At 73.7% G+C, this 114,412-nt stretch carries 104 protein-coding genes, 2 tRNA genes, 2 pseudogenes and 1 riboswitch (1 of these 109 cut by a window edge); of the genes and pseudogenes, 39 read left to right on the forward strand and 69 right to left on the reverse strand.

The window, feature by feature from the left end; genetic code table 11:
- Positions 1–133 (forward strand): annotated as a pseudogene (locus tag E4P39_RS22965) (endonuclease); the annotation flags it as partial.
- Positions 134–194: 61 nt separating this feature from the next.
- Here the strand turns inward: E4P39_RS22965 and E4P39_RS14365 are convergent.
- Positions 195–1,016 carry a DUF3027 domain-containing protein gene (locus E4P39_RS14365; RefSeq protein WP_245159837.1) on the reverse strand — a complete coding sequence of 274 codons (822 nt, stop codon included), beginning with the start codon at positions 1,014–1,016 and terminating at the stop codon, positions 195–197.
- Positions 1,017–1,088: 72 nt separating this feature from the next.
- Between E4P39_RS14365 and E4P39_RS14370 the strand changes: the two genes are divergently transcribed.
- Entirely contained in the window at positions 1,089–2,621 is a 1,533-nt protein-coding gene (locus E4P39_RS14370; RefSeq protein WP_135137271.1) for an MFS transporter, read from the forward strand.
- Positions 2,618–3,100: a DUF2771 family protein gene (locus E4P39_RS14375; RefSeq protein WP_135137272.1), complete on the forward strand. Its 483-nt coding sequence runs from the start codon at positions 2,618–2,620 to the stop codon at positions 3,098–3,100. Before E4P39_RS14370 ends, E4P39_RS14375 begins: the two co-directional genes overlap by 4 nt.
- A gap of 215 nt (positions 3,101–3,315) precedes the next feature.
- Here E4P39_RS14375 and E4P39_RS22970 read toward each other — a convergent pair.
- Positions 3,316–3,492: pseudogene (locus E4P39_RS22970) on the reverse strand (cold-shock protein); the annotation flags it as partial.
- A gap of 136 nt (positions 3,493–3,628) precedes the next feature.
- A complete protein-coding gene (locus E4P39_RS14385; RefSeq protein WP_135137274.1) occupies positions 3,629–4,195 on the reverse strand; it encodes a hypothetical protein in 567 nt (188 codons plus the stop codon).
- Positions 4,196–4,272: 77 nt separating this feature from the next.
- Here E4P39_RS14385 and E4P39_RS14390 point away from each other — a divergent pair, with 77 nt between their 5' ends.
- Positions 4,273–5,040, forward strand: a complete 768-nt coding sequence (locus E4P39_RS14390; protein ID WP_135137275.1) for an endonuclease/exonuclease/phosphatase family protein — start codon at positions 4,273–4,275, stop codon at positions 5,038–5,040.
- Between the two features lie 48 nt (positions 5,041–5,088).
- Entirely contained in the window at positions 5,089–5,415 is a 327-nt protein-coding gene (locus E4P39_RS14395) for a hypothetical protein (RefSeq protein WP_135137276.1), read from the forward strand.
- Between the two features lie 15 nt (positions 5,416–5,430).
- On the opposite strand, the gene E4P39_RS14400 is transcribed toward E4P39_RS14395, so the two are convergent.
- Entirely contained in the window at positions 5,431–7,089 is a 1,659-nt protein-coding gene (locus tag E4P39_RS14400; protein ID WP_135137277.1) for an AMP-binding protein, read from the reverse strand.
- 76 nt (positions 7,090–7,165) lie between these two features.
- Entirely contained in the window at positions 7,166–7,387 is a 222-nt protein-coding gene (locus E4P39_RS14405; protein ID WP_135137278.1) for a hypothetical protein, read from the reverse strand.
- A 191-nt stretch (positions 7,388–7,578) separates the two neighbouring features.
- Here E4P39_RS14405 and E4P39_RS14410 point away from each other — a divergent pair, with 191 nt between their 5' ends.
- The 3 genes from E4P39_RS14410 (at position 7,579) to E4P39_RS14420 (ending at position 13,054) form a co-directional block, all read left to right on the forward strand.
- Positions 7,579–9,846, forward strand: coding sequence for a helicase C-terminal domain-containing protein (locus E4P39_RS14410; protein ID WP_135137279.1), 2,268 nt, complete (start codon positions 7,579–7,581; stop codon positions 9,844–9,846).
- A 128-nt stretch (positions 9,847–9,974) separates the two neighbouring features.
- Positions 9,975–11,255, forward strand: coding sequence for a cyclopropane-fatty-acyl-phospholipid synthase family protein (locus tag E4P39_RS14415; RefSeq protein ID WP_135137280.1), 1,281 nt, complete (start codon positions 9,975–9,977; stop codon positions 11,253–11,255).
- A gap of 101 nt (positions 11,256–11,356) precedes the next feature.
- Positions 11,357–13,054 (forward strand): DNA repair helicase XPB, encoded by a 1,698-nt coding sequence (locus tag E4P39_RS14420; RefSeq protein ID WP_245159838.1) that lies wholly within the window; start codon positions 11,357–11,359, stop codon positions 13,052–13,054.
- Positions 13,055–13,058: 4 nt separating this feature from the next.
- Here the strand turns inward: E4P39_RS14420 and E4P39_RS14425 are convergent, their stop codons facing one another.
- The gene (locus E4P39_RS14425; RefSeq protein ID WP_135137281.1) at positions 13,059–14,753 is read right to left on the reverse strand and encodes a LuxR C-terminal-related transcriptional regulator; all 1,695 of its coding nucleotides are present in this window, start codon (positions 14,751–14,753) and stop codon (positions 13,059–13,061) included.
- A 17-nt stretch (positions 14,754–14,770) separates the two neighbouring features.
- Positions 14,771–15,355, reverse strand: a complete 585-nt coding sequence (locus tag E4P39_RS14430) for an AAA family ATPase (protein ID WP_135137282.1) — start codon at positions 15,353–15,355, stop codon at positions 14,771–14,773.
- A 103-nt stretch (positions 15,356–15,458) separates the two neighbouring features.
- On the opposite strand from E4P39_RS14430, the gene E4P39_RS14435 reads away from it, so the two are divergent.
- The 3 genes from E4P39_RS14435 (at position 15,459) to E4P39_RS14445 (ending at position 18,790) form a co-directional block, all read left to right on the forward strand.
- The gene (locus tag E4P39_RS14435; protein WP_135137283.1) at positions 15,459–15,806 is read left to right on the forward strand and encodes a hypothetical protein; all 348 of its coding nucleotides are present in this window, start codon (positions 15,459–15,461) and stop codon (positions 15,804–15,806) included.
- A 1-nt stretch (position 15,807) separates the two neighbouring features.
- Positions 15,808–16,764: a CPBP family intramembrane glutamic endopeptidase gene (locus E4P39_RS14440; RefSeq protein ID WP_135137284.1), complete on the forward strand. Its 957-nt coding sequence runs from the start codon at positions 15,808–15,810 to the stop codon at positions 16,762–16,764.
- A 262-nt stretch (positions 16,765–17,026) separates the two neighbouring features.
- A complete protein-coding gene (locus tag E4P39_RS14445; protein WP_245159839.1) occupies positions 17,027–18,790 on the forward strand; it encodes a DEAD/DEAH box helicase family protein in 1,764 nt (587 codons plus the stop codon).
- 116 nt (positions 18,791–18,906) lie between these two features.
- Here E4P39_RS14445 and E4P39_RS14450 read toward each other — a convergent pair whose 3' ends face one another.
- Entirely contained in the window at positions 18,907–21,900 is a 2,994-nt protein-coding gene (locus E4P39_RS14450) for a helix-turn-helix transcriptional regulator (protein ID WP_209306544.1), read from the reverse strand.
- A 50-nt stretch (positions 21,901–21,950) separates the two neighbouring features.
- Positions 21,951–22,082: a hypothetical protein gene (locus tag E4P39_RS23260; RefSeq protein WP_280790865.1), complete on the reverse strand. Its 132-nt coding sequence runs from the start codon at positions 22,080–22,082 to the stop codon at positions 21,951–21,953.
- A gap of 261 nt (positions 22,083–22,343) precedes the next feature.
- On the opposite strand from E4P39_RS23260, the gene E4P39_RS14455 reads away from it, so the two are divergent.
- On the forward strand, positions 22,344–22,595 hold the full coding sequence (locus E4P39_RS14455) for a DUF6458 family protein (protein WP_209306545.1): 252 nt from the start codon (positions 22,344–22,346) through the stop codon (positions 22,593–22,595).
- Positions 22,596–22,670: 75 nt separating this feature from the next.
- Here the strand turns inward: E4P39_RS14455 and E4P39_RS14460 are convergent, their stop codons facing one another.
- Positions 22,671–23,978: an MFS transporter gene (locus E4P39_RS14460; protein ID WP_135137286.1), complete on the reverse strand. Its 1,308-nt coding sequence runs from the start codon at positions 23,976–23,978 to the stop codon at positions 22,671–22,673.
- A 612-nt stretch (positions 23,979–24,590) separates the two neighbouring features.
- Positions 24,591–25,196 carry a phospholipid scramblase-related protein gene (locus E4P39_RS14465; protein ID WP_348633819.1) on the reverse strand — a complete coding sequence of 202 codons (606 nt, stop codon included), beginning with the start codon at positions 25,194–25,196 and terminating at the stop codon, positions 24,591–24,593.
- A gap of 204 nt (positions 25,197–25,400) precedes the next feature.
- On the opposite strand from E4P39_RS14465, the gene E4P39_RS14470 reads away from it, so the two are divergent.
- The gene (locus E4P39_RS14470; RefSeq protein WP_135137288.1) at positions 25,401–26,672 is read left to right on the forward strand and encodes an ArgE/DapE family deacylase; all 1,272 of its coding nucleotides are present in this window, start codon (positions 25,401–25,403) and stop codon (positions 26,670–26,672) included.
- A complete protein-coding gene (locus E4P39_RS14475) occupies positions 26,669–27,340 on the forward strand; it encodes a metal-dependent phosphohydrolase (RefSeq protein WP_135137289.1) in 672 nt (223 codons plus the stop codon). The genes E4P39_RS14470 and E4P39_RS14475 overlap by 4 nt, the downstream gene beginning before the upstream one ends.
- On the opposite strand, the gene E4P39_RS14480 is transcribed toward E4P39_RS14475, so the two are convergent.
- The gene (locus E4P39_RS14480; protein WP_135137290.1) at positions 27,288–27,557 is read right to left on the reverse strand and encodes a DUF4031 domain-containing protein; all 270 of its coding nucleotides are present in this window, start codon (positions 27,555–27,557) and stop codon (positions 27,288–27,290) included. The genes E4P39_RS14475 and E4P39_RS14480 overlap by 53 nt on opposite strands.
- Positions 27,558–27,656: 99 nt before the next feature.
- Between E4P39_RS14480 and E4P39_RS14485 the strand changes: the two genes are divergently transcribed.
- Entirely contained in the window at positions 27,657–28,655 is a 999-nt protein-coding gene (locus E4P39_RS14485; RefSeq protein WP_135137291.1) for a Gfo/Idh/MocA family oxidoreductase, read from the forward strand.
- Here the strand turns inward: E4P39_RS14485 and E4P39_RS14490 are convergent.
- Positions 28,652–29,494, reverse strand: a complete 843-nt coding sequence (locus E4P39_RS14490) for a DUF72 domain-containing protein (RefSeq protein ID WP_245159840.1) — start codon at positions 29,492–29,494, stop codon at positions 28,652–28,654. The two genes, E4P39_RS14485 and E4P39_RS14490, sit on opposite strands and share 4 nt — an antisense overlap.
- On the opposite strand from E4P39_RS14490, the gene E4P39_RS14495 reads away from it, so the two are divergent.
- Positions 29,493–29,888, forward strand: a complete 396-nt coding sequence (locus tag E4P39_RS14495) for a VOC family protein (protein WP_135137292.1) — start codon at positions 29,493–29,495, stop codon at positions 29,886–29,888. The genes E4P39_RS14490 and E4P39_RS14495 overlap by 2 nt on opposite strands.
- 163 nt (positions 29,889–30,051) lie before the next feature.
- Here E4P39_RS14495 and groL read toward each other — a convergent pair whose 3' ends face one another.
- The 3 genes from groL to thrC all read right to left on the reverse strand — a co-directional run bounded on the left by groL (position 30,052) and on the right by thrC (position 33,764).
- A complete protein-coding gene (gene groL / locus E4P39_RS14500) occupies positions 30,052–31,680 on the reverse strand; it encodes a chaperonin GroEL (protein WP_135137293.1) in 1,629 nt (542 codons plus the stop codon).
- A gap of 372 nt (positions 31,681–32,052) precedes the next feature.
- Positions 32,053–32,253, reverse strand: a complete 201-nt coding sequence (locus E4P39_RS14505) for a cold-shock protein (protein ID WP_029337676.1) — start codon at positions 32,251–32,253, stop codon at positions 32,053–32,055.
- A 209-nt stretch (positions 32,254–32,462) separates the two neighbouring features.
- Positions 32,463–33,764 (reverse strand): threonine synthase, encoded by a 1,302-nt coding sequence (gene thrC / locus E4P39_RS14510; protein ID WP_209306546.1) that lies wholly within the window; start codon positions 33,762–33,764, stop codon positions 32,463–32,465.
- 12 nt (positions 33,765–33,776) lie between these two features.
- A riboswitch (SAM riboswitch) is annotated at positions 33,777–33,905 on the reverse strand.
- A 58-nt stretch (positions 33,906–33,963) separates the two neighbouring features.
- Between thrC and E4P39_RS14515 the strand changes: the two genes are divergently transcribed.
- Both E4P39_RS14515 and E4P39_RS14520 read left to right on the forward strand, forming a co-directional pair.
- The gene (locus tag E4P39_RS14515; RefSeq protein WP_135137294.1) at positions 33,964–34,785 is read left to right on the forward strand and encodes an HAD-IIB family hydrolase; all 822 of its coding nucleotides are present in this window, start codon (positions 33,964–33,966) and stop codon (positions 34,783–34,785) included.
- Positions 34,786–34,799: 14 nt separating this feature from the next.
- Positions 34,800–35,183: a DUF1801 domain-containing protein gene (locus tag E4P39_RS14520; RefSeq protein ID WP_135137295.1), complete on the forward strand. Its 384-nt coding sequence runs from the start codon at positions 34,800–34,802 to the stop codon at positions 35,181–35,183.
- 25 nt (positions 35,184–35,208) lie between these two features.
- On the opposite strand, the gene E4P39_RS14525 is transcribed toward E4P39_RS14520, so the two are convergent.
- The 6 genes from E4P39_RS14525 to E4P39_RS14550 form a co-directional block, all read right to left on the reverse strand.
- Positions 35,209–36,114, reverse strand: a complete 906-nt coding sequence (locus E4P39_RS14525) for an ABC transporter permease subunit (protein ID WP_245159841.1) — start codon at positions 36,112–36,114, stop codon at positions 35,209–35,211.
- A gap of 23 nt (positions 36,115–36,137) precedes the next feature.
- Positions 36,138–39,002 carry an alpha/beta fold hydrolase gene (locus tag E4P39_RS14530; protein ID WP_245159842.1) on the reverse strand — a complete coding sequence of 955 codons (2,865 nt, stop codon included), beginning with the start codon at positions 39,000–39,002 and terminating at the stop codon, positions 36,138–36,140.
- Positions 39,003–39,134: 132 nt separating this feature from the next.
- A complete protein-coding gene (locus tag E4P39_RS22385) occupies positions 39,135–40,169 on the reverse strand; it encodes a LytR C-terminal domain-containing protein (RefSeq protein WP_167761873.1) in 1,035 nt (344 codons plus the stop codon).
- A 417-nt stretch (positions 40,170–40,586) separates the two neighbouring features.
- Positions 40,587–40,910, reverse strand: coding sequence for a DUF3263 domain-containing protein (locus E4P39_RS14540; RefSeq protein ID WP_135137298.1), 324 nt, complete (start codon positions 40,908–40,910; stop codon positions 40,587–40,589).
- Positions 40,911–41,039: 129 nt separating this feature from the next.
- Entirely contained in the window at positions 41,040–41,957 is a 918-nt protein-coding gene (gene rarD, locus E4P39_RS14545; RefSeq protein ID WP_135137299.1) for an EamA family transporter RarD, read from the reverse strand.
- Between the two features lie 83 nt (positions 41,958–42,040).
- A complete protein-coding gene (locus E4P39_RS14550) occupies positions 42,041–42,475 on the reverse strand; it encodes a CBS domain-containing protein (RefSeq protein ID WP_135137300.1) in 435 nt (144 codons plus the stop codon).
- Positions 42,476–42,562: 87 nt separating this feature from the next.
- On the opposite strand from E4P39_RS14550, the gene E4P39_RS14555 reads away from it, so the two are divergent.
- Positions 42,563–42,958, forward strand: coding sequence for a DUF5313 family protein (locus E4P39_RS14555; RefSeq protein WP_135137301.1), 396 nt, complete (start codon positions 42,563–42,565; stop codon positions 42,956–42,958).
- 9 nt (positions 42,959–42,967) lie between these two features.
- Here E4P39_RS14555 and E4P39_RS14560 read toward each other — a convergent pair whose 3' ends face one another.
- Positions 42,968–43,174 (reverse strand): dodecin, encoded by a 207-nt coding sequence (locus tag E4P39_RS14560; RefSeq protein WP_135137302.1) that lies wholly within the window; start codon positions 43,172–43,174, stop codon positions 42,968–42,970.
- 190 nt (positions 43,175–43,364) lie between these two features.
- Here E4P39_RS14560 and E4P39_RS14565 point away from each other — a divergent pair, with 190 nt between their 5' ends.
- Positions 43,365–43,943, forward strand: a complete 579-nt coding sequence (locus tag E4P39_RS14565; RefSeq protein WP_135137303.1) for a sigma-70 family RNA polymerase sigma factor — start codon at positions 43,365–43,367, stop codon at positions 43,941–43,943.
- Positions 43,944–43,954: 11 nt separating this feature from the next.
- Here E4P39_RS14565 and E4P39_RS14570 read toward each other — a convergent pair whose 3' ends face one another.
- The 4 genes from E4P39_RS14570 to E4P39_RS14590 all read right to left on the reverse strand — a co-directional run bounded on the left by E4P39_RS14570 (position 43,955) and on the right by E4P39_RS14590 (position 47,860).
- Positions 43,955–44,143: a hypothetical protein gene (locus E4P39_RS14570; RefSeq protein WP_135137304.1), complete on the reverse strand. Its 189-nt coding sequence runs from the start codon at positions 44,141–44,143 to the stop codon at positions 43,955–43,957.
- Between the two features lie 29 nt (positions 44,144–44,172).
- Complete coding sequence (locus E4P39_RS22390; RefSeq protein ID WP_167761875.1) at positions 44,173–46,947, reverse strand: LuxR family transcriptional regulator; 2,775 nt, start codon at positions 46,945–46,947, stop codon at positions 44,173–44,175.
- Positions 46,948–47,015: 68 nt separating this feature from the next.
- Positions 47,016–47,088 (reverse strand) — tRNA-Thr (locus E4P39_RS14585).
- Positions 47,089–47,149: 61 nt separating this feature from the next.
- Positions 47,150–47,860 (reverse strand): hypothetical protein, encoded by a 711-nt coding sequence (locus E4P39_RS14590; protein ID WP_135137305.1) that lies wholly within the window; start codon positions 47,858–47,860, stop codon positions 47,150–47,152.
- Positions 47,861–48,064: 204 nt separating this feature from the next.
- Between E4P39_RS14590 and E4P39_RS14595 the strand changes: the two genes are divergently transcribed.
- The 3 genes from E4P39_RS14595 to E4P39_RS14605 all read left to right on the forward strand — a co-directional run bounded on the left by E4P39_RS14595 (position 48,065) and on the right by E4P39_RS14605 (position 51,838).
- Positions 48,065–48,988 (forward strand): universal stress protein, encoded by a 924-nt coding sequence (locus E4P39_RS14595; protein WP_135137306.1) that lies wholly within the window; start codon positions 48,065–48,067, stop codon positions 48,986–48,988.
- 129 nt (positions 48,989–49,117) lie between these two features.
- A complete protein-coding gene (locus E4P39_RS14600; RefSeq protein WP_135137307.1) occupies positions 49,118–50,503 on the forward strand; it encodes a trypsin-like peptidase domain-containing protein in 1,386 nt (461 codons plus the stop codon).
- A gap of 54 nt (positions 50,504–50,557) precedes the next feature.
- Entirely contained in the window at positions 50,558–51,838 is a 1,281-nt protein-coding gene (locus tag E4P39_RS14605) for a DUF445 domain-containing protein (RefSeq protein ID WP_245159843.1), read from the forward strand.
- 187 nt (positions 51,839–52,025) lie between these two features.
- On the opposite strand, the gene E4P39_RS14610 is transcribed toward E4P39_RS14605, so the two are convergent.
- From E4P39_RS14610 to E4P39_RS14620, 3 genes are all read right to left on the reverse strand, one after another.
- Entirely contained in the window at positions 52,026–53,066 is a 1,041-nt protein-coding gene (locus E4P39_RS14610; RefSeq protein ID WP_135137308.1) for a zinc-dependent dehydrogenase, read from the reverse strand.
- A 96-nt stretch (positions 53,067–53,162) separates the two neighbouring features.
- Positions 53,163–53,600, reverse strand: coding sequence for a PTS sugar transporter subunit IIA (locus E4P39_RS14615; protein ID WP_135137309.1), 438 nt, complete (start codon positions 53,598–53,600; stop codon positions 53,163–53,165).
- A 64-nt stretch (positions 53,601–53,664) separates the two neighbouring features.
- Positions 53,665–55,161 (reverse strand): PTS mannitol transporter subunit IICB, encoded by a 1,497-nt coding sequence (locus E4P39_RS14620; protein ID WP_209306548.1) that lies wholly within the window; start codon positions 55,159–55,161, stop codon positions 53,665–53,667.
- A gap of 320 nt (positions 55,162–55,481) precedes the next feature.
- On the opposite strand from E4P39_RS14620, the gene E4P39_RS14625 reads away from it, so the two are divergent.
- Entirely contained in the window at positions 55,482–56,249 is a 768-nt protein-coding gene (locus E4P39_RS14625; protein ID WP_135137311.1) for a DeoR/GlpR family DNA-binding transcription regulator, read from the forward strand.
- Positions 56,250–56,272: 23 nt separating this feature from the next.
- Here the strand turns inward: E4P39_RS14625 and rlmB are convergent, their stop codons facing one another.
- Entirely contained in the window at positions 56,273–57,232 is a 960-nt protein-coding gene (gene rlmB, locus E4P39_RS14630; protein ID WP_135137434.1) for a 23S rRNA (guanosine(2251)-2'-O)-methyltransferase RlmB, read from the reverse strand.
- On the reverse strand, positions 57,232–58,635 hold the full coding sequence (cysS, locus tag E4P39_RS14635) for a cysteine--tRNA ligase (protein ID WP_135137312.1): 1,404 nt from the start codon (positions 58,633–58,635) through the stop codon (positions 57,232–57,234). Before cysS ends, rlmB begins: the two co-directional genes overlap by 1 nt.
- 371 nt (positions 58,636–59,006) lie before the next feature.
- On the opposite strand from cysS, the gene E4P39_RS14640 reads away from it, so the two are divergent.
- Positions 59,007–59,657, forward strand: a complete 651-nt coding sequence (locus E4P39_RS14640) for a 4'-phosphopantetheinyl transferase superfamily protein (protein WP_167761877.1) — start codon at positions 59,007–59,009, stop codon at positions 59,655–59,657.
- A 47-nt stretch (positions 59,658–59,704) separates the two neighbouring features.
- Positions 59,705–62,602 (forward strand): acetoacetate--CoA ligase, encoded by a 2,898-nt coding sequence (locus tag E4P39_RS14645; protein WP_245159845.1) that lies wholly within the window; start codon positions 59,705–59,707, stop codon positions 62,600–62,602.
- A 23-nt stretch (positions 62,603–62,625) separates the two neighbouring features.
- Here the strand turns inward: E4P39_RS14645 and ispF are convergent, their stop codons facing one another.
- The 4 genes from ispF to E4P39_RS14665 all read right to left on the reverse strand — a co-directional run bounded on the left by ispF (position 62,626) and on the right by E4P39_RS14665 (position 65,615).
- Entirely contained in the window at positions 62,626–63,108 is a 483-nt protein-coding gene (ispF, locus tag E4P39_RS14650) for a 2-C-methyl-D-erythritol 2,4-cyclodiphosphate synthase (RefSeq protein WP_135137315.1), read from the reverse strand.
- Positions 63,105–63,791 carry a 2-C-methyl-D-erythritol 4-phosphate cytidylyltransferase gene (gene ispD, locus E4P39_RS14655; protein ID WP_135137316.1) on the reverse strand — a complete coding sequence of 229 codons (687 nt, stop codon included), beginning with the start codon at positions 63,789–63,791 and terminating at the stop codon, positions 63,105–63,107. Before ispD ends, ispF begins: the two co-directional genes overlap by 4 nt.
- Before the next feature lie 34 nt (positions 63,792–63,825).
- A complete protein-coding gene (locus E4P39_RS14660; RefSeq protein ID WP_040337433.1) occupies positions 63,826–64,308 on the reverse strand; it encodes a CarD family transcriptional regulator in 483 nt (160 codons plus the stop codon).
- A 404-nt stretch (positions 64,309–64,712) separates the two neighbouring features.
- On the reverse strand, positions 64,713–65,615 hold the full coding sequence (locus E4P39_RS14665; RefSeq protein ID WP_135137317.1) for a DUF4394 domain-containing protein: 903 nt from the start codon (positions 65,613–65,615) through the stop codon (positions 64,713–64,715).
- Positions 65,616–65,857: 242 nt separating this feature from the next.
- Between E4P39_RS14665 and E4P39_RS14670 the strand changes: the two genes are divergently transcribed.
- From E4P39_RS14670 to E4P39_RS14680, 3 genes are read left to right on the forward strand one after another with little or no spacing between them, the layout of a single operon-like run.
- Positions 65,858–66,412 carry a sigma-70 family RNA polymerase sigma factor gene (locus E4P39_RS14670; RefSeq protein WP_135137318.1) on the forward strand — a complete coding sequence of 185 codons (555 nt, stop codon included), beginning with the start codon at positions 65,858–65,860 and terminating at the stop codon, positions 66,410–66,412.
- Positions 66,405–67,187, forward strand: coding sequence for a hypothetical protein (locus tag E4P39_RS14675; protein ID WP_135137319.1), 783 nt, complete (start codon positions 66,405–66,407; stop codon positions 67,185–67,187). Before E4P39_RS14670 ends, E4P39_RS14675 begins: the two co-directional genes overlap by 8 nt.
- A gap of 60 nt (positions 67,188–67,247) precedes the next feature.
- Complete coding sequence (locus tag E4P39_RS14680; RefSeq protein ID WP_135137320.1) at positions 67,248–68,105, forward strand: UbiA family prenyltransferase; 858 nt, start codon at positions 67,248–67,250, stop codon at positions 68,103–68,105.
- Positions 68,106–68,144: 39 nt separating this feature from the next.
- Here the strand turns inward: E4P39_RS14680 and E4P39_RS22395 are convergent, their stop codons facing one another.
- Together E4P39_RS22395 and E4P39_RS14690 are read right to left on the reverse strand one after the other, a co-directional pair.
- Entirely contained in the window at positions 68,145–69,107 is a 963-nt protein-coding gene (locus E4P39_RS22395) for a hypothetical protein (protein WP_167761879.1), read from the reverse strand.
- Positions 69,104–69,709, reverse strand: coding sequence for an RNA polymerase sigma factor (locus E4P39_RS14690; protein ID WP_135137321.1), 606 nt, complete (start codon positions 69,707–69,709; stop codon positions 69,104–69,106). The genes E4P39_RS22395 and E4P39_RS14690 overlap by 4 nt, the downstream gene beginning before the upstream one ends.
- Positions 69,710–69,915: 206 nt before the next feature.
- Here E4P39_RS14690 and E4P39_RS14695 point away from each other — a divergent pair, with 206 nt between their 5' ends.
- From E4P39_RS14695 to disA, 3 genes are all read left to right on the forward strand, one after another.
- On the forward strand, positions 69,916–70,530 hold the full coding sequence (locus E4P39_RS14695) for a copper chaperone PCu(A)C (protein ID WP_135137322.1): 615 nt from the start codon (positions 69,916–69,918) through the stop codon (positions 70,528–70,530).
- Between the two features lie 55 nt (positions 70,531–70,585).
- Positions 70,586–71,953: a DNA repair protein RadA gene (gene radA / locus E4P39_RS14700; protein ID WP_135137323.1), complete on the forward strand. Its 1,368-nt coding sequence runs from the start codon at positions 70,586–70,588 to the stop codon at positions 71,951–71,953.
- 129 nt (positions 71,954–72,082) lie between these two features.
- On the forward strand, positions 72,083–73,168 hold the full coding sequence (disA, locus tag E4P39_RS14705) for a DNA integrity scanning diadenylate cyclase DisA (protein WP_135137324.1): 1,086 nt from the start codon (positions 72,083–72,085) through the stop codon (positions 73,166–73,168).
- A 48-nt stretch (positions 73,169–73,216) separates the two neighbouring features.
- Here the strand turns inward: disA and E4P39_RS14710 are convergent, their stop codons facing one another.
- Positions 73,217–73,909 carry a MucR family transcriptional regulator gene (locus E4P39_RS14710; RefSeq protein ID WP_135137325.1) on the reverse strand — a complete coding sequence of 231 codons (693 nt, stop codon included), beginning with the start codon at positions 73,907–73,909 and terminating at the stop codon, positions 73,217–73,219.
- An 80-nt stretch (positions 73,910–73,989) separates the two neighbouring features.
- Here E4P39_RS14710 and E4P39_RS14715 point away from each other — a divergent pair, with 80 nt between their 5' ends.
- Positions 73,990–74,901 carry an A/G-specific adenine glycosylase gene (locus E4P39_RS14715; protein ID WP_280790866.1) on the forward strand — a complete coding sequence of 304 codons (912 nt, stop codon included), beginning with the start codon at positions 73,990–73,992 and terminating at the stop codon, positions 74,899–74,901.
- 131 nt (positions 74,902–75,032) lie between these two features.
- Here the strand turns inward: E4P39_RS14715 and E4P39_RS14720 are convergent, their stop codons facing one another.
- The 7 genes from E4P39_RS14720 to E4P39_RS14750 form a co-directional block, all read right to left on the reverse strand.
- On the reverse strand, positions 75,033–77,576 hold the full coding sequence (locus E4P39_RS14720) for an ATP-dependent Clp protease ATP-binding subunit (protein ID WP_135137326.1): 2,544 nt from the start codon (positions 77,574–77,576) through the stop codon (positions 75,033–75,035).
- A 441-nt stretch (positions 77,577–78,017) separates the two neighbouring features.
- The gene (locus E4P39_RS14725) at positions 78,018–78,362 is read right to left on the reverse strand and encodes an Lsr2 family protein (RefSeq protein WP_135137327.1); all 345 of its coding nucleotides are present in this window, start codon (positions 78,360–78,362) and stop codon (positions 78,018–78,020) included.
- Between the two features lie 165 nt (positions 78,363–78,527).
- Positions 78,528–80,132, reverse strand: a complete 1,605-nt coding sequence (gene lysS / locus E4P39_RS14730; protein ID WP_135137328.1) for a lysine--tRNA ligase — start codon at positions 80,130–80,132, stop codon at positions 78,528–78,530.
- Positions 80,133–80,144: 12 nt separating this feature from the next.
- The gene (locus E4P39_RS14735; protein ID WP_135137329.1) at positions 80,145–80,963 is read right to left on the reverse strand and encodes a type III pantothenate kinase; all 819 of its coding nucleotides are present in this window, start codon (positions 80,961–80,963) and stop codon (positions 80,145–80,147) included.
- Between the two features lie 32 nt (positions 80,964–80,995).
- On the reverse strand, positions 80,996–81,415 hold the full coding sequence (panD, locus tag E4P39_RS14740) for an aspartate 1-decarboxylase (RefSeq protein WP_135137330.1): 420 nt from the start codon (positions 81,413–81,415) through the stop codon (positions 80,996–80,998).
- Positions 81,412–82,254, reverse strand: coding sequence for a pantoate--beta-alanine ligase (panC, locus tag E4P39_RS14745; protein ID WP_135137331.1), 843 nt, complete (start codon positions 82,252–82,254; stop codon positions 81,412–81,414). The genes panD and panC overlap by 4 nt, the downstream gene beginning before the upstream one ends.
- An 8-nt stretch (positions 82,255–82,262) precedes the next feature.
- Positions 82,263–83,213 carry a DUF2520 domain-containing protein gene (locus E4P39_RS14750; protein ID WP_135137332.1) on the reverse strand — a complete coding sequence of 317 codons (951 nt, stop codon included), beginning with the start codon at positions 83,211–83,213 and terminating at the stop codon, positions 82,263–82,265.
- Positions 83,214–83,520: 307 nt separating this feature from the next.
- Between E4P39_RS14750 and E4P39_RS14755 the strand changes: the two genes are divergently transcribed.
- Positions 83,521–84,261 carry an SDR family oxidoreductase gene (locus E4P39_RS14755; protein WP_135137333.1) on the forward strand — a complete coding sequence of 247 codons (741 nt, stop codon included), beginning with the start codon at positions 83,521–83,523 and terminating at the stop codon, positions 84,259–84,261.
- 3 nt (positions 84,262–84,264) lie between these two features.
- Here E4P39_RS14755 and E4P39_RS14760 read toward each other — a convergent pair whose 3' ends face one another.
- On the reverse strand, positions 84,265–85,884 hold the full coding sequence (locus tag E4P39_RS14760; protein ID WP_135137334.1) for a DUF6779 domain-containing protein: 1,620 nt from the start codon (positions 85,882–85,884) through the stop codon (positions 84,265–84,267).
- A 90-nt stretch (positions 85,885–85,974) separates the two neighbouring features.
- Between E4P39_RS14760 and E4P39_RS14765 the strand changes: the two genes are divergently transcribed.
- The gene (locus tag E4P39_RS14765; RefSeq protein ID WP_135137335.1) at positions 85,975–86,580 is read left to right on the forward strand and encodes a DUF1684 domain-containing protein; all 606 of its coding nucleotides are present in this window, start codon (positions 85,975–85,977) and stop codon (positions 86,578–86,580) included.
- 42 nt (positions 86,581–86,622) lie between these two features.
- Here the strand turns inward: E4P39_RS14765 and E4P39_RS14770 are convergent, their stop codons facing one another.
- The 3 genes from E4P39_RS14770 to E4P39_RS14780 form a co-directional block, all read right to left on the reverse strand.
- Positions 86,623–87,621 carry a glycine betaine ABC transporter substrate-binding protein gene (locus E4P39_RS14770; protein ID WP_135137336.1) on the reverse strand — a complete coding sequence of 333 codons (999 nt, stop codon included), beginning with the start codon at positions 87,619–87,621 and terminating at the stop codon, positions 86,623–86,625.
- A gap of 151 nt (positions 87,622–87,772) precedes the next feature.
- Positions 87,773–88,507, reverse strand: coding sequence for an ABC transporter permease (locus E4P39_RS14775; protein WP_245159846.1), 735 nt, complete (start codon positions 88,505–88,507; stop codon positions 87,773–87,775).
- A complete protein-coding gene (locus tag E4P39_RS14780; protein WP_135137337.1) occupies positions 88,504–89,220 on the reverse strand; it encodes an ABC transporter permease in 717 nt (238 codons plus the stop codon). Before E4P39_RS14780 ends, E4P39_RS14775 begins: the two co-directional genes overlap by 4 nt.
- Positions 89,221–89,237: 17 nt before the next feature.
- Here E4P39_RS14780 and E4P39_RS14785 point away from each other — a divergent pair, with 17 nt between their 5' ends.
- On the forward strand, positions 89,238–90,440 hold the full coding sequence (locus tag E4P39_RS14785; protein ID WP_245159847.1) for an ATP-binding cassette domain-containing protein: 1,203 nt from the start codon (positions 89,238–89,240) through the stop codon (positions 90,438–90,440).
- 162 nt (positions 90,441–90,602) lie between these two features.
- Here the strand turns inward: E4P39_RS14785 and E4P39_RS14790 are convergent, their stop codons facing one another.
- The 10 genes from E4P39_RS14790 to dacB all read right to left on the reverse strand — a co-directional run bounded on the left by E4P39_RS14790 (position 90,603) and on the right by dacB (position 100,067).
- On the reverse strand, positions 90,603–91,115 hold the full coding sequence (locus E4P39_RS14790; RefSeq protein ID WP_135137338.1) for a DUF3180 domain-containing protein: 513 nt from the start codon (positions 91,113–91,115) through the stop codon (positions 90,603–90,605).
- On the reverse strand, positions 91,112–91,615 hold the full coding sequence (gene folK, locus E4P39_RS14795; protein ID WP_135137339.1) for a 2-amino-4-hydroxy-6-hydroxymethyldihydropteridine diphosphokinase: 504 nt from the start codon (positions 91,613–91,615) through the stop codon (positions 91,112–91,114). The genes E4P39_RS14790 and folK overlap by 4 nt, the downstream gene beginning before the upstream one ends.
- Positions 91,612–92,001, reverse strand: a complete 390-nt coding sequence (gene folB / locus E4P39_RS14800; protein WP_135137340.1) for a dihydroneopterin aldolase — start codon at positions 91,999–92,001, stop codon at positions 91,612–91,614. Before folB ends, folK begins: the two co-directional genes overlap by 4 nt.
- Positions 91,994–92,842, reverse strand: coding sequence for a dihydropteroate synthase (gene folP / locus E4P39_RS14805; protein ID WP_167761880.1), 849 nt, complete (start codon positions 92,840–92,842; stop codon positions 91,994–91,996). The genes folB and folP overlap by 8 nt, the downstream gene beginning before the upstream one ends.
- Positions 92,839–93,453 carry a GTP cyclohydrolase I FolE gene (gene folE, locus E4P39_RS14810; protein ID WP_135137341.1) on the reverse strand — a complete coding sequence of 205 codons (615 nt, stop codon included), beginning with the start codon at positions 93,451–93,453 and terminating at the stop codon, positions 92,839–92,841. Before folE ends, folP begins: the two co-directional genes overlap by 4 nt.
- Positions 93,450–95,444: an ATP-dependent zinc metalloprotease FtsH gene (gene ftsH, locus E4P39_RS14815; protein ID WP_135137342.1), complete on the reverse strand. Its 1,995-nt coding sequence runs from the start codon at positions 95,442–95,444 to the stop codon at positions 93,450–93,452. Before ftsH ends, folE begins: the two co-directional genes overlap by 4 nt.
- 421 nt (positions 95,445–95,865) lie before the next feature.
- Positions 95,866–96,450 (reverse strand): hypoxanthine phosphoribosyltransferase, encoded by a 585-nt coding sequence (hpt, locus tag E4P39_RS14820; protein ID WP_245159848.1) that lies wholly within the window; start codon positions 96,448–96,450, stop codon positions 95,866–95,868.
- Positions 96,443–97,456: a tRNA lysidine(34) synthetase TilS gene (gene tilS, locus E4P39_RS14825; protein WP_135137343.1), complete on the reverse strand. Its 1,014-nt coding sequence runs from the start codon at positions 97,454–97,456 to the stop codon at positions 96,443–96,445. The genes hpt and tilS overlap by 8 nt, the downstream gene beginning before the upstream one ends.
- Before the next feature lie 5 nt (positions 97,457–97,461).
- Positions 97,462–98,544: a zinc-dependent metalloprotease gene (locus E4P39_RS14830; RefSeq protein ID WP_135137344.1), complete on the reverse strand. Its 1,083-nt coding sequence runs from the start codon at positions 98,542–98,544 to the stop codon at positions 97,462–97,464.
- A gap of 161 nt (positions 98,545–98,705) precedes the next feature.
- On the reverse strand, positions 98,706–100,067 hold the full coding sequence (gene dacB, locus E4P39_RS14835) for a D-alanyl-D-alanine carboxypeptidase/D-alanyl-D-alanine-endopeptidase (RefSeq protein ID WP_245159849.1): 1,362 nt from the start codon (positions 100,065–100,067) through the stop codon (positions 98,706–98,708).
- A 125-nt stretch (positions 100,068–100,192) separates the two neighbouring features.
- Between dacB and E4P39_RS14840 the strand changes: the two genes are divergently transcribed.
- On the forward strand, positions 100,193–100,687 hold the full coding sequence (locus E4P39_RS14840; protein ID WP_135137346.1) for an inorganic diphosphatase: 495 nt from the start codon (positions 100,193–100,195) through the stop codon (positions 100,685–100,687).
- Positions 100,688–100,900: 213 nt separating this feature from the next.
- Here the strand turns inward: E4P39_RS14840 and E4P39_RS14845 are convergent, their stop codons facing one another.
- Complete coding sequence (locus E4P39_RS14845; RefSeq protein WP_135137347.1) at positions 100,901–102,526, reverse strand: ABC transporter substrate-binding protein; 1,626 nt, start codon at positions 102,524–102,526, stop codon at positions 100,901–100,903.
- A gap of 340 nt (positions 102,527–102,866) precedes the next feature.
- On the opposite strand from E4P39_RS14845, the gene E4P39_RS14850 reads away from it, so the two are divergent.
- Entirely contained in the window at positions 102,867–103,289 is a 423-nt protein-coding gene (locus tag E4P39_RS14850; protein ID WP_135137348.1) for a hypothetical protein, read from the forward strand.
- Between the two features lie 116 nt (positions 103,290–103,405).
- Here E4P39_RS14850 and E4P39_RS14855 read toward each other — a convergent pair.
- The 3 genes from E4P39_RS14855 to tmk form a co-directional block, all read right to left on the reverse strand.
- A tRNA-Thr gene (locus tag E4P39_RS14855) sits at positions 103,406–103,478 on the reverse strand.
- 81 nt (positions 103,479–103,559) lie between these two features.
- On the reverse strand, positions 103,560–104,741 hold the full coding sequence (locus E4P39_RS14860) for a DNA polymerase III subunit delta' (protein WP_135137349.1): 1,182 nt from the start codon (positions 104,739–104,741) through the stop codon (positions 103,560–103,562).
- Positions 104,742–104,754: 13 nt separating this feature from the next.
- Positions 104,755–107,016, reverse strand: a complete 2,262-nt coding sequence (tmk, locus tag E4P39_RS14865; RefSeq protein ID WP_245159850.1) for a dTMP kinase — start codon at positions 107,014–107,016, stop codon at positions 104,755–104,757.
- A gap of 211 nt (positions 107,017–107,227) precedes the next feature.
- Here tmk and E4P39_RS14870 point away from each other — a divergent pair, with 211 nt between their 5' ends.
- Complete coding sequence (locus E4P39_RS14870) at positions 107,228–108,067, forward strand: trans-aconitate 2-methyltransferase (protein ID WP_245159851.1); 840 nt, start codon at positions 107,228–107,230, stop codon at positions 108,065–108,067.
- Positions 108,068–108,089: 22 nt separating this feature from the next.
- Here E4P39_RS14870 and E4P39_RS14875 read toward each other — a convergent pair whose 3' ends face one another.
- The 5 genes from E4P39_RS14875 to E4P39_RS14895 all read right to left on the reverse strand — a co-directional run.
- Positions 108,090–108,866 (reverse strand): class I SAM-dependent methyltransferase, encoded by a 777-nt coding sequence (locus E4P39_RS14875; protein WP_135137352.1) that lies wholly within the window; start codon positions 108,864–108,866, stop codon positions 108,090–108,092.
- 7 nt (positions 108,867–108,873) lie between these two features.
- Entirely contained in the window at positions 108,874–111,741 is a 2,868-nt protein-coding gene (gene topA, locus E4P39_RS14880) for a type I DNA topoisomerase (protein WP_135137353.1), read from the reverse strand.
- Between the two features lie 289 nt (positions 111,742–112,030).
- Complete coding sequence (locus tag E4P39_RS14885) at positions 112,031–113,560, reverse strand: alpha/beta hydrolase (RefSeq protein WP_135137354.1); 1,530 nt, start codon at positions 113,558–113,560, stop codon at positions 112,031–112,033.
- Positions 113,557–113,880: a hypothetical protein gene (locus E4P39_RS14890; RefSeq protein ID WP_135137355.1), complete on the reverse strand. Its 324-nt coding sequence runs from the start codon at positions 113,878–113,880 to the stop codon at positions 113,557–113,559. The genes E4P39_RS14885 and E4P39_RS14890 overlap by 4 nt, the downstream gene beginning before the upstream one ends.
- 173 nt (positions 113,881–114,053) lie before the next feature.
- Positions 114,054–114,412, reverse strand: the end of a protein-coding gene (locus E4P39_RS14895; RefSeq protein ID WP_135137356.1) for a sodium-translocating pyrophosphatase. The gene runs 1,903 nt beyond the window's last position; the window shows 359 of its 2,262 coding nt (coding positions 1,904–2,262); its start codon lies beyond the right edge, outside the window; it ends in the stop codon at positions 114,054–114,056.

Raw genomic sequence — 114,412 nt, forward strand, 5'->3', positions numbered from 1 at the left:
CTCGGCGCTCCTCTGCGAACGCCACCACGGCAAGGTCCACCACGGCTTCACCATCGTTCGAGATCCCGACGGCCGATGGCACACCTACCGCCCCGACGGCACCGAGATCGTCCTTTCCCCGCTGCTCGTCTGACCCCGGCCGGCAGCAGATCGGGCGCGGCCAGGACGCGGTCTCCGTCGGAAAGCGCGCGGTCTCAGTCGGGAAGGACGTCGTACTCCGAGGTGTCGTAGCGCGCCGACGTCACGACCGCGACCGGCTCGCTGAGCACGAGGGTCGCCTGGCTGTGCGCACCGCAGCCGTAGTCCACGGTGACGACGCGGCCGTCAGCCGGCGCGTAGGCGTTGCCGCAGGCGCCCAGCATCGAGCGGAGCGATCCGGCCAGCGGGAGGAAGAAGCCGCAGGTGACGCAGGGGCCCGGGGCGTGGCGGGCCATCGACGACGCGGGGCCGAACTCGCCGGCCGCCCAGCGGTCCACCGCCTCGCTCCGACCCTCGCATGACATCACGCGCTCGCGGCCCACCCCGACCTCGAAGGCGACGACGCTGCCCTCCGGGTCGTCGGCGGAGTCGTCGTCGGCCGCGTAGGACGGCACCAGCCGGGGGTCGTCCTCGGTGGAGGGCAGCACGTCGCCGACGGAGAGATCGCCGGGACGCAGCCGCTCGTGCCACGGCACCCACGCGGGAGCCAGGAGCGCCTGCTCGCCGGGCAGCAGCACGACCTCGTCGACGGTCACCGCGTCGTCGCCGGGGAAGCGGGCGAGGGTCACCGCCCAGTGCCACCCGACATAGCCGGGCAGCCGGCTGGCGAAGGTGTGCGTGAGGACCGACCCGAGGACGTCGGGCGCGACCTCGCCGGTCACCGGCGCCACCGGCTCCGGCGCCGCGCCCAGGTGGTCGCCCACCAGCGCCGGGTCGCCGGCGGTCTCGACGGCGGCGGCGCGGGCCAGCTCGACCGCCGCGGCCAGCGCATCGTCGGCTGCGGACGCGGACCGGGGACGTGCGGAGGGCTCGGTCACCCCGCCATTGTCCCTGACGCGTCCATCGGGGCGACGCCCCGCCCGCACAGAATCGTGCGGCACCATGGAGCCGTGTCCGCCTCCCGCCGTCCGCCCGGTGTGCGCCGGAGCCCGCGGGCGTCCGGCAGGCGCAGCGCCGCCGACCCGGACCGCGTCGACACGGCTCCCCTCGACGTCCCCCGTCCGGCCACCCGGCCGATGCCCTCCGCCACGGATTCCGCGACGAATTCCGAACCGGGGAACGCGGACACCGCTCCGCCGAGGCTGACCGTCACGCGGGTCGCCGTCGCCCGCTCCCGCGAGCTCACGGCGGCAGGGGTCCGGCGGGTGCGGGCGGCCAGCCGTGCCGACGGCGCCGGGGAGAGCGGGCTGACCCACCTGCTGTGGGTGAACGCGCTGCACATGGCGGGGGACGCGATGGTGGCCGTGTCCCTGGCCGGGACCCTCTTCTTCGCGGCGACGACCGATGCCCGGCGCAGCAATGTCGCCCTCTACCTGCTGGTGACGATGGCCCCGTTCGCGCTGCTGGCGCCGGTCATCGGCCCGGTCCTGGACCGGCTGCAGCGCGGCCGCCGCTGGGCCCTCGCGGGCAGCCTGTTCGGCCGGGCGGCGCTGGCACTGGTGATGGTCTCCCACTACTACGACGCATGGCTCTACCCGGCGGCGCTCGGCGTCCTGGTGCTGTCGAAGTCGCACAACGTGCTCCGCGCCGCCGCCGTCCCCCGGGTGTTGCCCACAGCCCTGTCCCTGACCTCGGCGAACGCCCGGCTGTCGGTGTTCGGCCTGGTGACGGCAGGGCTCGCCGGCGGCCTCGGCGCCGGGATCGCCGCCCTGCTGGGGTTCGACTGGAGCCTGGCGGCCACCGCCGCGGTCTTCGTCGCCGCCGGGGTGCTCGCTGTCCGGCTGCCCCGGCACGTCGACGTGCCCACCGGCGAACTGCCCGCCGACGTCCTGACCACCGCTGAGATCCCCGTGGTGAGCGGGCGCCGCCGGCAGGTCAGCCCCCGGGTGGTGCTGGCGCTGCGGGCCACGGCCGCGCTGCGCGGTCTCGGCGGCTTCCTCACGATCTTCACCGCCTTCCTCGTGCAGGCCACCTTCGCCGTCGGCTGGGACGCCACGCTCGCCCTCGGCGCCGTGGCCGCGGCGGCCGGGCTGGGCAGCTTCACCGGCACCGCCGCCGGGTCCCGCCCGCACAGCACGACGCCGGACCGGCTGGTGCTCGTCGCCGCGGGGGCCGCGGCCGCCGTCACGGTGCTGGCCGCGGTGTTCTACAGCTTCACGATGGCCGCCGTCGTCGCCTTCGTGGCCGCGGTGACCAATGCGCTCGGCAAGGTGTCGCTGGACGCCATCATCCAGCGCGAGGTGCCCGACAGCCTGCGCGCGTCGGCGTTCGCCCGCTCGGAGACGTGGTTGCAGATGGCCTGGGTGATCGGCGGGGCGCTCGGGATCGCGCTGCCGCCGACCGGCTGGCTCGGCTTCACCGTCGCGGCGGCTCTGCTGACCGTCGCCGTCGGGCTGGTGCTGTGGAGCATGCACCGCGGCCGCCCCCGGCCCGTCGTCCCGGCCGAGGCGCCGACCACCCCGGTCGGGCCGCAGTGGTCGTGAGACGAGCCGCCGCCGCGCTGACCCTCCTCGCCCTCGCCGGTTGCGGAGGCAGCGCGTCCGCCGCGCCGGGCGACGTGCGGGTCGAGGTCGGCGCGCAGGACGTCACGGCCCGCCCGGTGCAGTACTGCCAGGACGGCGAGCGGGTGCGCTACCGCAACGCCCCGCCGGTCATCGAGGTGTCGCCGGACGCCGTCATCACGCTGACGGTGCCCGAGGCGATCGCCGAACGGGGCTGGAGCGTGCAGGTCTTCGACGAGGGTCTCGAGGAGATCCTCGGCGAGGTCGACGTCCCGGCGGGCGAGGACCAGCTGACCGAGATCAACACCTCCGACGTCGTCCCGCCGGCGTTCTACCTCGTGATCGTCGAGGACAAGGGCGGCGACTGCGGTGAGTGGTCCGGCGCCTGGCCGGTCGGCTTCGTGCGGGCCGGTGGCGACCTGGGTGGGACGCCGTCCTCCGGCGCCCCACCCGCGGGTTAGCTCTCCAGGTCGGTCGCGACCGCGCGCAGCACCGAGGCCACCTTGCGCGACTCGGCCCGGTCGGGGTGCCGGCCGCGGCGCAGGCCCTCGCCGACGTCGTCCAGCAGCTTGATCAGGTCCTCGATGATCGGGACGAGATCGTCGGGCTTCTTCCGGCTCTGCTCCCTGACCGAGGCGGCCACCGAGGGCAACGGGTCCAGGATGCGGACCTGCAGCGCCTGGTCACCCCGCTTGCCCGCGACGATGCCGAACTCCACGCGCTGACCGGGCTTGAGCTCGGCGGTCCCGGCCGGGAGTGCGTCCTTGTGCACGAAGACGTCCGGGCCGTCCTCGCGCGCGAGGAAGCCGAAACCCTTCTCCGGGTTGAACCACTTGACCTTGCCGGTGGGCACGTTGGATCCCTCTTGCTCGCTGCCGGGTCCGGCACGGGGCCGGGAGGACGACGGCGGCCCGGGGGCCGCCCTGCCGACAGGTTAGCGGCCGGACCCTCCAGCCGGACCTGCTATTCCGTCCGAGCCGTCCGCGTGCTCACGCTGCGCTCTCGCGGGGAACCACTCCGAGCCGGTCCAGCAGTTCGAGGAACACCACGGCGAAGTCGTTGTCCGCGACCGCCGTCTCGACCTCCGACCAGTCGACCTGCTCCCGCAGCGCCCGCGCGACGGGGAGCATCCGGGAGAAGTCGCAGTAGTGCTCGTCCAGGGCCATCAGCTTGGTGACGACGATGTCGGTCGCCAGCAGGACCGGCATGTGCACCGACAGGACCGGCAGGTTCTCCGCCCGGTCGATGAGGACCGTCTCCACCGGATGGCCGCAGGTGCGCCACAGGACGTCGACGAAGGAGTTGCCGCTGACGACCTTGGTCAGCCAGTCCTCGGGCGGGTCCTGCACCTCGAGCCCCGCATCGGCCAGTACCTTCGCTGCCCGCTCCGACTCGGCCTCCGGCACCAGGAAGTCGGCATCGTGGTCCGGCTCGGGCGCACCGCGGACCCACGCCGCGTAGCCGCCGCACAGGGCGAAGGGCACGTCACCCTCCTTGAGCGCGACGGCCGTGCGCTTCAGGAGGTCACGGATCTCGTCGCGATCGGATGGCTGCACGCCGCTCCTGCTACCCGCGCCGACCACAGGCACGCACGCGGGCGGTAGAACAGCCCCGGTCGGGGCACAGCGGCACCGTGCGCATCGCGACCTTCAACCTCCTCCACGGCCGCTCCCTCGACGACGGACGCGTCGACGTCGACCGGCTCGCCTCGGCCGTGAAGAGCCTCGACGCCGACGTGCTCGGGCTGCAGGAGGTGGACCGGGACCAGCCGCGGTCGATGGGTGCCGACCTCACGGCGGTGGCCGCGGAGGCGATGGGGGCCCCGGAGCACCAGTTCGTCGCCGCTCTGCACGGCACACCCGGCGGCACCTGGATGGCCGCGACCGGCGAGGAGCAGCCCGGGTCGGCCACCTACGGCATCGCCCTGCTCTCCCGCTACCCGGTGGTCTCCTGGCGGGTGGTCCGCCTGCCCGCGCTGCGGACCAGCGTGCCGTTGTGGTCCACCGTGACCCGCCGCCCCTTCCTGGCCCGCGACGAGCCGCGGGTGGCGGTGGCGGCGGTGCTCGAGGGGCCGTTCGGTCAGTTCACGGTGTGCAACACGCACCTGTCGTTCATCCCGGGGTGGAACGGCATGCAGCTGCGCCGGCTGATGCGCTCCCTCGTCGGCACCCGCGAGCCGCTCGTGGTGATGGGCGACCTGAACATGGAGCGCCGGCAGGCCGCCCGGCTCAGCGGCCTGCGCCCGATCGCGACGGCCAACACGTTCCCGGTGGAGCGGCCGCGACGGCAGCTCGACCACGTGCTGGTGCGGGGGAACCTGCGCGCCACCGGACCCGGTGAGGCGGTGCGGCTGCCGCTCTCGGACCACCGCGCACTCGTCGTCCCCTGCGCTCCGGTCTGAGCCGGGTGCGACTCGCGTCCCCGGCCGGGCTGCGCCACGATGCCCGTTATGGCCAGTAACGGTTTCGCCCGCGCCTTCGAGCTCGTCGCCACGATCGTCCGGGTGGTCTGCTCGGTGATCGCCGCCCTGATCGTGGCGCACGCGGTCTTCGTGCTGTTCGAGGCGAACCCCGCGAACCCCCTGGTCACCTTCACCGCCGGCTGGCGGGACACCTTCGGCTGGTTCACCAGGGACCTGTTCACCCCGTCGGACCCCAAGATCGCCGAGACGATCAACGACGGGCTGGCCGCGTTGATCTGGGTCGTCGTCGGCAGCCTCGTCTCGAAGCTGGTCGTGCGGCTCGCCCCGGCCTCGAAGGTCAAGGCCGACACGTAGCCCCGGCCGGACGGCTCAGGCGTTCTTGACGGCGGCCGCGGACTGCAGGCCCAGCTCCTCGACCGAGACCTGCCGCATCTCGACCTTGCGGATCTTCCCGGTCACCGTCATCGGGAACTCCTCGACGATCTTGACGTAGCGGGGCACCTTGTAGTGCGCCAGCTTCCCGGCGCAGAACTCCCGCAGGCTCTCCGCGGTGAGCGGCTCGGCGCCCTTCCGCAGCCGCACCCACGCCATCAGCTCCTCGCCGTAGCGCTCGTCGGGGACGCCGATCACCTGCGCGTCGACGACGTCGGGGTGGGTGTAGAGGAACTCCTCGATCTCCCGCGGGTACACGTTCTCCCCGCCGCGGATGACCATGTCCTTGATCCGGCCGACGATGTTCAGGTAGCCCTCGGCGTCCATGACGGCCAGGTCGCCGGTGTGCATCCAGCGGGCGCGGTCGATGACCTCCGCGGTCTTCTCCGGCTCGTTCCAGTAGCCGAGCATCACCGAGTAGCCGCGGGTGCAGAACTCCCCCGGCTCACCGCGGGGGACGGTCAGCCCGGTGGCCGGGTCGACGACCTTGACCTCCAGGTGCGGGTGCACCCGCCCGACGGTCGACGTCCGCCGGTCGAGGTCGTCGTCCGCCCCGGTCTGCGTGGACACCGGTGAGGTCTCGGTCATGCCGTAGCAGATGGTCACCTCGGCCATGCCCATCTCGTTCACGACCCGCTTCATCACCTCCACCGGGCACGGCGAACCGGCCATGATCCCGGTGCGCAGGGTGGAGAGGTCGTAGTCGGCGAAGTCCGGCAGGCCGAGCTCGGCGATGAACATGGTGGGGACGCCGTACAGCGACGTGCACTTCTCGTCCTGCACGGCCTTCAGCGTCAGCGCGGGGTCGAAGCCCGGCGCCGGGATGACCATCGTCGCGCCGTGCGAGGTGGCCGCGAGGTTGCCCATGCCCATGCCGAAGCAGTGGTAGTAGGGCACCGGGATGCAGATCCGGTCGGCCTCGGTGTAGCCGCAGCCCTCGCCCACGAAGAACCCGTTGTTGAGCAGGTTGTGGTGGGTGAGGGTGGCGCCCTTAGGGAAGCCCGTGGTTCCCGACGTGTACTGGATGTTGATGGGATCGTCGGCGGAGAGCTCGGTCTTCCGCTGCGCCAGCTTCTGCCGGTCGCCGGCCCGGCCGGTGGCCAGTAGGTCGTTCCAGGCGTCGTCGCCGAGGAAGAGCACCTCGCGGAGGTCGGGGCAGTCGCCGCGCACCTCGGCCACCATGGCGCGGTAGTCGCTGGTCTTGAACTGCGGCGCCGACACGAGCACCGAGATGCCGGCCTGCTTGAGGACGTAGCCGAGCTCGTGGGTGCGGTACGCCGGGTTGATGTTCACCAGGATCGCGCCGAGCTTCGCCGTCCCGTACTGCACGAACGCCCACTCGGCGCAGTTCGGCGCCCAGATGCCGACCCGGTCGCCCTTGCGCACCCCGAGCGCGTCCAGTCCGAGGGCGCAGGCGTCCACCTCGGCGACGAACTCGGGATAGCTGAACCGGCGGCCCGAGGCGCACTCCACGAGCGCCTCGTGGTCGCCCACCCGCGCCGCCGTCCGATCCAGGTTCGCCCCGATCGTGTCGCCCAGCAGGGGCACCGTGGAGGTGCCGCTGCTGTAGGACGGCAGCGCGGGCGCAGTGTTCATAGCTCGGCTCCGCCCTCGTTCCGCTCCTCGGTCGCTGGCGCTCCCTGCGATGCTCGCTCAGGCGTCGCCTGCGCGGTCATCGGCCTTCCACCACCTGGACACCGGCCCGGTTGGGCTTGTCGGTCGGGTGCGCGTAGCGGATCCGCTCGACCGGCAGCGGGAAGCTGTGGTCCTCGCCGAAGGGCGAGAGCGAGCCGGCCGCCGGGCTGGTGAACTCGGTCAGCGGCGGGCCGCCCGTGTCGGACTGCCCCCAGGTGGGCTCCACCAGGTGCGCGTTCTTCGTCTTGCGCTTGGCCATGTCGCCTCCGTGTCCAGGTGCACCGTCTGCGTGCACGTCGGGGTCATCTTCGCGTGGTCCTACCCCGCGCGCACGCACTCTCCCCCTCGCGGGTCCGGACGGGTCGTCCGGGATCCCCGGCCGGGCCCGCCGACGGCGTCCGGCCGGCCGGGCGGCAGCACCCGTTGCGGCGACGACGTAGCGTGGACCGGATGCCCACCGACCCTCCTGCGACGCTCGCCGCCTGGCTGCGCACCCGCAGCGACGAGCAGTTGAGCGCCCTGCTGGCGGCCCGGCCCGACGTCGCCCGCCCGGCGCCGTCCGACGTCGTGGCGCTGGCCAGCCGCCTCGCCGTCCCGGTGTCGGTCGACCGGGCGCTCGACGAGCTCGACGCCGCGACGCTGCAGGTGCTGGACGTCGTGCTCCTGGCCCCGACCGACGGCGTGGCCCCCGACGCGATCGCCGCCGCACTGCCCGATGTGCCGGTCGAGGTCCTGACGGCCGGCCTGGAGCGGCTCACCACCCGCGCGCTGCTGTGGGGCGACGACGTGCTCCGCGCCCCCGACCCCGTGCGCCGCGCCGTCCGCCATCCCGCCGGGCTGGGCCGCCGGGCGTCCGAGCTGCGGCTCGCGTTGCCCGGCGACCTGGAGGCCACCCTGGCCGAGCTCGACGCCGAGGAGCGGGGGGTGCTCGAGCGGCTGGCCGGTGAGCGGCCGGTCGGCCACCTGCCCGACATCCCCTCCGACGGCGGCCGCACGCCGGCGCGGCGGCTCCTGACGGCCGGTCTGCTCGCCCGCATCGACGCCCTGAACGTCGAGCTACCCCGCGAGATCGGGCTCCACCTGCGCGGCGACGCCCCCTTCGGCCCGCCCCGGCTGCGGCCCGAGCCGGCCGTCACCGCGCACGAGCAGGGATCGGTCGACCGGCGGGCGGCCGGCGCGGCCCTGGAGAGCGTGGGCAAGGTCGGTGAGCTGCTCGGCATCCTCGAGGAGGAGCCGGCCGGGTTGCTGCGCAGCGGCGGCGTCGGTGTGCGCGACCAGAAGCGGCTGGCCCGCGAGCTGCACGTGGGCGAGCCGGACGCCGCCTGGCTGCTCGAGCTCGCCTACACCGCCGGGCTGCTCGACGTCGGCGGCCCGCATCGCGACGAGTGGCTGCCCACCCGCGGCTACGACATCTGGCGCGAGCAGGACCTCGCCGACCGCTGGGCGACCCTGGCCGCGGGCTGGCTGACCGGCGTCCGGCTGCCCTCCCTGGTGGGCCAGCGCGACGTCGCCGGCAAGGCGGTCAACCCGCTCTCCCCCGACCTCGTGCGCCACACCGCGCCGGCGATCCGCCGCTCGGCGCTCGCCGTGCTGGCCGAGTACCCGCCCGGCTCCGGTCTCGCCCCCGACGACCTGGTGTCGCTGCTGCGCTGGCGCACCCCGCGGCGCGCCGACCGCCTCGCGCCCGTGCCGGCCATGCTCGCCGAGGCCGCCCGCCTCGGCGTCGTGGTCGGTGGCGTGCTGTCGACGGCGGGCCGCGGGCTGCTGGCCCACGGGGAGGACGGCGCGGCGATGAGCATCCGTGGACTGCTGCCGGCGCCGGTCGACCACGTCCTCGCCCAGCCCGACCTCTCCCTGATCGCCCCCGGCCCGCTGGTGTCCGAGCTCGCCGACACCCTCGCCGTGGTGGCCGACGTCGAGTCCTCCGGCGGGGCGACGGTCTTCCGGGTGTCGGAGGCCTCCGTCCGCCGCGCCCTGGACCACGGGTGGTCGGCCTCCGACCTGCACGACTTCTTCACCCGCGTCTCCCGCACCCCGGTCCCCCAGGCGCTGGACTACCTGGTCGACGACGTCGCCCGCCAGCACGGCCGGCTGCGGGTCGGCTCCATCGAGTCCTATGTCCGCTCCGACGACCACGGGCTGCTGTCCCAGGTGCTCAACGACCGGCGCGCCGCGTCGGCCGAGCTGCGCCGCCTCGCGCCGGGGGTGCTCGTGAGCGGGCTCGGTGCCGACGAGGTGCTCACGGTGCTCCGCGACGCCGGCTACGCCCCCGCCGGGGAGAACCCGGGCGGCGCCGTCCTCACCCGGCCCGCCGCGCGTCCCCGGGCCGCGGGACGGCGGCCCGGCAGCGACCCCTCGCCCGCCGCCCGGCCGCTCACCGCACCCGAGCTCGCGGCCACCGTCCGCGAGATGCGGGCCGGCGACGCCGCGCTGTCCGCCCGGCGCGGCACGGCGGTGCGCTCGGTGCCCGGGGTGACGACGGCGAGCACGCTGGAGCTGCTGTCCCGGGCCATCGGCGCCGGCCTGCCGGTGTGGCTCGGCTACGTCGACGCCCAGGGCAGCGGCAGCCAGCGCGTGGTACAGCCGGTGTCCCTGGTCGGCGGCTTCCTCTCCGGCTACGACGAACGGCGCGGCGAGAACGCCACGTTCGCCGTGCACCGGATCACCTCGGTCGCCCTGGTCGAGCAGGGCGCCGAGGATGCGGGCCGGACCGCCTGACCGCGGTAAATCTCCTGCAGAGCAGGCCGTGACCGGCCTAGGTTGACGAGTGCAACCGTTCTTCCGGTCGTGTCCGCGCGCTCCCCCGTCCGGGCGCCTCCGGCTGGCCGAGCGGAGGCCGGACAGCGATGACCGAGCGAGGAACCGTGGCCGCCCGACTGGCGGGGGCGGTGAGCACGGTGCTGGGCGCCCCGGAGTCCCCGTGGCGGCTCCGCGCCTGGGACGGATCCGAGGCGGGTCCGGCCGACGCACCGCTCCTGGTCGTCCGGTCGCCCCAGGCCGTGCGCCGGCTGGTGTGGGCTCCCGGCGAGCTGGGACTGGTCCGCGCGTACGTGGCCGGCGAGATCGATCTGGAGGGCGACGTCTTCGCGACACTGGAGGCGCTGACCTCGAGCGGCCGGCTGTCCTCGCAGGCCGCCTTCCCGCGGCCGAGCGCCCGGGACTGGCTGGAGCTGGGGCGCACCGCGGCGGCGCTGCACGCGGTGGGGGTGCCGCCCGCCCCGCCTCCCGAGGAGTTCCCGCGGCCGCGCCGCATCCGCCACCACCGTCCCGACCTCGACGCCGCGGCGATCGCCCACCACTACGACGTGGGCAACGACTTCTACGCCCTGGTCCTGGGCCCGACGCTGGTGTACTCGTGCGCCGTCTGGCGCGACGAGGGCACCGGGCTGGACACCGCGCAGGTCGCCAAGCTCGATCTGGTCTGCCGGAAGCTGGGGCTCGCACCCGGGATGCGGCTGCTCGACGTGGGCTGCGGCTGGGGCAGCCTGGCTCTGCACGCCGCGCGGGCGTACGGCGCCGACGTCGTCGGCATCACGCTGTCGGCCGAGCAGGCCGAGCTGGCCCGGCAGCGGACCGAGCAGGCCGGTCTGGCCGGCCGGATCACCATCCGGATCCAGGACTACCGGGAGGTGGACGACGGCCCCTACGACGCGATCAGCTCGATCGGGATGGCCGAGCACGTCGGCCGCGTGGCCATGGGCGACTACGTCTGCGCGCTGCACGATCTGCTCGCGCCGGGCGGACGGCTGCTCCATCACGCCATCGCCTGGGCCGCCGGGCCGTCGACGTGGGACGACGACAGCTTCATCTCCCGCTACGTCTTCCCCGGCGGGGAGCTCATCAGCCTCGGCGACACGGTCGATGCGCTCGAGACGCGCTTCGAGATCCTGGACGTCGAGGCGCTGCGCCGGCACTACACGCTGACCCTGCGCGCCTGGGTCGACCGCCTGGAGCAGCAGTGGGACACGGCGGTCGAGCTGGCGGGCGAGGGGCGGGCGCGGGTCTGGCGGCTCTACATGGCCGCGTGCGCTCTGTCGTTCGACGCGGGCAAGCTCGGGGTGAACCAGGTGCTGGCCCAGCGACCCGGCGGCGAGCCCCCGCCGCTGCGCCGCGACACCTGGGTCTGAATCCCTCGTCCTCGGCGGGAAGCCCGGGTCCGCTTCCGCGGTTACGGTGAGAGGTCCCCCGGACCCCGTTCCCGGCCTCCGCGGCCGCCCCCCGTAACGACGTGAGGAACTTCTTGAGCGACGGCCCGCTGATCGTCCAGTCGGACAAGACCCTGCTGCTCGAGGTCGACCACCCGTTGGCGAAGGAGTGCCGCGCGGCGATCGCGCCGTTCGCCGAGCTGGAGCGCTCCCCCGAGCACGTGCACACCTACCGGGTGACGCCGCTCGCGCTGTGGAACGCCCGCGCCGCCGGCCACGACGCCGAGCAGGTCGTCGACGCGCTCGTGCGCTTCTCCCGCTACCCGGTGCCGCACGCGCTGCTGGTCGACGTCGCCGACACGATGGACCGGTTCGGCCGGCTCACCCTGGCGCAGAACCCGGTGCACGGCCTGGTGCTCACGTCGTCGGACCGCGCGGTGCTCGAGGAGGTCGTGCGCTCGAAGCGGGTCGCGCCGATGCTCGGCGCCCGGATCGACGCGGATTCCGTCGTCGTCCACGCGTCCGAGCGCGGCCGGCTCAAGCAGGCGCTGCTGAAGATCGGCTGGCCCGCCGAGGACCTGGCCGGCTACGTCGACGGCGCCGCCCACCCGATCGAGCTGGACCAGTCGAACTGGCACCTGCGGGACTACCAGCAGCAGGCCGTGGACGGCTTCTGGGCCGGCGGCTCGGGCGTCGTCGTCCTGCCGTGCGGCGCCGGGAAGACGCTCGTCGGCGCGGCCGCGATGGCCGAGGCGAAGGCCACCACGCTGATCCTGGTGACCAACACCGTGGCCGGGCGCCAGTGGAAGCGGGAGCTGATCGCCCGCACCTCGCTCACCGAGGAGGAGATCGGCGAGTACTCCGGTGAGCGCAAGGAGATCCGCCCCGTCACCATCGCGACCTACCAGGTCATCACCACCCGCCGGAAGGGCGAGTACCGGCACCTCGACCTCTTCGACGCCCAGGACTGGGGCCTGATCGTCTACGACGAGGTGCACCTGCTGCCGGCGCCGATCTTCCGGCTGACGGCCGACCTGCAGTCCCGCCGCCGGCTCGGCCTGACCGCCACGCTGGTGCGCGAGGACGGCCGCGAGGACGACGTCTTCTCCCTCATCGGCCCGAAGCGGTACGACGCCCCGTGGCGCGACATCGAGGCGCAGGGCTACATCGCGCCGGCCGAGTGCATCGAGGTGCGCGTCTCCCTGGACGACGAGGAGCGGATGACCTACGCCGTCGCCGAGCCCGAGGAGCGCTACCGGATCGCGGCGACCGCCGCCTCGAAGCTGCCGGTGATCCGCCGGGTGCTGGAGCGGCACCCCGACGAGCCGTCGCTGGTGATCGGCGCCTACCTCGACCAGCTCGACGAGCTCGGCCGCGCGCTGGACGCCCCGGTGATCCAGGGCTCCACGACCAACCGCGAGCGGGAGAAGCTGTTCGACGCGTTCCGCGCCGGGGAGATCCGGACGCTGGTCGTCTCCAAGGTCGCCAACTTCTCGATCGACCTGCCGGAGGCCGCGGTCGCCGTCCAGGTGTCGGGCACCTTCGGCTCGCGGCAGGAGGAGGCCCAGCGCCTCGGCCGGGTGCTGCGGCCCAAGGCCGACGGCCGGCAGGCGCACTTCTACACCGTGGTCAGCCGCGACACCCTCGACAGCGAGTACGCCGCCCATCGGCAGCGGTTCCTCGCCGAGCAGGGCTACGCGTACACGATCGTCGACGCCGCCGACCTGGCCGGGCCGGGCGAGGTCAACGGCCCCGACTGGGTGGACGAGCCGGCGGACTGAACTCTCACCGTCCCGGAAGTGCCCGCTCCGCCGTCCAGGCGGCGATCTCGGCGCGCGACCGGAACCCGAGCCGCGTGAGGATCTGCTCGACGTGGGACTCCGCGGTGCGGGGCGAGATGACCAGGCGGTCGGCGATCTCGCGGTCGGTCAACCCCCGCGCCACGAGGGCGGCCACCTCCCGCTGACGCGGGGTCAGCGCGCCGGCCTTGTCTGTGTGCCGCGGCACGGGCACCGGCGCGCGCTCGTCGAGCGCGAGGGCCACCGTGGCGGTCCGGCCCATGGCCTCCCCCTCGGCCCGGAGCGCGGCGGCCCTGCGTTCCCCGAGCGCCGCACGGACGGCGCCGGTGCACGCGTCGCGCCGTCCGCCCATCGGGGCGGGCAGCCGGGCCGGGATGGACCGCCACACCGCATCGGCCGCGCCGGTCAGCCGCGCGGCCCGCTCCTCGTTCGCCTCGGCCGCGGCCGCCCAGGCCAGCGCCTCGAGGCAGAGCGCGGTGCCACTGGGGTCGTCCACCTCCCGCATCAGCCGAAGCGCGGCCTGCTCGTGGCGGGTCGCCCCGACGAGGTCCCCGGCGGTCAGTCGCACGAGGCCCAGACCCCAGAGCGCGTGGGACCGCGTCCACGGGTCCCCGTTCCGGCCCAGGGCGAGACTCCGGTCGAACGCCTCGCCGGCCTCCGCCAGGTCCCCCGCGAGCAGCGCGACGACGCCGACGTCGGCCCAGCAGAACGCCCGGTAGCGCGGGTCGGTCCGCTCGTAGCGGGCCGCCGCCGCACGGAGCAGCCGGTCGGCGGTGGCCAGGTCGCCCCGGAACAGGGCGGCCTGACCGAGGTACTGGGTGGCCAGGGCGCCGACGAGGGCAGGGCCGGTCCGCGACGCCAGCTCCCTTGCCTGCTCCAGCAGCGGCACCGCGGACTCCGGGTCGGTGGCCGCGAGCGCCAGGTAGCCGGCAGCCAGCAGGCCTCGGGACCGCGCCTCCCCGGCCGCCGGACAGGCGGCGAGCAGCGCGTCCACGCGCCGACGGCCCTCACCGAGATGTCCTCGAGCCGCCCAGTACAACCAGAGATCGGCCGCGATCCGCAGGCCCCGCTCCTCCTCACCGGGAGTCGCCGCGCTGAACCGGAGCGTCTCGGTGAGCTCGGCGTGGACCGCCTCGAGTCCGTCGAGCGCCCGCACCTGCTCCGGGCCGACGTAGTCCGTCGCCGCCCACGTGACCACCCGGGCACACCAGTCCCGGTGCCGCCGTCGCAGCGCGCGCTCCTCCCCGGCAGCGGCCAGCAGTTCCCTGCCGTACGCCCGCACCGACTCGAGCATCCGGAAGCACCGCCGGCCGCGGATCTGGGTCCGCTCCAGGAGCGAGGCGTCGGCGAGGCGCCCGAGCGCCCCGACCACGGCGGCCCGCGGCAGGATCCCGTCACTGCAGACCGCCTCGGCCGCGCTCAGGTCGAACTCGGCGGCGAACACCGCGACCCGGCGCCAGAGCACCCGATCGGCATCGGACAGCAGGTCGGCGCTCCACTGCATCGTGGCGCGCAACGTCCGGTGCCGTTCGGCTCCGGCCGCCCCGGACCGGGCCAGCAGCGCGAAGCGGTCGTCCAGCCGCTGGACCAGCTCCTCCGGGCCGAGCGTGCGCAGCCGGACGGCGGCCAGCTCGATGGCGAGCGGCAGCCCGTCCAGCCGCCGGCAGACGTCGGCGAGCACGGGCGCGTCGGCCGCCGTCAGGCCAGACCGGGCGCCGCGGCCGTGGCCCGCTCGATCAGCAGCCGCACGGCGTCGTCCGCCGCGCCCGACGCGCTCGCGCCGCCCGGTACGGGCAGCGGCGGCACCCGGAGCAACGCCTCGCCCTCGACGTCGAGCGGTGACCGGCTGGTCGCGAGGACGCGGAGCCCCGGGCAGCCGGTCATGAGGGTGTCGACGAGGACCGCCGCCGCGTCGCGCACGTGCTCGCAGTTGTCGAGGACGAGCAGGACCTGCTGTTCGGCGATGACGTCGACCAGCCGGGCCGGCAGCCACTGGCCGGATCGGTCGCGCACGCCGAACGCGGTGGCGACCTGGCCGGCCACCGAGGCGGGATCGGGCACCGCCGCGAGGTCCGCGAACGGAACACCTGCGGGGAAGGATCGGCGGAGGTCGGCGGCCGCCCGGACGGCCAACCGCGTCTTGCCCACGCCTCCGGGGCCGACGAGCGTGACCAGGCGGGAGCCGGAGAGCAGTCGCCGCACGTCCGCCAGCTCGGCGCGACGCCCGATGAAGGAGCTGCGCTCCGCAGGCAGTCGTGACCCCACGGGACCCGCTCTCGCCATGGGGCCTGACGGTAGCGACTCCGTACGTTCCCGGGCCGGGATCCGTACCCGTATCCGGGATCTCCCCGATGCCCGGAGGCCGCCGCGGCAACACGGTGACCCGGTGACCCCGCACGAGCAATCAGGCCGGGACGACGGCGTCGGACGGGCGGTCTTCCTCGTCGAGATCCTCGCCTGCCCACCGGGAGCGGGGCACGCGGAGGACATGCACGCCGCCCTGCAGCACGCCGTCTCGCGGCTCCAGGCGGGCGGCACGCCGATCCGCTGGTGCGGCGCCTGGCTGGTCCCGGCAGAGCAGCGCTGCCTGTGCTTCATCGAGGCGTCGGCGCAGTCCGCCGTCGCCCTCGCCCGCGACACCGCGGCCCTCGCCGGTGCCGGCGTCCATCCGGTCCGCCCGCTCCCGGCCCGTGCCGTCCCGTCCCCTCCCCTGCGCATCGGAGGCAGGTCCTGACATGTCCGCGGTCGACGACTTCCAGAACACCGGCGGCGGTCCGGCCGGCACCGCCGGGCGGCCGGACGGTCCGCGTCGCCGCCCCGCGCGGGGTTTCCGCGCCTTCGCCGCCCGGCGGCCCGTGACGGCATTCCTGGTCGTGGCGCTGCCCCTCGGCTGGGCCCTGCTCGCGGTGCCCGCCCTGACGTTCCACGGCGTGCTCCCCGGCGGCGAGATCCCGTCCGAGCCGTTCGCGCTGGCGCTCACCCTGCTGGTCATGCTCCCGACCGCCCTCTGGGTCGTCTCCGTCACCGACGGCCGGGCCGGGGTCCGCGCGCTGCTCGCCCGGGCCGTCCGGTGGCGCTTCGGCCTCGGCTGGTGGGCCGTCGTCGTCCTGGGCATGCCGGTGACCAGCGTGGCGGTGGGCGCCGGGCTGGGCCGCTTCGTCGGCACCGGAGACCTCGCCGGCGCCCTCGTCGACGCGCTCGTCTTCGTGCTCGTCGCCGTGGTCGTGATCAACCTCTGGGAGGAGACGGTGTGGGCCGGCTTCGTCCAGACGCGGCTGGAACCGCGCTACGGCCTGCTCCCCGCCGCCCTGCTGACCGCGCTCGGGTTCGCCGCCATCCACCTGCCGATGCTGTTCGCAACCGACCTCACGGCGTCCTCCGTGCTGGTCGGGATCGGTGTGCTGCTGATCGCCGCCGTCGTCCTCCGCCTCCTGATCGGGATGGTGCTCGGCGCGACGGCCGGCAGCGTGCTCGCCGTCGCCGTCCTGCACGCCACCTGGAACGCGAGCCAGAGCGAGGGCCAGCTGGTCGACACGCTGCTCTCCGGCGGTCAGCCGGTGCTCGAGGCAGTTCTCGCGGTCACGCTGCTCGCGGTGGCCGCCGCGCTCGTCCTCCGGCCGAGGCCGGGCCCCGTCGGACCGCACGGCGAGGAGTCGGACACCCACCACGGGCGGGCCTCGGCGACGAGCTGACCCGCCGGATCGGGAGCAGTGGACCGGTCCGTCGTGGGCAGCGGGACGGTTGGGACCGACGGGGCGTGACGTGCCGGTCCGGCACGACATGAGGATTGCCACACCCTGCCGCCGCACCGCGCATCCGCCCTGCTCAGCGGCCCGGACCGGCGCCCCATACGTTGCCGGCGGGGAGGCGCGCGGCAGGTCCCCGGTTGGGCGTGTTGCTCTCGCGCCGACCACTATGGACCCCGATATGGGGAGCGCAGCACGAGCGGAGGCCTTGAGCCCGCAGACGACGAGCCGACCGCTCCGAGCGTGGCAGCAGGCTGCGCTCGCCAGGTACGAGGAGCAGTCCCCCAAGGACTTCCTGGTCACCGCTACGCCGGGCGCCGGCAAGACCACCTTCGCCCTGACGCTGGCCGCGCGGCTGCTCGCGCGGCGCGAGGTCGCCCGCGTCGTCGTCGTCTGCCCGACCGATCACCTGCGCCTGCAGTGGGCCGACGCGGCCGACGCCATGGGCATCGTGCTGGACCCGGGCCTGACGAACGCCGTCGGCCCGGTCCGCGCCGGCACCCAGGGCTACGTCACCACCTACGCCCAGGTCGCGGGCAAGCCGATGCTGCACGCCGCCCGCGCGAGCGCCGTCAAGACCCTGGTCATCCTGGACGAGGTGCACCACGCCGGCGACGGTCTCTCCTGGGGCGAGGCGGTCGAGGAGGCCTTCGGGTTCAGCGCCCGCCGGCTCTGCCTCACCGGGACGCCGTTCCGCACGAAGGCCGACGAGCGCATCCCCTTCGTCCGGTACGAGGAGGACAGCTTCGAGGGCGACGACGGCGAGGGCGGCATCGGCCTGGTCAGCCGCGCCGACTACACCTACGGGTACAAGGAGGCGCTGGCCGACTCCGTCGTCCGGCCGGTCGTCTTCGCCGCCTACACCGGGACGTCGCGCTGGCGGAACTCCGCCGGCGAGGTCGTCGCCGCCTCGCTGTCGGACGCCGGCACCAAGTCGGTGGAGATGCAGGCCTGGCGCACGGCCCTGGACCCCAAGGGCCAGTGGGTGCCACACGTCATCGCCGCGATGGACGACCGGATCACGCACCTCCGCGAGGAGGGCGGCATGCCGGACGCCGCCGGGCTGATCCTCGCGAGCGACCAGGACGACGCCCGCGCCTACGCCAAGATCGTCCGCCGGGTGACCGGCAAGGCCGCCGAGCTGATCCTCTCCGACGACCCGAAGGCCTCCAAGAAGATCGAGCGCTTCGCCACCGGGTCGGCCCGGATCGCCGTCTGCGTGCGGATGATCTCCGAGGGCGTCGACGTCCCGCGGGCCGCCGTCCTCGCCTGGATGACCTCCTACCGGACGCCGCTGTTCTTCGCCCAGGCCGTCGGGCGCGTGGTCCGTGCCCGCGGTTCGCACGAGTCGGCGACGGTGTTCCTGCCCGCCGTCCGACCGCTGCTGTCGCTGGCCGCCTCCATGGAGGAGCAGCGCAACCACGTCATGCCGCCGCCAAAGACCGAGACCGGTGAGGAGCTCGACCTCGAGCCGCTCCCGCAGAAGGAGAAGGACCCGGACGCGCTGCAGCAGTGGGAGGCGCTGGAGGCCGACGCCCGGTTCGCCCACGTGCTGCACAGCGGCACGGCGCACACCGGCGAGGGCTCGGGACCGACGGTGGTCGTGGATGCCGAGGACGAGGACTTCCTCGGCATCCCGGGCCTGCTGACCCCCGCGCAGACTGCGGAGCTGCTGTCCAAGCGGGACGACGAGCTGCGGCTGCGCATCGCCGCCAGCCACCGGAACGACGGCGACGACTTCATGGTCGTCGAGGACCACCCCGACGAGGACGACGCCGGCCGGTCGTGGCGCGACGCCGCCGAGCTTCGCCGGGAGATCAACCGGCTGGTCAACCGGGTTGCGGCTCGAAGCTCACAGCCTCAGGCCGTCATCCACACCCAGCTGCGTCAGTCGGTGCCCGGCCCGCCGTCGGCGTCCGCCTCGGTCGACGTCCTCCGTGCCCGCCGCGAGCGCCTCCGCACCATGCTCTGACATCGTCGTCCTGCCGGACGACACCGCGGCCAGGAGCCGTTCCCGCCATTCGTTGAGCCCATTCATCGCGCCTGCGCGGAGCCCTCCGGGCCCCACTCGGCGCGATCCTGCAGAGGTCAGGGCAGGAGGCCGCGCTGGCTTGCGATCGCGACCGCTTCGGTGCGGCCGTTCGCGCCGAGCTTGGCGAGGATGTTGCTCACGTGCACGCTGGCGGTCTTCTCGCTGATGTAGAGCGCCGCGCCGACCTGGCGGTTGGTCCGCCCCTGGGCGAGCAGCGCCAGCACCTCGGCCTCGCGCGGGGTCAGCACCGCCGTCGGATCGGGTCCGCGCCGGACCCCGGGCAGGTCGGCGTCGAGCCGTCCCCGCCGCACCAGCGCTTCGACCGCCGTCCGCAGCGGCGCCGCCCCCAGCCGGACGGCCACCTCGTGCGCCGCACCCGCCTGCTCTGCGGCCCCGGCCCGGTCGCCGGCAGCGAGCAGCGCCTCGGCCAGCCGCCACCGGGAGCGCGCCTGCTCGTAGACGTGCCCGAAGCCGAACCCGTCGACCGCCGCCTGCCAGAGCTCGGGCGCCGCCCTGCCCTCGAGCCGGGCCGCCTCGGCCTCGACGCGGGCCAGCCAGGCCTTGGCCTCGATGCCCATCTCACCGACGGCCGCGGTGAAGACGTCGACCGCTGATCGGGCGGCGCCGACGAGGGAACCGCCGCGGCCCGCCCAGTGGTCGGCCGTTGCCGCGTCGTCGACCAGCCGGGCGGCGGCCGCGGCATCGGCCACCGGGGCCAGCGCCGTGGCGGACAGCCGGAGCACGGCGAGGTGATCGGTGGTCCACAGCTCCCGGAGGCGGCGGGTCGCGCGCTCTGCGACCTCGACGGCGGTCTCCGGACGGCCCTCCCACGCGGCGAGGTCGATCTCGGCCGCCGCGACGACGAGCGTGAGCAGCATGTGCGTGTTCAGTCTGGGCGCGAGACCGCGCGCCCAGGCCAGCCGCTCGACCGCGGCCGGATCGCCCCGCCCGACCTGCACCAGCAGCCCGGCCGCCCGGACGTGCGCGGCCATCTCCGGCACCCGCGCCAGCTCGTCGGCCTCGGCCAGGCTGGCGTCCCACTCCCCCGCCACGTAGAGCGCCATGACCTGCAGGTGCCGCAGCTCCGCCGGATAGAAGGCCCACTCCTGGCCCAGCTCCCGGGCGCGCGCGGCCGCACGCCGGGTCCAGACCAGCGTCTCCTCGATCTGCCCCTGCTCGAAGGCGACGGTGGCGCGGTTGTACAGCACCCGCATCTCCACGTCGACGTCGCCGGAGCGGCGGGCCCGCTGCAGCGCCTCCTCCATCCGGCGCCGGGTGCCCACCGGATCGCCGTCGCCACGAGCACGCGCCTGGGAGACGGCGGTGTCGGACCAGGCGCTGTCCAGGCCGAGCGCGTCGGCCGCCGCCAGCGCTTCCTCCGCAGCCGCATCCCCGTCGGCCATCCGGCCGAGGGAGTAGTTCATCCGCGCCGCCGTGGCCACGGCCCACGTCCGGACCTCCGACGGCGGCTGGGCCGGCACCAGCCGCAGGGCCGCCTCGCTCTCGCGCCGGGCGCCCGCGAGGTCCTCGATGCGGTCCAGGGCCTGGGCGAGGGTGTAGTGCACCCGGGCCCGCTCCGCCGCGTCGGCGTGCGGCCCGAGCGCCTCCAGGGCCGAGCGCAGCAGCGCGACGCCACGGTGAAGCTCCCCGGCCTTCCGCGCCGCCGCGGCAGCCTCGAAGAGCAGCCGCGGTTGGTCCCGCCCCGCCCGCCGCGCCGCGTCCGGGACGGCCGACCAGAGGGCCAGAGCGGTCTCCAGGTGCTGCAGTTGCTCGGCGGGCGCACCGATGCGGCCGGCCTCCTCCGCCGCCTCCAGCGACGCCGTCAGCGCAGCCGGTAGGTCGTTGCTCTCGCGGGCGTGATGGGCGCGCTCCGCCGCGGTCCCGTCGCCTGGCGTCGCGGCGAGATGGGCGGCGATCGACGCGTGCAGCCGGACCCGCTCGCCCGGCAGCAGGTCGGCGAGCACGGCCTCCCGCAGCAGCGCGTGCCGGAACCGGAAGCGCCCGTCACCGGAGACGACCAGCAGGTGGTTGTGCACCGTCTCGGCCAGCGCTCGCTCCAGTCCGTCCGGCGGCAGTCCCCCGACGGCGGACACCAGCTCGTGGCGCACCCGCCGCCCGGCCACCGCCGCGATCCGCAGCACCTGCTGCGCCTCGGACGAGCGCTGTTCGACGCGCGCCAGCAGCACGTCGGTGAGCGCCGGCGGCAGGGTCTCGCCGCGCCGGCTCGCGGCGAGCAGCTCCTCGGCGTAGAACGCGTTGCCCTCGGCCCGGGCCACGACGTCGTCCACGGTCGCCTCCGGCACGCCACCGTCCGGACCGGCCAGGCTGCGGACCAGATCCCGCACCTCGGCGTCGGACAGCGGCGCGAGCTCCAGCCGCTCGACGCCGGGGAGCCGGACCAGCTCGGCGAGCAGTGGCCGCAACGGATGCCGGCGGTGCAGGTCGTCGGCGCGGTAGGACGCGACCACCGCGATCGGCTCGTCGACCAGGCGGGCGAGCAGATAGCGCAGCAGGTCGCGGCTGGACCGGTCGGCCCAGTGCAGGTCCTCCAGCACGACGAGCATGGGGCCCGCGGCCGACAGCTCGCAGAGAAGGCTCGCCACGGCCTCGAACAGCTGGAGCCGTCCGTCGTCCACCGGCTGCGGCGCGGCGCGATGCGGCAGCGGACGGTCGAGATCCCCGCGCTCCGCGGCGCCCGGTGGCGGTGCGGGCGGGCCGGGGCGCCCGGCCAGCAATGCGGCCAGGGCGGGATGTGCGGTGGCCGTGGGGGCCAGCGTGGGGTCGGCCGCCACGGGGCGCAGCAGGTCGACGAAGGGCAGGTAGGGCAGACCCACCTCGCCGAGGTCGACGCAGTGTCCGGAGAGCACGTGCACGCCGTGCTCGACGGCGCGCGCGGTCAGTTCGTCCAGCAGCCGCGTCTTGCCGACGCCCGCGTCGCCGGCGAGCAGCACCCCGGACGTCCGGCCCTCGGCGGCCCGGTCGACGTGCGCCAGGAGCCGGGCCAGTTCCCCGGCCCGGCCCACCATCGGCACGTCGTCCCACCGGAACACGTCCGCGATCGTGGCACGGTCCTCCGACAGGTCGAGCCCGACGGCGGCTGTCAGCGCGTCCGCCGGCGGCTCCGGAACCAGCCCCCTGGGCGGGTCCGCGTGCCGCGGCCCAACGCCTGGAGCACCTCGCGCCGGTAGGCGAGCTCCGCGTCGAGTGCCGGGTTGCCGTAGTAGGGGCTCATGGCCGTCTTCCTTCCCTCTCGTCGTCCTCCGGGTGCGAGGTCGACGGTCGGCCTGAGGGGCCCCGCCCGGCATCGGTAGGTCACGCACTTCTGTCCCGCTCGGCGCAGCTGAGGGCCTCAGGGCACACCCGTACGGGGGAGACCCCTCGCCACCTGCGCTTATATCCGCTGCGAGGGGGAACGATGTCGCTGCGGCGACCGCCGCCGGTTCGGCGTGCCCGGGATCCCGGCTCCACCGGAACCGCGACGAAGGGAGTTGCCATGCGACTCGGAACTGCGATCGTCCTGCTCGCGCTCGGCGCGATCCTCACGTTCGCCCTGCGGGTGGACGTCAGCGGTGTCGACCTGCAGGTGGTCGGCTGGATCCTCATGATCGTCGGCGCGCTCGGCATCGTGCTCGAGCTGGCCATCTGGGGTCCGCGCCAGCGCCGTCGGGTCACCCACACCGACGGCTACGCAGGACCCGCCGCCGGCGCACCGGTGCAGCGCACCACCACGGACGAGACCTACTGACGGTCCCGTCCCGCACACACGCGACAGCCCCCGTCCTCCGCGGACGGGGGCTGTCGTGCGTCCGTGCGGCTGCGCTCAGGTGAGCTCGGTGCCGTTGGTCTCCTTGAGGGTCGTCAGGATGACGACGAAGGCGATGACCGCCCCGGCGGCCACGTACCAGAAGAACCACAGCGGGTGCCCGGCCTCGGACAGCGCCGTGATGACCAGCGGCGCCGTCCCCCCGAAGCAGGCGACCGTGAGGTTGTACCAGGCGCCGATGCCCGTGGCCCGCAGCTCCGTGGGGAACAGCTCGCTCATGATCGCCGGGGCGATCGACGCCATCAGGGCGTAGAGCCCCAGGCCGGTGCAGAACACGACGATCAGCGAGAACAGGTTGTCCTGCACCAGGAACGACAGCGGCACGATGAGGACGGCGAGCGCCCCCGACCAGGCGAGCAGCTGCGGCCGGCGCCCGAACCGGTCGGACATCGCGCCGAACGGGTAGCAGAGCGCGACGAACAGCGCGGTGCCGATGGACAGCGCGATGAACACGTCGGTCTTCGCGGCGTCCCGGAAGGTGATCGCGAACGGCGTGAGGGCGCTGAAGAACGTGTAGTACGACAGCGTCGACAGCAGCGTGATCGCGCAGAGCTGCACCACGGACTTCGGGTAGTGCTTGATCGTCTGCAGCAGGGGGTGCTTGGTCGCGCGGGCCTTCTCCGCGTTCTCCTCGAACTGCTCGGTCTCCACCAGCGAGCGGCGCAGCCACATGCCGATGAAGCCGAGCAGGCCGCCGATGAAGAAGGCGATGCGCCAGCCGTAGCTCTGCAGCTGCTCCTCGCTGAGCACGCTGGTGAGCAGCACGCCGAGCAGGGACGCCGCCAGCAGCGCCGACCCGGTGGAGATGTAGAAGAAGGACGAGTAGCGGCCGCGGTGGTCGGGCGGGGCGATCTCGCCGAGGTAGGCCGATGCGTTCGAGACCTCGCCGCCCAGCGACATGCCCTGGGCGATGCGCGCCAGCAGCAGCAGGATCGGCGCGAGCCAGCCGACCTGCTCGTAGGTGGGCAGCAGGGCGATCACCATCGAGCCGCCGGCCATCAGCAGGATGGTGAGCAGCATGCCGGCCTTGCGGCCGCGCAGGTCGGCGAACCGGCCGAGCAGGATGCCGCCCAGCGGGCGGAAGAAGAAGGCCAGCGCGTAGGCCGAGGACGCCCCGATCAGGGCGAGCGCCTGGTTCTCGGACGGGAAGAACTGGCCGGCGAAGAAGACGAGGAACGTCGCGTAGACGGTCCAGTCGAACCACTCGACGGCGTTGCCCACGCTCGCCGAGATCAGGGTCTTGATCGGGAGCTTGTGCGGTTCCTCGTCGACCTGCGCCGTGTCCCGTCGAACCGTCTCAGCCATGGCTCCCCCGTTCAGGGCGGTGTGAACGAGGCCACCGTAAGCAGGCGACGGTGCGACGGCATGTCGAGGGCGGAGATCGCGCCTGTTCGCGCTCGGAGGGGCGGGAACGCGTGGTCGTGCGAGGTCCGGACCGGGCTCTGGTCGCCTCGCGGCGAGACGCACACCGCGGCTCCAGGCCCCCGACCGAGGTCGGGGCGGTAGTCCACGGCGGCTGATAACCAAATGGCACCCGGGGACACAGAAAGCCCGGCCCGGACGTCTCCGAGGCTACTCCTGCGCGAGACGTCATGTCGTGCCGAGTGGTGCACGGACGGCACCTGGCCGCAGTGTCGTGCGGAGTGGCCCGGAGGGTCCGCGCAGGCACGACGAAGCGGCTCAACGCTGCCGGGGAACGGCCCGTGGCCGCGGTGTGGTGTCGTGCCGAGTGGGCCCGGAGGGTCCGCGCAGGCACGACGAAGCGGCTCAACGCTGCCGGGGAACGGCTCGTGGCCGCGGTGTGGTGTCGTGCCGAGTGGGCCCGGAGGGTCCGCGCAGGCACGACGAAGCGGCTCAACGCTGCCGGGGAACGGCTCGTGGCCGCGGTGCGGCCCGGAGGGTCGCGATGTCATGTGCTCAGTTGAACCCCCGGTCGTCCTGCTTGAGGGCGGTGTCCACGGTGAGCGCGGCGGCGATCACCATGCCGGCCAGCGGATCGGGCAGCCGGAAGTGCACGTGGACGACGTACTTGTCGGCCGTCGTGAACAGCGTCCGGGCGAGCCCCTCCCACCGCTTCGTGATCCGGGCGACCTCGGTGCCGGCCGCGTCGAGGATCGCGAAGTCCCACGCCCGCCAGTTCTCCGCCTGGATCGCACCCACGAGGTGGCCGTTCGCGATCAGGTCGAAGCGGATCTTCCCGAAGACGCTGGCCTGGACGATCTCGCCGACGGACGCGCCGTCCGGCCGGGTCACCAGCACGCGGGAGCGCACCAGCTTGGCCGGCCGGGTCAGGACGAGCACCGGCCCGCGCGCGTCCCGCACCTCGAGGTGGTGGGTGAGGAACTGGTCGAACTGCGAGAACAGCCGGACGGCCTTCCGCAGCGAGCTCTGGCCGACCTGGACGACCGCGCCGATCTGCTGTCCCTGGCCGTCGAAGACGGCGTACTCATTGGTCAGCTCGATGAGCTTCGTCTTCTGCGAGACCACGAGCACCGGCTGCTCGTAGAGGGAGGGGCCCGGCACCGGCGCGACCGGAGCGCCCGACGGCGGAGGCTGGGGCTGGACCTGCCGGACGTGATCACTCCACCCCTGTCCGTCCCACCACCGGCTGTCCCCGCCGCCGGCGGGATCCGGATACCAGCCGGGTGGGGGCGGCGGCTGCGTCACGGCGGCCAAGGTAGTGGCCACACCCCCGGTGGCCCCGGCGGCGCATGCCAGACTCCGCGGATGGCCGACCTTGCCGCTGCGGAGGCCGCGGTGCTCACCGCCGTCGACGAGGAGTGGGTGGTCGACCGGCTGTGCCGGATGATCGCCGTCCCGTCGATCGGCGGCACGGCGGCGGAGAGCGAGGTGCAGCACCTGCTGGCCGGGTGGCTGGAGGAGCTGGACTGCACCGTGGACCGCTGGCCGATCGACCTGGACGCCGCCGCGGCCGCCCCCGACGCACCGGGCCAGGAGGTGGTGCGGACCGAGGCCTGGGGAGTGGTCGGCACCGTGCCCGCGAGCGAGGACGGCGTCCCCGCGCTGGTGCTCTCCGGCCACACGGACGTCGTGCCGCCCGGGGACCGCGCGCTCTGGGCGGCCGACCCCTTCGTGCCGTGGATCGCCGACGGCGCGGTGCACGGGCGGGGCGCCTGCGACATGAAGGCCGGCGTGGTCGCCTCCCTCGCCGCCCTGGCCGCGGTGCGGACGGCGGGGGTGCGGCTCGTCCGCCCGGTCGCGCTGCATGGTGTGGTCGGCGAGGAGGACGGCGGCCTCGGCGCGTGGGCCACGCTGCAGCGCGGGCACCGCGGCGACGTCTGCGTGATCCCCGAGCCCACGGCCCAGGCGATCGTCACGGCCAACGCCGGAGCCCTCACCTTCCGGCTGGAGGTGACGGGGCGCGCCGCCCATGCCGCGCACCGGGATCAGGGGGTCAGTGCCGTGGAGCTGTTCGCCGACGTGCACGCGGAGCTGCGCGCCTTCGAGGCCGAACGGCAGAAGGACGCCGACCCACGCTTCGGCGACTCCCCCTATCCTTACGGGCTCTCGATCGGACGCGTGCGGGCCGGCGACTGGGCGTCGTCGGTGCCCGACCGGCTGATCGCCGAGGGGCGCTTCGGCGTGCGCCTCGGCGAGCCCGTCCCCGTCGCCCGGGCCGCGTTCGAGGAACGGCTGGCGGAGGTCTGTGCCGGCCACCCCTGGCTGGCCGACCACCCCGTCCGGCTGACCTGGACCGGCGGCGCCTTCGCCAGCGGTGAGCTCCCGGCCGGGCACGACCTGCTGCCCATGGTGCGGGCGGCGGTGGCCGACGTGGGCGGGGGTGAACTCCCCGAGCAGGCCATCCCGGCCGGCAGCGACCTGCGGCTCTACGCCGCGGCCGGGGTGCCGACCCTGCACTACGGCCCCGGCGATCTCCACCTCGCGCACGGTCCCCGCGAGAAGGTGCCGGTGGCGGAGGTCGTCACGGCGGCCCGCGCCTTCGCCCTGCTGATCCTGCGCACCTGCGGTGTCCGGTGACCGCGCCCGGCTCGCTGGTCGGGTTCGACGCCTGGGCCGCCCTCGCGGGGGACTCCCCCATCTCGCGCACCGAGTGGGCCGCGATCGTCGGCGCCTGGAGCGAACCGCACCGCCGCTACCACGGGCTGGCGCATCTGGCCGCCGTCCTCGGGCTGGTCGGGGAGCTGGCCGGTGCCGCGAGCGATCCCGCCGCGGTCGCGCTCGCTGCCTGGTACCACGACATCGCCTACGACCCGACGCGGACCGACAACGAGCAGGTGAGCGCCGACCGCGCGCGGGCCGGCCTGCGCGGCCTGGTCCCGGAGGCCCGCGTCGACGAGGTGGTGCGCCTGGTGCTCCTCACCGCCCGGCACGACCCCGCGCCCGGCGACGCCAACGGCGCCGTCCTCTGCGACGCGGACCTCTCGGTGCTCGCCGGGCCGCCGGACGCCTACGCCGCGTACGCCTCCGCAGTGCGCGCCGAGTACGGCCACCTGTCCGACGACGAGTTCACCGCCGGGCGGATCGGCCTCCTCGAGCGGTTGCTGGCCCTGCCGCAGCTCTACCGGCTGCCCGCCGTCGACGACGAGTGGACGGCGCGGGCCCGGGCCAACCTGACCGCCGAGCTGACGCTGCTCAGGAGCCGCGGGGCTTCCGCACCCGCAACCCCGCCGCCAGCAGCCGGCTGAGCAGCTCGCGCGCACCGACCGGCTCCGCCCCCGCGGCGACGGCGGTCGCGTAGAGGTCCTCGGGGATGTCGTAGTGGTCGCCCTGGAACGCGCGCCTCGGGATGCCGAGCTCCCGCGCGACGAAGGCGTGCAGCTCCTCGTAGGAGACGTCGCTGACCAGGTGCGACCACAGCCGCCCACGCCAGTGCCAGACCGGGGTGTCGATCAGCACGGCCACGCGGTGCAGTCTGCCCGGCCCCGCTAGCGTCGGCAGTGAGCAAGCCTGCGATGACACAGCACGCCGGACACGCGCCGACGAGCGCCAGCGAGGAGGACCGTGAACGAGGAGATCCGCTGGGGCGTCATCGGGCCGGGCCGCATCGCCGACAAGGTCGTCGCGGACCTGGCGCTGGTCGAGGGGGCCCGGGCCGTCGCGGTCGGCTCCCGCTCGGAGGAGCGCGCGGCGGCGTTCGCCGCTCGGCACGGGATCGAGCGGGCGTACGGCTCCTACGCCGAGGTCATCGCCGACCCGGACGTCGACGTCCTCTACATCGCCACCACGCACTCCCAGCACCACGCCGTCGCGCTGGCCGCGCTCCGCGCCGGGAAGGCGCTGCTGGTGGAGAAGTCGTTCACCGCGACCACGGCCGGCGCCCGGGAGGTCGTCGACCTCGCGCGGGAAACCGGCGTCTTCGCGATGGAGGCGATGTGGACCCGCTTCCAGCCGGCCGTCGTCGCCCTCCGGGAGCTCGTCACCGACGGTGCGATCGGTGACGTGCGCACCGTCCAGGCCGACCTGGGCACCACGCGTCCGTACGACCCGGCCCACCGGCTGTTCGACCTCGGCGTCGGTGGCGGCGCGCTGCTGGACCTGGGTGTGTACGTCGTCTCGTTCGCGCAGATGCTGCTCGGGACGCCGGATCGCGTGTTCTCGACGGGTTCGTTGTTCCCGTCGGGGGTCGACGCCGAGGCGTCCCTGCTGCTCGATCACGGCGACGGACGGTCCGCCGCCCTGGTCATCTCGGTGCGGCAGGTGCTGCCCGGCTCGGCCCGGATCCTGGGGTCCGACGGCTGGATCGACGTCCTCCCCCGCTTCCACCACCCCGATACCTTCGTCCTGCACCGCAACGGCGCGGAGCCGGAGACGTTCACGCGTCCGCGCACCGGCGGCGGGTACTTCCACGAGCTGGTCGAGGTCACCGAGTGCCTGCGCGCGGGACGCTCGGAGAGCGCCGTGATGCCGCTGGCCGACACCCTCGCCGTCCAGACCGTGCTCGGCGAGGCCGCGGACCAGCTCGGCGTCCGGCACGCGGAGGACGACACGGTTCTGCGTTAGGCCGGGGCGGGGAGGCCCGGGGTCTTCTGCGCCGGGTCCCAGGACAGGCCGGTGGCCTGGTCGGCGGTGGGCACCCGGGTCGTCGTCCGGCCGGTCCGCCGGACGGCGTCGGCGAAGACGACGGAGTCGATCGTGGCGGCACCGCCGGGGTCGTTGTTGAAGTAGACGAGGGCGTCCTCGTCGGGGGACCACGTCGCGGCCAGCCGCTCGGCCCAGAGCTCGAGGGTCTCCGGGCGGTACCGCCAGTTGCCGCTGCCGGTGTGGAACCGCAGGTAGGCCCAGTCGGTGGTGCGCCACAGCGGGGCGATGGCCTGCTCCTCGCGATCGGCCCAGCACAGGGCTGCGCCGTAGCGCTCCAGCAGGGAACGGATCTCGTCCGTCCACCAGCTCACGTGCCGCGGCTCGACGGCGATGCGGGCGCCGGCCGGGAACTGGGCGAGGCACTCGCGCAGGAGGTCGGCGTCCGCCTTCAGCGTCGGCGGCAGCTGCAGGAGGATCGCGTCCAGGCGGTGCTCGAGCCCCTCGGCCCGGCCCATCAGGCGGGCCACCGGCTCCTGCGGCTCGCGCAGGCGCTTGATGTGGGTCAGGAACCGGCTCGCCTTGACCGCCCACCGGAAGTCCGGCGGGGTGCGCTCGCGCCACGCGACGAACGTGGCGTGCTCGGGCAGCCGGTAGAAGGCGTTGTTGCTCTCGACCGTGGCGTAGAACTGGGCGTAGTGCTCGAGCCACAGGCGCTGGGGCAGCTTGGGCGGGTAGAACAGCCCGCGCCAGTCGCGGTACTGCCAGCCCGAGGTCCCGATGATCACGGTCACGGGGAGCCGCCTACCCTGCGCGGTCATGGCTGACTCCCCGGCTCGGTTCAAGGACCTCTGCCTCGACGCGCTCGACCACCAGACGCTGGCCGACTGGTGGTGCGCCGCCCTGGGCTACGTGCGGCGCGACGTCGTCGAGCCCGAGGAGGACGGCTGGACGCGTCCGCTCGACTGGCCGGTGCCGATCGTCGACCCGTCCGGCGCCGGTCCGCTGATGTGGATCGTGCCGGTGCCCGAGCCCAAGGTGGTCAAGAACCGCATGCACTTCGACGTCGTCGGGGACACGTCCGAACTGCTCACCGCCGGGGCACGGATGATCCGGCTCCGCGACGCCGACACCGAACCGGACGGGGCCATCGAGTGGGACGTGCTGGCCGACCCGGAGGGCAACGAGTTCTGCGTCTTCTCCCCGGAGGAGTGACCGGAGGCAGCGGCGAGTGCGACGAACTCGTGGTCATCAGCGCCTGATGGCCACGAGTTCGTCGCACTCGACAGCCTTCGGAACGCCGATACGCCGACAGGGGCGGCCCGCCGAAGCGGACCGCCCCTGCCGGGCAGTGCTGGGTGTCACGGGAAGGCGGGACTCAGAAGTCCATGCCACCCATGCCGCCGTCGCCGCCGCCGCCCATGGCCGGAGCGTTCTTCTCCGGCTTGTCGGCGATGACCGCTTCGGTGGTGAGGAAGAGCGCCGCGATGGAGGCGGCGTTCTGCAGCGCGGAGCGGGTCACCTTGGCGGGGTCGATGATCCCGCTGGCGATCAGGTCCACGTACTCGCCGGTGGCGGCGTTGAGGCCCCAGCCGGTCTCCGAGTTGCGGACCTTCTCCGCGACGACGCCACCCTCGAGGCCGGCGTTGATCGCGATCTGCTTCAGGGGCGCCTCGAGCGCGACGCGCACGATGTTGGCACCGGTGGCCTCGTCACCCTCGAGCTCGAGCTTGTCGAACGCGGAGGTGGCCTGCGCGAGAGCGACGCCACCACCGGCGACGATGCCCTCCTCGACGGCGGCCTTGGCGTTGCGCACCGCGTCCTCGATGCGGTGCTTGCGCTCCTTGAGCTCGACCTCGGTCGCGGCGCCGGCCTTGATGACGGCGACGCCACCGGCCAGCTTGGCCAGGCGCTCCTGCAGCTTCTCGCGGTCGTAGTCGGAGTCCGACTTCTCGATCTCGGCGCGGATCTGGTTCACCCGACCGGTGATCTGGTCGGCGTCACCCGCACCCTCGATGATCGTCGTCTCGTCCTTGGTGGTGACGAACTTGCGCGCGCGGCCCAGCAGCGACAGGTCGGCGTTCTCGAGCTTGAGACCGACCTCCTCGCTGACGACCTGGCCACCGGTCAGGATGGCGATGTCGCCGAGCATGGCCTTGCGGCGGTCGCCGAAGCCCGGAGCCTTGACGGCGACGGACTTGAAGGTGCCGCGGATCTTGTTGACCACCAGGGTCGCGAGGGCCTCGCCCTCGACGTCCTCGGCGATGATCGCCAGCGGCTTGCCCGACTGCATGACCTTCTCCAGCAGCGGGAGCAGGTCCTTGACCGAGCTGATCTTGGAGTTGACGACCAGGATGTACGGGTCGTCGAGCACGGTCTCCATGCGCTCGGGGTCGGTCACGAAGTACGCCGACAGGTGACCCTTGTCGAAGCGCATGCCCTCGGTGAGCTCGAGCTCGAGGCCGAAGGTGTTGCTCTCCTCGACGGTGATGACACCTTCCTTGCCGACCTTGTCCATCGCCTCGGCGATGAGCTCACCGATGGCGGTGTCGGCGGCGGAGATCGAGGCGGTGGCCGCGATCTGCTCCTTGGTCTCGACGTCCTTGGCGGTCGAGAGGAGGTACTCGCTGACGGCCTCGACGGCCGCCTCGATGCCCTTCTTCAGAGCCATCGGGTTCGCGCCGGCCGCGACGTTGCGCAGACCCTCGCGCACGAGCGCCTGGGCCAGCACGGTGGCGGTGGTGGTGCCGTCACCCGCGACGTCGTCGGTCTTCTTCGCGACCTCCTTGACGAGCTCGGCACCGATCTTCTCGTACGGGTCCTCGAGCTCGATCTCCTTGGCGATGCTCACACCATCGTTGGTGATGGTGGGCGCGCCCCACTTCTTCTCGAGTACGACGTTGCGGCCACGGGGGCCGAGCGTCACCTTCACGGCGTCGGCGAGGATGTTCATTCCCCGCTCGAGGCCACGGCGCGCCTCTTCGTCGAACGCGATCATCTTGGCCATGTGGTGATGTCCTCCATGCATTGATCGCTGCACGGCCGGGTTGGTGCCCGCGACGGACGACACCAGCGATGTGGACGCTCCTGCGGCCCACGACCGATGCCTCACCGTTCCGACCTGATTGGCACTCGGGTGCCCCGAGTGCCAGAAACGAGTCTGGCACTCGACCCTGGCGAGTGCAAGGACGGGGGGTCGTCACATCGTCGTCCTCCGGACGACACCGCGGCCAATTGCCGTTCCCCAGTGGCGCCGAGCCGCTGCGTCGCGCCTGCCCGGGACCCTTCGGGCCCCACTCGGCGCGACCCCCCGGTCCAGTCCCGAAACACTGAGGCCCGGCCCCCGAGACGGGGGCCGGGCCTCGACGAACGATCTACCTCAGGCTGCGGTGACGCCGTCCGCCTGGGGGCCCTTGGCACCCTGGACGACCTCGAAGTTGACCCGCTGGCCCTCTTCGAGGCTCTTGTACCCGTCCATCTGTATGGCCGAGTAGTGGACGAAGACGTCCTGACCGCCGTCGACGGCGATGAAGCCGAAGCCCTTCTCGGCGTTGAACCACTTCACGGTGCCCTGTGCCACGTGTGCTCCTGCGTTCGTGCGTAGCGGACGGTCCTTCTCGATCGGAGAACCGGGTTACTCGCTCTTCCGCCCGTCGAACACGAACGTGGAACTCGAACCGCGCGAGACGGTACATGAGAAGAGCGCGCGCAGTAGTGCATCCACGCAGGACGAATACCGGATCGGGCGGCGCTCCCGTCGCCGGATCCGGTGAGCCGGAACCCTACGCGTCAGGCGATGAGGCCGGCGGAACGAACCGACTTCAGCGAGGGCTCCACGCGGTGGGTCGGCCCGACGACCGGCTCGAGCGGGTCGAGGGTCTTCAGTCCCTCACCGGTGTTGAGGACGACGGTCTCCTTCGCGGGGTCCAGGCGGCCGTCCTCGACCAGCTGGCGGAGCACCGCGATGGTCACCCCGCCCGCCGTCTCGGCGAAGACCCCGGTGGTCCGGGCGAGGTCGCGGATGCCCTGCACGATGGCGTCGTCGCCCACCCGGCCGACCGCGCCCCCGGTGCGCCGGATGGCGTCGAGTGCGTACGGACCGTCCGCGGGGTTGCCGATGTTGAGCGACTTGGCGATGCCGGTGGGCTTCACCGGCTTGACGACGTCCCAGCCGTTGTCGAAGGCGGTGGCGATCGGGTCGCAGCCGGCCGACTGGGCGCCGAAGATCGTCCACCCGGTGTCCTCGACGATCCCGGCCGCGGTCAGCTCGCGGAACGCCTTGTCCACCTTGGTCAGCAGCGAGCCCGACGCCATCGGGATGACGACCTGGGCCGGGATCCGCCAGCCGAGCTGCTCGGCGAGCTCGTAGCCCATCGTCTTGGAGCCCTCGGCGTAGTACGGCCGGACGTTCTGGTTGACGAACGCGGTGTCCTCGAACTCGTCGGTCTCGGCGAGCTCGCTGGTCAGCCGGTTGACGTCGTCGTAGGAGCCGTCGACGGCCACGAGCGTCTGCCCGTAGATGGCCGACTGCACGACCTTCCCCGGCTCGAGGTCGCTCGGGATGAACACGACGGAGGGCAGGCCGGCGCGGGCCGCGTGCGCGGCGACCGAGTTGGCCAGGTTGCCGGTGGAGGCGCAGGCGATCTTGCGGTAGCCCAGCCCCTTCGCGGCGGTGGCGGCCAGGCTGACCACGCGGTCCTTGAAGGAGTGCGTCGGGTTGGCCGAGTCGTCCTTCACCCAGAGTCCGCCGGTCAGGCCCAGCTCCTGGGCCAGGAGGTCGGCGCGGACAAGCGGCGTCAGGCCCGGGTCGAGCGTCACGCGGTCGGCCGGGTCCTGGCCGACCGGCAGGAGCGCGACGTAGCGCCAGATGTTCTGCGGGCCGGCCTCGATCTGCTCGCGGGTGACCGCGCGCATGAGCTCGGGGTCGTAGTCGACCTCGAGCGGGCCGAAGCACTCGGCGCAGGCGTGCTCGGCGATCAGGCCGAAGGTCGCCCCGCAGTTGCGGCACACCAGGCCGCGGGCGGGACAGGGTGGGACGGGACCCCCGGCGGACGAGTCTGCCTGGGTGGAGCCCGGAGCGGTCAGGGTCATGCGACGACTACCTCCTCATCTTTCCCGCACCGGGCCGTCGAGCCGTGCGGGACGGAATTGGCACCTCCCGCCTGCCAAGTACGCAGGCGGCGGTTGCCGGGGCTTCATCGGGCCGTGTCCCTCTGCCCCTCTGGATGAGTGGAACGCCCCGAACTGTACCCAGTCCACGGCGCGCGCCTCGCGCCGTCAGGATGTGGCGGTGAGCACGCGCATCGTCTACACCGATCTCGACGGCACGATGGTCGGTCCGCGCGGCTCGTTCTGGCACACCGCGAACCGGGATCTGACGGCCGATCCGGCCGCCGCCCTGCTCGAGCTGCACCGCGCCGGCGTCCCGCTGGTGCTGGTCAGCGGCCGGACCTTCGAGCAGGTGATCGAGGCCGCAAGGATCTTCGCCGCGGACGGCGCGATCGCCGAGCTGGGCGCGACCGTGGCCTGGGACGCCGGCCGCGGCCTGCACCGCCTGCGCGGCGAGTTCCCCGAGGGGTTCGGGGACCGCACGCCGATGGCGGCCATGGCCGAGCTCGGGATCGTCGAGGAGCTGATCGCCGCGCACCCCGGGCAGCTGGAGTGGCACGCGCCCTGGCACACCACGCACGACGCGGACGCGCTGCTGCGCGGCCGGGTCGACCCGCTCGCCGTCGACGCATGGCTGGCCGAACGGGGCGCGGGGTGGCTGACGCTGAAGGACAACGGCGCCATCATCCCGACGTCCCGGATGACGCTGGACGGCGATTCGCTGCCGCCCCGCGTCTTCCACCTCATGCCGCGCGGGATCTCCAAGGGCACCGCCATCGCGTGGGACCTCGAACGCCGCGGCCTCACCCCCGACGACGCGATCGCCATCGGCGACAGCGTCAGCGACCTGGAGATGGCCCCCGCGGTCGGCCGGCTCTGGATCACCGCGAACGGTGCGGCGGTCGACGGCATGGCCACGCTGATCGACGCCGTCCCCAACGCCGTCGCCACCGCCGGTGCGATGGGTGAAGGCTGGGCGCAGGCCGTCCGGGCCAGCCTCTGACCGAGGGAGACCGCATGCCACCTCGCACGGGCGACGTCGACCGCTACATGGCCGAGCTCGAGCACCCGCTCAAGGCCGGAATCGAGCGGTTGCGCGCGGCCATCCTCGCGTCGAACGACGGGATCACCGAGCACGTGAAGTGGAATGCGCCGAGCTTCCGCTACGCCGGTGCCGACCGCGTGACGTTCCGCCTGCAGCCCGGCGACCGGCTCCAGCTGGTCCTGCACCGGGGCGCCAAGGTCCGGGACGACGCCGCCGACTTCAGGTTCGACGACGACTCCGGGCAGTTGGACTGGGTCGCTCCCGACCGGGCCGTCGTCACGTTCCGGGACCTCGACGATGTCGCCGCGCGGCAGACGGCCGTGGTGGACGTCGTCAAACGCTGGGTGGCCGCCTGACGCCAGGACCTCTTGAGCGGGCGGCTCAGGAGGTGACGTCGCGGCGGGCGAAGTGCCGGAAGGCCAGCGCGGTGAAGATCGCCGAGTAGACCAGCGACTGGATGATGCCGCGGAACAGGTCGTCGGAGTCGATCGGCGTCTGCAGCAGGTCGGTCCAGGCGAACTCCTCCGCCGTCGGGAACCAGTCGCGGATCGCCCCGAGCTGCTCGACCTGGTCGAGGATCGCGAACACGAACATCGTGAACACCGCGCCGCCGACCGCAGCCAGCGGGGCGTCGGTGATCGTGGAGAACCAGAACGCCAGACAGCCGACGACGAGCAGGTGGACGGCGAGGTAGCCGAGCATCCCCGCCAGCCGCAGCAGCCCGTCGCCCTGGTCGATGCCGATGCCCACCGGCGTCTGGATGTCCTCGAAGCCGAAGGCGATCCCGCCGGCCACGACGGCCACGGTGGCCAGCGTCAGCAGCGCGCCGACCGACAGCACCAGCGCCGCGTACCACTTCTGCCGGAGCAGCCGCATGCGCGGCACCGGCGTCGCCAGCGTGTAGCGCAGCGACCCCCACTGCGCCTCGCTCGCGACCGTGTCGCCGAAGCAGAGCGCGTAGACGACGACGAGGAAGAAGCCGGTGGTCGCGAACAGCACGAACAGCGTGAAGTTCAGCCCGCTGGACGTGGCGACGTCGACGAGGTTGATCCGGTTGTTCTCCGCCGCCTCCTCGCTGGCGCCCAGCTGCAGGGCGCCGATGAGGATCAGCGGCAGTGCCACCATCAGCGCGAAGATGCCGATGGTGCGACGGCGCTTGAACTGACGCCGCAGCTCCACCGACAGCCGCAGCGTCCGCTCGGGCCGGTAGCCGGCCACCGCGCCGGTCGCCTGCACGTGCGGGGTCCCGTCGGTGACCTGGTCCCGGTCGGCGGCCAACATGGCCATTCTGGCCCTCTCCTCGGTGGCGCTCACGTGCTCTCTCCCACCAATGACAGGAACGCGTCCTCCAGGCGGCGACGCGGGGTGAACTGGTCGACCTCGATGCCGGCGTCGATCAGCGCGGACAGGGCTCGCGCCCGGCTGGTGCCGTCCAGGTCGGCCACCAGGCCTTCGTCGGTGATGTCCGCGGAGACACCGGGCAGACCCTCGAGGACGGCGATGGCGCGGTCGAGGTCGCTGTCGTCGACCAGGCCGATCGACACCGCTCCCCCGGTCCCGACGATCTCCTCGACGGTGCCCTGGGCGATCTTCTGCCCCTTGGCCATGACGACGACGTGGCTGCAGGTCTGCTCGATCTCGCTGAGCAGGTGGCTGGAGACGATCACCGTGCGGCCGGTGGCGGCGTAGGAGCGCAGCACCTCGCGCATGGCGTGGATCTGCGGCGGGTCCAGGCCGTTGGTCGGCTCGTCGAGCACCAGCAGGTCCGGGAGCCCGAGCATGGCCTGCGCGATCGCCACGCGCTGCCGCATGCCCTGGCTGTAGCTGCGGACGCGCTTGTCCATGGCCGTCCCGAGACCGGCGACCTTGATCGCCTCGTCCAGATGGGCGTCCTCGGCGGGCCGGCCGGTGGCCGCCCAGTAGAGCGTCAGGTTGTCGCGGCCCGACAGGTGCGGCTGCAGCCCGGTGCCCTCGACGAAGGAGCCCAGCCGGGACAGGACCGGCGCGCCGGGTCCGGCCGCGTGCCCGAAGATGCTGATCCGCCCCTCGGTCGGGCGGATCAGGCCCATGAGCATCCGGAGCGACGTCGTCTTGCCCGCGCCGTTGGGCCCGAGCAGTCCGAGCACCTGCCCCCGGCGCACCTCGAAGGACAGGTCGCGGACGGCGACGAAGCCGTCCTTGTAGGCCTTGGTGACGCCCTCGAAGCGCAGCGGCACGTCCTCGCCGTCCGGCTCCACGGCCGAGACCCGGCGGCGGCGCCGCCGTCCCCAGAGCAGAGCGGCGAGCCAGCCGAGCAGCGCGAGCCCGACGAGCGTCCCGAGCAGCACCCACCAGCGGGAGCTCCCGGCAGCGGACTCGGTCCGCCCACCGACCTCGGGGACGGACACCTCCGCTCCCTGGCCGGCCAGTCCGACCGTGTAGACGGCCGGCTCGGCCGGCAGGGCGAAGGCCTGGTCGGTGGAGGAGACCACGATCCGCATCCGGTGGCCGGTCTCGAAGCGGTGGACGATGCCGGGCAGCGTCACCGAGACCTCGGTCGGGTCCGTGGGATCGCTCGACAGGCCGGTCAGCGCCAGTGGCGCGACCAGGCTCGACGGGAGGGTCATCGAGCCGTCCGGTCCGACGTCGTAGAGCTTCGCGAACAGGGTGGCGGTGCCGCTGGGCGCGGAGACCGCCAGCTCGACGGTGGGGGCGCCGACGACCTCGACGGGGACGTCGAGCGCCGCGCTGTCGAAGGCGGCGAACTGGCCGGGGATCTCGACCGCCACCCCGCCCAGGGCCGCGCCGAGCGAGCCGAGGCCGGGGAGGGAGGTGATCGCCGCCGGGGTGCCGCCCGCCGGGGTGACGACGGGCTGGGCCGGGCCGCGGAGCGCGAAGCCGGTGCGCTGCGCGTCGTCCGCACCGTCGAGGCCGGGGTAGCGGTCGGTCAGCACGGTCCGGCTGCCGCCCTGCACCGAGCCGGTGCCGCTCCCACCCAGTCCCGTGGGGGCGGGGAACTCGAAGCCGGTGCCCGGGTCGGCGCCCTCCCCCCGGAGGTGGAAGTCGAACCAGCCCGCGACCTGCTCGCGCAGGTTCTCGGTGACGCGGTCGGAGGCCGACGAGTCGTGGCCCCCGGCGAACCAGATCACCTTGACCGGCGTCCCGTTGGCGGCGATGCCCCGGGCGTTGGCGTCGGCCTGGCCGAGGCCGAACAGGGAGTCCTGGGTGCCCTGGATCAGCAGGGTCGGCGCCTCGATGCGGTCGAGCACGGTCGCCGGGCTGCTGCGGTCGAGGACCGCGGCGATCTCGGGCGTGAGCGTCCCGGTGGCCGCGGCGGTCTGGTACGCGGCGCAGATGTCGGCCCGGAACCGGCCGCACAGCAGGGACTGCTGCACCAGGGCGGGGTCGAGCGAGGCGGGGTCGACCTGCGAGGGGTCCGGGGCGTCGGCCCCGGTACCCGAACCGCCGCCACCGCCGCCGCCGAAGGAGTCGAGGAGCCCGCCGGTGGGCACCGATCCGACGCCGAAGAACAGCCCGGCCCACAGCCGCTTGTAGACGCCGGCGTCGGCGTCCTGCGGCGTTGCCGCGATCGTGCCGGCCTCGTCGACCGGACCGGTCTGCGACGGGAAGAGCGCCGCGGTCAGGGAGTTCCAGGTGATCTGGGGAGCGATCGCGTCGACCCGGTCGTCGTAGCCGGCGCCGAGCAGGGCCAGCGCCCCGCCGTAGGAACCGCCGGCGACGCCCACGCGGGGGTCACCGTCGTCGTCCTGCAGGACCTCGTCGCGCTCGGCCAGCAGGTCGATCAGGGTGGAGAGGTCGGCGATCTCGTAGCGGGGGTCGTTCAGCCCGATCTGGCCGGTGCTGCGGCCGAACCCGCGGGCCGAGTAGGCGAGGACGACGTAGCCGCGGCCGGCGAGGTCCTGCGCGTCGGCGTCCATCGACTGCTTGCTGCCCCCGAACCCGTGGGCGAGGACGACCGCCGGGGCGGGCGCGTCCTCCGCCGAGGCGGGGAGGTAGAGGGTGGTGTCGAGCTCGACGGCCTCCGCGCCGGAGCCGGAGGCGACCAGCGCCTCCTCGGTCGACACGTCCTCGGCGGCCGCCGCGGGTGGAGCGAGCACGAGCAGACCGCTGGACAGGAGCAGGGGAAGCAGGGCGACGAGCGTTGCGCGGGCGCGGGAGCGCGGGCGGGAACGCACGGGCCCGGAAGCGGCGCGCACGCAGCGGCCAACGGTCGGCGGGCGGTACATGTTCCGCCCGCCGGCACCGGCCGCCGGGGTCAGCCGGTCAGAGCTGCCGGTTCAGCCGGTCAGGGCTGCCGGTTCAGCCGGTCAGGGCTGCCAGTCTCCGGCGGCGACCACGACCAGTCCGGGTGCCGTCAGCTCGGCCGGGAGCTCGAAGAAGCGAGGGGCCGGACCCGAGAGCTGGGGGAACTGCTCGATCAGCTGGAGCGCCGCCTGGCGCTGGTTCTCGTCGCCCTCGGTGAAGAAGACCGTGGAGACGGCCACGTCGCCACCCTCGTAGGCCCCGACGCCGGGGGACTCCCAGCCGGCGCCGACGACGGCGGTGGAGATCTTGCCGGCCAGGCCGGTGATGTCGGTGGCGTTGAGCACCGTGACCGGCACCCGCACGGGGGCCGCGGCCACGGGCTCGACGGGAACCGACTCGGTCGCGAGTGCGGGCAGGTCGCTCGGCGGCGCGGGCGTCGGGACGGTGCTGGTGACCGCGGGGCTCTGTGCCGCGGCGTCCTGCGGCTGGGGCGAGACGTAGGTGTAGACGCCCAGCACCCCGAGGCCGACGACGGCCATGGCAGCGAGACCCCGGACCACGCGGCGGGGCCGGCGCGGCTCGTCGTCGTCGTCGGCGGGAAGGGCGGACGTCGAGCCGCCGCTGCGCTTGACGGCCTTCCGGCGTGCCATGTCGACGGCCTGGCGCTCGGCCCGCATCGCGGCGCGACCGCCGACGGGACCCGTTCCGGGGCCGGAGACCGCGGCGGGAGCCTCGTCCTCGACGAGGGCCTCGTCCTCGACGAGAGCGGCGGATGCGCGTGCCGCGGGTACGCGGGCGGAGCGACCGCGGCGGCTGACCGAGCGCTCCGGGATGGCGGTGGTGGAAGGCGCGGGGCGGACCAGCAGGTCGCCCGCGGGCTCGGCGAGGTCGGCGGACGGCGCGAACGCACGGGCGGCGGGCGTCCACTCCTCGAAGGCGGCGGAGGGCGCCTCGTCCGCACCCTTCTGACGCGGAACGCTGACGCCGGGGCTCGACGTGTGCGCCGGGCGGGAGGACGGACCATTGGGCGAGGGGGCGCCCGAGGGTCCGAACGCCTCGACCTCGAGGATGCCGGGGCGGGGCTCGGGGGACGGCACCGCACGGAAGGGAGCGGCGGTCGTCAGCGGACCGGCCTGCGCCGCGGCGCGCGGAGCGGGCGCCGCACCGCGCGAGGAGGCGGGAACCGGCGGGAGCGGAAGACGGGACCGGGACAGCTGCCGGGCGTCCTCGCGGGGACGCACATCGGCGCCCGAGGGGCCGGGCACGGGTCGCGCCGACGGACGGCGGGCCGGGTCGTTCCCGGCCGGGAGCAGGCCGTCACGTCGCCGGTCGGAGCGGTCGCGGCCCGCCTGCGTCGGATGGTCGCCGACCTCTGCCGCGGCTCCGCGCCAGAGCGCGTCCGGTACGTCGGTCCGGCGGCGGCCCGCGATCAGCGGGGCATGCCCCTGGTCCGGCCCGTCACTGTCTGATCCCGCGTGCCTGCCCACGGTGAGCAAATCTAATGCTTGCAAGTCTCATTGCCCAGGACCCTGAGACGAACGAGTTCGCTGCCGCGCGCTGCGCAGCCGGCGGAGCCGGCGGACCAGCAACGGGTCGGCGGCCAGCGCGGCCGGCTGGTCGACGAGGGCGTTGAGCACCTGGTAGTAGCGGGTCGGAGGGACGCCGAAACGATCACGGATGGCCGTCTCCTTGGCTCCCGCGTGCCGCCACCAGTGCCGCTCGAAGGCGAGCATCTCGTGCTCACGGCGGGAGAGCTCATGCGGGCCGACCTGCGCGGACGCGTCCGCTGCCCCGGCCTCGCGGGGCGGGGAGACCACGCGGGTGGGGTCGTCGATCATCACTCGTCCATCTCCTGCCAGGACCTGGCCGACGGTGCTGTCCGATCGGCTCGGGGCCGACCGTAGCGCCGGGCTACGACAGTTCCGGGGCGCTTGCGGGACCACCGCCGGAGCGAGGGCCGAGGGCGGTCAGAGACCTGCCGGGACGGTCGCCAGGTCGACACGTCGACTATTTGCCCGGGCGTGTCGCAACATGTCGGCACTGAAGACGGCCAGAGCCAGCCAGACGATGGCGAAACCTGCCAGCCGCGCGGGCGGCATGGGCTCGTCATAGACGAAGACGCCGATCGCCAGCTGCATCAGCGGTGTCAGGTATTGCAGGAGGCCCACGGTCGACAGCGGGATGCGCCGGGCCGCCGCCGCGAACAGCAGGAGCGGGATCGCCGTCGCCGCTCCCGCGCTCACCAGGAGCAGCGTGTGCCCGGTCCCGACCTGGGCGAACGTGCCCGCTCCGGACCCGTGCAGGACCCCGAGCGCCACCCCCGCCGGGAGCGCGACGAGCGCGGTCTCCACGAACAGGCCCGGCGCCGCCTCCACCTTCACCAGCTTCTTCATCAGGCCGTAGAGCCCGAAGGTCAGCGCCAGGATCAGCGCGATCCACGGCGGGCGGCCGTAGTCGACGGTGAGCACGGCGACCGCGGCCGCGGCGATGCCCACCGCGGTCCACTGCAACGGACGCAGCCGCTCCGAGAAGCCCACGACCCCGAGCAGCACGCTCACGAGCGGGTTGATGAAGTACCCGAGGGACGTCTCGACGACGTGCCCGGAGTTCACGCCGTAGACGAAGACGAGCCAGTTCGCCGCGATGAGCACGGCCGCGCCGGCCAGGACGAGCAGCGTGCGGCGGTCGCCGACGGCGGCGCGCACGTGCGACCACCGCCGGACGGCGAAGAGGAGCAGCCCGACGAACAGCAGTGACCACAGGACACGGTGCGCCACGATCTCCAGGCCCGACGCGGGTTCGAGCAGCGGGAAGTAGAGCGGGAACAGCCCCCACAGGGCGTAGGCGCCGAGCCCGGCGAGCACTCCCAGGCGACGCTCGTCCACCGCCGCACCGTACGCCGACCGGTGCGGCCCGGGTCCTGAGGCCGGCTCACGACCCGTGCGGGTCGTCCCGCCGGACGGGGCCCTCAGCTGTGCTGGATGTAGTCCACCATGTGCTTCTTCTCGTCCTCGAGCTCGTCGAGACGCGCCTTGACGACGTCGCCGATCGAGACGATGCCGATCAGCACGCCGTCGTCGTCGACCACGGGGACGTGCCTGACGCGGTGGTCGGTCATCGTCTGGGCGAGGTCGTGGACGCTGGCGTCCGGCGGGCAGGTGTGCACCTGCGCCGTCATCAGGCTCGACACCGGCTCGGCCAGCAGGCCCGCGCCGTGGTCGTGCAGGCCCCGGGCCACGTCACGCTCGGACACGATGCCCTCGACGTGCCGGCCGTCGGCGGACACCACCAGGGCGCCGATGCCCTTCTCCGCCAGGAGACCGAGCGCGGTGCGCACGCTCTCCGACCCGGCGATGGTCGCGACCTCGCGGCCCTTGTGGCGCAGCAGCGAACTGATCTGCACGGAAACCTCCTCGCGGAACGGTGCGGGGAGTCTGCACCCGCGCTCGCGCGAGAGCAACGCCGGGGCGATGCGGCCTACCGTCAAGGGGTGCAGAAACGGCGGCCGAACCCTCTGCAGTGGGTCTGGTACGCCCTCGGCGGCGGGCTCCCCCGCGAGCTCTCCCCCTGGGTGCTCGCCGACACGACCGGGCGCAGCTGGATCCTGCGGCACCTCGTCCGCGCCGTCGTCCAGATGCTGCCCGTCGTGGCGATCTGCCTGCTGGTCCCCGTGCCCCTGGCCTACCGGATCTCGGCCGCCGCGGGCGGTCTGCTGCTCGGGCTGCTCTTCTCGATCGCCTTCATGACCGAGACCATCGAGCACCGCGTGAGCAAGGCCGGCTATCCGCCCGGGACCGCGGGCCGGCTCCGGGCGGAGCGGGCGGAGCGCGACCGGGTGGAGCGGCACTCCCCCTATCGCCGCGGGGGCGCGGGCAGCTTCGACTGAGTCACCGGTTCAGTCGACGCGGAACCCGATCTTCAGCCTGACCTGGAAGTAGGCGATGTCACCGTCGACCACCTGACCGCGGATCTCCTCGGTCTGGAACCACTCGATGTTCCGCACCGTCTGGGCGGCCTTGGCGATGGCGGTGCGGACGGCCTCGTCGACGCTGTTCGGGCTGCTGCCGACGATCTCGCTCAGCCTGTACACGTGGTCGCTCACGATGACTCCTCCTCATGCGGGGTTTCCTCGACCCTGGCACGGCGGGCCCCGGTGCGCGCGGTCGATGCGTATCCGCCGGCTCCGACGTACGTAGTTCTCGCGCCGCCGAATACGTCGTCCGACGGACGGCAGGCGGCGCGTTCCTCCGAAGACTCCCCGGCGTCCCGCACCGACGCCGAAGGAGCCTCCGATGACCGCCGCTCTCGCCTACGCCGTCCCCGACAGTCCGGCCGAGCTCGACCGGGGGCCGCTGACCGCCCTGGCCGCCGGCGACGACGCCACGTGGCAGGCGACGGTGCGGCGCTACGACGCCCTGCTGCGTTCGACGGCGCGCGGGATCCTCCGCAGCGACGCCGACGTCGACGAGGCCGTCCAGCGCACCTGGGTCCTGCTGCTGCGCAACGCGGACCGGATCGAGAACCCGCGGTGCCTGCCGGGGTGGCTGGCGACGACGGCCCGACGCGAGGCCCTCGCGGTGCTGCGCTCCCAGCAGCGCGCCGTCCCGACCGACGACGTCGCCGACCATGTCGCGCCGGACGAGCGGGACCTCGGCACCGGACTGATGAGCCTCGAGCTGCGTCGGGAACTGCACCGCGCCGTGGACACACTTCCGGACACCCAGCGGCGGATCGTGCTGGCGCTGCTGCGGGAGCCGGCGTCCTACGACGCGCTGAGCCAGGAACTGGGCATCCCGCGCGGCAGCCTCGGCCCGCTGCGCGGCCGCGCCGTGCGGGCGCTGCGCGCGCAGCTCGAGCCCAGCCTGCGCTGAGGGCGCCCGATTCAGCCGCTCTTCTTCGGGCCGTTCTCGACGACGTGCTGGATCCCCTGGCGCAGCGCCTCTTCGAGGGTGAGGTCGGGGTGGGCGTCGACGGTCTTGCGGAGCTGTCCGACGAGGTCGTCGTCGTCCAGCTGGACCGTCTCCTCCTCCTCGGACCCGGATCCGAACAGCGACAGCTTCATCGGTGCCATGGGTGTCCTCCCGCGCGCGTGGTCGACGCCTACCGGGCGACCTTCGCCGCGACGGCCGCGGCCTGCGCACGGTTGGTGACCTGGAGCTTATGCAGCACCCGGGACACGTGAACACCCACGGTGCGATCGCTGATGAACAGGCTGCGGGCGATCTGGCGGTTCGTCGCCCCCGTGCCCAGCAGCGCCAGGACCTCGTACTCGCGATCGGTCAGCCCGTAGGGACGCTCCTCGGCCGGCACCCGTGGCGCGGGCGCCGCGGACAGCCGGGTGCGGGCCCGCAGGGCATCGATCTCGGCCACGAGCGGGGCCGCGCCCAGCCGCCCGGCGACCGAGCGCGCCTCGCTCGCCGCAGCGGCGGCCTTGTCCCGCTGCCGGGCCGAGACGTGGCACTCGGCCTGGCGCAGCAGGCAGTACGCCTCCTCACGCGGGCGCTCGGCGGCCCGCCACAGCCGGACGGCGCCGGCCCAGCCGGCCGCGTCCGCGGTCCCCCGCAGCCGGGCGAGCTCGTTCCGCGCGCTCCGGGAGAACGCCGCCAGGTCCATGTCGGCGTCGGCGCCGGGATCCAGGCCGTCGAGGACCGCGGCCAGCCGGTCGATGCGCGCCGTCGCAGCGGGGCCGGCGCGGCCGGGCACGCCGGTCCGTTCGGCCTCGTTCCGCAGCCCGATCCACGCGACCTCGACGCCGAAGTGCCGGTCCTGCGTGCTGGCCAGCCGGCGGAGGGCCTCGTCGACGGTGCGGTAGCAGCCGTCGTGGTCCTGCTGCTGCAGGAGGAGCTCGGCCGTCGCGGTCGCCATCGCCGCCACGACGGCGGGCTCGTCGGCGTCCCGCAGCGGCGCCGCCGCCTCGAGGCTGGCACGGGCCGCGGCGCCGTCCCCCATGCGGAGCTGCAGCTCGGCCCGCTCCAGGTGCAGGTGCAGCCCCTGGCCCTGGAGGACCCGGCCGTCGAGGAGCCCGGCGAGGAGCTGCTCGCACTCGACGTAGCGGCCGCGCCGGGTCAGCAGGTTCGCGGCGTTGCAGGCCAGCGCCGCCCCGACGGCCAGCTCGAGGCCGTACTCGGGAAGCAGGGCCAGGCCCTCCAGCGCCGCGGCGCACGCCTCGTTCGGCATGCCGGAGTACTCGTAGGCGACCATCAGGTTCGCGTAGCTGCGGCACAGCACCGCGCGGTCGGTCACGTCCCGGGCCAGGCGGACGCCCTCCCGCAGGACGTCGAGCGCCGCCGCGTCGCCCTGGATGACGCCCGCCGTCCCCCGGGTGGTGAGCGCATCGGCGAGGACGGCCGTCGTGCCGTGCTCGCGGGCCGCCTCCACGGCCCGGTCGGACAGCCGGACGGCGTCGTCGAACTCGGCCATGATGAAGGCGCCCCGTGCCATCGCCCCCCACACCTGGGCGTGGCAGGCCGTCACCTCGGTGTCCAGCGCCTCGGCCGCCTGGGCGTAGGCCGTCTGGCTCCGGGCGGTCAGGCCCGCCTCCCACAGGAAGCAGCCGAGGCGCTCGAGCGCGGTGGCGCGTTCGGCGCCCCGGACCGACCCGGTCCGCAGCGCCTCCTCGATCAGGGCCGCCGCGGCGGCCGGGTCGCCGCCCAGCCGCGCGGCGTCGGCCGCCTCGACCACGAGGTCCAGGGAGCCCGTCCCCGGCGCGTGCCGCCCGAACTCCAGAGCCCGCTGGTAGTGCCCCCACGCCTCGGCGAACGCGTTCAGCGAACGGGCCTTCCGCGCGGCCCGCAGGCACCATTCGGCCGCCCGCTCGGGCATCCCCGCGGCCTCCCAGTGCACGCTCACGGCCACCGCCGTGACGACGTCGTCGGCCGTCCGGTCGGCCAGGGCCAGCGCCGCCCGCTCGTGCAGGATCCGCCGCTCGATCGGCAGCAGCTGGGCGAGCACCGCCTCGCACATCAGGCTGTGCCGGAAGGCGTAGTCGGCGCCCTCCACCACGAGCACGCCGACGTCCACGGCCTCGCGGACCGCCCGCGCATAGCGGCCCGGAGGGAGGACCGACGCGGTGTGCAGGTGCGCGTCCGCGACCCAGAGCCCGAAGACGGCGGCCAGCCGGACCAGCTCGGCGGCGTCGGGACCGAGTGCGTTGACCCGCGCCAGGAGCACGTCCTTGACCCGCCGGGCGCCGGGGTCCCGGACCAGTTCACCGAGCAGGTAGGGGTTGCCCTGGGACCGCTCGAACCAGGCGCCGACGTCGACCTGCGCCGACCCGGTCAGCAGCGCCACGAGCTCGCGGGCGTCGTCCAGCCCGAGGCGCTGCAGCGCGATGTTCCGGGCACCCGGCAGCCGGGCGAGGTCGGCGCACGCCTGCTGCACGCGCGCGACGCGGGGCGTCTCGTCGTCGCGCAGGGTGATGACGAGGCTGAGCCGCCGGCGGGCCGCCGTGGACGCCAGGTAGACCAGGAAGTCGCAGGTCGTCTCGTCCGCCCACTGCAGGTCCTCGACGACGATCGTTGTGGGCGTCGCGGCGCCGGCCGGGACCAGGGCGTCGGCCCAGCTGCGGATGGCCCGGAGCCGCTGTTCGGCCGACTGCTGCTCCGGGGCGTCGGCCGACTCGGGCCACCCGCCCCGGGCATCGAAGACCTGCTCGAGCGCGGCCAGGGCCAGTGGCTGCCCCGCCAGCTGCAGGCAGGCCCCCTCGAGGACCTCGGTGGTCGCACCCGTCCGCTCGGCCGCGACCAGGGAGGACTTGCCCACGCCGGCCTCGCCGCAGATGAGCAGCACGTGTCCCGGCTCAGCGAACGCCGCGGCCACCGTCGCGCGGTGCTCCGCCCGTCCGACGTAGGGGACTGCCACCGCCCCCCCGCTCACCCCGTCATCGTGCCGCCACCAGCGATGGACGTCCAGGTGCGGGCACGGGACCTCGGACGGGCCGATCGAGCCGACGAGGGGACTTGAACCCCTAACCGCCCGATTACAAGTCGGGTGCGCTACCAATTGCGCCACGTCGGCGGGACCACCGAGGTGGCCGCGTCGATCGTAGGTCCCGCGGGACGTGCGGGCGGCGGGTGCCTCAGGCGGCGTCGGTGTCCGCCGCCGGGTCGCCGCGCAGGGTCCGCCCCTGGACGTAGCCGGCCGGGTCGCTGGTCGGCGTGGGCCCCGCCGCGAGCCAGCGGGCGAATCCGGCCGGGTCCCGCCGCTCGAGCTCGTCCAGCGCCTCCTCACGCCTGACCACGAGCGCTTCTCGCGCCGCCGGATCGAGGCGGCCGGCCAGGATCGCGCTCGTCCGCATCCACTCCCCGCCCAGCTCAGCCGTGGTCAGGACCGCCACCGGCGGGAGCAGGCTCGCCAGCTCGGCGGGAGCCTCGGAGCGGAGCGGGCGGACCGCGCTCGGATGGCGGGGAGCCGACGTGCGGTCGGCCGTCGACCGCGCGTCCGGGCCGCGCCGGGCCAGCCGGGCCACGAGCACCCCGATCAGGACGCCGCCCACGGTCAGGGTGGCCACGGCGCCCCCCGCCAGGGCGGCGATCCCGGCGATGACGAGGAGCACTCCGACGGTCGTCGCCCCGACGATGGCCGCGGCCTCGAGCGTGGAGCGGGAGCGGGCTCCCGGCGGCGCCTCACGCGCGATGCCCGCAGCCATGCAGCCGGCCAGCACCCCCGCGACGCCGACGGCCACGAGCTCCGGCCCCCGCAACGCCAGCCCGCCGACGACGGCGACGATGCCGGCGACGAGGACGACGGCCCACAGCAGCACACGGGGAAGGGGAGCGCGGATGGGCACGGGGCAGCCTCCATGGCACGCCGGGACAAGGACCGGCGGGGGCCGACCGGACCGATGTCTCCGGTCCACCGGCACCCGCTCCGTCCGGCACTACCCCGGTGCGTAGCGGGATGCACACGAGACGGTGTGTCGCGGGCTCTTCACAGCCGGGGCGAGGGCGAGGACGCTGGGCAGCGGCCGGCCCGCTGCTCCCGGAGGTACGTCATGCCGACGTCGACCCCGATCGCCCCGCCCGACGCCGCGGACTACGACGTCCGCACCGACCGGTCGTCCGGGCCCGGCGAGCCACTTCCCCCCGCGGTGGTGGTCGGTGTCGACGGCACCGAGTGCGGCCTCGGCGCGGTCCGGTGGGCCGCGCAGGAGGCCGCCCGGCGGAACGCTCCCCTGCGCATCGTGCACGCCACCTCCCCACCCCGGCGTCGTGAGGCGGCGGACTCCCCACCTCCCCCGCACGCACGGCGGATCACCGCGCAGGCGTACACCGTCGCCGTGCACACCGAGTCCGGCCTCCGCTCCGAGACCGAGGTCGTCGCGGGCGACGCGGCCACCGTGCTCCTGACCGCGGCTGCCGAGAGTCAGCTCGTGGTCCTCGGCAAGTCGACGACGGGCGCGGCCGACGAGTGGGTGCTCGCTCCCGTCGCCGTCCGGGTGTCGGCGCGGTCACCGAGGCCGGTCGTCCTCGTCCCGCGACCGCGCGGTGAGGCCACCGGCCGGCCGGTCGCGGCCGTCCTGGGCGTCGGGGAGGCCGGGGACGACGAACGGGTGGCCGAGTTCGCGGCCGAGGCGGCGCAACGGGCCGGGACGCCGCTGACCGTGCTGCAGATCCGCGGGAAGCGCGCGCCGGCGCCGGACGGCTGGGCCGGGGACGAGTCGGAATGGGAGCAGCGCTTTCCCGGCCTGGAGGTGCGCCGCTCCACCCTGCCCGGTGCGACGGCCAGCCAGGTGCTCGCGGCCACCTGCCCGGCTCCGCTGGTCGTGCTCAGCGCCGGCCACGGCTCCCTGCTGCACCGCCAGCTCGACGGTCCGCACCGCTGGCTGCTGCGCCACTGCACGTCCCCCATGGCGCTCGTCCCGCCGGTGCACCGCCCCGAGCTCGACCCGCGGGAGGAGATCGTCGCCGTGGGCTGAGCGCCTGAGCCGGCGGAACTTCCGGCGTCCAGGAATCTCACAGGCGTCCTCCAGCGCTGAGCCAGCGCGGGGAGCGACAGTGGAGTCCTCGCCGCGGCCGCACGGTCGCGCGGAGGGAGGACACCAGCAGTGAGCGACCACGGACCCGGCCCGGTCGGACCAGCCAACGAGCCGGGCGCATCCCGGGTCGGCCCGCCCGCGGCGCCCGCCCCGTCCCACGCCTGGGCGACACCGCAGCCACAGCCGACGCAGCCCACGCCGTCCTACTCCGGCTACGGGGGGCAGCCCCTGCCCGCACCGGGCGCCGGCACCCCGTCGACCGACGCGTGGCCGAACACCCCGTACAGCTCCCCCGCCTTCCCGCAGGGATCGCACGGCACGACCGCGTTCCCGGGCGGTCCCCCGGCGGCACCCCGCCGGGCCGGCCGGCTGCGCATCGGGCTGGCCGGCCTGGTGGCCGGCGCGGTGATCGGCGGCGGCGCGGGGGCCGGCGTGGCCACCCTGGTCGACGAGCCGGCCGCCCGGGGCGGGACGGCGGCGGCCGCGCAGAACGTCGTCATCGAGAACCCGGAGACGGCCACGACCGCGACGGCGGCTGCGGCGAAGGCGGCCCCCAGCGTGGTGACCGTCTACGTCTCGAGCAGCTCGGCGTCCGGGAGCGGATCGGGCGTCGTCCTCACCGCCGACGGCTTCGTGCTCACCAACAACCACGTCGTGGCCGGGGACGGCGGCGACGCCGGCACCGTGCAGGTCCGCACCGCCGACGGCTCCCTCTACGACGCCTCGATCGTGGGCACCGACCCGGCCTCCGACCTCGCCGTCCTGCGGCTGGACGGCGCCGGGGGGCTCACCCCGGCCGCGTTCGCCGACTCCGACGAGGTGCAGGTGGGCGACGTCGCCGTCGCGATCGGTGCGCCGCTGGGCCTCTCGAACACGGTGACCACCGGCATCGTCAGCGCCACCGACCGGGCCGTCGCGACCGGTTCCACGGAGGACGACGCGACGGTCATCGACGCCATCCAGACCGATGCCGCGATCAACCCCGGCAACTCCGGCGGCGCCCTGGTCGACGGTGCCGGTGAGGTCATCGGGATCAACACCGCCATCGCGACCGTCGCGTCCGGCGCGCCGGGATCGCAGTCCCAGAGCGGCAACATCGGCGTCGGGTTCGCCATCCCGGGCAACGCCGCCCAGCGGATCGCGCAGGAGATCATCGAGACCGGCTCCGCCACCCGCGCGCTCCTGGGGGTGCGTGCCCGGACCGACGCGGACGACCAGAACAGCGAGGTGGGCGCGGGCGCACGGGTCGAGACCGTCGAGCCGGGCAGTCCCGCCGCCGAGGCCGGCCTGGAGCCCGGGGACGTCGTCACCGCGGTCGGCGAGCGCCCGGTGACCACGTCCACCGAGCTGACCGCCGCGGTGCGCAGCCAGGCGCCGGGCGAGGAGGTCACGCTCACGGTGCGCCGCGACGGCGAGTCGCGGACCGTCGAGGTGACCCTGGGGACGACGGGCTGAGCCCGCACGGGTCCCGCCCGGCCCCCTCCCCGGCAGGTCCCTAGGCTGGTGCGGGTGCCCGGACCCCGACCGAACGTCCCGATCGCGAGCTCGCTCGACGACCCGGAGCGTGCCGCCGATCTCGCCGGGATGAAGCGGCTGGCGACCGGTCTGTTCGTCGCCGCCGCCCTCGTCTTCCTCGCCTGCGTCCTCCTCGGGGACGGCGCCGGCGCATGGGTCGGCTACGTGCGCGCGACCGCCGAGGCCTCGATGGTGGGCGCGCTCGCCGACTGGTTCGCCGTCACGGCCCTGTTCCGCCACCCGCTACGGCTGCCGATCCCGCACACCGCGATCATCCCGCGGAAGAAGGACCAGATCGGCGCCAGCCTCGGCACCTTCGTGCAGGAGAACTTCCTGACCACGCACGTCGTCGAGCAGAAGCTGGCCACCGTCGACGTCCCGGGCCGGCTGGGCGCCTTCCTGGCAGCGCCCGGCCGCGCCGAGCGGCTGGCCGGCGACGCCGGGGTGGCCCTGACCGCGCTGACCGACCTGCTCCGGGACGACGACGTCCAGCCCGCCGTCGCCGCGCTCGTCGACCGCAAGCTGCACGAGACCCCGCTCGCCCCGGTCGTGGCCCGGGCGCTGGAGCTCGTCGTCGAGGGCGACCGCCATCAGGAGGTGCTGTCGGCGGCGCTGCGCGGCCTGGCCCGCTTCCTCGAGGACAACAAGGTCGTGTTCCGGGCCCAGCTGGGCGACGCCTCCCCCGCCTGGGTGCCGGACTGGCTGGACGAGAAGGTGTTCGTGCGGGCCTTCACCGGCGTCCAGGTGTTCCTCGACGAGGTCGGCGCCGATCCCCGGCACGAGCTGCGCCGGTCCTACGACGCCCGGCTGCGGGCCTACGTGCACGCCCTGCGCACCGATCCCGAGACGGCCGCCCACGTGGAGGACCTCAAGCGGGAGCTGCTCGAGCACCCCGCCGTCCGTGCGTGGTCGGGCTCGCTGTGGAGCAACGTCAAGACCGCGATCGTGGCCGCCGCCGCCGATCCGGACTCCGAGCTGCGCGGGCGCCTGATCACGCTGATCCGGGACGGCGCCCGGCTGCTGCAGACCGACCCGACCGTGCGCGAGCTCGTGCAGCGGCAGAGCACCCGCATGGCCGGCTACGTGGTCGAGCGGTTCGCCGGCGACCTCGCCGACGTCGTCGGCAGCACGGTCGCACGCTGGGACACCGAGGAGACGAGCCGGCGCATCGAGCTGCAGGTGGGCCGCGACCTGCAGTGGATCCGGGTCAACGGCACCGTGGTCGGCGGCCTCGCCGGCCTGGTCATCTACACGGTCGCCCAGGTCTTGGGCTGACCCGAGGCTCACGGAGGTCGTCGCGCCGAGTGGGGCCCGGAGGGCTCCGCGCAGGTGCGACTCAGCGGCTCAGCTCAGGCCGGGGACGGCACCTGGCCGCGGTGCGGCCCGGAGGGTCGCAGTGTCACGGTGCGGCCCGGAGGGTCGCAGTGTCACGGCGCGATCCGGAGGATCGCAATGTCATAGGTCAGGGCTCGATCGTGACCTTGATGGCCTCGCCCTTCGCAACGATGTCGAAGGCCTCCAGGGCCCGCTCGAGGGGTAGCCGTGCGGTGATGAGGTCCTTGACCGGCACCTTCCCCGTCGAGATGTACTCGAGCGCGCGCTTGTTGTGCTCGGGGGCCGAGCCGTTCGCCCCCATGAGCATCAACTCCCGGTAGTGGACGAGGTTGGAGTCGCACTGGATGAAGGGGTTGGTCTTGGGCAGCCCGCCGAAGAACGAGATGCGCCCGCGCCGCGCCGCCATCCGGATCGCCTGCTCCTGGGCGACGTTCGCCGCGGTCGCCGTGATGACGACGTCAGCACCCCGCCCGTCGGTGAGCTCCAGCACGCGCTCGACGACGTCGACCTCGCTGCCGTTGATGACCTCGTCGGGCTGCACCGCGTCGGCCGACATCTTCAGCCGGTCGGCGTTGACGTCGATGAGGAAGACCCGGCTCGCGCCGTTGGCGCGCGCCAGCCGGATGTGGATGCAGCCGATCGGCCCGGCCCCGAAGACGACGACGGTGTCGCCGTCGGCCACCGAGATCAGCTCCTGCGCGTTGATCGCACAGGCGAACGGCTCGGCCACCGACGCCTCGTCGAACCCGATGTTGTCCGGGATCCGGTTGAGCCCGTCCACCTTGAGCACCTGCCGCGGCACGATCAGGTACTCGGCGAACCCGCCCTCGTACTGGTAGCCGACCGACGTCTGGTTCTGGCAGACGGCCATCCAGCCCTTGCGGCACTCGTAGCACTCCCCGCAGGGCACGGCCGCGATCACCTGGGCGCGGTCCCCGACCGACCAGCCGGGAACGTCCGCCCCGACCTCGACGACCTCGCCGGCGACCTCGTGGCCCATGATCCGCGGCGGGCTGATGTTCTGGTGCCCGTTGTTGAAGATCTTGACGTCCGTGCCGCAGGTGGAGCAGTTGCGGACCCGCAGCTTCACCTCGTCGGGCCCGCACTCGGGCTCCGGGACGTCCTCGATCCGGACGTCCTTCGGCGCGTAGAAGCGCAGCACCTTCATGGGCTCACCTTCCTCTTGGCCCGGCCGGGGAGCAGCGCGGGTTGCGAATGGGGTCGTGCGCGGGACGGTGACCCGCACGGGGCCGCCGTCCTGCGGTCAGTCCTCGTTGACCGCCTGGAGCAGGTCGTAGAGCTCGTCGGCCGAGCCGGCGGCGAGCAGCTTCTCCACCTCGTCGGTGTCCGAGAAGACGATCGCGATCTTCCCCAGGATCTCCAGATGGCCGTTGTCCACTCCGGCGATCCCGACGGCGAAGCGCACCTCGTTGCCGTCCCAGTCGACGGGTGCGTCGTACCGCACGACAGAGATGGCCGACCGGCCGATGGTGTCCTTGGCCTCGTTGGTGCCGTGCGGGATGGCGAGGAAGTTGCCCATGTAGGTGGACACCGACTTCTCCCGCTCGAACATGGCGTCCACGTACGCAGGGCTCACCGCCCCCGCGTCGACCAGCAGTCGCCCGGCCTCGCGGATCGCGTCGTCCTTGCTCCGGGCGTCGCCGGGGACCTTGACCTGGGACCGGGTGAGGACATCGCTCATGGAACCCCCTGGAAGTGGTGCCGGCCGGCCGGCGCCCGTGCGGGAGCCGGCCGGCCGGGTCTGGTCAACGCGAGGACGAGCTGCCCTGGGCGTTGGTGGTCTTCAGCTCCTCGACGATCCCGTCGTACTGCGGGCTGTTCATGAAGTTGTCGACCGACACGTGCTCGGCCGACGGGGACATGGTCCTGGCCCGCGGCGTGAGGTCCTGGTGCGTCACGACCAGGTCGACGTCGTCGGTCAGGTTGGCGATCGCCACGTTCTGCACCTCCACGTCGGTGAAGCCGGCCTTCTTGATCTTGTTGCGGAGCACCGAGGCGCCCATCGCGCTCGATCCCATGCCGGCGTCGCAGGCGAAGGCGATGCGGTGGATCGGCTTCCTGGCTCCGGCGTGGGTGCCGGGGTGCGCCAGGCCGGCGGCCTCGAGCTGGTCCTCCTGGGCCTCGTCGGTGGGCGAGAGGTACCCGGCGACGCTGCTCCGCTTGCCCTTCATGGCCTCCATCTCGGCGGTGGCCTCCCCGAGGTCGCCACCCTTCTTGCGGTCCAGCTTGAGCAGGAGCGAGCAGATCGCGAACGACGTCGCGGCGGCGAGGAGCACGGAGAGGATGACGCCCACGAAGCTGTCGCCCGGCGTCTGTGCCAGCACCGCGATGATCGAACCGGGAGCGGCCGGTGCCCGCAGTCCGGCGTCGAACACCACGAGGGTCCCGATGCCCACCATGCCGCCGGCGATCATGCCGAGCAGCAGGATCGGCTTCATCAGGACGAACGGGAAGTAGATCTCGTGGATGCCGCCGAAGAAGTGGATGATCGCCGCCCCCGGTGCGGTGCTCCGGGCCATCCCGGTGCCGAACAGCATGTAGGCGAGCAGGACGCCCAGGCCGGGCCCGGGGTTGGCCTCCAGCAGGAAGAGGATCGACTTGCCGGTCTCCGCGGCCTGCTGCACACCGAGCGGGGTCAGCACGCCGTGGTTGATCGCGTTGTTGAGGAACAGCACCTTGGCCGGCTCGATGAGGATGCTCGCGATGGGCAGCACCCCGTTGTCGACGAGCCAGTCCACCCCGTTGCCGAGGGCCCGCGACACGGCCTCCACGACGGGGCCGAAGGCGAAGAAGCCGACGACGGCGAGCGCGGCCGCCACGATGCCCGCGGAGAAGTTGTTCACCAGCATCTCGAAGCCGGGCTTGATCTTGCCGTCCCAGAGCTTGTCGATCTGCTTCATCACCCAGGCGGCGAGCGGGGCCATGATCAGCGCGCCGAGGAACATCGGCTGATCGGTGCTGACGATGACGCCCATGGTCGCTACGACGGCGACCACGGCACCGCGGACGCCGTAGACCATCCGGCCGCCCTGCGCCGCGATCAGCAGCGGCAGCATGAACCGGATCATCGGGCCGACCAGGCCGATGTTCGGTGCGCCCGCCTCGTTCTCCCCGAAGCCGCCGAGGCCGCCCACCGGGAACGGGCCCTTCTCGATGAAGAGCGCCGTGATGATGCCCCACGCGATGAACGCGGCGATGTTCGGCATGATCATTCCGGACAGGAAGGTGCCGAACTTCTGCACAGCGATCCTGGCGCCTGAGCGCCCCGCAGGTGCCGACGTTGTTGCGCTCACTGGCTTTCCTCCCGGTGGGGACGGATGGACTTCGAGTCGCCCGCGTTCCGCTCGGCCTTTCCCGGCCGGGCTGGGCACCACCGCCGCCGGGGCCCGGCCGGCGCGGCGCCGTCTCCCCCTGGCGGGGGATCGTGCGGCCACGGTGCGGCTGGACGTGACCAGCGTCACGTACGGGCGCTAGTCTTGTCAACGGATTCCAACGCGAAACAACAGATTCAGGCTCCATGCCACAGGACCGGACACGCAGAGGATCGGAGGGCCGGAGTTCCGTGTATCCAGAGGAACGGCAGCAGGCGATCGCGCAGCTCGTGGGTCAGCGCGGCCGGCTCAGCGTGACGACGACAGCCGAGCAGTTCGGCGTCACGACCGAGACCGTCCGGCGCGACCTCGCGGTCCTGGAGCGCGCGGGCATGCTCCGCCGCGTCCACGGCGGCGCCGTGCCGGTGAACGCGGTGGCACTCGTCGAGCTCGGGCTGGGCGAGCGCACCGGCCGGCTGGCGGAGCAGAAGAACAAGATCGCCGCCGCGGCACTGGAGTTCCTGCCCGGCACGAACGGCAGCATCATCCTCGACGGCGGGACCACGACCGCCGCGCTGGCCGAGCTGCTGCCGACGGACCGGCGGCTGCTGACCGTGACGAACGCGGTGCCGATCGCCGCCCGTCTGGCGACCGCGCCGGGCATCACGGTCCACATGCTGGGCGGGCGGGTCCGCGGCGTGACGCAGTGCGCCGTCGGGGAGTCAGCCGTCCGGACGCTGAGCAACCTCCGGGTGGACGTCGCCTTCATGGGGACCAACGGCATCACGACCAGCTACGGGTTCACCACACCGGACGAGGACGAGGCGCTGGTGAAGCGGTCGATGGTGAGTGCGGGGCAGCGCGTGGTCGTGCTCGCCGACTCCAGCAAGCTCGAGCGGGAGACCCTGATCCGCTTCGCCGCACCCGAGGACGTCGACGTCCTCATCACCGACGACGGCGCCGATCCCGACGTCCTCGCTGCCCTCGAGAAGGCCGGGATCGAGGTCGTCCTCGCCTGAGCATCCGCTCCGCCGGCGCCCGGTCAGCGGCGAGCGGCCGCCGCGGCGTAGAGGGCGATGCCGGCGGCGACGCTGACGTTGAGCGACTCGGTGTCGCGGTCGATCGGGATGCGCACGACGACGTCGCAGCGCTCGCGTACCAGCCGGGAGAGCCCCGTGCCCTCTGCGCCGACCACCAGCACCACCGGGTCGGCGAAGCCGTCGTACTCGTGCAGATCGACGTCGCCCTCCCCCGCCAGGCCCACGGTCTGCAGCCCGGCGTCCTGGTATCCGGCCAGAGCCCGCGGCAGGTTGACCGCGCGCGCCACCTTGATCCGGGCGGCGGCACCCGCGCTCGTCCGCCAGGCCGAGGCTGTCATCCCGACGGCGCGACGCTGGGGGACGACGACCCCGTGGGCGTCGAACGCGGCCGCGGACCGGACGACGGCCCCGAGGTTGCGCGGGTCGGTGACGCCGTCGAGCGCGACCAGCAGCGGGGGGCGCCCGGAGTTCCGCGCGATGTCGAGGAGATCCTCGGGGTGCGCGTAGTCGTAGGGCGGCACCTGCAGACCGATGCCCTGGTGGAGGGCGCCCTGCGACATCCGGTCGAACTCGGCCTTGCCCACCTCGAGCAGCGGCAGCCCGCGGTCGGCCGCCAGGGTCATGGCCTCGGCGATGCGCTCGTCGGTGGTGCGCAGGTTGTCGCCGGTGACGACGTAGAGCGCGTTCGCCGGGATCTGCGCGCGGAGGGCCTCCACCACCGGGTTGCGGCCGAGCAGCAGCTCCGGGGTCTCCTCCGCCCGCGCCCGGGCGCGGGCGCGGTCGGCCCGCTGCCGGGCGTCGACGGCGGCCCGGCGCTGGGCCGGGTGACCCGGGCGGGCCTCGGCCGGCGGAGTCGCACCGCGGCCGGCCAGGGACCGGCGGTTCTTGCCACCGGTCCCGGCGGTCGCGGTCTTCTTGCCGGCGCCGGTGGTACGGCCTCGGCGCTGACTGTTGCCGGCCATCAGCGGCTCAGCTCCCATCGGGGTCCTTGCGGGGTGTCCTCGACGACGACGCCGAGGGCGGTGAGCTGGTCGCGGATCGCGTCGGCAGCAGAGAAGTCCTTGCGGGCGCGGGCGGCCTGCCGCTGCTCGAGCGCCAGCGCGACGAGGCCGTCGGTGGCCCGGGCCAGCCGGTCGTCGCCCCCGCCGTCGGCCCACTGGGGGTCGAGCGGGTCGAGACCGAGGACGCCGAGCATCGCCCGGACGGAGCCGAGCGTGCCGGCGACGGCGCGGTCGGCGCCGTCGGCCAGCGCGGTGTTGCCCTCGCGCACGAGGTCGTGGACGGCCGCGAGCGCGGCGGGCGTGCCGAGGTCGTCGTCCAGGGCCTTTGTGAACTCGGCGCAGAGCACGCGCGATCCGGCGTCCGCACCCACGCGCTCAGCGGCCCGCCGGACGAAGGACTCGATCCGCCGGTAGGCGACGCCCGCCTCCGCCAGCGCGGTGTCGGTGAACTCGATCGCCGACCGGTAGTGCGGCGCGATCAGGTAGTAGCGCAGCTCGACCGGCCGCACCCGCTGGACCACCTCGTCGACCAGCGCGGTGTTGCCCAGGGACTTGCTCATCTTCTCGCCGCCGAGGGTCACCCAGCCGTTGTGCAGCCAGTAGCGCGCGAACGCGTCGCCGGCCGCCCGGGACTGGGCCTGCTCGTTCTCGTGGTGCGGAAAGCGCAGGTCCAGACCGCCGCCGTGGATGTCGAACTCGGCCCCGAGGTAGCGCCCCACCATGGCCGAGCACTCCAGGTGCCAGCCCGGGCGGCCGCGGCCCCACGGCGTCGGCCACGAGGCGGTCTCCGGCTCGCCGTCCTTGTGCGCCTTCCAGAGGGCGAAGTCGCGTGGGTCCCGCTTCCGGTCGTCGGTCTCGGTGTCGGCGGCCGACTGCAGGTCGTCGAGGCGCTGACCGGTCAGTGCCCCGTACTCGGGGAACGAGCGGACGTCGAAGTAGACGTCGCCGTCGGCGGCGTAGGCGTGGCCGCGCTCGATCAGCCGCTCCATGAGCGTGACCATCTCGGGGATGTGCCCCGTGGCGCGCGGCTCGTAGGTGGGGGGCAGGACGCCGAGGACGTCGTAGGCGCGCGTGCAGGCCCGCTCGTTGTCGTAGGCCCACGCCCACCACGGGACGCCGTGGTCGTCGGCCTTGGCCAGGATCTTGTCGTCGATGTCGGTGACGTTGCGGACGTAGGTGACCTCGAGCCCGCTGTGGGTCAGCCAGCGCCGCAGGACGTCGAAGGCGAGCGCGGCCCGGACGTGGCCGATGTGCGGTCGCCCCTGGACGGTGAGCCCGCAGACGTAGACGGAGGCCTGACCGGCACGCAGCGGCGTGAAGTCGCGGACCGCGCGGGCGGCCGTGTCGTACAGGCGGAGGCTCACCGGCGCGAGTCTACGGTCCGGCGCACCCGCCCCCTGACGGCTCGGCTGCCCGGCAACCGCCCCCGGCCGCGCCGCGGGGCCCGGACTCCCCGCCGGTCGCCCCGCTCGGACGGCGGCTCCGTCCGGCCCTCGACCAGCGGTGTCCGCGTCACCCGTGGGAGTAGGACCGGTTCCCGTCGCCACCCTCCAAACCTACGATCAGGACTGCAGACTCCTCTTCCGACCGAGACACGGGGTGACAGGTGCCACCGACCGTCCTGTCGGCGCCACACCTTCTCGGAGCGACCGCAGTACCGTCGCCGCCGCGGATCCCCGATGTCCACGGGGGAGCGCGCGCCCACCGGTCGACCGGGCGGGCACCGCTGCCGACGGTGTGGGTCTGGCGCATCGACGTCACGGACGGCCGGCACGAGGACTTCGTCGCGGCGACCCACCTGACCGACGCCGAACGGCTGCGCGCATCCCTGGGCACCGATGCGGTGCGCCGCCGCCGCATCCTGCTCCGGGGGGCGCTGCGGCAGGTGCTCGGCGGCCTCCTCGACGTCCTCCCCGCCCGCGTTCCCCTGGTCGAGGACGGCGGCCGGCCGCTGCTGCCGACCGACCGGGGCCTGCGGTTCAGCTGCTCGGCCAGTGGCCGGGTGGGGCTCGTCGCGGTGGCGGCGGGGTCGGACGTGGGCGTGGACGTCCAGGAGCACCGGGACGAGGACGCGCGGGCAGCCACGGCCGAGGGCTGGCTCACCACGGCCGAGGAGCGCGCCCTCCAGGGCCTGCCCCCGGCGGACCGCCTCCGCGCCGTCACCCGGTGCTGGACCCAGAAGGAAGCCGTGCTCAAGGGCCTCGGCCTGGGCCTCCGGCAGGCCCCGGTCACGGTGGCCACCCCGGTCGCGCCCGCCGGGCGCATCGGGGAGTGGTGGACAGCCCCGGTTGCCGTCCGCCCCGGTCACGTCGCCAGCGTCGTGATCCGCACCCCTCAGGACGAGGTCGACCTCGTCGTTCGAGACATGATCGTGGGAGAAACCTGATGAGCACCTCCGTCCGTAGCCCTCTCGAGCGCGGGACCGGTGGGCGAGTGCCTCAGATCGCCGCCTTCCGGGAGGCGTGCGAGGGACGTACCGGGGAGTTCCTCGGCTCCCCCGAGGCGCTGCACGCGTGGTCCGTCGACTCCTACCGCGACTTCTGGGGCGCGTTCCTCGACTGGTCCGGGCTGGCCTGGGAGGGGTCGGCGACGGAGGTCTGCACGGACGACGACATCGAGCGCGCCGTCTTCTTCCCCGGCGTGCGGCTGAACTACGCGGAGAACCTCCTGCGCCCGCTGCCCGGCGTGGACGACGACGCGCCCGCGCTCACCTCGCTGCACGCCTCCCCCGGCGGCGTCGAGCAGTTCTCCCGCCGCGAGCTCCGGGGCGCCGTCGCCCGTACGGCCGCCGTGCTCGGCCGGCTCGGCATCGACGTCGGCGACCGCGTCGCGGTGATCGCGCCCAACCACGCCCGCGCCGTGAGCGTGTCCCTCGCCGTGGCCGCGCGGGGCGCCACGCTGTCCACCGTCACGCCGGACATGGGCCCCACCGCGCTGATCGGGCGGCTGGAGCAGGTCGAGCCCGTCCTGCTCCTGGTCGACCGCACCCAGATGCCCGACAGCGCCGACGGCGGCCTGCTGGCCACGCTGCTCGCCGCCCTGCCGTCGGTGCGGCAGCTGGTCGTCCTGGACGACCTCCCCCTCCCCGAGCTTCCGGACGTGGCCGTGGACCGGCTGAGCCGGCTGGAGGCCGAGGTCGCCGAGCCCGCGACCGAGACGTGGCCGCGCCTGCCGTTCAACCAGCCGCTGTGGGTGATGTTCTCCTCCGGGACGACCGGACCGCCGAAGGCGATGGTGCACGGCGCGGGCGGCTCGCTGATCGAGCACGTCAAGGAGCACCGGCTGCACGGGGACCTCACCCCGGACGACGTCCTCTACTTCCACACGACCACCGCCTGGATGATGTGGAACTGGCAGCTCTCGGCGCTGGCCGTGGGCGCGCACGTCGTCCTCTACGACGGACCGATCGCCGGCCCCGAGACGCTGTGGCGGCTGGTCGCCGACCAGGGCGTCACCGTGTTCGGGACGAGCCCGCCGTACCTCCAGCTGTGCCAGGACGCCGGCTACCGGCCCGCGGCCGAGGTGGACCTCGGCCGGCTGCGCGCCGTCCTGTCCACCGGGGCCGTCCTGCACGACTGGCAGTTCGACTGGGTGGCGAGGGAGGTCGGCCCGGTCCCGCTGCAGTCCGTCTCCGGGGGCACCGACATCATCGGCTGCTTCGTGCTCGGTCATCCGGAGCGTCCCGTGGAGCGGGGATGGTGCCAGTCGATCGGCCTCGGCCTCGACGTCGCGGCCCTGGACGACGAGGGCCGGCCGGTCCTCGACGAGGTGGGCGAGCTGGTCTGCCGGCGTCCGTTCCCGTCCCGGCCGCTGTGCTTCCTGCGCGATCCCGACGGGTCGCGGTTCCACGACGCCTACTTCGCCGACCACGCGGGCCTGTGGACCCACGGTGACCTGATCACGATCGGCCGGGACGGGGGCGCCCGGATGCACGGCCGCTCCGACGGCGTGCTGAACATCAGCGGCATCCGGATCGGTCCGGCGGAGATCTACCGCATCCTCCGGGCGATGCCGGAGGTCCTCGACTCCATGGCCGTGGAACAGCTCGTCGGCAGCGATTCCCGGCTGCTGCTGCTGGTCGTCCTGCGCCCGGGTGCCGTCTTCGACGACCAGCTCGCCGCCCGCATCCGCGCCCGGCTGCGCACCGAGGGTTCCGCGGCGCACGTCCCCCAGGTCGTCGTGCCCGTCGACGAGCTGCCCACCACGCATAACGGCAAGCGGTCGGAGCGGGCGGCCCGGGACGCGGTCAACGGCGCTCCCGTCCGCAACCTCGCCGCGCTGAAGAACCCGGGCAGCCTCGACGCGATCCGGGACGCCGTCCGGGCGGCGGCGGAGCGAACCGCCGAGGCGCCGGCCGGCGAGCCGGACTCCGCGGACCGGGTGACGGCCGCGGTGTCGCTGGTCTTCCGCGACGTCCTCGGGGTCTCGTCCATCGACCACACGGCGAACTTCTTCGACCTCGGTGGGACGTCCCGCCAGTCCATGACGATCCTCCGTCGGCTGCGCAACGAGCTGCGCCGCCCGGTGCCGGTGGACACCTTCCTTGCGGCGCCCACCGTCGAGGGGCTCGCCGAGGCGCTGCGCCGGCCCGCGGTGGGCGGTTCCCGCTTCCCCGTCCTGAAGGCGGGCGAGGCATCGGAGGCGCCGCTCTACCTCGTGCACGGCGTCTACGGCGACGTCGACGGCTACCGGGGGCTGTGCGAGCACCTGGACACGCGCGCGACCGTCTACGGCATCGAAGGATCGCTCATCGACCCCTCCGGGCGGGCGAAGACCATCGAGGAGATCGCCGCCGAGAACGTGGCGGAGCTGTCCTCCTTCCAGCCGACCGGCCCGGTCCGGCTCGCCGGGTTCAGCTTCGGCGGCCTGGTGGCGTTCGAGATGGCCCGGCAGCTGGCGGAGGCGGGCCGGACCCCGGAGCACCTCGCCCTGCTCGACGTCCGGCCGCCCAAGGGCTCCCTGACGCGGTTCGAGAATCTCCTCCGCAAGGCGTCGACCCTCATCGCGCTGTTCATCCCGGCCTTCCACGACCGCACCCTCGGGCAGGCCATCCGGGACCGCTTCCGGAAGTCGGCCACGCCGTCCGACCGCCAGGCCCTGCGCGGCGGCGTCGTCGTCTACGACGAGTACCGGTGGCAGCGCTACGAGGGGCCGGTCACGTACTTCCGCGCCCGCGTCCGTCTCCCCGTCATCATGTGCATGCTGTTCGCGTGGCGCCGTGCGGCGCCGAACCTCCGCGTGGTCGGCGTCCCCGGGGAGCACGACGATCTGCTGGACGCCCACCACGCCCAGCGCCTCGCCGAGCGGATGTCGGAGGCCCTGCGCGCCTGAGGGGCGCACGGTCGTCCGGCGACTCAGTCGCCGCGGACCACCAGTGCGGTCGCCAGCGCCGCCCGTCCCTCGCCGCGCCCGGTGAGCCCCAGGCCGTCGGTCGTGGTGGCGGCCACGCTGACCGGCGCCCCCAGCGCGGCCGAGAGGGCCGCCTCGGCCTCCGCCCGGCGGGGGCCGAGCTTCGGCGTGGTCGCCACCAGCTGCACGGAGGCGTTGCCCACCCGCCAGCCGGCCGCCGCCAGCACCTCGCGGACGTGCTCGAGGACGGCGAGCCCGGAGGCGCCGGCCCACCGCGGGTCGTCGGTGCCGAGCAGGCCCCCGATGTCGCCGAGCCCGGCCGCGGAGAGGACGGCGTCGGTGAGGGCGTGGGCGACGACGTCGCCGTCGGAGTGCCCGGCGCAGCCGTCGGCGCCCGGCCAGTCCAGGCCCGCCAGGCGGCACGTCCGGCCGGGTTCGATCGGGTGGACGTCGGTGCCGACGCCGACCCTCGGCAGGGGATGACTCACGAGCGGACCTGCAGCTCGGCGACCGCGAGGTCGTGGGCCACGGTGATCTTGCCCGCCCGTTCGTGGCCCTCGACGGTGGTGACCGGGATGCCCGCGGCCCGGATGACGGCGGCGTCGTCGGTGAACGGCGTGGCGTCCACGGTGGGGTCGTCGAGGGCGTCGTAGGCGGCGACGAGGCAGGCGCGGTCGAAGCCCTGCGGGGTCTGCACGCGTCGCAGCGGCCCCCGCGGAACGGCGTCCGTGATCATGCCGTCGTCGTCCACCACGACGGTCGTGTCGACCACGGGGAGGACCGGGACGACGGCGCGGGCACCGGCGGTGAGCGCGGCCAGCACCCGGGCCACCACCGCGGGCGGTGTCAGCGGGCGGGCGGCGTCGTGCACCAGGACGACGTCGGCGGCGGGGCGGCCGGGTTCGGTCGTGGCCCGGAGCGCCGCACGCACCGAGGCGGTCCGCGTCTCTCCCCCCGCGACCAGCCGTACGTCCAGCGGCAGGACCGTGGCGAACGCGGCGTGCTCGTCGGCGGGAACGGCGACGACGATGTCGCTCACCCCGCCGGCGCGCAGGGCGTCGACGGCCCAGCAGACGAGCGCCCGGCCACCGAGGGAGACCAGCGCCTTGGGCCGGTCCGCCCCCAGACGCAGACCACTCCCGGCCGCTGCGACGATGCCGACAGCGTGCACGGGAGTGGTCGTGGACGAACGGTGGAGCGCGGGATCAGCTGGCGAGAACCTCGTCGAGCAGGATCTCCGCCTTGTCCTCGTTGGTGCCCTCGGCCAGCGCCAGCTCGCTGACGAGGATCTGCCGCGCCTTCGAGAGCATCCGCTTCTCGCCGGCGGACAGGCCACGGTCCTTGTCGCGGCGCCACAGGTCGCGGACGACCTCGGCCACCTTGTTCACGTCACCGGAGGCCAGCTTCTCGAGGTTGGCCTTGTACCGGCGCGACCAGTTGGTCGGCTCCTCGGTGTGCGGCGCGCGCAGGACCTCGAAGACCTTGTCCAGGCCCTCCTGTCCTACGACGTCACGGACGCCGACGATCTCTGCGTTGTCGGCCGGCACACGCACGGTCAGATCGCCCTGGGCGACCTTCAGCACGAGGTAGGCCCTCTCGACGCCCTTGATGGTGCGCTGCTCGATCGCCTCGATGAGCGCGGCACCGTGATGCGGGTAAACGACGGTCTCGCCGACAGTGAAGCCCATGTGGATGTGACCCCTTTCGCTGACCCAATGTTACCACGGCAGACTGACGAACGGATCGGCGTGGGGCCGTAAATCTGCAGGTCAGCGGCCTGGTCAGGCAGGCACGAGGGGTTGACAGAGAGTGGCCGATGTGCGTGCCGGGCTCGACCACCCGGTCGCCGCGGGACCGCCGGGGCACCGCGCATCCACCCCGGACCGACCATCGGAGTGGCGGAACGGCCGCCGGCGGGAGGCGGTCCGGTCAGCCGTCCTCGCAGGTCAGAGGTCCATCGGGCGGAGCGGCGACCGGATCCGGCGCCCACCGGGTCATCGATCCCGGCCGGCGAGCCCGACAGAGCCACCGGACCCGCGCGGTGCGGATCCGGTGGCCCGGTTCGTTCCCCGGGATCAGGGGGGAGGAACGGTCAGTGCTGGTCGAGCCCGATCGCGAGGTCGGTGACCGGCATGCGGAACGTGCCCCGGTCGGAGGCCTGGCCGGTGGTCAGGTTGACCGAGTAGATGCGGCTCTTGCCGCCCACCGTCAGGGTCGCCCATCCCTGTGCCGCCACGGAACGCCCGTCCCGGACGGTGCTGTAGATGTCGAAGCCGGCGTCCGGGCCGGCGTCCGCGCCGAGCTTGCCCACCGGTGCGAGCGTCCCGGCGTTCGCCGGCGACTGGATGGCGAGCTGGTCCACGGCCGTGTCGAGGTCGTGCAGGACCGTTGCCGTGTCGGCGTCGAGGTCGTTGTTCGTGTACGCCGCCGCGGTGACCCCGCCCGCCGGCACGAGGGCTGTCGCAGGGGGCGTCGCGGGGTTGGTCAGCCGCCCGTCGGCCACGGTCGCCTCGTCGGGGACGTCGGGGGTCGTGGTGCCGAAGGGCTGACGCAGGTTCTGCCCGGTGTCGCCGGTGATCCGGAGGGCGTTCGCGGCCGGGTTGAAGTCGACGCCGAAGTGCGCGCCTTCCAGGGCCACGGTCAGCCTGCCCACCCTCGTCGCTCCGGCTTTCTTCGCGTCGAGGACGTAGATGCCGCCTTCGTCCCCGACGCCGTAGAGCTTGCCGTCCTGGGCGCGGTAGTCGATGCCCACCAGGGAGGTGTCGACGTCGAGCGTGACGTCGCCGACCTTGCGGGCGTCGCGTGCGTCGGTGGTCCGGAACGCGACCAGCGTCTTGCCCGCGTTGCTCAAACCGACGGCGTCGAGCCGGTCGCCGCTGGAGCTGCCACCTCCGCGGTCGTCGTCCCCGCCGGACGCGACCGCGGGAGCCGCGACCCCCGCGGCGATCAGTGCGGCTGCCACGATGACGGTCGTGCTGCGACGGGTGAGACGCATGGTTCCTCCATGGGATGGCTGGCCGACCCTCGGGGCCGGGGCTCCGCGACGGTGCGGCAGAGGGGTGTACGCCGGCAGGTCCGTCCACGTTCACCGCTTCGGGTGATCCCTCTGCTGGGTGCCCCGTTGAACGAACGCCGCGGGCGCGGCGTATCTCCCGTGATGCCGACGTCCGGGAGGAGATGTGAGATGTGTCCGGACGTCGCCCGGAGCCGGTCGAGTCATCCCGGAAAGGACTCCCGGTGACCCCGGAGGCCCGGGCGAGCGGGGCGTCGCACGTCGTGCCCTTCAGCGTCGACGAGGCGTACGCCGACCATGCCGGAGTGCTCTACGGCTTCGTGGTCAACGCCGTCGGCGACCGGGCCGACGCCGAGGATCTCGTGCAGGAGGTGTTCACCCGGGCCTGGCGGGCGTCCTCCCACTACGACCCGGATCGCGCGTCCGTCCGGACCTGGCTGTTCGCGATCGCCCGCAACCTCGTCCTGGACGCGCACCGGGCCCGGAGCCGGCGCCCGCGCGTGATCGGCGAGGTGGCCGTGGACGCTGGTCCGGTCACCGCCGGCCCGGAGGACGACGTCGTCGACCGTGTCCGCGTCGTCGAGGCACTGGCCCGCCTCTCGCCCGAGCACCGCGAGGTGGTCGCGGCCCTGCACCTGGACGGCCGCACGTACGCGGAGCTGGCCGCGTCCACCGGCGTGGCGGTGCCGACATTGCGCACCCGGATGTTCTACGGGCTGCGCGCGATGCGCTCGATACTGGAGGAGCTCGACGAGGAGGGGCGGAATAACAGTGCCTGACAACCGGCGCGACGAGCTGCTGGGCGCCGCACTCGCCGACGACCTCACGCCGCAGGAGCGGACCGAGTTCGCCGCGCTGCTGCGCGACGACCCGACGGCCCGCGAGGAGTGGGAGGGCGCGGCGGCAGTGCTCCGCCGCCTCGGCACGGCAGGGCTCGAGCCGGGCAAGGACGACGCGCGCGGTCAGTCCTGGACGGACGCCGAGCCGCCCGCTTCGCTGCGCGAGCGGGTTCTCGCAGCCACCTCCGAGCTTCCTGAGTCCGTGGACGCCCGAGCATCGTCCGCACCCGGTGCGGCGGTGCCGCTGCCGCGTCGCCCCGGGTCGTCGACCCGACCCTGGCTCGCCCGGCCGCTGCTCGTGGCGGCGAGTGCGGCACTCCTCCTCGCCGGCGTCGGCGGGGGGCTCGGTCTCGCCGAATGGCTGGACCGCCCACAGCAAGGAGCCGCGGGAACCCTCGGCGCACACGAACCGGTGACCTTCAGCGACGTGCCGGACGGCGTGGTCGTGAGTGCCTCGGTCGTCGCGCACACCTGGGGGACCGAGACGGTCTTCGAGGAGATCACCGGCCTGACCCCGGGCGAGACGTACCAGGTCGTACTCGTCGCCGAGGACGGCTCGGAGGTGGGCGCCGGGTCGTTCGAGGCCGTCGCGGGCGCCGTCGACTGCCGGATGACGAGCGCCGCGATGCGCGAGGAGGTCCGCCTCATCTCGGTGCGCACCGCCGACGGGGCGGAGGTGATGAACTCACCGCTGCCGGAGGTGGCCGGTGCCTAGCGGGCGCGAGCGCAACTGATGCAGTCGCGGGAGGACGAGCGCACAGGAGGGGACGGCGTCATGGTCGAGGTGTCGCCGGTGGGTGCGCGGCGCTTCCCGTACCTCCGGGCCCTCGTCGCGGCCACCCATGCCGGCCCCACAGGCGCCGTCACCACGGTGGCCACGCTCCTGGCGATCACGGCGGGGGTCTCCCCTTCCCGCACCGCCCTGCTCACGTTGGCCGTCCTCGCGGGTCAGGCGTCCATCGGATGGAGCAACGACTGGCTCGACGCCGACCGTGACCGAGCGGTGGCGCGCACCGACAAGCCGGTCGTGCAGGGCGCCGTGGGACCCGCGCAGCTGCGCGGCGCGGCACTCGTCGCGGCAGCCACGGCCGTCGTCCTGTCGCTGCTGCTCGGGCTGGTCCCCGGACTGCTGCTGCTGGCGCTGGTCGCCAGCGGGTGGGCCTACAACGCGGGTCTCAAGCGCACACCGGCGTCCGTGCTCGGGTATGTCGTGGGCTTCGGCGCCCTGCCGGCCGGCGTGGTCGCCGCGGCGCCGGGCACCCCGCTCGCCCCGTGGTGGCTGATCACCGCGGGCGCGGCGCTCGGGGCAGCGGCCCATCTGGCGAACGTGGCACCCGACCTGGAGGACGACGCGGCGACCGGGGTGCGGGGTCTGCCGCACCGGCTGGGAGCCCAGGTGTCCGCGGTGACCGGGGCCCTGCTGCTGGGGAGCGCCTCGGTCGTCCTGGTGCTCGGCCCGGAGGGGTCACCGACGCCGGCCGGCTGGGCGGGCCTGGCGCTGGCCCTGCCCGCCGTGGGAATCGCTGCCCTCGCGGCGACCGCCCGCTTCCGCCGTGCGGCGTTCCCGGCGGTGATGCTGCTGACGGTCCTCGACGTGGTGCTGCTGCTCGCCGGCGGGGCCGCCCTCGCCTGAACCGGGGGCGGCCGGCAGGGTGCCGGCCGCCCGGTCGACTCAGTTCTTGCCGTTGCCGTTTCCGTTGCCGTTGCCGTTGCCGCGCTTGCTGCCGTTGCCGTTGTTGCCGTTGCTCTTGTCCTTGCGCGGGCCGGAGTCCTGGGTCGCCGCGACCTCGGGCTGCGGTGCCACGGCCTCGTCCACGACGGGCTCCGGCTCGGCCGGAGCGGCGGCCGGGTCGTCGATCTCCACGCCGAGGGCCGCGAGGACCTCCTTGTCGATGCCCTTGCCGTTCCTCAGCCCGCTGACCACGTCACCGAGGCCCATGCCCTTGGCCTGCAGCACGGCCTTCAACTCCTCCTTGTGCGTGCCCTCGGTGAGCCACGCGCCGAAGGAGTCGTAACCCTCCGGTCCTGCCACGGCCCATGCCGCGACGTCGAACTCGGCTTCCTCCGCGGCCCCGGTGCCCTCCGTGGTCCCGGTCTCGGCGTCCTCGGGCGCCGCGACGGGAATGGCCTCGGGGAGGGGCTCCTCCGGGACGACGTCCCCGGTCGTCTCTCCGGACGTCGGGGGCTCGATCGGGGTGATGTCGGCGACGACGGTGGCGAACGTGTCCTGGACCGGGTCCGGGAGGGCGCCGACGGCACCCACACCCGTGAAGGCGACCACGGCGACGGTCGCGCCGGTGGCGGCCTGCGCCACGGCGCCCGCGGACAGGAACTTGACGAAGAGGGCAGAGATGATCATGGCGGGACGTCTCCTTGTCCGGACGCGGGAGCTGCGCCGCGCGGGCACGCTCCCGGCCGATGTAGCCGTCCGGACGGACGGGCTCGACTGGTCGGTGAGAAGACCAGTGGCCAGCAGCTCCGCCAGGGCGGCATGGGGCCGTCCCGGCGTCGTCGCGCTCGCCCGGACCGCCCCGGTGAAGGCGGCCAGTCCGGCCGCCCTCTCGGGGACGGGCCGGCCCGCGAGGATCGCCTCGAAGGCGTCCTCGACGGCGGAGTCGTCGGCTGCTGTGGTCATCTCACCCCTGTCATCGCCGGCCGGATCCCCAGGGGTACGCGGACGCCGGAAGTTTTTTCGGACGGCTTCTCGAGCCGGTCGCGCAGGGTCCGGAGGCCACGCCGCTGGAGCGCCTTGACCGAGCCGACCGACTTCCCCATGACGCCTGCGACCTGCTCGACCGTCAGGTCGGCGAGGACGCGGAGGAGCAGGACCGAGCGCTGGTCGTCGGGCAGCCCGGCGCACATCCGGTGGACGTCCTCGGTGCCGACACGGATCAGGGCGTCGTCCTCGGCGTCGCCGCCGGGGAGCAGGGTGAGGTCGCCGGCGTCGTCGGTGACCTGGGGACGGCGACTGCGCCGTCGCCAGTCGTCGATCAGCCTGCGGTGGGCGATGGTGAACACCCAGCTGCGCAGGGCGTCCTCGTCCCCGGAGAACCCGGCCAGGCCGGTGAAGACACCGAGGAAGGTCTCGCTGGCGAGGTCGTCGGGCTCGGCCGCACCGTGCAGCCGCAGGTATCCGGTGACCACCGGCGACAGGTCGCGGTACAGCACCTCGAAGGCCCAGGCGGCACCGGCCTGCGCCGCGGTGAGGACGTCGTCGAAAGCGACACCTGTCCGCATGCACCCTCCTCCGCCCGATCGATCGCTCCTGTACTCATCGGCGGATGCGCACCGGACCGTGAACCGGAGCCCCTCCGAGGGGGGACGCGCGAGCGCTCCGGTGTTCCCTCGGGCGGATCCCCCGGGCGGCCCGATACGCTCGCCCGGAACCCCGTGTCGCCGATCCCGCGGTGACCGGTCCGTAACGTGTGTGGAGGTCGACGGCTGTGAACCGCGCGCTGCGCGCCGCCACGATGGGCGTGCTGCTCCTCTCCCCCGTCGCGCTCTCCGCGTGCAGCGCGGGGCAGGTCACCCAGACCGCCACGCAGGAGCGGGACAAGACCGGCGCGATGGGGCAGGTCGGCGACCTCACCATCCGCCAGGCCCAGTTCCTCTCGCCGACCGAGGGCTTCTACGAGCGGGGGGACGACGCCGAGCTGCAGGTGGCCGTCGTCAACACCGGCACCGAGGCCGACACCCTCGTCGACATCAGCGGTGAGGGCTTCGGCGACGTCGAGTTCGACGACGGCTCGACGGCCACCGGCGTCGGCAGCTCGACCGGGAGCAGCTCCTCCGCCGACGGCATCGAGATCCCGGGGGACTCCGCCGTCTTCATCGGCGACGAGCTCACCGTCACCCTCACCGATCTCGACGAGGCGCTCACGACGGGGCAGTACCTCGAGCTGACGCTGACCTTCGAGAACGCCGGCGAGATCACCCTCCCCGTCACCGTCGACACACCGTCGGAGAGCGTGGAGCGCGGCGAGGCCTTCGACTTCCACCACGAAGAGGGCACCGAGGAGAGCGCGGAGGGCGAGCAGCGCGAGGGCGGCGAGGGCTGACCCGGCCCTGCCCGTCCTCCCCCGACTTGTCGTACCCGGCGGTTAGCGTCGCCGCGTGCCGTCCGCTGGAGTGAAGTCCGCCCGCCCGTCCCACCGCTGCTCCGAGTGCGGCTACGCCTCGTCGAAGTGGGTCGGCCGGTGCCCCGAGTGCCAGGCCTGGGGCACGCTCGCGGAATCCGGCGCGGTGGCTGCACCCCTGCGCGCGGTGTCCGCCGGTCCGGTCACGGCCCCCGCCCGGCCCATCGCCGAGGTCGAGCTCGCCGGCGCGCGAGCGGTGCCGACCGGGATCGACGAGTTCGACCGGGTTCTCGGCGGTGGTCTGGTCCCCGGAGCGGTGCTGCTGGTGGCCGGCGAGCCCGGTGTCGGGAAGTCCACGCTCCTGCTCGAGGTCGCCCACCGGGTCGCGGCCACCAACGGTCCGGCCCTGGTCGTGTCCGGCGAGGAGTCCGCCGCTCAGGTGCGGCTGCGCGCCGAACGGATCGGGGCCCTGCACCCCGCCCTGTACCTGGCGGCGGAGACGGAGCTGTCCGCGGTCCTCGCGCACGTCGAGGCGGTCAACCCCTCGTTGTTGATCCTGGACAGCGTGCAGACCGTCCGCTCCCCCGCCGTCGACGGCACCGACGGCGGCGCCACCCAGGTGCGAGCCGTGGCGAGCGCGCTCAGCGCCGTGGCGAAGAGCCGGGGCATGACCACGATCCTGGTCGGGCACGTCACCAAGGACGGCGCGATCGCGGGGCCGCGGACGCTGGAGCACCTCGTCGACGTGGTGATCTCCTTCGACGGCGAGCGGCACTCCACCCTGCGCCTGGTGCGGGCGACCAAGAACCGCTTCGGCCCGGCCGACGAGATCGGCTGCTTCGAGATCGGTGACGCCGGCGTCGTCGGGGTGCCCGACCCCTCGCACCTGTTCGTCTCCCGTCGCACGGCCCCGGTCGCGGGCAGCTGCGTCACCGTGACCATGGAGGGCAGCCGGCCACTCCTCGCGGAGGTGCAGGCGCTGGTCGCGACCTCGGGCGGGGGTGGCTCACCGCGGCGGGCGGTGAGCGGCCTGGACGCGCAGCGGGTGGCGATGGTGAACGCCGTGGTCGAGCGCCGCGGCGGGGTCAAGCTCGGTGACGCCGACGTCTTCGCCGCCTCGGTGGGCGGGGTCCGGATCGCGGAGCCCGCCGCCGACCTGGCCCTGGCCTTGGCCATCGCGTCGGCGGCCAAGGATCGGGCGTTGCCGTCCGGCACCATCGCGCTCGGCGAGGTGGGCCTCTCCGGGGAGATCCGGCGGGTCGGCGGAACCGGGCGACGGCTGGCCGAGGCCGCACGCCAGGGATACAAGGTGGCACTCGTTCCCGAGGACGCCGGTTCGGCACCCCCGGGGATGCGCCTGGTGGAGGTCCCCGACCTGGGCTCCGCCTTCGCGCGGTTGTTCTAGCCCTCTACAGTCTCGGTACGCCGGGCACGGTGCCGCCCCGGGCCAGGGGCCCGGGGACCCGAGCCCGGTGCCCGGGGGGTTAGGCCACGTAGACTCGGCCCCCGCACCTCTCGACCGTCAGGAGCGCTCGTGCCCGCCGTTGTGGACCCCGAGGTCGCACTACGCGAACTTCTCGGCCGCATCGCCCCCGGCACCGCTCTGCGGGACGGACTGGAGCGGATCCTGGCCGGCCGCACCGGCGCGCTCATCGTGCTCGGGTACGACCGGGTGGTCGAGTCGCTGTGCACCGGCGGGTTCGCCCTCGACGTCGCCCTGTCGGCCACCCGCCTCCGGGAGCTGGCCAAGATGGACGGCGCGGTGATCGTCTCCTACGACGGCACGCGGATCGTGCGGGCCGGCGTCCACCTGATGCCCGATCCGACGATCCCCACCGAGGAGTCGGGAACCCGCCACCGCACCGCGGAGCGGGTGGCCATCCAGACCGACTTCCCCGTCCTCTCGGTCAGCCAGTCGATGCACATCATCAGCGTGTACGTGGCCGGCCGCCGGTACACCCTCGAGCACCCGACGACGATCCTGGCCCGCGCCAACCAGGCCCTCGCCGCCCTGGAGCGCTACAAGCTGCGACTGGACGAGGTGGCGAGCACCCTCTCCGCGCTGGAGATCGAGGACCTCGTCACGGTCCGCGACGCGATGAGCGTCAGCCAGCGGCTGGAGATGGTCCGCCGGATCGCCGACGAGATCGAGGGCTTCGTCGTCGAGCTGGGCACCGACGGCCGGCTGCTCGCCCTCCAGCTGGACGAGATGCTGGCCGGGGTCGAGGAGGACCGCGGCCTGCTGGTGCGCGACTACCTGCCGGGCGGCGTGCGTCGGCCACGCACCATCGAGCAGGTCCTCGTCGACCTGCGGGCTCTGACGGCCACGGAGCTGCTTGACCTGTCCGCCGTGGCCCGCTGCTACGGCCTGCCGACGTCGCCGGATGCTCTCGACTCTCCCGTCAGCCCCCGCGGCTACCGGTTGCTCAACCGCGTACCGCGACTGCCGGGCGGGATCATCGACCGGCTGGTCGACCACTTCGGCGGCCTGCAGAAGCTCCTCGCGGCCACCATCGAGGACCTGCTCACCGTCGAGGGCGTCGGCGAGGCGCGGGCCCGCGGGATCCGCGAGGGTCTCTCCCGGCTGGCCGAGACCTCGATCCTCGACCGCTACAGCTGAGCGCACCTGGGGTGAGTCATCAGCGCCTGCGGCGCTGCTGAGTCCGCGTCACCCCAGGGTGATCGCGACGTCCGCCGAGATCTTGGTGTCGAGACGGCCTCGCAGCAGGTAGGCCCCGGCGGGCGGCGCCGCACGGGCGGCGGTGCAGGTCGGTTCGCTGGTCAGCCCACCCCAGAGCACGGGGAACGCGACGGTCTCCCCCGGAGCCAGCGTGCGGCTGTCCGTGCTCGCCTCGGGAAAGCAGTCGTTGCTGCCCCAGATGCGGGCGCCTGCCGCATCGAGCAGGAGGAGTTCCTGGAGGCCCTTGTCGAGAGTCCGGACGCACGGCACGGCGGACACGTTCGCCACCAGCAGCTCGAACGTCGGCTTGCTCCCGATCGCGACCACCGGCGGTGTGCGGACCTCCAGCGTGATCATGTCGTCGCTGCAGGGATCGCCTGCTGCCGGTGCGGCCGGTGCGGCCGGTGCGGCCACGCTCTCGGCCGCGAGCACCGCCGGCGGGGTGGGCGTCGAGAGGGACTCGAAGGACGGGACCACCCGTTCCAGCGCGGGCGGGCGGGCCGGGGACGTGGCCGCCCCCGTCGCAGCCGCAGCGGCGGGGGTGGCGTCGTCGTCCCGGCTGCTCAGCAGGACGAAGCCGAGGTATCCCAGCCCACCCAGGACGGCGAGCAGCAGCGCCAGCACCGTCAGGCGTCGCCGCCAGTAGACGGCAGCGGGCAGCTTGCCGACCGGGTGCAGCACGCCGCGAACGGTAGTAGCCCGCGACGAGCCGGGTGCGTCCGGCACGCCGCTGCCGGGCGCCGGGGCACACTGGAGCCGCCGTGAACCGATCCGATGCTGTGCCCGCCGACCCCGTGCCCGGACCGAGGAGCACCGGCGACGTGATCGTGGACTGGTACGCCGGCGCCGCGCGGGACCTCCCGTGGCGCCGTCCGGGCATCGACGCGTGGGCCGTCCTGGTCAGCGAGGTCATGCTCCAGCAGACGCCGGTCGCCCGGGTGGAGCCGGTGTGGCGGGACTGGCTCACCCGCTGGCCCTCGCCGGCCGCCCTCGCCGCGGCCACGCCGGCCGAGGTCATCCGCGCCTGGGGAAAGCTCGGCTACCCACGCCGGGCGCTGCGGCTGCGGGAGGCCGCCGTCGCCGTCGTGGAGCGGCACGGCGGAGTGGTCCCGAGCGAGGTCGCCGTGCTCGAGGCGCTGCCCGCGGTGGGCACCTACACCGCGCGCGCCGTCGCGTGCTTCGGCTACGGCAGCCCGCAGGCGGTCGTGGACACCAACGTGCGGCGCGTGGTGGCCCGGCTGGTGCACGGACGGGCAGAGGCGGGGAACGCGCGTGCCACCGACCTGGCCGACATCGACGCGCTGGCGCCACCCCAGCGGGAGCGCGCCGTGCGCTTCTCGGTCGCCGTCATGGAGCTCGGAGCCCTCGTCTGCGTGGCCGGCACCCCGCGGTGCGGCGTCTGCCCCGTCCGGGAGCGCTGCGCCTGGCAGCTGGCCGGCCGGCCGCCGCACGCCGGACCGCCGCGCCGGGTGCAGAAGTTCGCCGGCACGGACCGGCAGGTGCGCGGGCGGCTGCTCGACGTGCTGCGGGCCGCGCACGCGCCGGTCGCGCCACCCGAGCTCGACGCCGCCTGGGACGACGCCGTCCAGCGGTCCCGCTGCCTGGACTCCCTGCTCACCGACGGCCTGGTCGAGCAGACCGACGACGGCAGGTTCACCCTCCCCCAGAGTTGATCATCGGGTCGTTGCCGCCGACCCGCGGGGACTCGCCGCAGCGAGCGAATACAACTCGATGATCAACTCCACCACAAACGCGGAGGCCGCTCCCACCTCGCGGTGGGAGCGGCCTCCGGTGTCGTGCGGGCTCACTCGGCCTTGGCGGCCGGGCCTTCCTCGTCGCCCGAACCCTCGGCGCCCGAGAGGGCGACCGGCGGGGTGTCGGGAACAGCGATCGGCTTGGGCTCGCCGCGGAAGGTGAACTTCTGCGCCGCACCCTCGGCCTCGTCGACGTCCACCACGATGATCTGGCCCGCGGTGATCTCGCCGTAGAGGATCTTCTCCGACAGCGCGTCCTCGATCTCGCGCTGGATGGTCCGGCGCAGCGGCCGGGCACCCAGCACCGGGTCGAAGCCCCGGTGCGCCAGCAGCTTCTTCGCCGCGGGCGTGATCTCGAGCGCCATGTCCTTGTTGGCCAGCTGGCTCTCGACCCGGGCCACCATGAGATCGACGATGTTGATGATCTCGTTCTCGGTGAGCTGGTGGAACACCACGATGTCGTCGATGCGGTTGAGGAACTCCGGCCGGAAGTGCTGCTTGAGCTCCTCGTTGACCTTGTTCTTCATCCGCTCGTAGTTGCTCGCGGTGTCGTTCCCGACCTGGAAGCCCAGACCCACGGCCTTGGAGATGTCCCGCGTACCGAGGTTGGTCGTGAGAATCAGGATCGTGTTCTTGAAGTCCACGACCCGGCCCTGACCATCGGTGAGCCGGCCGTCCTCCAGCACCTGCAGCAGCGTGTTGAACACGTCGGCGTGGGCCTTCTCGATCTCGTCGAAGAGGACCACCGAGAACGGCTTCCGCCGCACCTTCTCGGTCAGCTGACCACCCTCGTCGTACCCGACGTAACCGGGAGGGGCACCGACGAGTCGCGACACGGTGAAGCGGTCGTGGAACTCACCCATGTCGATCTGGATGAGCGCGTCGTCCTCACCGAAGAGGAACTGCGCCAGCGCCTTGGCCAGCTCGGTCTTACCGACACCGGACGGGCCGGCGAAGATGAACGAGCCGCCGGGACGGCGCGGGTCCTTGAGGCCCGCACGCGTCCGCCGAATGGCCTGGCTGACGCTCTTGATGGCCTCTTCCTGGCCGATGATCCGCTTGTGGAGCTCGTCCTCCATGCGGAGCAGCCGCGAGGTCTCCTCCTCGGTCAGCTTGAAGACCGGGATACCGGTCCAGTTGGCCAGCACCTCCGCGATCTGCTCGTCGTCGACCTCGGCGACGACGTCCATGTCGCCGGCCTTCCACTGCTTCTCGCGCTCGGCCTTCTCGCCCAGGAGGGTCTTCTCCTTGTCGCGCAGCGACGCGGCCTTCTCGAAGTCCTGCGCGTCGATCGCCGACTCCTTCTCGCGGCGGATGCCGGCGATCCGCTCGTCGAACTCGCGCAGGTCCGGCGGGGCGGTCATCCGCTTGATGCGCATGCGGGCGCCGGCCTCGTCGATCAGGTCGATCGCCTTGTCGGGCAGGAACCGGTCGGAGATGTACCGGTCGGCCAGCGTCGCGGCCGCCACCAGGGCGGCGTCGGTGATGCTGATCCGGTGGTGCGCCTCGTAGCGGTCACGCAGGCCCTTGAGGATCTCGATGGTGTGCTGCAGCGTCGGCTCGCCCACCTGGATGGGCTGGAAGCGGCGCTCGAGCGCGGCGTCCTTCTCCAGGTGCTTGCGGTACTCGTCGAGCGTCGTGGCGCCGATGGTCTGCAGCTCACCGCGGGCCAGCATCGGCTTGAGGATGCTGGCGGCGTCGATCGCGCCCTCGGCGGCACCCGCACCGACGAGCGTGTGGATCTCGTCGATGAACAGGATGATGTCGCCGCGGGTGCGGATCTCCTTGAGAACCTTCTTGAGGCGCTCCTCGAAGTCACCGCGGTAGCGGGAACCGGCGACGAGCGCGCCCAGGTCGAGGGTGTAGAGCTGCTTGTCCTTCAGCGTCTCGGGCACCTCGCCCTTGACGATGGCCTGGGCCAGGCCCTCGACGACGGCGGTCTTGCCGACGCCGGGCTCGCCGATCAGGACCGGGTTGTTCTTGGTCCGCCGCGACAGGACCTGCATGACGCGCTCGATCTCCTTGGCCCGCCCGATGACCGGGTCGAGCTTGGAGTCGCGCGCGGCCTGGGTCAGGTTGCGGCCGAACTGGTCGAGGACCAGCGAGGTGGACGGCGTGCCCTCGGCGGGGCCGCCGGCCGCGGCCGGCTCCTTGCCCTGGTAGCCCGACAGCAGCTGGATGACCTGCTGACGGACGCGGTTGAGGTCGGCGCCGAGCTTCACGAGCACCTGGGCGGCGACGCCCTCGCCCTCGCGGATCAGGCCGAGCAGGATGTGCTCGGTGCCGATGTAGTTGTGGCCGAGCTGCAGCGCCTCGCGCAGCGACAGCTCCAGCACCTTCTTGGCGCGCGGGGTGAAGGGAATGTGGCCGGAGGGCGCCTGCTGGCCCTGACCGATGATCTCCTCCACCTGCTGGCGCACGCCCTCCAGCGAGATGCCGAGGGACTCGAGCGCCTTGGCCGCGACTCCCTCACCCTCGTGGATCAGGCCCAGGAGGATGTGCTCGGTGCCGATGTAGTTGTGGTTGAGCATCCGGGCCTCTTCCTGGGCCAGGACAACAACGCGGCGGGCTCGGTCGGTGAACCGTTCGAACATCTGCTGCTTCTCCTTCGACCGGCTGGTCCGGCACTGCCCTTCCCGGCGGGGGAAGGGGCACCCGACATCCGTCGGCGCTGGGGGCACCGGTCATTCCACTGTAGTCGCGGACCACGACGTCCCGTCGCCGTCCGGCGGGGGCTGTGCGCGGCTGTCCTGTCCAACCTCGGCAGTGCCGACCGGAATTCCGGTGCGGTTACGCCGTCAGCGGACGGGACGCCGCCGGGCGGGGCCGGCGTCGGCACCCCGCCCATCGGCCCAGGTGGTGCCGGGGAGGACTGATTTCCTCACCCACGGCCCTCCCGTCGTCCGCGCGGCCCGTCAGCCCGGAACGACGACGGCCCGGCTCCCCGTGACGGGGAACCGGGCCGGACGGCGCGCGAAACGCGCGGACGTCACACGGACATCAGCAGTACGGCTGCGTCGCGCGACGTCGTGGAGTCAGTGCGCGGCCTCGTAGGCCTCGACGACGCTGGCCGGGATGCGACCCCGGTCGCTGACCGCGTGGCCGTTCTTGCGGGCCCAGTCGCGGATGGCGCCGGCCTGCTCGCGGTCCATGCGCCCGCCGGTGGCCCGCGAACGGCCGCCGCCCGAGGCGCGATTTCCGCGGCCGACCTTGCGGGCCGCGGAGACGTAGCGCGAGAACACCTCACGCAGTTCCTTGGCGTTCTTCTCCGCCAGGTCGATCTCGTACGAGGTGCCGTCGAGAGAGAAGCTCACGGTCTCGTCGGCCGACAGGTTCTCGTCGAGGTCATCGCTCAGGATGACCTGAACCTTGCGCGCCATTTATGGTTCCTCACTTCGCAGCGGCCCGGGAGCCGAACTGAATAGACGCCCGGTGGGGACGACGGAGCCATTACATCACAACGCGGCGCCATTTCGCCAATAGTTCGCGCGAGTCATCCTTGCGAATGAAACGAACCGGACCGGTTCTGTCTCACAGGAAAACGCTCAGGTGATTGGCCTGACCAGCGGGAACAGGATGGTTTCGCGAATTCCGAGACCCGTGAGCGTCATCATGAGCCGGTCCATACCCATACCCATACCGCCGGTCGGTGGCATTCCGTACTCGAGCGCCTCGAGGAAGTCCTCGTCCAGCGCCATCGCCTCCGGATCACCCGCGGCAGCGAGGGCGGCCTGGGCGGTGAAACGTTCCCGCTGGGCGACCGGGTCCACGAGTTCGGAGTACGCGGTGGCCCGCTCGATCCCGCCGATGTAGAGATCCCACTTCTCGGCGAGCCCCGGCTGCGACCGGTGCGCCCGGGTCAGCGGGGAGGTGTCCACCGGATAGTCGACGACGAATGTCGGCGCCTGCAGGGTGTGCTGCACGAGCGCCTCGAAGAGCTCCTCCACGACCTTGCCCGGCCCCCACGCCGGGTCGATGCCGACCTCGTGGCGCGCGGCGATCGTGCGGAGCTCCTCGACGGGCGTCTCGGGAGTGACCTTCTCCCCGACCGCGTCGGAGACGATCCCGTAGAGCGGCACCTGCGGCCACTCCCCCGACAGGTCGACCTCGGTGCCGTCGTGGTGCCGCGCCACGTGCTCGCCGAAGAGCGCGGCACAGCACTCCTGGATCAATTCCCGGGTGAGCGTGGCCATCACCTGGTAGTCGGCATAGGACTGGTAGCACTCGAGCATCGCGAACTCCGGGGAGTGCGAGCTGTCGGCGCCCTCGTTGCGGAAGTTCCGGTTGATCTCGAAGACCCGGTCCAGCCCGCCGACGATGCAGCGCTTGAGAAACAGCTCGGGGGCGATCCGGAGATACAGGTCGAGATCGAACGCGTTCATGTGCGTCCGGAACGGGCGGGCCGTCGCGCCGCCGTGCACGGTCTGCAGCATCGGCGTCTCGACCTCGAGGAAGTCGCGTGCCGCCATTCCCGCCCGCAATGTCGCCATCACGAGCGCCCGCTGGCGCACCGTTCGCCGGGCCTCGTCGCGCACGATGAGGTCGACGTAGCGACGGCGGACCCGCAGCTCCTCGCTCATCGGCTTGTGCGCCACCGGCAGCGGGCGCAGCGCCTTGGCGGTCAGCTGCCACGAGTCCGCGAAGACCGAGAGCTCCCCGCGGCGCGACGTCCCCACCTCGCCGGTGACCAGCACGTGGTCGCCGAGGTCGATGTCGGCCTTCCAGGCGGCCAGGGACTCCTCGCCGACCCGGTCGCGGGAGAGCATCACCTGGAGCTCGGCGTCGCCCTCGCGGAGCGTGGCGAAGCAGAGCTTCCCGGTGTTGCGGAAGAAGATGACCCGGCCCGTGACCCCCGCCTGCCGGCCGGTCATGGTGTCCGGCTCCAGGTCGGGGTGCCCGGCCCGGACGGCGGCCAGGCTCGTGGTCCGCTCGACGGTCACCGGGTACGGGTCGACGCCGGCGGCCCGGAGGCGGTCCAGCTTGGCCCGGCGGACCCGAAGCTGCTCGGGCAGTTCGTCGTCGGGGGACTGTGTCGACGGGGCCGACGGGTCGGACTCCGCGCCCCGGTCCGCTCCTCGCTCCACTCCCAACGGCCTCGCTGCGATGCTCCCGGCGCTGTCGTCGGACGGGCGGGGCGGTTCCTCAGTCATCGGGGCGACAGCCTACGGTGCGACCGGGCGCCGTCCGGCCGGGTGGGGACCGGACTGGTGCCGCTCGAAGGCGAGCCGGAGCCCCTGCGACGTGAGGTCCGGCTCCCGCTCGCCGACCGAGCGGCAGCTGTCGACCACCAGCGGGGCCAGGCCCCCGGTGGCGACCACGACGGGTGCCGCGCCGAACGAGGCGACGATTTCCGCCGCGATCCGGTCGACGAGACCGTCGACCAGGCCGGCGAAACCGAGCACGAGTCCCGACTGCAGCGCGGCGACGGTGTTCTTGCCGATCGCGTGTGCGGGCACGGTGAGCTCGACGGAGCGCAGCTGGGCCGCCCGGGTCGCCAGCGCGTCCAGGCTGACCTCCACCCCCGGTGCCAGCGCACCGCCCAGGAACTGACCGTCGGGCCCGATCGCGTCGACGTTGGTGGAGGTGCCGAAGTCGACGACGACCACCGGCCGTCCCCGGCCGTCGGGCCACCGTCCGAAGAGCTCGTGCGCCGCCAGTGCGGTCACGACCCGGTCGGCGCCGACCTCACGGGGGTTGTCGACGTGCAACGGCACGCCGGTCCGCACACCCGGCCCGATGAGCACCACGGGCACGTCGAGGGAGTCCAGCAGCTCGCGCAGCGCGGGCAGGAGCTTCGGCACCGTCGAGCACGCCGCGACGCCGGTGATCTCGGTGTCGCGGAGCAGCCCACGCCACAGCATCCGCAGCTCGTCGGCGGTGGCCCGCGGCGAGGTGGTGACCCGCCAGCACCCCACCCGCTGATCGCCGTCGAAGGTCGCGAGGACGGTCTGGCTGTTGCCGACGTCGACCGTGAGCAGCACGGCTCAGCCGGCCCGCGGCGGAAGGACCGCCGTCATCGGGCGAGGGTGTCGCCGCGGACCTGCCCCAGCACGCCCGGGGACGGCGCCGCGGGGTCGCTCCCCAGTTCGACGACGCGGTTGGCGCCGTCGACGTGGACCACCTTCGGGATCCAGCTCTTGACTTCGGACTCGTCCATCAGGCCGTAGCTGATCAGGATGACCAGATCGCCGGGGTGCACCAGGTGCGCGGCGGCCCCGTTGATGCCGATGACGCCGCTCCCCCGCTCCCCGGGGATCACGTAGGTCTCCAGGCGGGCGCCGTTGGTGACGTCGACGATCGCCACCTGCTCGCCGGGCAGCAGGTCGGCGGCGTCGAGCAGGTCCTCGTCGACCGTCACGGACCCCACGTAGTGCAGGTCTGCCTGCGTGACCGTGGCGCGGTGGATCTTGGACTTGAGCATGGTGCGCATCATCGGAGGTCCCCCAGCTGTACCGCGACGTTGTCGAGAAGACGGGTCGTACCGGCGCGGGCGGCGACCAGCAGGCGGGCCGGGCCGGCGGACGGGGCCGGACCGAGATCGGGATCGGTGAGCTCGAGGTAGTCCGGCACCAGCTCCGGTTGGGCGGCCAGGACCGCCCACGCCGCCGCGAGGACGGCCTCGGCCCCCCTCGGCCCGGCCTCGGCGCCGGCGCGCAGCGCCCGCGACATAGCCACGGCGGTCGCCCGCTGGTCCGGGGACAGGTAGCGGTTGCGGCTGGACAGGGCCAGGCCGTCGTGCTCGCGGACGGTCGGCACGCCGACCACCTCCACGCCGAGCGCCAGCTCCCGCACCATGGCGCGGAGGAGCGTCAGCTGCTGGTAGTCCTTCTCGCCGAACAGCGCGACGTCCGGGCGCACCAGGCCGAACAGCTTCGCGACGACGGTCAGCACGCCGGCGAAGTGGCCGGGGCGGACGGCCCCCTCGAGCACGTCCCCGAGCGGTCCCGGCTGCACCGTGACGCCGAGAGCGCCCGGGGGGTAGACGTCGTCCACACCGGGGTGGAACACGACGTCGGTGCCCTCCTCGGCCAGGGCGGCGAGGTCGGCGTCCCAGGTACGGGGATAACGGTCGAAGTCCTCACCCGGCCCGAACTGGGTCGGGTTGACGAAGACGGAGACGACCACGGTCGCCGCCCGCTGCTTCGCGGCGCGGACCAGCGTCCGGTGCCCCTCGTGCAGCGCGCCCATCGTCGGCACCAGCGCCACCGGGCCGGAAAGCTGCGGACGCAGCCGCTGGAGGTCGACCGCGGTCTCCGCGACGACCGGTGCCATCACGGCGGTCACCTCGACCCCGCCGGGTCCTGATCCCGGGCAGCGGCGAGGAGGTCGAGGAGCGGTGCGCCCTCGTGCCTCTTCAGCCGGCCGGCGGCAAGGGCACGTTCCGTGGTCCGCTCCGCCATCGCCACGTAGGCGGCGACCGCCTGGGGCGCGCGGTCGGTGAGGGTCTCCAGGTGCTGGCGCACCGTCCCGACGTCCCCCCGGCTGACCGGGCCGGTCAGTCCCCGGTCGCCGCGGCGCAGGCCGTTGTCGAGGGCCGCGGTCAGGAGCGGCGCGAGCACGCGGCCGGGGTCGCCGATCCCCGCCGCCCGCAGCAGGTCGGCGGCCTCGGCGACCAGGGTGACCAGGTGGTTCGCGCCGGTGACCAGGGCGGCGTGGTAGAGCCGCCGGTCGTCCTCGGCCACGAAGAAGGGCTCGCCGCCCATCTCGAGGACCAGCGTCTCGGCGACCGGCCGGTGCTCGTCCCGGCTGGTCACCCCGAACGGTGCGCCGAACAGGCGATCGGCGTCCTCGGGGGCGCCGGAGAAGGTCATCGCCGGATGCAGTGCGAGCGGCAGGACGCCGGCCCGCTCGGCGGGCGCGAGGACGGCGAGGCCGTGCGCGCCGGAGGTGTGGAAGGTGAGCTGCCCCGCCCGCCAGACGCCGGTCTCGGCGAGGCCGGCGACCAGTCCGGACAGGGTGTCGTCGGGAACGGCGAGCACGACCAGGTCGGCGGCGGCGACCACCTCGTCGGCGGGAAGCAGCGGAACGCCGGGCAGCAGGCGCGCGGCGCGCTCGGCGGAGGCGGCGGAGAGGCCCGACGCGGCGACCACGTCGTGACCCGCGGCGGCGAGGGCGGCGCCCAGGACGGCGCCGACACGGCCGGCGCCGATGATGCCCACGCGGAGGCGGGCGGGCGCGGCGGAAGCAGGGGCCAGTCCGGCAGCGCGGACGGGCCTGCGGGGAGCAGGCATCGATGCACCTCTCGTTCCAGTCCCGATCGGGTACCGGACGTCGGTCGCGGTCCACATCGTCGTGGGCCGCAGGGATGGCGCTGTGTCGCGGTGGTGCGGGTCCTGCCTGGCGTCGTCCCGCTGCAACCGGCTGTGTCGCGCGCGTTGATCGCCGATGGCGAGTGTGGAACCCCGATTCGCCCTCCGCAACGTCTGCCGGGTGTGGGGTGGCTCACCCGGGGCGGGCGGAGCCCTGACCAGGGCACGTGCGGGGCCGCTCTACCGTGACCGTCGACGACCGGGACGGCGAGGAGGCAGCGTGGGGACGATGGAGGGACGCACCGCCCTGGTGACCGGCGGCAGCCGGGGCATCGGGCTCGGGATCGCGCGGAGCCTGGTGGACCGCGGCGCCCGTGTGGTCCTCACCGCGCGCAAGGCCGATGCCCTCGCCGAGGCAGTCGACGGACTGGGCGGACCCGACGTGGCGGTCGCCGTTCCCGGGCATGCCGGCGACGCCGGCCACCGGGCGACCGCCGTCCGGACGGCGATCGACACCTTCGGCAGCCTGGACATGCTCGTCGGCAACGTCGGCGTCAACCCCGTCTACGGGCCGCTGACCGAGCTGGATCTGGACGCCTTCCGCAAGATCCTCGACACCAACGTCGTGTCCTCGCTGGGCCTGGTCCAGGAGGCGTGGCGGGCCTGGATGGCCGAGCACGGCGGCTCGGTGCTCTTCGTCGCGTCGGTCGCGGGGCTGCGATCGTCGGAGAACATCGGCGCGTACGGCGTCAGCAAGGCTGCGGTCATCAACCTGACCACGCAGCTGGCCGTGGAGCTGGGCCCCGCGGTGCGGGTCAACGCGGTCGCTCCGGCGGTCGTCAAGACCCGCTTCGCCGGGGCGCTCTACGAGGGCCGCGAGGCGGAGGTCGCCGCGGGCTACCCGGCCGGCCGGCTCGGGGAGCCCCGGGACGTCGGGGAGGCGGCGGCGTACCTGCTCGGCGACGGCGCCGGCTGGGTCACCGGGCAGACGCTGGTGCTCGACGGCGGCCGGCTCTCGGTCGGGCGCTAGCGCTCAGCTCTGGCCGAGCACCCGGGCGAGCACGTCGTCGGGCTCGTCCTCGTCGCGGTAGCGGCGCCGACGACGACCGCCGGAGCTCGGCGTGACGCCGTTCTCCGCCAGGATCTCGGCCAGCCGGTTGCCCTCCCCCGACCCCGGGGCGGTGGCGGGTTCCTGGTCGCGCACCGCGACGCGGTAGCCACCGCGGTCGTCGATCCGGACGGACGGCGGCCCCGGCGCGACGGCCGGACGGTACGCCGTCCGCGGCTCGGCGGGGACTTCGGCCACCGGGAGCACGTCGTCGGCCCGCCGCCGCAGCGGGGGCACCTCCGGGCGGGACGGCGTCGGCGCCGGACCGTCGAGGAGCGACCGGGCGGCCAGCCAGTCGAGCGGGGACGGCGGGGCCACCGGTGGCGGAACCGGTGGGAGCTCGGCGCGGGAGCGCCGTCCCTCCTGGACCGCGGGAACGGGCGGCGACGCCGGGCCGGGGGCTTGCCACATCGGCGGCGACGGCGACGCGGGCGGGGGTGGAGTCGCGGGAGGTGCCGCCACGGGAGCCGGCGGACGGGCGATCGACGCCGGCGCGATCGCCGACATCGTCGTCGGCGGCGGGCCGGTGGGCTCGTCCGCGACGTGCGCCTCCGGGAGGAATCCGGCCTCGGTCGACGGTGCGGCCGGCCAGACGCTGGTCCCGGCGGCGGGCGACCACTCGCCGGTGGCCGGGGTGTGCCGCGTCGGGAGCGGAGCGTCCCAGGGCCGGGGCTCGACGGCGGACACCTGCCAGGACGTGCGGCCGTCCGCGGAACCAGGGACCGGCGGCCGGCTACCGGACCGCTCGACCCGGACCTGCTCGAAGTGCTGCGTCTCGCGTGGCTCGTCCAACCGGATCGCCGGCCAGCCGCCGGTGAGCTCCCGCGGGGGGACGTCGTCGGCCCAGCCGCTGCCGTCGAGGGCGCGACCCTGTCCGCTGTCCGTCCGCCCCGGCTCCGCGGGCAGCCGGCTGGCCTGGGTGCGCATGACGATCCGTTCGACGAGCATCTCGCTCGACAACTGCTCGGTGAGCTCCGCGCGGAGCCTGCCCATGTCCGCGCGCAGGTCGCCCAGCTGGCCGAGCTCCTGCCGCAGGGACATCAGCGCGGCGACGTCGTCCCGGAGAGCCGCGACGCGGGCCACGTCGTCACGCAGGCCGGAGAGCGCGGCGAGATCACCGCGCAGCTCGGACACCCGTGCCACCTCGTCGCGCAGGCTCGACAGCTCGGCGATGTCACCGCGCAGCGCGTCGAGCTCGTACCGCATCGATTCCTCGGCCTCGCGGCGCAGTTCGTGCTCGAGCTCGAGCTCGTACTCGCGCCGGGCGGCCACCTCCCGGTCCAGCTCGGCCTCGTACGCCCGGCGCAGCTCCGCCTCGCGGGCCGAGGCGGCCACCCGGTCGGTGTCGCGCCGGCCGGCGGCGAAGGTCGCCAGGACGAACGCCCAGGCCACGGCCACGACGGCCACCCGCAGGTACTGGGGGTTGTCGGTGAGGAAGACGGCGAGGGTCGCCACGGCCGCGAGGGCGAAGCCCCCGGCGACGATCAGGGTGCGCGAGCGAGGGGCGCCGACGCGAGGGGCGATGTCGTCCTCGCGCGGGGGCATGACACCCAGCGTAGCGGCGTCAGGGGCTCACGCACGGTCAGGAAGGGCGTTGCGGCACGGCCGTCGTGCGCCGGCTGCCACAGTGGTGCCATGTCGCTCACCCTGCTCGACTGGCGCCGGCGGACGAGTGCCCTCTTCGCCGCGGCTCGGGCCGCCGCCGACCCCGAGGCGGGCTGGCGGACCTGGCGGGACGGCCGGGACGAGCTCTTCGCGACCCATCCCGACTCACCGCTGGACGACGCGGCCCGCGCGGCGTTCGCGGGGCTCCCGTTCGCGGACTACGACCCGGCCCTCCGCTTCGAGCCGGCGCTCGGACCAGCCGCCCCGCAGCGGCTGGAACTGCCGACGGCGGCCGACGGCGTCGTCCCGCTGGACCGGATCGGGACCGTCTCCCTCGGAGAGCTGGGCGACATCGACGTCTGGTGGCTGGGCGGCTACGGGGGCGGGGTCTTCCTGCCGCTGCGCGACGGCACCGCCGGTGCGACGACGTACGGGGGCGGGCGATACCTGCTGGACACGGTCAAGGGCGCCGACCTCGGCGGGGACGGCGAGCGGCTGGTGGTCGACCTCAACTTCGCCTACCACCCGTCGTGCACCTACGACCCGCGCTGGTCGTGCCCGCTGGCCCCGGAGGGCAACCGGCTCACCGCCCCGGTCCCCGCCGGCGAGCAGCTCCCGGCCGGCGGCTGGTACTGAGCGGGGGCCACCCCTCCCAGGGGGAAGGGCGGCCCTGCCGACTCAGTTCTGGGCGAGCGCGGCGTCGGAGCTGAAGACCAGCCCGATCGAGACCTCGCCCTGCTGGATCGCCGCCTTGGTCAGCGGACCGCCGGCATCCAGCTCACGGAAGCTCTCGAACTCCATGCCGTAGGCCTCCTCGAGACCGAGCTGGCAGAACGGCCGCGTCGGGCACTCCGGCGGTCCGCCCAGGACCAGCGAACCGTCGCCGCAGGCCTCGGCCAGCTCCGACAGCGTGGCCACGCCCAGCTCGTCGGCGAACGCCTGGGTGACGGCGAACGCGTTCTGGTCCGCCGCTTCCGACGGCTCGCCGAACGCCAGGCCCGCCGCCGTGGCCAGTGGCTCGAGGGCCGCGAGGGTCTCGTCGACGTCCCCGCTGGCGACCGGGTTCGCGTCGTCGGCCTCGATGAACTCGGTGACCGTGGCGAGGTACTCGGGGACGACCTGGATCTGCTGGCCGGCCTTCAGCGCCTCCAGGTACAGGTTCCGGCTGCCGGCCTCGGTGACGGTGGCGGTGAATCCGGCGGCGTTGAGCACGCCGGCGTAGATGTTGGCCAGGATCACGTTCTCGCTGAAGTCGGCCGCGCCCACGACGATCGGGCCGCTGCCCTGCTCGAGGCCCTCGGTGACCCCGTTCTCCTCGACCCACGCCGCGGCGACGTCCTCGGCGCTCTGCCGCTCCAGGTCGACGGCGGCGTTGAGTCCGATCAGCTCCTCGGTGGTGAGTGCTGCCGAGACGGCGTTCAGCGCGGGCAGGAGGGCCGGCTGGGCCTCCGCGGTGGCGGCGTGGACGGCCGGGATGATGTTGTCGGCGTTCTGCAGGCCCTGGTCGTCCTCGAGGACGACGAGCTGCTCACCCTCGACCGGTGCGCACGCCGCACCCGACGCGGCGGCGTCGGTCTCCTCGCCGCCGCCGGTGCCCGAGGAGCCGGACTCCCCGCAGGCCGTGGTCACGGCGAGCGCCAGGACGAGTGGTGCGATGAACCGGATGCGTGCGCGCATGTCTGGACGCCCCGCCTTCTGTGTCCCGTGGTGGCCCCGGGCCACCACGCGTGTCTGGCGGGAGGATTCCCGCGTCGGTCATGGAACCCCCTCCGTTGCACGCAATGCAATGCGGGGGGCGTCCGTTACCGATTCGTAAGCACCGCGCCGGTCACAGCGGCACCCCGCTGGCCGTGGGCTCGGCGCTCGCGGCGAGGACGGGCCGTTTCGCCGACGTCCACGGGAAGCGCTTCGGACCCGGGGTCGCCACCCACGACAGCAGCACCAGCAGCAGTTCCGTGAGCACCGCGAGGACGGCGATCAGGAGTGCCCCGGCGATGATCAGCCCGTAGTCCTGCTGGCCGAAGCCGAGCCGGACCAGCCGGCCGAGGCCTCCCCCACCGACCAGCGCCGCGAGACTGGCCGTGGCCACGACCTGGACCGTCGCCGTGCGCAGCCCGGTCATGATCAGCGGGAGGGCCAGCGGCAGATCGACCCGGCGGGTGACCTCGCCGCTGCTCATCCCCATCCCCCGGGCGGCCTCGCGCACGTCGGCGTCGACGCCACGAACCCCGACATAGGTGTTGGCGAGGATCGGCGGGATCGCGAAGACCGCCAGGGCGATCGTGGTGGCCCGGTTGCCGAAGCCGATCGGGCTGACGGCGAACAGCGTGAGCAGCGCCAGGGTGGGCACGGCCCGGCTGACGTTGGAGACCACCACGACCGCCCCGCCGCCGCGACCGGACGTGCCGAGCGCGACGGCGATGGGGAACGCGATGACGAAGGCGGCCAGGACGGCGACGGCGGAGATCGTCAGGTGCTCGCCGAGCAGCTCGAGGATCCCGTCGCGGCGGGTCCAGTTGAACGGGTCGTTGAGGTAGACCATCGCCTCGCCGAAGGCGCTCACGGTCGGACCGCCCGCGCCCAGGGCGTGACCAGCCGCTCGGCGCCGGCAAGCAGCACGTCGGCGAGGAGGGCCAGCAGCACGCAGCCGACCGAGCCGGTGACGATCTCCGCCCGGTAGAAGTTCGCGTTGAACCCGCCGTAGATCAGCTGCCCCAGGCCGCCGTGCCCGACGAGCACGCCCACCGTGACCAGGGCGACGGTCGAGACGGTGGCGATCCGCAGGCCGGTCATGAAGGCGGGGAGGGCCAGCGGCAGGTCGATCTGCCAGAACAGCCGGACCGGGCCGTAGCCCATGCCGCGGGCGGCCTCGCGGACGTCGGCCGGAACCCCCTGCAGCCCGGTGAGGAAGTTGCGCACCAGGATGACCAGCGAGTACGCGACCAGGCCGATGAGCACCGTGGTCGCCGACAGCCCGGTGAACGGGAAGATGAAGGCGAACATGGCCAGCGACGGGATCGTGTAGACGATCGTGGACACCGCCAGCACGGGCCCCGCGACGACGCGGTTGCGCCGGGCCAGCAACGCCAGGGGCAGCGCGATCAGCGCGCCGAGGACCACCGCGCCCAGGGTGAGCCGGATGTGCTCGCCCAGGTACCGCAGAATGGTGTCCCAGTTCTCGGTCACGTAGGAAGGATCGATCCAGGGGTTCGGCGCCTCGTCCACCGCGAGCACCGCGCCACCGGCCTCCGCCGCAGCGCTCACCACCGGGCGCATCCCAGAAGGGTCACCCCGTGGACGCTACTGCGCAGCCTCCCCATCGGCCGGACACGGACGACGGGACCGGTGGTGCGGCCGCCGAGATCCGGCTGGAGGGGGTCAGCAAGGTCTACGCCGACGGCACCGTGGGCGTCGCCGAACTGGACCTGACCTTCGCCGCCGGCGAACTCACCGTGCTGGTCGGCCCCTCGGGGTGCGGCAAGACGACCACGATGAAGATGATCAACCGCATCATCGAGCCGACGACCGGGCGCATCCTGCTCGACGGCGTGGACGTCACCCGCGCCGATCCCGACAAGCTCCGGCGCCGGATCGGCTACGTCATTCAGAGCGTCGGGCTCTTTCCGCACCAGAGCGTGCGGACCAACGTGGGCACCGTCCCGCGGCTCCTCGGCTGGGACAGGACGAGGATCCGCGACCGCGTCGACGAGCTGCTCGGCATCGTCGGCCTCGACCCCGCCGTCCACGGCGACCGGTACCCCGCCCAGCTCTCCGGCGGTCAGCGCCAGCGTGCCGGGGTGGCGCGGGCGCTGGCCGCCGATCCTCCGGTCCTGCTGATGGACGAGCCGTTCTCCGCCGTCGACCCGGTCGTGCGCGAGCGGCTCCAGTCGGAGTTCCTGCGGCTGCAGGCGACCGTGCGCAAGACGATCGTCTTCGTCACCCACGACATCGAGGAAGCGGTGCGCATCGGCGACCGGATCGCCGTCATGAGCAGCGGCGGGAAGGTCGAGCAGTTCGCCACCCCGGCCGAGCTGCTGGGGAAGCCGGCCAACGCCTTCGTCGCCGACTTCGTGGGCGCCGACCGGGGGCTCAAGCGGCTCGCGGTGACCGGCATCGATCCCGCCGATCTCGAGCGGCCACCGTTCGTCCACGTGGCCGACGGCCTGGCCGACGCGCGCGCGGCGATGGAACGGGTCGGCGCACGCTGGGCCGTCGTCCTCGACGACTCCGGGAACCTGCACGGCTGGCTCTCCGCCGAGCGCGCCACCGGCGCGGGCACGGTCGGGTCGGCCGGGCACCGCATGGAGGCCTGGGTGCCGGCCGACGCCACGCTCAAGACGGCGTTCGCGACGATGCTGCAGCACGAGGCGGGCTGGGTGGCGGTGCTGGACGGCGACCGCTTCCTCGGCGTCCTCACCCCGGAATCCCTGCACGCTGCGCTGCGCCGCTCCGTGGAGGGGTCGGTCCCGGAGGTCGCGGGCGCAGCCCACGGCTGATACGACCACGTCGTCGTGGACTCGGCGCGGGGGCCGGAGGCCTCCCGCCGAGGACATGGGCAGCGGCTCAGCGGCGCAGGAGACGGCTCGTGGCCGCGGTGCGGTCCGGAGGAACGCAGTGTCACAGCGGTGTCGTCCGGAGGACGACAGGATGCAGAGCCGCTACGCGCTGACGCCCTCGGTGGGGTCGCGGTCCTCCGGCGGGACCCGGCAGGCGGACTCCAGCGCGAGCGCCGCGGCCACCAGGCCCAGGGCGCAGGCGATCCCGATCACCGCGGTTCCCGTGTCGCCGCCGGCCTCCTGCAGCCGGCCGACCGCGGGACCCACGTACGCGAGCACGCCCGCCCAGACCCCCGCGAATCCGGCACCGACCCAGGCGCTGGCCTGGGCCAGCACCGCCAGGCGGGCCACGAGCATGGGTTCGAGGGGCCGCACGGACCCGGTCGTCGCCCTGGCCGCGGTGCCGCGCGACGCCCGGAGCGCCCGGATCGCCGCGAGCCGCGTGCGGACGGTGCGCGCCGACAGGGCTTCGCCGACGGCGAGCACCGCCAAGGGTGCGGGCAGCCACCAGTCCAGCGGCGGCAGCTCGCCGTAGAAGGCCCGGACGAGGAGCCACGAGGCCACGGCCAGACCGACGGCGAGGACGGCGAGATCACGCCGGCCGACCGGGTTCAATGGAGATGCTCCCAGCGCGTGACGGCGGCGACGTCCTCGGGTGGCAGGGCGGCGACCAGGTCGGCGACCCTGCCGTGGCCGGGGAGAGCCGCGCCGGGGTCCAGGGTCAGCCAGGGGACCAGCACGAAGGCCCGCTCGTGCGCGCGCGGGTGCGGCAGGGTCAGCTCCGGGTCGTCGGACAGCACCGGCGCGCCGTCGTCCCCGATGACCGTGACGACGTCGACGTCGAGGGTGCGCGGGCCGAAGCGGACGTCCCGGGTGCGTCCGGCGGCCTGCTCGAGCTCGTGCGCGCGGGCCCGCCAGCCGACGGCATCGCGCGGGCCGCGGACGATCGCGACCGCGTTGAGGTACGGCGGCTGCTCCACCGGCCCCCACGGTGGGGTCTCGTAGAGGGTGGAGCGGGCGACGAGGCCGTCGCCCGCGAGGGCGGCCAGTGCGGTGCGCAGTGCACCCGCGCGGTCACCCAGGTTGGCGCCCAGCGAGAGGACCGCACGCGTCACCGGCGACGCTCCCGCCGGATGGTCACCGTGACGTCGTCGAACGGGACACCGAGGTCGGCCTCGGGCTTGTGCACGGTGATCTCGACCGCGTCGACGAGCTCGTAGGCCAGGCAGACGTCGGCGAGCCGCTGGGCGAGCGTCTCGAGCAGGTCCACCGGCTCCCCGGCGAGAACCGAGTACAGCCGCTGGGACAGCTCGGCGTAGTTGACCGTCCGCTGCAGGTCGTCGGTGTCGGCCGCCGGCCGGGTGTCGACCTCCAGGACCGCGTCGCAGGAGAAGGACTGCCCCTGCCGGCGCTCGGAGGCGTAGACCCCGTGGTGGCCGTAGGCACGGAGCCCCCGGACGGCGATGCGGTCCCGGGCGGGGTGGGCGGATGGCTCAGCCACGGCGCGCCCCTCGGGCGGCCCGCACGGCCTCGACCGTGCGGACGGCGTCCACGGAGGCGGCGGCGTCGTGCACCCGGACGCCCCACACCCCGGCCTCGGCCGCCAGGACCGTGGTGGCCAGCGACGCGGCGTCGCGCCCCTCGGCCGGGCGCACCTTGCCGTCGGCGTCGGCGAGCAGCCGGCCGAGGAAGGTCTTCCGCGAGGCACCCAGCAGGATCGGCAGGCCGAGCCCCACCAGCCGGTCCAGGCCGCCGAGCAGCGCCCAGTTGTGGTCGGCGTTCTTGGCGAACCCGAGCCCCGGGTCGAGGACCAGCTGCTCCGGGGGAACCCCGGCAGCGACGACGTCCTCCACCCGGGCGGTGAGCTCGGCGCAGACCTCGGTGACGACGTCGCCGTACCGGGCAGCCGCGTACATCTCGCGACTGTGCCCGCGCCAGTGCATCAGCACCCAGGGGACGCCGGCGTCGGCCACCAGCGTCGCCATCCCGGCGTCGGCCAGGCCCCCGCTGACGTCGTTGACCAGGCTCGCGCCGGCCGCGATCGCCGTCTCGGCGACCTCGGCGCGGGTCGTGTCCACACTCGTGCGCACCCCAGCCGAGGACAGCTCCCGGATGACCGGGAGGATCCGGCGGCACTCCTCGGCGGCGTCGACGCGGTCGGCACCGGGCCGGGTCGACTCGCCGCCCACGTCGACGTAGTCGGCACCGGCGGCGTGCATCTCCAGCCCGTGCGCGATCGCCGACTCAGCGTCCGCGAAGCAGCCGCCGTCGGAGAACGAGTCCGGCGTGACGTTCAGGACCCCCATCACCACGCACCGCCCCGGGCGCGGCACGGTGATCATCGGCCCAGGATGAGGCTCATCGCCTCGGCGCGCGTCGGCGCGTTGTCCCGGAAGATCCCGCGGACCGCCGACGTCACCGTCGTCGCCCCGGGCTTGCGGATCCCCCGCATGGCCATGCACAGGTGCTCGGCCTCGATGACGACGAGCACGCCCCGCGGCTTGAGGACGTCGGCCAGCGCGTCGGCGATCTGGCTGGTCATGCGCTCCTGCACCTGGGGACGCCGGGCGTAGACCTCCACCAGCCGGGCCAGCTTGGACAGCCCGGTGACCCGGCCGTCCTCGCCCGGGATGTAGCCGATGTGCGCGACCCCGTGGAAGGGCACGAGGTGGTGCTCGCAGGTCGAGTACATCGGGATGTCCTTGACCAGGACCAGCTCGTCGTGGTCCTCGTCGAACGTCGTCGCGAGGATCTCGTACGGGTCCTGCCCGAGCCCGGCGAAGGTCTCCGCGTACGCCCGCGCCACGCGGGCCGGGGTGTCCTGCAGGCCGGGCCGGTCGGGGTCCTCCCCCACCGCGAGGAGCAGCTCCCGCACCGCGGCGGCCGCCCGGTCGAGGTCGACCGTGCCGGGCTCGACGCCGCGCCCCAGCGGCTCTGCCGGGACGTTCCTCATCGGGGAGCCGGCGCCCCGACGTCCCCGACCGGGGTGGACCCACCGTGGGCGTGCGCGCCGCCGCCGTTCTGCGCGGCCCGCTCCGCCGGGGTGAGCACGGGCGGCTCGTCCGAGGGCGTCCGCTTGCCGAACCCATTGTAGGGCGCGAGGGAGGGCCGCTTGGCGACCGGTGCGCAGATGCGCGCCATGTCGTCCTTGGAGAGCGTCTCCTTCTCCATCAGCTCGAGCACGAGCTGGTCGAGGACCGGCCGGTACTCGACCAGGATCTCCCACGCCTCGTCGTGGGCGGCCTCGATCAGCGCGCGCACCTCGCTGTCGATGTCGGCGGCCACCGCCTCCGAGTAGTCCGGGCGGGAGCCCATGTCGCGGCCCAGGAACGGCTCGGCGTCGTCCCGCCCGTACTTCACGGCACCGAGCTTGGCGCTCATGCCGTACTGCGTGACCATCGCCTTGGCCATCGAGGTGGCCTTCTCGATGTCGTTGCCGGCACCCGTGGTCGGCTCGTGGAAGACCAGCTCCTCGGCCGCGCGCCCGCCGAGGGCGTAGGCGAGGGTGTCGATCATCTCCGAGCGCGTCTGGGTGTACTTGTCCTCGGTCGGCAGGACCAGCGTGTGCCCCAGGGAGCGGCCGCGCGGCAGGATCGTCACCTTGTGCACAGGGTCCAGGTTGGGCAGCGCGTGCGCGACGAGCGCGTGGCCGCCCTCGTGGTAGGCGGTGACCTTCTTCTCCTTCTCGCTCATCGCCCGGGTCTTGCGCTCCGGGCCGGCGATGACGCGGTCGATCGCCTCCTCGAGGGTGGCGTCGTCGATCAGGGAGCGGTTGTGCCGGGCGGTGAGCAGCGCCGCCTCGTTGAGCACGTTGGCCAGGTCCGCGCCGGTGAACCCGGGCGTCCGGCGGGCCATCGTCTCGAGGTCGACGTCGGGCGCGAGCGGCTTGCCCTTGGCATGCACCGACAGGATCGCCTTGCGGCCCATCAGGTCGGGCCGGTCGACGGCGATCTGCCGGTCGAACCGCCCGGGGCGCAGCAGCGCCGGGTCGAGGATGTCCGGCCGGTTGGTGGCGGCGATGAGGATGACGCCGCCCTTGACGTCGAAGCCGTCCATCTCGACGAGCATCTGGTTGAGCGTCTGCTCGCGCTCGTCGTGGCCGCCGCCCATGCCGGCGCCGCGGTGCCGGCCGACGGCGTCGATCTCGTCGATGAAGATGATCGCGGGCGCGTTGTTCTTGGCCTGCTCGAACAGGTCACGGACGCGGCTGGCGCCGACACCGACGAACATCTCGACGAAGTCCGAGCCCGAGATCGAGAAGAACGGCACACCGGCCTCGCCGGCCACCGCGCGGGCGAGGAGGGTCTTGCCGGTCCCGGGCGGACCGAAGAGCAGCACGCCCTTGGGGATCTTGGCGCCGACCGCCTGGAACTTCACCGGGTTCTGCAGGAAGTCCTTGATCTCGTAGAGCTCCTCGACGGCCTCGTCCGCCCCGGCGACGTCGGCGAAGGTCGTCTTCGGCGTGTCCTTGCTGACCGCCTTCGCCTTCGACTTGCCGAAGGCCATGACCCCGCGACCACCGCCCTGCATGGAGTTGAAGAGCCAGAAGAGCAGCAGCAGGAGGATCACGAACGGCAGGAAGCTGATCAGGATGCTGACGAGCAGGCTCTGCTGCGTCACGTTCGTGTCGAAGTCGACGCCCCCGCCGTTCTCGCCGGTCCCGGCCACGAGGTCGAAGACGTCGTCCGACGCGCCGAGCGGGTAGGACGCGGTGATCTGGTTGCTGCCGTCGACCTCGTTGTCCAGCTCGAGGTCGAGCGTCTGTTCCTTGTCGTTGATCGTCGCGGACTCGACGTTGCCCTGCTCGAACTGCTCGAGCGCCGTGGAGGTGGAGACCTCCTGATGGGCACCGCTGCCGCTGAAGAAGGTGGAGGAGACGAGGGCAACCAGGACGAAGAGCGCGACCCAGAACCACACGGAGCGGAAGATCTTCTTACGTTCCATACACCGATGCCGGGCGCCGGGAGACCGGCCTGCCCGTCGACCCTCCTGATCGTTCGGGGACACCGCCTGCACCCGGGCAGGAACCCCGGCGCTGGGGGCAGCGTCGTCGTGATCGACGGTACACCGGGCAGCCTGTGAAACCCCTGAGCGCAAGCTGCAGGTGACCCCCTGGGGTGTGGCCCGGTCGCGGGGGGCCGGAGGCCCTCCCGGCCGGGACACGGGAAGCCGCGCTACGCGAGTGGAGAGGTAACCCGGTCACGGCGCGGGAAGCGAGCCGCCCCGCGAGGGTCGTGGCGAGTGGGGCCCGAAGGGTCCCGCGCAGCCGCGACGAAACGGCTCGACGCAGCAGGGGGACGGCACTTGGTCGCCGTGTCGTCCGGAGGACGACAGATCGCAGAGCGGTGTCGCCCGGAGGGCGACGTCAGGCATAGACCTCTGGCTTCAAGGTGGCGATGTAGGGCAGGTCCCGGTAGCGCTCGGCGTAGTCCAGGCCGTAGCCGATGACGAACTCGTTGGGGATCTCGAACCCGACGTACTTGACCGGGACCTCGACCTTGACGGCGTCGGGCTTGCGCAGCAGGGCGCAGACCTCCAGGGACGCCGGCGACCGGCCGCCGAGGTTCTTCAGCAGCCAGGACAGCGTGAGCCCGGAGTCGATGATGTCCTCGAGGACCAGGACGTGCTTGCCGGTGATGTCGCGGTCGAGGTCCTTGAGGATGCGGACCACGCCGGAGGAGCTGGTGGCCGAGCCGTAGCTGGAGACCGCCATGAACTCCATCTGCGTCGGCAGCTGGAGCGCCCGGGCGAAGTCGCTCATGAAGAGGACCGCGCCCTTCAGGACGCCGACGAGCAGGACCTCCTTGCCCGCGTAGTCGCGGGCGACCTGCTCGGCGAGCTCGCGGATCTTGGCCTGGATCTGCTCCTCGCTGAGCAGGACGTGGTCGATGTCCGGCCCGTAGCCGTGATCGGGACCCAGCCCCGCGGGGGTGCTCGCAGGCTCAGTCACGCGTGGGCTCCTCGAGATCGTCGGGTGCATCCGGTCGGCCGCCCCGGTCCGGGGCCGACAGCAGGAGCAGCCTGCCAGACGCCCGGACGACGCCTGCGCCGCCCGGTAGGTCGACCGCTCCCTGCCCCCGCCAGCCTGTGACGAGGGCCTCGACCGAGTGCAGGTGCACCGCCTGGACGTCCGGCACCGCGGCCGCGCGCAGCCAGCCGCGGAGCACCCGCCGCCGCAGAGCCGCGGGGAGGGACCCGAGCGGCTCGACAGGCAGGCTGCCGTCGGGGGACCCCGCGGTCAGCGCGGCGAACTCCGCCTCGGCCAGCGCGTCCAGCGCGTCCAGGTCCTCGCGCAGCATCCCGGCGGTGCGCGCCAGCGCCGGCGCCACGCCGCCGCCGAGCACGTCCTCGAGCAGCGGCAGCACCTCGGCGCGCAGCCGCGCGCGGGTGTAGGCCGGGTCGTCGTTCCACGGGTCGTCCCACACCGTCAGCCCCTGGTCGGCGCAGGCCTGTCGGGTGGTCGCCCGCCGGACGCCGAGCAGCGGGCGCCAGTAGGGCGGCCGGTCCTCGACCATCCCCGCCACGGACCGCGGCCCGGAGCCGCGGCCCAGTCCGAGCAGCACGGTCTCGGCCTGGTCGTCCAGTGTGTGGCCGAGCGCGATCCGGGCGCCGTGCTCCTCCGCCGCGGCGTCCAGCGCGTCGTAGCGCGCGGAGCGGGCCGCACCCTCCGGTCCCCCGTCGCCGCCGACCGACACCCGCAGGACGACGACGGGATCGAGGCCCAGGTCGCGCAGCAGTGCGGCGGTCCGGTCGGCGCGCTCCGCGGAGCCGTGCTGGAGGCCGTGGTCGACGGTCACCCCGCCCACCCGGCCCCGCGCCTCGAAGGCGAGCGCGGCCGCCAGCGCCACCGAGTCGGCTCCCCCGCTGCACGCGACGAGCACCGGCTGCGGGAACGCGCGCAGCCCGTTCCGGACGGCGGTCCTCAGCTCCGCGACCGCCCGGGGCGGACCGACCACGAGGGTCAGGCAGGGATGGCCGGGCGGCCGAGCACCCGCTCCACCCACAGTGCCGGAGCGGTCAGCTCCTCGATCCGGGGCAGGTTCGCGGGGCCGTCCCAGACGCGGTTGAACCCCTCCATGCCGACGAGGTCGATGACCCCGCCGACGAACACCCGCCCCTGCGCGTACTGCTTCATCTTCTGCTCCAGCCCGAGCAGCCGGCGCAGCACGCGGTCGAACGGGCCACGGCCCTTGCGGCGCTGGGCGAACCGCTTGCGCAGGGTGCGCACCGAGGGGACGACGTCCGGGCCGACGCCGTCCATGACGTACTCGGCGTGCCCCTCGACCAGGCTCATCACCGCGGTCACCCGGTCGAGGACGGCGCGCTGCGCCGGGTCCTGGATGAGCGCCATGAGGCCCTCCGACTGGCCCTCGCCTCCTCGGACGGCGTCGGCCAGGCTGCGCAGCACGTCCTGGAGGCGCTCGCGCAGGACGTCGGCGTCGAGATCGGTGGCCTCGACGAACTGCGCGATCTCGGCCTCGAGGTGGTCCTTGAGCCACGGGAACGCGGTGAACTGGAGCTGGTGGGTGACCTCGTGCAGGCACACCCACAGCCGGAAGTCGGTGGGGTCGACGCCGAGCTTCTGCTCGGTGGCCACGATGTTGGGGGCGACGAGCAGCAGGCGGCCACCGCTGCCGAACACCTCGTACTGACCGAGGACGCGGGAGGAGAGGAAGGCCAGCAGCCCGCCGGCCTGGACGCCGGTGACGCGGGAACCGACCGCCATGGCCAGCGCCCCGGGGCGGCTGCCCTGCTTCTCGGCCAGCGCGTCGACCAGGGGGTCCAGCAGCGCGGCCATGCCGGCGGTGTTGGCGTCGACCCAGCCGGGCCGGTCGACGACGACGACCTCCGGCACGGGGCCGCCCGGCACGGGGCTCAGCCCGGTCAGCGCCTGGACGTGTGCCACGGCGGTGGCGGCCGCCTCGTGCAGTTCGCGGACGACGTCGGCGGCGTCCTCCCGCGTCGTCTGCGGACCCGGGCTCATCAGGCGGCGGGCGGTGCGTCCGGCCAGGGCCCAGTCGACCATCGAGGAGGCGCTGCTCATCGTCACACCTCCGGTGCAGGAGCGGAGTGGCTACGCCACTCTGGAAGGCACATCCCGTCCCACCTCCGGTGCAGGAGCGGAGTGGCTACGCCACGCTGGAAGGCACATCCCGCCTCACGGTACGCGGAGCGGCGTCCCGGCCTGCCGGTCGGCGGCCCGGATCAGCGGCAGCCGCAGCCGGCGAGCGTGGCGGCGATGTCGTCGAGGACCGCCTCCGTCGCGGCCTCGCTGCCCGTCGCGCCGTCGGCCACCACGGCGAAGGCCAGCAGCCGCCCTTCCGCGGTGACAGCGGTCCCGGCCAGTGCGTGCACGCCGAGCAGCGTGCCCGTCTTGGCGCGGACGGTGCCCGGCGCCGTCGCAGGGTCGTCGTCCCCCCGGTCGAAGAGCGTCCCGTCGTAGCCGGCGACCGGCAGGCCCGAGAGCAGCCCCGAAGCGCCTTCGATGCTGCCGTCGGCGGCCCCCTGCACCACGCCGGCGAGCACGGACGCGGGCACCAGGTCCAGACGGGACAGGCCGCTGGCGTCGGAGAGCTTGACCCCCGCGGCGTCGACCCCCGCATCGGTCAGCGCCTCGGTGACCGCCTGCGCGCCACCCTCGAAGCTGGCCGGGAGGTCGCGGGCGAGCGCGACGTGGCGGGCCAGCGACTCCGCGAGCACGTTGTCCGACTGCGACAGCATCTGCTCGACGAGACGTGCGATCGACGCGGACCGCACCGTGCCCAGCGTCTCCGCACCATCCGGCGCCTGACCCAGCACGATCGTCGCGCCGGGGGCGCCGAGGGCGTCGGCCAGGGCCGAGCCGGCGTCCAGCCCCGGCTGCCCGCTGCGGGCCTGCGAGCCGGGGCTGACCCGGGCACCGTCGACGGCCGAGGCCGTCACCGGGGCGGCGTAGCTGGAGGGCGCGTCGGCCGGCCCCCACCCGGTGGCGGTCAGCGGCCCGCTGAACAGGGAGCTGTCGACGACGACGCGCGTGACCGGGGTCCCGGCCGGCAGGGCCGCCACGACCTGGGTGGCGAGCTCGGCGACCGTCGGGGCGCCCGGGTAGGTCTGGGAGGGAGCGGTGCGGGACAGCGTGGGGTCACCGCCGCCGACGAGGACGACCTCCCCCGGCGTGGCACCGGCGACGACCGTCGTCTCGAGGGTGTCGGAGGGGTCGAGGGTGGTGAGCGCGGCGACGGCGGTCAGCAGCTTGGCGGTGGACGCGGGGGTCGCGGGGTCGCTGGCGTCGCGGTCCAGCAGGACGTCCCCCGAGGCGACGTCCGTGACCACCGCCGAGACACCCGCGCCCAGCGCGGGCGCGGCGAGCAGCGGGGTGAGTACGCCGGTCAGGACGTCGGGGTCCGGCGCCGGGGCGTCCTCGGACAGGGAGGCGAGGACCGGTGTGGCGTCGCCGAGCTCGGGCAGCCGCGGCTCGTCCGCCGCGACCGCGCCGGAGCCGGTGCCACCCCCGCCGTCGAAGACGCCGGCGAGGGCCATGCCGCCGCCGGCGAGCAGCAGGACGACGGCCAGGACGAGCATCGTCATACGGCGCCGGAACCGTCCGGTCTTCGCTGTGACGACGATCGTCGAGCCACTCGACGCGATGGTGCCCACCCCCCAGAAAAGCGGCCCGTCGATCGCGACGGGCCGCCATGGGTCAGACTACGACCGTGCAGTACGACGTGACGGTAGAAATCCCGAAGGGCCAGCGAAACAAGTACGAGCTGGACCACGCCACCGGACGCATCCGCCTGGACCGGATGTTGTTCACCTCGACCCGCTACCCGGCGGACTACGGGTACATCGAGCACACCCTGGGCCAGGACGGCGACCCGCTCGACGCCCTGGTGCTGCTCGAGGAGCCGACGTTCCCCGGGTGCCTGATCACCTGCCGGGCGCTGGGCATGTTCCGGATGACCGACGAGGCGGGTGGGGACGACAAGGTGCTCTGCGTGCCGGCGACGGACCCGCGGATGGCCCACCTGACCGACATCAACGACGTGTCCGAGTTCGACCGCCTGGAGATCCAGCACTTCTTCGAGACCTACAAGGACCTCGAGCCGGGCAAGTCGGTCGAGGGCGCCGAGTGGGTGGGCCGCGAGGCGGCCGAGGCCGAGATCACGGCGTCGATCCAGCGCGCCAAGGACGGGAACTACCACACCTGACCCGTCGGCTCCGACAGTCGCCGGGAACGAACGGCGGCGCGCCTTCCTGAGGCGTGCCGCCGTCCCGGGCTCGGTCGATCGCCGAGATCCGGCCCAGACCGGTGACCGACGGCGCCGATACCCGCGTACGCCGGATCTCGCCGCCGGCCCGCGACGCCACGACGGCCCCCACCTCGACGTGAGGTGGGGGCCGCCGTGCGCTGGTGGAGGAGGTCAGCCGACCGCGGTCAGCGACGTGGTGTCCACCCGGCCGAACGCGTCGACCACCACGCCCTCGACGTCGGCGGAGTGGACCGACTGGGTGACGTCGAAGAACAGCGGGATGATCGGCATGTCCTCGAGCAGCACGTCCTCCGCCTGGTTGTAGAAGCCGATGGCCTCGTCACTGGTGGCGGCCGCGTTGCCCTTCGCGACGAGCTCGTCGAAGGCCGGGTTGCTGTAGAACGAGAAGTTCGCACCGGCGTCGGTGGCGTACAGCGGCTCCAGGAAGTTCTGCGGGCTCGGGTAGTCCATGGCCCAGCCCATGCGGAACGGACCGAACATGCCCTGGGCACCCAGCAGCGGGCCGTACTCCGGCGGGGCGAGCTCGCCCTTCAGGACGAACTCCACGCCGAGGTTGCTGCGCAGCTGGTTGCCGATCGCCTCCATCCAGTCCTCGTTCCCCGTACCGGCGTTGAACCACAGCTCGATCGGCTGCGTGCGGTCGAAGCCGGCCTCGTCGAGCAGCTCGTTGGCCCGGTCCACATCCAGGACGCAGGCGTCACAGGCGTCCGCACGGTGCCCCTCGACCACCGGCGGCACGACCGAGGCGGCGGCCAGACGGGTGCCGGAGAAGATCTTGTCGGCGATCGTCTCCCGGTCGATGGCCAGCGACAGGGCCTGGCGCACGCGCGGGTCGGCGTACCGCTCCCGGTACAGGGGCAGGCCGAGGAACGTGAAGCCCGAGGCCGCCGACTCGACGTACCGGCCCTCGAACTCGTCCGGGGCCGTGCCGGCGACGTCGGCCGGGATCCTCGGCAGCACGTCGAGGTCACCGGACTGGGCCTCCAGGTACGCGGTGTCGGTGTCGCCGTAGACCCGGAACTCGACCGCCTCGACCGAGGCCGGCTGCTCGCCCGCGAAGTCCTCGTAGGCCAGCACCGTGATCCCCTCACCGGAGACGAAATCGCCGGCTGCCCGGAACGGACCGTTGCCGATGGGCCGGACGCCGAACGCCTCCGGGTCCTCGTAGAACGCCTCGGGCAGGGGGAAGAAGGGGTTGTAGCCGAGCGTGACCGGGAACTGCGCGAACGGCGCGCTCAGCGTGACGGTGAAGGTCTCGTCGTCGACGACCCGGAGGCCACTGAGCTCGGTGGCGGCGGGGTCGCCGGTGGGTTCGCCCTCCTCGTCCGTCGGGGCCTGCAGATCGCCGAAGCCCTCGATGTTGGCGAAGAAGTAGGACCCTTCCTGCGCGTTGGGGCTGTAGGCCGCGTAGTTCCAGGCGTCGACGAACGACTCGGCCGTGACGGGCGTCCCGTCGTGGAAGGACCAGCCTTCGCGCAGCCGGACGGTCCACGTGACGCTGTCCTCGGACTCGATGTCTTCCGCCACGCCGGTGTAGCGAACCGCACCGTCCGTGTCGTACTCGACCAGTCCGGTGAACAGCGATTCGAGGACCTGGGTGCCGTTCTCTTCCACCGTGTTGGCGGTGAGGAGCGGGCTGACCGGTTCTCCGATCGCGATGCTGATGGGCTCCGGTGCGCCCGTCTCCCCGGTGGCTGCTGTGCCGCAGCCGCTCAGCAGCACGATGCCGGTGAGGACTGCCGCGTTCGAGCGGACGGATCGCTTGAGGGGTGTCATCTGGTGCCTTTCCCGCGCCGACGGTGCCAGGGCACCGGACGTCCGATCGGCCGGCCGCGGTCGCAGCCGTGCTCACCGATATCTGTCAGCACTTTCGGCATCGGCATCCCGGACTTGAGCCAGATCCCGTTTCACACGGAGCGAGATGGGCGTCCGGATACCGGGAAGCCGGGCGGACCGGAGGCAGCGCGCCGCTGAGCAGCGGCGATTCCCGCAGCACCGCAGAGCGCGTCGCCTCCCGACAGCCGTCCACCGCGGGATCGCACTGCGAGAACACCGGCTCCAGAGACCGGCGTGCGTCGACCGACCGGGGTGCAGCGCCCCTACGCTGCGCCCGGAGGTGATCACTGTGACGGCACAGGGCCTGCGCAACCACGGCCGCCTCCCGCGTGCAGCGAGCGGGACGGTGCTCGCCGTGCTCCTGCTCTGCCTGTCCGCCCTGGCCGGATGCGGATCGCCGGAGGAGCCACGCATGCACCGGGTGGCGTACTGCCAGGGGCATTCGAGCGACACCCCCGACGACGGTTTCATCGACGTGGAGTTCCGCCAGGGGTCCACGGTGGTTGCCCGGGGATCGGTGTCCACCGGAACGGCCCTCACCGTCGAGGTGCCTCTGGGCGGCACCCAGATCCATGCCGACGGCGTCAAGGTGGGCGCCGTCGATGAGGGCGTGGCCACGGACGGGCCCGCCCCCTCCCCAGGGCCGGATTCGGTCACGTACCTGAGGAGTGGCGAGGGTTGCCCGGACAACGCGCCGCTGTGACCCGCCGAGCGGCCGCCGATCCGCTCACGGGCACTCGCCGGACCGGGTGAGGATCACGGACCGCGGAGACGACACAGGGGTCTCGTCCCGAAGGACGGAACCCCTGGTCGAACGCGAGCCGCCTGTCGGAATCGAACCGACGACCTTCTCATTACGAGTGAGATGCTCTACCGACTGAGCTAAGGCGGCGGACGTGCCCGAACAGCCTACGACACCGCCGGCCCCGTCCCGCGGAGGGCCACGGATGCCCGGGAAGGCTTCCCGGCCGGGTCAGGCCGGCAGCCGGAGCGCCACCGTCAGCGCCTCGAACGCGATCTGCGGTTTGACGTTCTGCTCCAGCGCCGTCCGGCAGGCCAGCAGCGCGTCGATGCGCCGCAGGGCCCCCTCGGCACCGATCCGGCGGGCCAGCTCCTCGGCGTCCGCGCGACGGTCGGGATGCAGCAGCATGGGCACCTCGGCGGCGGGCTCCGACGACACGGCATCGAGCACCAGCGCATCGCGGTAGAGCCCGGCGAGGTCGACCAGCGCGCGGTCGAGGGAGTCACGCCCGAGCCGCGTGGCACGCGACTTCTGCCGCTTCTCCAGGTCCTTCAGCACGCCGGCGCCCCGGCTGGCTGCGGCCACACCCGGCCCTCGCGCCCCGAAGCCGAGGCTGGCCTTCGTCGCCTCCGTCTCGGCGCCGTCGAGGACCCCCGCGGCCTGATCGGACTCGTCCTTGGCCGCCCCGACCAGGTCGGCGGCGGCGTCCAGGCATGCCGCCAGCGACATCAGCGACAGGGGGACGTCGAGCACGGCCTTGCGGGCCATCCGCGCCTCCTCGTCGCGCGCCAGCCGCCGCGCCCGGCCCACGTGGCCACCCGCGGCCGCCGCGGACCACGCGGCCAGTGCGGGGTCGACGCCGTCGCGGCGCACGAGCACCTCGGCGATCGCCTCGGCGGGCGGTGTGCGGAGACCGACGACGCGACAGCGGGAGCGGATGGTCACCGGGACGTCGTCGGGATGCAGGCTGGGCGCGCAGAGCAGGAAGACGGTGCGCGGCGGGGGCTCCTCGAGCATCTTCAGCACCGTGTTGGACGCCTGTTCGGTCATCCGGTCGGCGTCCTCGACGAGCACGACCTGCCAGCGGCCGCGGGACGGCGCACGACCGGCGATGCGGACGATCTGCCGCACCTCGTCGACGCCGATCGACAGCCCCTCGGGCACGACGCTCTGCACGTCCGCGTGCGTGCCGGCCAGCACGGTCCGGCACTCGTGGCAGGTGCCGTCCCCGCCGTCGGGGCACTGCAACGCGGCGGCGAACGCACGCGCGGCCACCGACCGGCCGGAGCCGGGCGGTCCGGTGAACAGCCAGGCGTGGGTCATCGCGGCCGGGCTCGCGACGGCGGCCCGCAGTTCGGCGACGACGGCCGGCTGACCGATGACCTGGGCCCAGACGTCGTCGGCTGCCGTCACGCCGCCTCCTCGCTCACGGGTGCAACTGGGGGGTCGGGCCGGTCTGGGCGTGCGGGTGGTGCGGTGCCGATCCCGCCAGCGCACCGTCCACGCGGGAATCGGCGGCGTCGTCCGGCGGGAGGATCTGCTGGAGCGGCAGACCCGACAGCAGGTCGGCCACGCGGACCCGGATCGCGGCAGCGAGCTCGTCGGGGCTCCGCCGCGCGTCGAGGACGAGGTAGCGGTCGGGCTGGCTCTCGGCCAGCGCCAGGAACGTGCCACGCACCCGCTGGTGGAAGTCGAGCGACTCGGACTCCAGCCGGTCGGCGACCGCCCGCCCCCGGGCCCGGGCGAGGCCCACCTCCGGTGGCAGGTCGAGCAGGACGGTGAGGTCGGGCTGGAGCCCCTCGGTGGCCCAGCGGGACAGCATCCGGACGTCGTCCAGCGGGATCGTCCGGCCGGCGCCCTGATAGGCCAGCGAGCTGTCGACGAACCGGTCGGTGATCACGACCTCCCCGGCATCGAGCGCGGGCCGGAGGACGTCGTGCACGTGCTGGGCCCGGTCGGCGGCGTAGAGCAGCGCCTCGGAGCGCGAGGCGATGCCGGCGTGCGCCCGGTCCAGGACGATCGCGCGGATGCCCGCGCCGGACGGGGTGGCGCCGGGCTCGAACGTCGCCCGCGACACCAGGCCCTCGTTGGTCAGCCACTCCTGCAGGCGGCGGACCTGGGTCGACTTCCCGGCGCCCTCGCCGCCCTCGAACGCGATCAGCACCCCACCACCGGCGAGCCGACGGCGGGCCGTGGTGTCCCGGCGCAGGGCGGTGACGACGTCGGCCAGCAGCGGGACCGGCCGGCCGTCGTCCATCTGCCGGTAGGCCAGGACGCCCACGCCGACGGCCAGCAGACCGGCGACGAAGAGCATGATGCGCTCGCCGGTGAGCGGGACCGTGATGGGACCGAGGTCCACCTGGTGCCGGCCGATGAGCCCCACGCCGAACGGCACGACGGCCAGCGACAGGATCAGCGCGGCCCGGATCAGGGACTGGACGATGGCGAAGGTGCGGCCGCGGATCTCGTCCGCGACCTCCGTCCCCAGCAGCGTGAAGCCGGCGAGGTAGGCGATGCCGGCGAAGAAGCCCATGAGGACCACGAGCAGCAACGCGATCCAGAGCGTGAACGTCCAGGACATGACCAGGACCATCACGCCGGCGCCCACGAGGGCGACGCCGAAGATGCGCTCGCGGGCGAGGTCGCGGGCGATGCTGGGACCGAAGGCGATGCCGACACCCAGGCCGACGAACACCGCGCCGAAGAGGAGGCCGTAGGCCGCCTCTCCACCGCCGAGCGCGTTGGCGAAGGCCTGCCCCGTCGCGATGATCACGCCCGCTGCCGCCATGGCGCCGGTGATGCCGACGACGAGCCCCCGGACCATCGGCGTGTGCCCGGCGAAGGAGAACCCGTGCTTGAGCGAGCTGAAGAAGGTCTCCTGCGGGGCTGCCGCGCCGGCGGCCCGTCGGCCGCTGATCGAGGGCAGGTTCCAGATGACCACCGCCGCGACCAGGAAGGTCAGCGCGTTCAGGAACAGCGCCAGGTCCACCTCGTCGACCGAGGGCAGCAGGTCCGACAACGGACCGCCCAGGCTGGTCAGCACGGCGAAGACGATGGCGGCGAGCACCGGGGTCAGCCCGTAGGTGGTGACGAGGGACAGCTGGTTGGCCGGTTCCAGCTGGTCCTTGCGCAGCATGTTCGGGACGGCGGCGTCCTTGGCCGGGATCCAGAACAGGCTGAACGCCTCGATGAGGAACTGTGCGACGAACAGCCAGACGAGGTTGTCGACCAGCGGGATCGACGCGAAGAGCGAGAAGCGGATGACGTCGGTGATGACCATCGTCTTGCGCCGGTCGAACCGGTCGGCGATGGCCCCGGCCAGCGGGCCGAGCACGATCGCCGGGAGCAGCCGGAAGAGCAGCACGCCGCCGAGCGCGAAGTTCGCGGCCGCGAACCCCTCGACCAGGTGGGTCGCGGTCGCGGTGATCGCCAGCAGGCCCAGCCAGTCACCGAAGCTCGACAGCGACATCGACAGCCAGAGCTTCCGGAAGTCCCGGACCCGGAGGACGGCCCGGAGCTTCGCGACCAGGCCCACGCCACCCATGCCCGTCTCCGACGCCGCCCCGCCCGGATCGGACGCCGACCCGCCGTCGAGGTCCGCCAGGGGGTCCGCAGCGCCCGGCGGCACCGGTGTCCCGGCGGGCGGCAGGCCGTCCGCCGGCAGGGCGATCCGCTCGTCCGGCCGCACGCCCGCCACATCGTCAGGCGGCGGCGCCGGGGGCGTCGGGTCGGACGGAATCGGGGCTCCCATGGTCGGAGTGCGGCGGGGCGGAGCTGTCCCGCGTCGGGGTCACGGTACCGGGCGGGAACGACGGATCCGGCAGATTTCCGCCCGCGGGGGGATGCGGGCGCGACCCGGTGCGCCGGGCCCGACGGCCCCGGACCTAGGGTCGGCGCCAGTGGACGGCACCGAGCAGTCGACGACGCGCCAGGCGCCCGGGACGTCGTCCGGCCCCTCCGCGGCCTGGGACCCGGTGCGCTACCTGCGCTTCGCCGGGGAGCGCGCCCGGCCCTTCGCCGAGCTGGTGACCCGGATCGCCGCGGAGGCGCCCGCGACGGTGGTGGACCTGGGCTGCGGCGAGGGGGCGCTGACCGCGTCGCTGGCCCAGCGCTGGCCCGGTGCCCGGGTCATCGGCGTGGACTCGTCGGCCGCCATGCTGGCCGCGGCCGCCGCGCACGCCGTCCCCGGCCGGATCGAGTTCGTCGCCGGCGACGTCCGGGACTGGCAGCCGCCCGGACCGGTGGACGTCCTCGTCAGCAACGCGGTGCTGCACTGGGTGCCGGGCCACGAGGAGCTGATGGCGCGGTGGGCCGGCCGGCTCGCCCCCGGTGGGGAGCTGGCCGTGCAGGTGCCGGACAACTTCCGCTCCCCCACCCACACGCTGCTGGCCGACCTGTGCCGCTCGCCGCGGTGGTCCCCGCAGCTGGCGGGCGTGGCGCCCGCGGCGGACGCCGTCCTCGAGCCGGCCGGGTACTACGACGTCCTCACCGCCGCCGGCCTCGCCGCCGACGTGTGGGAGACGACCTACGTGCACGTGCTCACCGGCCCCGACCCCGTGCTCGCCTGGGTGCGCAGCACCACGTTCCGGCCGGTCCTCGCCCAGCTCCGCGCCGACGACGGCGCCGAGTTCACCGCCGCCTACGCCGCGGCGCTGCGCGAGGCCTATCCCCAGCGGCCGGACGGCACGACCCTGCTGCCCTTCCGGCGGATCTTCGCCGTCGGGTCCCGCCCGTCCTGACCCCTCGGAGGCCCCGAGCCGCTCAGCGAGGGGTGAGCCGGAAGGCGCTGACGGCGTGCGGCAGGTCGACGACCTCTCGGCCGCGGGTGTCCGGGTGGGTGGCGATCAGTTCGCGGATCTCGCCGAGGAACGCCGCCCGGCGGTCCTCCGTCATGGCGGCGGCGTAGCTGCGGGTGGCGAAGCCGGCGACGACGTCCTCCGGCGTGGCCCGCTGCACGAAGACCGACTCGGTGGACCGGACGTCGGCGCCGAGCTCCCGCGCGAACGCCTCGGCCACCGCCGCGGGGCGGAACCGGTCGACGTTCTCGGCGGCCAGGATCGCGCTGAGCGCGGCGACCCAGGGCGCCCGGTCGTCCCGGAGACTCCAGACCAGACCGACGGTGCCGCCGGGCCGCAGCACCCGCGACATCTCGGCGGCGGCGGGGGCCGGGTCGAACCAGTGGGCCGCCTGCGCCGCCGTCACCACGTCGACATCGGCGGCGGGCAGCGGGAGCGCCTCGGCGCGCGCGACGGCGGTGGTCACGTCGGGCAGCCGCAGCGCCAGCTGCTCGAGCATCGCCGCGGACGGGTCCACGGCCACCACCTCGTGGCCCGCGGCGACCAGCAGTTCGGTCAGCAGCCCGGTTCCCGCCCCGACGTCGAGCACCCGACGGCCGGAGCCGCCCGACGCGTCGGGGCCGACGAGGAAGCCGACGACGTCGGGCGGATAGGTCGGGCGGAGGACGGCGTACTCGGCTGCGACGGACCCGAAGGAGTCTGCCCGTTCGGCCCAGGCGGCCGAGCGGCCGGACTCGCCCACAGGTTCCTCAGCTCCCGGCCGGTACCGGCGCGGCCGGGGACGCCTTGGCCGGGGCCTTCTTGGCCGTCGCCTTCCTGGCCGGGGCCTTCTTCGCGGTCGCCTTCTTCGCCGGGGCCTGCTTCGCGGCCTTCTTCTTCTTCGCCGGGCCCGCGGCGCGGCGGTCGGCGAGCAGCTCGGCGGCCCGCTCGATCGTGATCGTCTCGACGTCGTCGCCCTTGCGCAGGCTGGCGTTCGTCTCGCCGTCGGTGACGTAGGGGCCGAACCGGCCCTCCCGGACGGTCACCTGCCCCTGGGTCACCGGGTCGGCGCCCAGCTCCTTGAGCGGGGCCTTCGCCGCGGCGCGGCCGCGCTGCTTGGGCTGGGCGAAGATCGCCAGCGCCTCGTCGAGGGTGGTGGTGAACAGCGCCTCCTCGCCGGGCAGCGACCGCGAGTCGGTGCCCTTCTTGAGGTAGGGGCCGTACCGCCCGTTGAGCGCCTGGATCTCCTCGCCGTCCGGCGCGGCGCCGACCACCCGCGGCAGGGTCAGGAGCCGCAGGGCGTCGTCGAGGGTGAGCGTCTCCGGCGCCATCGAGGCAAAGAGGCTGGCCGTCCGCGGGGCGTCCTTGCTGCCCTCGGGGACGACGGTGGTGACGTAGGGCCCGTAGCGGCCGGCCTTCACGATCACGGGGTGACCCGACTCCGGGTCGGTGCCGAGCTCGCGGTCGCCCGAGGGCGCCTCCAGCAGCTCGGTGACCTTCTCGCTGGTGAGCTCGTCGGGTGCGAGGTCCTCCGGGATGCTGACCCGCGGACCGTCGTCCCCACCGGCCTGCAGGTAGGGGCCGTAGCGCCCGACCCGCGCCACGACCGGCTGGCCGTTCGGCCCCGTCGCGCGCAGCGGGATGGAGTTGACGCCGCGGGCGTCGATCTCCTCGAGGCGCTGACCGACGATCTGCTTGAGACCGCCGGACTCGGCGATGCCGCCGGTGCCGCGGCCCGCGCCGCCGAAGTAGAACTCGGTCAGCCAGTCGACCCGCTGCAGGGTCCCCCCGGCGATCTCGTCGAGCTCCTCCTCCAGCGAGGCGGTGAAGTCGTAGTCGACGAGCTGGGCGAAGTGCTGCTCGAGCAGGTTGACCACGGCGAACGCGATGAAGGTGGGCACCAGCGCGTTGCCCTTCTTCCAGACGTACCCGCGGTCCTGGATGGTCTGCATGATCGACGCGTAGGTGGACGGCCGGCCGATGCCGAGCTCCTCCAGCCGCGCGACGAGGCTCGGCTCGGTGTAGCGGGACGGCGGGCTGGTCGTGTGCCCCTTCGCGTCGAGCTGGCGCGTGTCGAGCTGCTGGCCCCGCTCCAGCCGGGGCAGCCGGCGCTCGGCGTCGTCGCTGCCCGGCTCGTCGTCGCCGTTCGTGCCCGCCGCGTCGTCCTGGGACTCGACGTAGGCCTTGAGGAAGCCGGGAAACGTGATCGTGCGACCGCTGGCCGTGAACTCGACGGCCTCGTCGGCGGCACTGCGGCCGGCCAGCCGGATGCTGACCGTCTGCCCGACGGCGTCGGCCATCTGCGAGGCGACCGTTCGCTGCCAGATCAGCTCGTAGAGCCGGAACTCGTCGCGGGCGAGCTGCGAGGCGAGCTGGCCCGGCGTCCGGAAGTTGTCACCGGCCGGGCGGATCGCCTCGTGCGCCTCCTGAGCGCCCTTGGCCTTGCTCTTGTACCGGCGCGCCTCGGCCGGTACGTAGGCGTCGCCGTACAGCTCCCGGGCCTGCGAACGGGCGGCGTTGATCGCCTCCTGCGAGAGGTTCGTGGAGTCGGTGCGCATGTAGGTGATGTGGCCGTTCTCGTACAGCCGCTGCGCCACCCGCATGGTCTGCGCCGAGGACCAGCCGAGCTTGCGCCCGGCGTCCATCTGCAGGGTGGAGGTGGTGAACGGCGCGTAGGGACGGCGCCGGTAGGGCTTCTCGTCGACCCGGCTGACGCTCACCTGGCGGCCCTCGAGCCGGGCGGCGAGCCCGCGGGCGCCGGCCTCGTCGAGGTGCACCACCTCGCCGGTGACCCGGCCGGTCGCCGGGTCGAAGTCCTTGCCGGTGGCGACCCGGCTGTCGTCGACGCTGACCAGCTTGGCCCTGACGGCGGTGGGCTCGCCCTCGTCGGTGGCGGCGCCCTTGCGCGGCACCTCGAACGTGCCCTCGAGCGACCAGTAGTCCGCCGCGTGGAACGCCATCCGCTCCCGCTCGCGCTCGACCACGATGCGGGTCGCGACCGACTGGACCCGTCCGGCCGAGAGCTTCGGCAGCACCTTCTTCCACAGCACCGGACTGACCTCGTAGCCGTAGAGGCGGTCGAGGATGCGGCGGGTCTCCTGGGCGTCGACCAGGGCGGTGTCGAGCTCGCGGGGGTTGGCCACGGCGCGCGCGATCGCCTCGGGGGTGATCTCGTGGAAGACCATCCGGTGCACGGGGACGCGGGGCTTGAGGGTGTCGACCAGGTGCCAGGCGATCGCCTCGCCCTCGCGGTCCTCGTCTGTCGCGAGATAGACCTCGCTGGCGTTCTTCACCAGCTGCTTGAGCCGGCTCACCTGCTGCTTGCGGTCGGGGCTGACGACGTAGAGCGGTTCGAAGGAGTTGTCGACGTCGACACCGAGCCGTGCCCACGCGGCGCCCTTGTGCTCGGCCGGCACGTCGGCGGCGTTGCGGGGCAGGTCACGGATGTGCCCGACGCTGGCCTCGACGACGTAGCCCGACCCCAGGTAACCGGCGATCTTGTTCGCCTTCGTCGGCGACTCCACGATGACCAGCGGCCTGCCACCGGACGCGGCCGTCTTCCCACGGGCGGGCACCTTGGTGCCGCCGGCGGTCGCGTCGGTGGTCTCGCTTCCGGTCGCGCTGGTCTTCGTGGGCACGGTGCTCCTGTCGGTGGTGCTGCGGTGGTGCTGTGTCGGTACGGCTCGGTGCAGCGTTGCGGCCGGCTGGATGCGGGCGGGTGCTCGATACCGGGGCGCCGGAAACCGGACCCCTGGCACCGGCCGCCCCGGACCGGTGGGCGCTGCCGCGGAAACGCCCCTCGGCGGGCCACGGTAAGCCACTGTGGCGACAAGGCGCCGGGGGCGACCCTCCGTGGGCGTGCCGTCGGGGCCCGACGGGAACGCGCGAGACCGCTCCCGGCACCGGACGGGCACCCCCGCCGGCAGGTCAGTCGGTGGGCCGGTCGCCCGCCACGACGCCCCCGATCGCGGCCAGCGTCGGGAACGCGGGGTCGTAGTAGTCCGAGTGCCCCATGGACCGGTCGGCCGGCAGGCCCGTCGACCCGTAGGGGGGTGCCCAGGTCGAGCTGCCGAAGTACCCGAACCAGGAGATCGGGTCGCCCGCCGAGGCGGCGTCGTAGACCTCCGGGACCTCGAGGCTGCCGGCGCCCTCCCGCTCCATCCCCGGACTGCCGAGCAGGACGACGGCGTCGGCCGCCAGCCGGCCCGGCGCATCGGCGGCCTCGTCCACGACGACGGTGCCGTAGCTGTGGGCCAGAAGGGTGGTGCGGGGCAGTGGGGTCCCGCTCGCGAGCCGGGCGGCCGCCATCCCGTCCAGCGCGGCGGCGAGATGCGGACCGCCGTCCGAGGCGGCGGCCCGCCGTCCCATGTCGATCAGCCTGTCCGGCGACGCGTAGCCGAGCCAGACGATCGTCGCGACGTCGAGACCTGGGTCGGCGCCGCGTGCCGCGGTCGCGACGTCCCGGGCGTCGCCGACCAGCCCGGGGAGGTCCGCCGGCGAGTTGTTCACACCCGGCACGAGGAGGCCGACGGCCTCGGCGGTGTCCAGGTCGCCGAGGACGAGGACCACCTGTGCCGCCTCCAGGTCCAGCAGGTGGAGCTGGACGTCCCGCCCGGCGGCCTCCTCGACCGCGATCCGCTCCGCGACGGCGCGGGCCGTCGTCGCGGCCGTCGACGTGCCGTGGCGGCCGGCCCGGTCGAGCACGAGCCGGTTGGCCCGGTCGCGCGCCCAGGCCGGGACGCCGTCCAGGGCGCCGACCGCGCCCGGCGCGGCCCGGAGGGCGGCCACCTGTGCGCCCGCCGACAGCCCGGCCCACCAGTCCGCCACCTCCCGGGGATCGTTGCCGGAGGGGCCCACCGGCGGTGCGACCGGACCCACGAGGGAGATCCGGGCGGCGAGGTCCCAGAAGTCCGCCGGCGCGAAGGCGTCCCGGACGCCGAGCCCGGCCAGGGCGGTCCCGGCCGCCGCAGCGGCGTCGGCCAAGGCGGCGGCCGAGCGGAGGGCCGCCTCGGCCGCGCCGAGCGCCGGGCCCGGGTCGGGAGCGGGCAGGCCCAGGAGCTCGGCCATGGTCTCGGCGAGCCGGCCGGGCGCTGGTGCGGCCGGGCCGCCGTCGAGGGTCCGCGCCATCGCGAGCGCCTCGGTGGCGTGCTCCTGCGCGGCATCCGCCTCGCGGGACATGCGCTCGAACTCGTCCAGAGATGCCTGCAGCGCGGCGTCCACCGCGGTGGCGACCGCGGAGAGGTCGTACACGGCGGAGGCGGCGCTCCGGGCGGCAGGGCCGGACCAGCAGTCCGCACTCTCCAGCGCCCGCGCCACGTCGGCCAGCCGGGCGCGCCACACCGGGAGCCGCCCGGCGACGGCGTCGAGCGTGGCCACCGCGCCGCGCACGGGCGGGACGTCCCACGCGGCGACGGCGACGAGCCTCGCCTCGGCCGGCAGGTTCACCGGCGCGGTCACCGGGGGCCCTCCGGAACCCCGTGCTCGCGCGCGCCGATTCCCTCGGACAGGGCCGCGTCCGCCGCGCGGTAGGCGGCTGCCGCCGCGGTCAGCGTGGCGGCGACCGCTGCGGTGCGGGCCGCGACCACCGCGGTCAGCGATCCCCAGGCAGTCGCCGTGGCACCGGCGGCCCAGCCCTCGTGCCCGTCGAGGGCTGCGGACAGGGCACCGGCCCGGTGGCGGCAGAGGTCCGCGTCGTCGTCGAGCTCGACGGCCAGCGCGGACAGCTCGGCCGCGAGCGCCTCCAATGCGTCGAGCTGCACGGAGATCGTCGAGCACATCCAGGCCTCCCGGCGTCGTCGCCGGCCCAGGGCGGCGGACCGGAGAAGGCGACGCTAGAGCTGGACGGCGATCGCGGGTGCGCGCCGTCCACAGCCGGGGACCTCGTCCACAGCCCGCGCCGCCATCCTCCGGCCGGGCAGCTGCCGGCCGGAGGATCGCGGGCGTGCCGGGATCAGGGAACGCTGGTGGTGAGCGCGTCCGACGTGTCCGTCGCCGCTCCCCCGACCACGACCGACCGCCGCTTGGAGACCACGACCGCCGCCACGATGACCAGCACCGCGCCGAGTGCGATCGCCACCCGCAGCCCGGTGCTGGCGTCGTCGCCCACGGTCATGCCGACCACGGCGGGGGCGATGATCAGCGCGACCAGGTTCATCACCTTGATCAGCGGGTTGATCGCCGGACCGGCGGTGTCCTTGAACGGGTCGCCCACGGTGTCGCCGATGACGGTCGCCGCGTGCGCCTCGCTGCCCTTCCCGCCGTAGGCGCCGTCCTCCACCATCTTCTTCGCGTTGTCCCAGGCACCGCCGG

The organism is Blastococcus sp. CT_GayMR19 (genome assembly GCF_004570385.1).
Lineage (GTDB): Bacteria > Actinomycetota > Actinomycetes > Mycobacteriales > Geodermatophilaceae > Blastococcus_B.

Coding starts and splice junctions, on each gene's coding strand:
- E4P39_RS14490 (WP_245159840.1), bottom strand. CDS start 29,494: ATGACCGCGCAGGGTAGGCGGCTCCCCGTGACCGTGATCATCGGGACC.
- folE (WP_135137341.1), bottom strand. CDS start 93,453: ATGAGGAACGTCCCGGCAGAGCCGCTGGGGCGCGGCGTCGAGCCCGGC.
- E4P39_RS14595 (WP_135137306.1), top strand. CDS start 48,065: ATGCCGACGTCGACCCCGATCGCCCCGCCCGACGCCGCGGACTACGAC.
- E4P39_RS14455 (WP_209306545.1), top strand. CDS start 22,344: ATGCGACTCGGAACTGCGATCGTCCTGCTCGCGCTCGGCGCGATCCTC.
- groL (WP_135137293.1), bottom strand. CDS start 31,680: ATGGCCAAGATGATCGCGTTCGACGAAGAGGCGCGCCGTGGCCTCGAG.
- E4P39_RS14430 (WP_135137282.1), bottom strand. CDS start 15,355: ATGGCGAGAGCGGGTCCCGTGGGGTCACGACTGCCTGCGGAGCGCAGC.
- E4P39_RS14460 (WP_135137286.1), bottom strand. CDS start 23,978: ATGGCTGAGACGGTTCGACGGGACACGGCGCAGGTCGACGAGGAACCG.
- E4P39_RS14570 (WP_135137304.1), bottom strand. CDS start 44,143: ATGGCACCGATGAAGCTGTCGCTGTTCGGATCCGGGTCCGAGGAGGAG.
- E4P39_RS14660 (WP_040337433.1), bottom strand. CDS start 64,308: ATGGGCTTCACTGTCGGCGAGACCGTCGTTTACCCGCATCACGGTGCC.
- thrC (WP_209306546.1), bottom strand. CDS start 33,764: ATGACCCTGACCGCTCCGGGCTCCACCCAGGCAGACTCGTCCGCCGGG.
- E4P39_RS14890 (WP_135137355.1), bottom strand. CDS start 113,880: ATGTGCTCGACGATCTCCGTGCAGCTCGACGCATTGGAGGCGCTCGCG.
- E4P39_RS14725 (WP_135137327.1), bottom strand. CDS start 78,362: ATGGCGCGCAAGGTTCAGGTCATCCTGAGCGATGACCTCGACGAGAAC.
- E4P39_RS14395 (WP_135137276.1), top strand. CDS start 5,089: ATGGCCAGTAACGGTTTCGCCCGCGCCTTCGAGCTCGTCGCCACGATC.
- E4P39_RS14765 (WP_135137335.1), top strand. CDS start 85,975: ATGTCGCTCACCCTGCTCGACTGGCGCCGGCGGACGAGTGCCCTCTTC.
- E4P39_RS14410 (WP_135137279.1), top strand. CDS start 7,579: ATGCCCACCGACCCTCCTGCGACGCTCGCCGCCTGGCTGCGCACCCGC.
- E4P39_RS14520 (WP_135137295.1), top strand. CDS start 34,800: ATGCCACCTCGCACGGGCGACGTCGACCGCTACATGGCCGAGCTCGAG.
- E4P39_RS14720 (WP_135137326.1), bottom strand. CDS start 77,576: ATGTTCGAACGGTTCACCGACCGAGCCCGCCGCGTTGTTGTCCTGGCC.
- rlmB (WP_135137434.1), bottom strand. CDS start 57,232: ATGGCCGGCAACAGTCAGCGCCGAGGCCGTACCACCGGCGCCGGCAAG.
- E4P39_RS22395 (WP_167761879.1), bottom strand. CDS start 69,107: ATGACCACAGCAGCCGACGACTCCGCCGTCGAGGACGCCTTCGAGGCG.
- E4P39_RS14780 (WP_135137337.1), bottom strand. CDS start 89,220: ATGCGCCCGGTGGTGAGCGCTGCGGCGGAGGCCGGTGGCGCGGTGCTC.
- E4P39_RS14495 (WP_135137292.1), top strand. CDS start 29,493: ATGGCTGACTCCCCGGCTCGGTTCAAGGACCTCTGCCTCGACGCGCTC.
- lysS (WP_135137328.1), bottom strand. CDS start 80,132: ATGACTGAGGAACCGCCCCGCCCGTCCGACGACAGCGCCGGGAGCATC.
- E4P39_RS14525 (WP_245159841.1), bottom strand. CDS start 36,114: ATGGCCATGTTGGCCGCCGACCGGGACCAGGTCACCGACGGGACCCCG.
- E4P39_RS14750 (WP_135137332.1), bottom strand. CDS start 83,213: ATGCCTGCTCCCCGCAGGCCCGTCCGCGCTGCCGGACTGGCCCCTGCT.
- folP (WP_167761880.1), bottom strand. CDS start 92,842: ATGATCACCGTGCCGCGCCCGGGGCGGTGCGTGGTGATGGGGGTCCTG.
- E4P39_RS23260 (WP_280790865.1), bottom strand. CDS start 22,082: ATGAGCCCCTACTACGGCAACCCGGCACTCGACGCGGAGCTCGCCTAC.
- E4P39_RS14845 (WP_135137347.1), bottom strand. CDS start 102,526: ATGACACCCCTCAAGCGATCCGTCCGCTCGAACGCGGCAGTCCTCACC.
- ftsH (WP_135137342.1), bottom strand. CDS start 95,444: ATGGAACGTAAGAAGATCTTCCGCTCCGTGTGGTTCTGGGTCGCGCTC.
- E4P39_RS14690 (WP_135137321.1), bottom strand. CDS start 69,709: ATGCGGACAGGTGTCGCTTTCGACGACGTCCTCACCGCGGCGCAGGCC.
- E4P39_RS14760 (WP_135137334.1), bottom strand. CDS start 85,884: ATGCCCCCGCGCGAGGACGACATCGCCCCTCGCGTCGGCGCCCCTCGC.
- E4P39_RS14540 (WP_135137298.1), bottom strand. CDS start 40,910: ATGATCGACGACCCCACCCGCGTGGTCTCCCCGCCCCGCGAGGCCGGG.
- panD (WP_135137330.1), bottom strand. CDS start 81,415: ATGATGCGCACCATGCTCAAGTCCAAGATCCACCGCGCCACGGTCACG.
- E4P39_RS14415 (WP_135137280.1), top strand. CDS start 9,975: ATGACCGAGCGAGGAACCGTGGCCGCCCGACTGGCGGGGGCGGTGAGC.
- E4P39_RS14470 (WP_135137288.1), top strand. CDS start 25,401: ATGGCCGACCTTGCCGCTGCGGAGGCCGCGGTGCTCACCGCCGTCGAC.
- E4P39_RS14610 (WP_135137308.1), bottom strand. CDS start 53,066: ATGAAGGTGCTGCGCTTCTACGCGCCGAAGGACGTCCGGATCGAGGAC.
- E4P39_RS14615 (WP_135137309.1), bottom strand. CDS start 53,600: ATGAGCGATGTCCTCACCCGGTCCCAGGTCAAGGTCCCCGGCGACGCC.
- E4P39_RS14665 (WP_135137317.1), bottom strand. CDS start 65,615: ATGCGTCTCACCCGTCGCAGCACGACCGTCATCGTGGCAGCCGCACTG.
- E4P39_RS14440 (WP_135137284.1), top strand. CDS start 15,808: ATGTCCGCGGTCGACGACTTCCAGAACACCGGCGGCGGTCCGGCCGGC.
- E4P39_RS14680 (WP_135137320.1), top strand. CDS start 67,248: ATGGTCGAGGTGTCGCCGGTGGGTGCGCGGCGCTTCCCGTACCTCCGG.
- E4P39_RS14405 (WP_135137278.1), bottom strand. CDS start 7,387: ATGGCCAAGCGCAAGACGAAGAACGCGCACCTGGTGGAGCCCACCTGG.
- E4P39_RS14755 (WP_135137333.1), top strand. CDS start 83,521: ATGGAGGGACGCACCGCCCTGGTGACCGGCGGCAGCCGGGGCATCGGG.
- E4P39_RS14770 (WP_135137336.1), bottom strand. CDS start 87,621: ATGCGCGCACGCATCCGGTTCATCGCACCACTCGTCCTGGCGCTCGCC.
- E4P39_RS14400 (WP_135137277.1), bottom strand. CDS start 7,089: ATGAACACTGCGCCCGCGCTGCCGTCCTACAGCAGCGGCACCTCCACG.
- dacB (WP_245159849.1), bottom strand. CDS start 100,067: ATGACGATGCTCGTCCTGGCCGTCGTCCTGCTGCTCGCCGGCGGCGGC.
- E4P39_RS14830 (WP_135137344.1), bottom strand. CDS start 98,544: ATGAGCAGCGCCTCCTCGATGGTCGACTGGGCCCTGGCCGGACGCACC.
- E4P39_RS14565 (WP_135137303.1), top strand. CDS start 43,365: ATGACCGCCGCTCTCGCCTACGCCGTCCCCGACAGTCCGGCCGAGCTC.
- panC (WP_135137331.1), bottom strand. CDS start 82,254: ATGGCACCGGTCGTCGCGGAGACCGCGGTCGACCTCCAGCGGCTGCGT.